97 protein-coding genes (1 of these 97 running past the window's edge) are annotated in these 115,343 nt (G+C 51.6%); 48 read left to right on the top strand and 49 right to left on the bottom strand.

What is annotated here, in order from left to right; genetic code table 11:
• The first annotated feature begins 182 nt into the window (after positions 1-182).
• On the top strand, positions 183-1,124 hold the full coding sequence (locus PsAD26_RS11125) for a glycosyltransferase family A protein (protein ID WP_153041485.1): 942 nt from the start codon (positions 183-185) through the stop codon (positions 1,122-1,124).
• A gap of 34 nt (positions 1,125-1,158) precedes the next feature.
• Here the strand turns inward: PsAD26_RS11125 and PsAD26_RS11130 are convergent, their stop codons facing one another.
• Positions 1,159-2,667: a malonyl-CoA synthase gene (locus tag PsAD26_RS11130; protein ID WP_063310469.1), complete on the bottom strand. Its 1,509-nt coding sequence runs from the start codon at positions 2,665-2,667 to the stop codon at positions 1,159-1,161.
• A gap of 205 nt (positions 2,668-2,872) precedes the next feature.
• Between PsAD26_RS11130 and PsAD26_RS11135 the strand changes: the two genes are divergently transcribed.
• A complete protein-coding gene (locus PsAD26_RS11135) occupies positions 2,873-3,613 on the top strand; it encodes a class I SAM-dependent methyltransferase (protein WP_063310470.1) in 741 nt (246 codons plus the stop codon).
• 2 nt (positions 3,614-3,615) lie between these two features.
• Here PsAD26_RS11135 and PsAD26_RS11140 read toward each other — a convergent pair whose 3' ends face one another.
• From PsAD26_RS11140 to PsAD26_RS11155, 4 genes are all read right to left on the bottom strand, one after another.
• Positions 3,616-4,230 carry a LysE family translocator gene (locus PsAD26_RS11140; RefSeq protein ID WP_063310471.1) on the bottom strand — a complete coding sequence of 205 codons (615 nt, stop codon included), beginning with the start codon at positions 4,228-4,230 and terminating at the stop codon, positions 3,616-3,618.
• Between the two features lie 61 nt (positions 4,231-4,291).
• A complete protein-coding gene (gene sigJ, locus PsAD26_RS11145; RefSeq protein WP_063310472.1) occupies positions 4,292-5,164 on the bottom strand; it encodes an RNA polymerase sigma factor SigJ in 873 nt (290 codons plus the stop codon).
• 2 nt (positions 5,165-5,166) lie between these two features.
• Positions 5,167-5,598, bottom strand: coding sequence for a carboxymuconolactone decarboxylase family protein (locus tag PsAD26_RS11150; RefSeq protein ID WP_063310473.1), 432 nt, complete (start codon positions 5,596-5,598; stop codon positions 5,167-5,169).
• A 105-nt stretch (positions 5,599-5,703) separates the two neighbouring features.
• Positions 5,704-6,207 (bottom strand): GNAT family N-acetyltransferase, encoded by a 504-nt coding sequence (locus PsAD26_RS11155; RefSeq protein WP_084403643.1) that lies wholly within the window; start codon positions 6,205-6,207, stop codon positions 5,704-5,706.
• A 269-nt stretch (positions 6,208-6,476) separates the two neighbouring features.
• Between PsAD26_RS11155 and yghU the strand changes: the two genes are divergently transcribed.
• On the top strand, positions 6,477-7,343 hold the full coding sequence (gene yghU, locus PsAD26_RS11160; protein WP_063310475.1) for a glutathione-dependent disulfide-bond oxidoreductase: 867 nt from the start codon (positions 6,477-6,479) through the stop codon (positions 7,341-7,343).
• Between the two features lie 84 nt (positions 7,344-7,427).
• Here yghU and PsAD26_RS11165 read toward each other — a convergent pair whose 3' ends face one another.
• Complete coding sequence (locus tag PsAD26_RS11165; protein ID WP_153041486.1) at positions 7,428-7,910, bottom strand: hypothetical protein; 483 nt, start codon at positions 7,908-7,910, stop codon at positions 7,428-7,430.
• Between the two features lie 230 nt (positions 7,911-8,140).
• On the opposite strand from PsAD26_RS11165, the gene PsAD26_RS11170 reads away from it, so the two are divergent.
• Positions 8,141-9,676 (top strand): YjjI family glycine radical enzyme, encoded by a 1,536-nt coding sequence (locus PsAD26_RS11170; protein WP_063310477.1) that lies wholly within the window; start codon positions 8,141-8,143, stop codon positions 9,674-9,676.
• Positions 9,648-10,514 carry a YjjW family glycine radical enzyme activase gene (locus tag PsAD26_RS11175; RefSeq protein ID WP_063310478.1) on the top strand — a complete coding sequence of 289 codons (867 nt, stop codon included), beginning with the start codon at positions 9,648-9,650 and terminating at the stop codon, positions 10,512-10,514. Before PsAD26_RS11170 ends, PsAD26_RS11175 begins: the two co-directional genes overlap by 29 nt.
• Here the strand turns inward: PsAD26_RS11175 and PsAD26_RS11180 are convergent.
• Positions 10,511-11,419, bottom strand: coding sequence for an AraC family transcriptional regulator (locus tag PsAD26_RS11180; RefSeq protein ID WP_153041487.1), 909 nt, complete (start codon positions 11,417-11,419; stop codon positions 10,511-10,513). The two genes, PsAD26_RS11175 and PsAD26_RS11180, sit on opposite strands and share 4 nt — an antisense overlap.
• Positions 11,420-11,544: 125 nt before the next feature.
• Here PsAD26_RS11180 and PsAD26_RS11185 point away from each other — a divergent pair, with 125 nt between their 5' ends.
• Positions 11,545-12,372 carry a cysteine hydrolase gene (locus PsAD26_RS11185; protein WP_063310479.1) on the top strand — a complete coding sequence of 276 codons (828 nt, stop codon included), beginning with the start codon at positions 11,545-11,547 and terminating at the stop codon, positions 12,370-12,372.
• A 110-nt stretch (positions 12,373-12,482) separates the two neighbouring features.
• Positions 12,483-12,965 (top strand): hypothetical protein, encoded by a 483-nt coding sequence (locus tag PsAD26_RS11190; protein WP_063310480.1) that lies wholly within the window; start codon positions 12,483-12,485, stop codon positions 12,963-12,965.
• Positions 12,966-13,002: 37 nt separating this feature from the next.
• Here PsAD26_RS11190 and PsAD26_RS11195 read toward each other — a convergent pair whose 3' ends face one another.
• From PsAD26_RS11195 to PsAD26_RS11235, 9 genes are all read right to left on the bottom strand, one after another.
• On the bottom strand, positions 13,003-13,758 hold the full coding sequence (locus PsAD26_RS11195) for an SDR family oxidoreductase (protein ID WP_063310481.1): 756 nt from the start codon (positions 13,756-13,758) through the stop codon (positions 13,003-13,005).
• Between the two features lie 102 nt (positions 13,759-13,860).
• Positions 13,861-14,340, bottom strand: a complete 480-nt coding sequence (locus PsAD26_RS11200) for a type III secretion system chaperone (protein WP_063310482.1) — start codon at positions 14,338-14,340, stop codon at positions 13,861-13,863.
• A gap of 164 nt (positions 14,341-14,504) precedes the next feature.
• Positions 14,505-15,143 carry a hypothetical protein gene (locus PsAD26_RS11205; protein ID WP_063296708.1) on the bottom strand — a complete coding sequence of 213 codons (639 nt, stop codon included), beginning with the start codon at positions 15,141-15,143 and terminating at the stop codon, positions 14,505-14,507.
• A 96-nt stretch (positions 15,144-15,239) separates the two neighbouring features.
• Entirely contained in the window at positions 15,240-16,091 is an 852-nt protein-coding gene (locus tag PsAD26_RS11210; protein WP_208985637.1) for an ABC transporter permease subunit, read from the bottom strand.
• Complete coding sequence (locus PsAD26_RS11215) at positions 16,091-16,993, bottom strand: ABC transporter permease subunit (RefSeq protein ID WP_208985638.1); 903 nt, start codon at positions 16,991-16,993, stop codon at positions 16,091-16,093. Before PsAD26_RS11215 ends, PsAD26_RS11210 begins: the two co-directional genes overlap by 1 nt.
• Positions 16,994-17,064: 71 nt before the next feature.
• Positions 17,065-18,432 carry an ABC transporter substrate-binding protein gene (locus PsAD26_RS11220; RefSeq protein ID WP_063310484.1) on the bottom strand — a complete coding sequence of 456 codons (1,368 nt, stop codon included), beginning with the start codon at positions 18,430-18,432 and terminating at the stop codon, positions 17,065-17,067.
• A gap of 34 nt (positions 18,433-18,466) precedes the next feature.
• Complete coding sequence (locus tag PsAD26_RS11225; RefSeq protein WP_063310485.1) at positions 18,467-19,510, bottom strand: ABC transporter ATP-binding protein; 1,044 nt, start codon at positions 19,508-19,510, stop codon at positions 18,467-18,469.
• A gap of 376 nt (positions 19,511-19,886) precedes the next feature.
• Positions 19,887-20,786: a hypothetical protein gene (locus PsAD26_RS11230; protein WP_063310486.1), complete on the bottom strand. Its 900-nt coding sequence runs from the start codon at positions 20,784-20,786 to the stop codon at positions 19,887-19,889.
• A gap of 179 nt (positions 20,787-20,965) precedes the next feature.
• On the bottom strand, positions 20,966-21,448 hold the full coding sequence (locus tag PsAD26_RS11235) for a lysozyme inhibitor LprI family protein (protein WP_063310487.1): 483 nt from the start codon (positions 21,446-21,448) through the stop codon (positions 20,966-20,968).
• A 742-nt stretch (positions 21,449-22,190) separates the two neighbouring features.
• Here PsAD26_RS11235 and PsAD26_RS11240 point away from each other — a divergent pair.
• The 4 genes from PsAD26_RS11240 (at position 22,191) to PsAD26_RS11255 (ending at position 28,541) form a co-directional block, all read left to right on the top strand.
• Positions 22,191-23,891, top strand: a complete 1,701-nt coding sequence (locus PsAD26_RS11240) for a Na/Pi cotransporter family protein (protein ID WP_063310488.1) — start codon at positions 22,191-22,193, stop codon at positions 23,889-23,891.
• Positions 23,892-23,989: 98 nt separating this feature from the next.
• A complete protein-coding gene (locus PsAD26_RS11245; protein WP_063310489.1) occupies positions 23,990-26,296 on the top strand; it encodes a nitric-oxide reductase large subunit in 2,307 nt (768 codons plus the stop codon).
• Positions 26,297-26,537: 241 nt separating this feature from the next.
• On the top strand, positions 26,538-27,950 hold the full coding sequence (locus PsAD26_RS11250) for an MATE family efflux transporter (RefSeq protein WP_063310490.1): 1,413 nt from the start codon (positions 26,538-26,540) through the stop codon (positions 27,948-27,950).
• 195 nt (positions 27,951-28,145) lie between these two features.
• Positions 28,146-28,541 (top strand): hypothetical protein, encoded by a 396-nt coding sequence (locus tag PsAD26_RS11255; RefSeq protein ID WP_208985639.1) that lies wholly within the window; start codon positions 28,146-28,148, stop codon positions 28,539-28,541.
• Here PsAD26_RS11255 and PsAD26_RS11260 read toward each other — a convergent pair.
• Positions 28,517-29,356 (bottom strand): helix-turn-helix transcriptional regulator, encoded by an 840-nt coding sequence (locus tag PsAD26_RS11260; RefSeq protein ID WP_063310491.1) that lies wholly within the window; start codon positions 29,354-29,356, stop codon positions 28,517-28,519. The genes PsAD26_RS11255 and PsAD26_RS11260 overlap by 25 nt on opposite strands.
• Positions 29,357-29,482: 126 nt before the next feature.
• Between PsAD26_RS11260 and PsAD26_RS11265 the strand changes: the two genes are divergently transcribed.
• Entirely contained in the window at positions 29,483-29,719 is a 237-nt protein-coding gene (locus PsAD26_RS11265) for a DUF2061 domain-containing protein (RefSeq protein WP_063296718.1), read from the top strand.
• A gap of 15 nt (positions 29,720-29,734) precedes the next feature.
• On the opposite strand, the gene PsAD26_RS11270 is transcribed toward PsAD26_RS11265, so the two are convergent.
• From PsAD26_RS11270 to PsAD26_RS11280, 3 genes are all read right to left on the bottom strand, one after another.
• Complete coding sequence (locus tag PsAD26_RS11270) at positions 29,735-30,145, bottom strand: NUDIX domain-containing protein (RefSeq protein ID WP_063310492.1); 411 nt, start codon at positions 30,143-30,145, stop codon at positions 29,735-29,737.
• A gap of 73 nt (positions 30,146-30,218) precedes the next feature.
• Complete coding sequence (prfH, locus tag PsAD26_RS11275) at positions 30,219-30,857, bottom strand: peptide chain release factor H (protein ID WP_063310493.1); 639 nt, start codon at positions 30,855-30,857, stop codon at positions 30,219-30,221.
• The gene (locus PsAD26_RS11280) at positions 30,854-32,011 is read right to left on the bottom strand and encodes an RNA ligase RtcB family protein (protein WP_084403644.1); all 1,158 of its coding nucleotides are present in this window, start codon (positions 32,009-32,011) and stop codon (positions 30,854-30,856) included. Before PsAD26_RS11280 ends, prfH begins: the two co-directional genes overlap by 4 nt.
• Positions 32,012-32,298: 287 nt before the next feature.
• Here PsAD26_RS11280 and PsAD26_RS11285 point away from each other — a divergent pair, with 287 nt between their 5' ends.
• Positions 32,299-33,333 carry an NAD-dependent epimerase/dehydratase family protein gene (locus PsAD26_RS11285; RefSeq protein ID WP_063310494.1) on the top strand — a complete coding sequence of 345 codons (1,035 nt, stop codon included), beginning with the start codon at positions 32,299-32,301 and terminating at the stop codon, positions 33,331-33,333.
• Positions 33,334-33,354: 21 nt separating this feature from the next.
• Here PsAD26_RS11285 and PsAD26_RS11290 read toward each other — a convergent pair whose 3' ends face one another.
• Positions 33,355-33,993, bottom strand: a complete 639-nt coding sequence (locus tag PsAD26_RS11290) for an NAD(P)H-binding protein (protein WP_063310495.1) — start codon at positions 33,991-33,993, stop codon at positions 33,355-33,357.
• A gap of 10 nt (positions 33,994-34,003) precedes the next feature.
• Complete coding sequence (locus PsAD26_RS11295) at positions 34,004-35,119, bottom strand: FAD-dependent oxidoreductase (protein ID WP_063310496.1); 1,116 nt, start codon at positions 35,117-35,119, stop codon at positions 34,004-34,006.
• A gap of 123 nt (positions 35,120-35,242) precedes the next feature.
• Between PsAD26_RS11295 and PsAD26_RS11300 the strand changes: the two genes are divergently transcribed.
• The 9 genes from PsAD26_RS11300 to PsAD26_RS11340 all read left to right on the top strand — a co-directional run bounded on the left by PsAD26_RS11300 (position 35,243) and on the right by PsAD26_RS11340 (position 43,597).
• Positions 35,243-35,686, top strand: coding sequence for a MarR family winged helix-turn-helix transcriptional regulator (locus tag PsAD26_RS11300; protein WP_063310497.1), 444 nt, complete (start codon positions 35,243-35,245; stop codon positions 35,684-35,686).
• 51 nt (positions 35,687-35,737) lie between these two features.
• Complete coding sequence (locus PsAD26_RS11305) at positions 35,738-36,208, top strand: DUF3592 domain-containing protein (RefSeq protein ID WP_208985640.1); 471 nt, start codon at positions 35,738-35,740, stop codon at positions 36,206-36,208.
• Between the two features lie 222 nt (positions 36,209-36,430).
• Positions 36,431-37,069: a VOC family protein gene (locus PsAD26_RS11310; protein ID WP_063310499.1), complete on the top strand. Its 639-nt coding sequence runs from the start codon at positions 36,431-36,433 to the stop codon at positions 37,067-37,069.
• A gap of 363 nt (positions 37,070-37,432) precedes the next feature.
• On the top strand, positions 37,433-38,935 hold the full coding sequence (locus PsAD26_RS11315) for an NCS1 family transporter (protein WP_084403645.1): 1,503 nt from the start codon (positions 37,433-37,435) through the stop codon (positions 38,933-38,935).
• Between the two features lie 112 nt (positions 38,936-39,047).
• Positions 39,048-39,578 (top strand): GNAT family protein, encoded by a 531-nt coding sequence (locus tag PsAD26_RS11320; RefSeq protein WP_063310500.1) that lies wholly within the window; start codon positions 39,048-39,050, stop codon positions 39,576-39,578.
• Between the two features lie 104 nt (positions 39,579-39,682).
• The gene (locus tag PsAD26_RS11325; RefSeq protein WP_063310501.1) at positions 39,683-40,192 is read left to right on the top strand and encodes a YgjV family protein; all 510 of its coding nucleotides are present in this window, start codon (positions 39,683-39,685) and stop codon (positions 40,190-40,192) included.
• A 136-nt stretch (positions 40,193-40,328) separates the two neighbouring features.
• Entirely contained in the window at positions 40,329-41,450 is a 1,122-nt protein-coding gene (locus PsAD26_RS11330) for a type III polyketide synthase (RefSeq protein WP_084403651.1), read from the top strand.
• Entirely contained in the window at positions 41,443-41,943 is a 501-nt protein-coding gene (locus PsAD26_RS11335; RefSeq protein ID WP_063310503.1) for an isoprenylcysteine carboxylmethyltransferase family protein, read from the top strand. The genes PsAD26_RS11330 and PsAD26_RS11335 overlap by 8 nt, the downstream gene beginning before the upstream one ends.
• Before the next feature lie 136 nt (positions 41,944-42,079).
• Positions 42,080-43,597, top strand: coding sequence for an aldehyde dehydrogenase (NADP(+)) (locus tag PsAD26_RS11340; protein WP_063310504.1), 1,518 nt, complete (start codon positions 42,080-42,082; stop codon positions 43,595-43,597).
• Positions 43,598-43,736: 139 nt separating this feature from the next.
• Here PsAD26_RS11340 and ugpC read toward each other — a convergent pair whose 3' ends face one another.
• The 7 genes from ugpC to PsAD26_RS11375 are packed head-to-tail and all read right to left on the bottom strand — an operon-like array spanning position 43,737 to position 51,893.
• Positions 43,737-44,840, bottom strand: coding sequence for a sn-glycerol-3-phosphate ABC transporter ATP-binding protein UgpC (ugpC, locus tag PsAD26_RS11345; RefSeq protein ID WP_063310505.1), 1,104 nt, complete (start codon positions 44,838-44,840; stop codon positions 43,737-43,739).
• 11 nt (positions 44,841-44,851) lie between these two features.
• Entirely contained in the window at positions 44,852-45,721 is an 870-nt protein-coding gene (locus PsAD26_RS11350; protein ID WP_063310506.1) for an endonuclease/exonuclease/phosphatase family protein, read from the bottom strand.
• Positions 45,708-46,742 (bottom strand): LacI family DNA-binding transcriptional regulator, encoded by a 1,035-nt coding sequence (locus PsAD26_RS11355; protein WP_063310507.1) that lies wholly within the window; start codon positions 46,740-46,742, stop codon positions 45,708-45,710. Before PsAD26_RS11355 ends, PsAD26_RS11350 begins: the two co-directional genes overlap by 14 nt.
• Positions 46,743-46,753: 11 nt before the next feature.
• Positions 46,754-48,850, bottom strand: coding sequence for an alpha-amylase family protein (locus PsAD26_RS11360; protein ID WP_063310508.1), 2,097 nt, complete (start codon positions 48,848-48,850; stop codon positions 46,754-46,756).
• Positions 48,851-48,853: 3 nt separating this feature from the next.
• Positions 48,854-49,675: a carbohydrate ABC transporter permease gene (locus PsAD26_RS11365; protein ID WP_063310509.1), complete on the bottom strand. Its 822-nt coding sequence runs from the start codon at positions 49,673-49,675 to the stop codon at positions 48,854-48,856.
• Positions 49,672-50,625, bottom strand: a complete 954-nt coding sequence (locus PsAD26_RS11370; protein WP_063310510.1) for a sugar ABC transporter permease — start codon at positions 50,623-50,625, stop codon at positions 49,672-49,674. The genes PsAD26_RS11365 and PsAD26_RS11370 overlap by 4 nt, the downstream gene beginning before the upstream one ends.
• The gene (locus PsAD26_RS11375; RefSeq protein WP_063310511.1) at positions 50,622-51,893 is read right to left on the bottom strand and encodes an ABC transporter substrate-binding protein; all 1,272 of its coding nucleotides are present in this window, start codon (positions 51,891-51,893) and stop codon (positions 50,622-50,624) included. Before PsAD26_RS11375 ends, PsAD26_RS11370 begins: the two co-directional genes overlap by 4 nt.
• A gap of 404 nt (positions 51,894-52,297) precedes the next feature.
• Between PsAD26_RS11375 and PsAD26_RS29695 the strand changes: the two genes are divergently transcribed.
• From PsAD26_RS29695 to PsAD26_RS11400, 5 genes are all read left to right on the top strand, one after another.
• Positions 52,298-52,546, top strand: coding sequence for a hypothetical protein (locus PsAD26_RS29695; protein WP_063310512.1), 249 nt, complete (start codon positions 52,298-52,300; stop codon positions 52,544-52,546).
• Positions 52,547-52,902: 356 nt separating this feature from the next.
• On the top strand, positions 52,903-54,267 hold the full coding sequence (gene hmgA, locus PsAD26_RS11385) for a homogentisate 1,2-dioxygenase (protein ID WP_063310513.1): 1,365 nt from the start codon (positions 52,903-52,905) through the stop codon (positions 54,265-54,267).
• A gap of 112 nt (positions 54,268-54,379) precedes the next feature.
• Complete coding sequence (locus PsAD26_RS11390) at positions 54,380-55,906, top strand: Fic family protein (protein ID WP_063310514.1); 1,527 nt, start codon at positions 54,380-54,382, stop codon at positions 55,904-55,906.
• Positions 55,907-56,228: 322 nt separating this feature from the next.
• Positions 56,229-63,791, top strand: a complete 7,563-nt coding sequence (locus PsAD26_RS11395; RefSeq protein WP_063310515.1) for a type I polyketide synthase — start codon at positions 56,229-56,231, stop codon at positions 63,789-63,791.
• On the top strand, positions 63,791-65,152 hold the full coding sequence (locus tag PsAD26_RS11400; RefSeq protein WP_063310516.1) for an aminotransferase class I/II-fold pyridoxal phosphate-dependent enzyme: 1,362 nt from the start codon (positions 63,791-63,793) through the stop codon (positions 65,150-65,152). Before PsAD26_RS11395 ends, PsAD26_RS11400 begins: the two co-directional genes overlap by 1 nt.
• 19 nt (positions 65,153-65,171) lie before the next feature.
• On the opposite strand, the gene PsAD26_RS11405 is transcribed toward PsAD26_RS11400, so the two are convergent.
• The gene (locus PsAD26_RS11405) at positions 65,172-65,939 is read right to left on the bottom strand and encodes an SDR family NAD(P)-dependent oxidoreductase (protein WP_063310517.1); all 768 of its coding nucleotides are present in this window, start codon (positions 65,937-65,939) and stop codon (positions 65,172-65,174) included.
• 243 nt (positions 65,940-66,182) lie between these two features.
• Between PsAD26_RS11405 and PsAD26_RS11410 the strand changes: the two genes are divergently transcribed.
• The 7 genes from PsAD26_RS11410 to PsAD26_RS11440 all read left to right on the top strand — a co-directional run bounded on the left by PsAD26_RS11410 (position 66,183) and on the right by PsAD26_RS11440 (position 73,743).
• On the top strand, positions 66,183-67,364 hold the full coding sequence (locus tag PsAD26_RS11410; RefSeq protein ID WP_063310518.1) for a polysaccharide biosynthesis/export family protein: 1,182 nt from the start codon (positions 66,183-66,185) through the stop codon (positions 67,362-67,364).
• Between the two features lie 175 nt (positions 67,365-67,539).
• Complete coding sequence (locus tag PsAD26_RS11415; RefSeq protein WP_063310519.1) at positions 67,540-68,913, top strand: hypothetical protein; 1,374 nt, start codon at positions 67,540-67,542, stop codon at positions 68,911-68,913.
• A 10-nt stretch (positions 68,914-68,923) separates the two neighbouring features.
• Positions 68,924-69,691, top strand: coding sequence for an ABC transporter permease (locus tag PsAD26_RS11420; protein ID WP_063310520.1), 768 nt, complete (start codon positions 68,924-68,926; stop codon positions 69,689-69,691).
• Positions 69,691-70,347, top strand: a complete 657-nt coding sequence (locus PsAD26_RS11425) for an ABC transporter ATP-binding protein (protein WP_063310521.1) — start codon at positions 69,691-69,693, stop codon at positions 70,345-70,347. Before PsAD26_RS11420 ends, PsAD26_RS11425 begins: the two co-directional genes overlap by 1 nt.
• A 16-nt stretch (positions 70,348-70,363) precedes the next feature.
• Positions 70,364-71,668 carry a capsular biosynthesis protein gene (locus PsAD26_RS11430; RefSeq protein WP_063310522.1) on the top strand — a complete coding sequence of 435 codons (1,305 nt, stop codon included), beginning with the start codon at positions 70,364-70,366 and terminating at the stop codon, positions 71,666-71,668.
• A complete protein-coding gene (locus PsAD26_RS11435) occupies positions 71,665-72,963 on the top strand; it encodes a capsular biosynthesis protein (RefSeq protein WP_063310523.1) in 1,299 nt (432 codons plus the stop codon). Before PsAD26_RS11430 ends, PsAD26_RS11435 begins: the two co-directional genes overlap by 4 nt.
• 33 nt (positions 72,964-72,996) lie before the next feature.
• Positions 72,997-73,743 carry a formyltransferase family protein gene (locus tag PsAD26_RS11440; protein ID WP_063310524.1) on the top strand — a complete coding sequence of 249 codons (747 nt, stop codon included), beginning with the start codon at positions 72,997-72,999 and terminating at the stop codon, positions 73,741-73,743.
• 24 nt (positions 73,744-73,767) lie between these two features.
• Here PsAD26_RS11440 and PsAD26_RS11445 read toward each other — a convergent pair whose 3' ends face one another.
• Positions 73,768-74,700 (bottom strand): DMT family transporter, encoded by a 933-nt coding sequence (locus PsAD26_RS11445; protein WP_063310525.1) that lies wholly within the window; start codon positions 74,698-74,700, stop codon positions 73,768-73,770.
• Positions 74,701-74,914: 214 nt separating this feature from the next.
• Positions 74,915-75,184 carry a DUF2798 domain-containing protein gene (locus PsAD26_RS11450; RefSeq protein ID WP_057461061.1) on the bottom strand — a complete coding sequence of 90 codons (270 nt, stop codon included), beginning with the start codon at positions 75,182-75,184 and terminating at the stop codon, positions 74,915-74,917.
• Between the two features lie 181 nt (positions 75,185-75,365).
• On the opposite strand from PsAD26_RS11450, the gene PsAD26_RS11455 reads away from it, so the two are divergent.
• The 5 genes from PsAD26_RS11455 to PsAD26_RS11475 all read left to right on the top strand — a co-directional run bounded on the left by PsAD26_RS11455 (position 75,366) and on the right by PsAD26_RS11475 (position 80,944).
• Positions 75,366-76,814 (top strand): cytochrome P450, encoded by a 1,449-nt coding sequence (locus PsAD26_RS11455; RefSeq protein ID WP_208985641.1) that lies wholly within the window; start codon positions 75,366-75,368, stop codon positions 76,812-76,814.
• A gap of 93 nt (positions 76,815-76,907) precedes the next feature.
• Positions 76,908-77,420, top strand: a complete 513-nt coding sequence (locus PsAD26_RS11460; protein ID WP_063310526.1) for a GNAT family N-acetyltransferase — start codon at positions 76,908-76,910, stop codon at positions 77,418-77,420.
• Positions 77,421-77,486: 66 nt separating this feature from the next.
• The gene (locus PsAD26_RS11465; RefSeq protein WP_063310527.1) at positions 77,487-78,173 is read left to right on the top strand and encodes an MOSC N-terminal beta barrel domain-containing protein; all 687 of its coding nucleotides are present in this window, start codon (positions 77,487-77,489) and stop codon (positions 78,171-78,173) included.
• A 204-nt stretch (positions 78,174-78,377) separates the two neighbouring features.
• Positions 78,378-79,337, top strand: a complete 960-nt coding sequence (locus PsAD26_RS11470; protein ID WP_063310528.1) for an ADP-ribosylglycohydrolase family protein — start codon at positions 78,378-78,380, stop codon at positions 79,335-79,337.
• Positions 79,338-79,561: 224 nt separating this feature from the next.
• Positions 79,562-80,944, top strand: a complete 1,383-nt coding sequence (locus tag PsAD26_RS11475; protein WP_063310692.1) for an FAD-dependent oxidoreductase — start codon at positions 79,562-79,564, stop codon at positions 80,942-80,944.
• Between the two features lie 92 nt (positions 80,945-81,036).
• Here the strand turns inward: PsAD26_RS11475 and PsAD26_RS11480 are convergent, their stop codons facing one another.
• The 6 genes from PsAD26_RS11480 to PsAD26_RS11505 all read right to left on the bottom strand — a co-directional run bounded on the left by PsAD26_RS11480 (position 81,037) and on the right by PsAD26_RS11505 (position 89,647).
• Positions 81,037-82,266, bottom strand: coding sequence for an HAD family hydrolase (locus PsAD26_RS11480; protein WP_063310693.1), 1,230 nt, complete (start codon positions 82,264-82,266; stop codon positions 81,037-81,039).
• 43 nt (positions 82,267-82,309) lie between these two features.
• Complete coding sequence (locus tag PsAD26_RS11485; protein WP_063310529.1) at positions 82,310-83,371, bottom strand: LacI family DNA-binding transcriptional regulator; 1,062 nt, start codon at positions 83,369-83,371, stop codon at positions 82,310-82,312.
• 5 nt (positions 83,372-83,376) lie between these two features.
• Positions 83,377-85,479, bottom strand: a complete 2,103-nt coding sequence (locus tag PsAD26_RS11490; RefSeq protein ID WP_063310530.1) for an ABC transporter ATP-binding protein — start codon at positions 85,477-85,479, stop codon at positions 83,377-83,379.
• 11 nt (positions 85,480-85,490) lie between these two features.
• A complete protein-coding gene (locus PsAD26_RS11495) occupies positions 85,491-86,615 on the bottom strand; it encodes an ABC transporter permease (RefSeq protein ID WP_063310531.1) in 1,125 nt (374 codons plus the stop codon).
• Entirely contained in the window at positions 86,615-87,619 is a 1,005-nt protein-coding gene (locus PsAD26_RS11500) for an ABC transporter permease (protein WP_063310532.1), read from the bottom strand. Before PsAD26_RS11500 ends, PsAD26_RS11495 begins: the two co-directional genes overlap by 1 nt.
• A 72-nt stretch (positions 87,620-87,691) precedes the next feature.
• Entirely contained in the window at positions 87,692-89,647 is a 1,956-nt protein-coding gene (locus PsAD26_RS11505; protein WP_063310533.1) for an ABC transporter substrate-binding protein, read from the bottom strand.
• A gap of 393 nt (positions 89,648-90,040) precedes the next feature.
• Here PsAD26_RS11505 and PsAD26_RS11510 point away from each other — a divergent pair, with 393 nt between their 5' ends.
• The 5 genes from PsAD26_RS11510 (at position 90,041) to PsAD26_RS11530 (ending at position 97,890) form a co-directional block, all read left to right on the top strand.
• Positions 90,041-91,069, top strand: a complete 1,029-nt coding sequence (locus PsAD26_RS11510; protein ID WP_063310534.1) for a LacI family DNA-binding transcriptional regulator — start codon at positions 90,041-90,043, stop codon at positions 91,067-91,069.
• 11 nt (positions 91,070-91,080) lie between these two features.
• Positions 91,081-93,588 (top strand): glycoside hydrolase family 95 protein, encoded by a 2,508-nt coding sequence (locus tag PsAD26_RS11515; RefSeq protein ID WP_063310535.1) that lies wholly within the window; start codon positions 91,081-91,083, stop codon positions 93,586-93,588.
• A gap of 326 nt (positions 93,589-93,914) precedes the next feature.
• The gene (locus PsAD26_RS11520; RefSeq protein WP_063310536.1) at positions 93,915-94,697 is read left to right on the top strand and encodes a ThuA domain-containing protein; all 783 of its coding nucleotides are present in this window, start codon (positions 93,915-93,917) and stop codon (positions 94,695-94,697) included.
• A complete protein-coding gene (locus tag PsAD26_RS11525; protein WP_063310537.1) occupies positions 94,697-95,767 on the top strand; it encodes a Gfo/Idh/MocA family oxidoreductase in 1,071 nt (356 codons plus the stop codon). The genes PsAD26_RS11520 and PsAD26_RS11525 overlap by 1 nt, the downstream gene beginning before the upstream one ends.
• 434 nt (positions 95,768-96,201) lie before the next feature.
• Positions 96,202-97,890 carry an EAL domain-containing protein gene (locus PsAD26_RS11530; RefSeq protein WP_063310538.1) on the top strand — a complete coding sequence of 563 codons (1,689 nt, stop codon included), beginning with the start codon at positions 96,202-96,204 and terminating at the stop codon, positions 97,888-97,890.
• Here PsAD26_RS11530 and PsAD26_RS11535 read toward each other — a convergent pair.
• Entirely contained in the window at positions 97,887-98,621 is a 735-nt protein-coding gene (locus PsAD26_RS11535) for an MBL fold metallo-hydrolase (protein ID WP_063310539.1), read from the bottom strand. The genes PsAD26_RS11530 and PsAD26_RS11535 overlap by 4 nt on opposite strands.
• Before the next feature lie 83 nt (positions 98,622-98,704).
• On the bottom strand, positions 98,705-99,595 hold the full coding sequence (locus PsAD26_RS11540) for a DMT family transporter (RefSeq protein WP_063310540.1): 891 nt from the start codon (positions 99,593-99,595) through the stop codon (positions 98,705-98,707).
• A 416-nt stretch (positions 99,596-100,011) separates the two neighbouring features.
• Here PsAD26_RS11540 and PsAD26_RS11545 point away from each other — a divergent pair, with 416 nt between their 5' ends.
• Positions 100,012-100,362, top strand: a complete 351-nt coding sequence (locus PsAD26_RS11545) for a metalloregulator ArsR/SmtB family transcription factor (RefSeq protein WP_063310541.1) — start codon at positions 100,012-100,014, stop codon at positions 100,360-100,362.
• Positions 100,346-100,807: an SRPBCC domain-containing protein gene (locus tag PsAD26_RS11550; RefSeq protein WP_208985643.1), complete on the top strand. Its 462-nt coding sequence runs from the start codon at positions 100,346-100,348 to the stop codon at positions 100,805-100,807. The genes PsAD26_RS11545 and PsAD26_RS11550 overlap by 17 nt, the downstream gene beginning before the upstream one ends.
• A gap of 159 nt (positions 100,808-100,966) precedes the next feature.
• Here the strand turns inward: PsAD26_RS11550 and PsAD26_RS11555 are convergent, their stop codons facing one another.
• Positions 100,967-101,866 (bottom strand): alpha/beta fold hydrolase, encoded by a 900-nt coding sequence (locus tag PsAD26_RS11555; RefSeq protein WP_063310543.1) that lies wholly within the window; start codon positions 101,864-101,866, stop codon positions 100,967-100,969.
• A gap of 181 nt (positions 101,867-102,047) precedes the next feature.
• Here PsAD26_RS11555 and PsAD26_RS11560 point away from each other — a divergent pair, with 181 nt between their 5' ends.
• Complete coding sequence (locus tag PsAD26_RS11560; RefSeq protein WP_063310544.1) at positions 102,048-103,667, top strand: alkaline phosphatase family protein; 1,620 nt, start codon at positions 102,048-102,050, stop codon at positions 103,665-103,667.
• 34 nt (positions 103,668-103,701) lie between these two features.
• Here the strand turns inward: PsAD26_RS11560 and PsAD26_RS11565 are convergent, their stop codons facing one another.
• The 8 genes from PsAD26_RS11565 to PsAD26_RS11600 all read right to left on the bottom strand — a co-directional run bounded on the left by PsAD26_RS11565 (position 103,702) and on the right by PsAD26_RS11600 (position 113,599).
• The gene (locus PsAD26_RS11565; RefSeq protein ID WP_063310545.1) at positions 103,702-104,721 is read right to left on the bottom strand and encodes an alpha/beta fold hydrolase; all 1,020 of its coding nucleotides are present in this window, start codon (positions 104,719-104,721) and stop codon (positions 103,702-103,704) included.
• A gap of 108 nt (positions 104,722-104,829) precedes the next feature.
• Positions 104,830-106,158 (bottom strand): methyl-accepting chemotaxis protein, encoded by a 1,329-nt coding sequence (locus tag PsAD26_RS11570; protein WP_208985644.1) that lies wholly within the window; start codon positions 106,156-106,158, stop codon positions 104,830-104,832.
• A complete protein-coding gene (locus tag PsAD26_RS11575) occupies positions 106,133-106,657 on the bottom strand; it encodes a PAS domain-containing protein (protein ID WP_063310546.1) in 525 nt (174 codons plus the stop codon). Before PsAD26_RS11575 ends, PsAD26_RS11570 begins: the two co-directional genes overlap by 26 nt.
• Before the next feature lie 366 nt (positions 106,658-107,023).
• Positions 107,024-109,420, bottom strand: a complete 2,397-nt coding sequence (locus PsAD26_RS11580) for a HAMP domain-containing methyl-accepting chemotaxis protein (protein ID WP_208985645.1) — start codon at positions 109,418-109,420, stop codon at positions 107,024-107,026.
• A gap of 228 nt (positions 109,421-109,648) precedes the next feature.
• Positions 109,649-110,107 carry a thioesterase family protein gene (locus PsAD26_RS11585; RefSeq protein ID WP_063310547.1) on the bottom strand — a complete coding sequence of 153 codons (459 nt, stop codon included), beginning with the start codon at positions 110,105-110,107 and terminating at the stop codon, positions 109,649-109,651.
• Positions 110,108-110,135: 28 nt separating this feature from the next.
• Complete coding sequence (locus PsAD26_RS11590; RefSeq protein ID WP_063299845.1) at positions 110,136-111,293, bottom strand: iron-containing alcohol dehydrogenase; 1,158 nt, start codon at positions 111,291-111,293, stop codon at positions 110,136-110,138.
• A 116-nt stretch (positions 111,294-111,409) separates the two neighbouring features.
• The gene (locus tag PsAD26_RS11595; protein ID WP_063299844.1) at positions 111,410-112,699 is read right to left on the bottom strand and encodes an MFS transporter; all 1,290 of its coding nucleotides are present in this window, start codon (positions 112,697-112,699) and stop codon (positions 111,410-111,412) included.
• 237 nt (positions 112,700-112,936) lie between these two features.
• Positions 112,937-113,599, bottom strand: coding sequence for a YrbL family protein (locus PsAD26_RS11600; RefSeq protein ID WP_208985646.1), 663 nt, complete (start codon positions 113,597-113,599; stop codon positions 112,937-112,939).
• A gap of 228 nt (positions 113,600-113,827) precedes the next feature.
• Between PsAD26_RS11600 and PsAD26_RS11605 the strand changes: the two genes are divergently transcribed.
• On the top strand, positions 113,828-115,343 hold the 5' portion of the coding sequence (locus tag PsAD26_RS11605) for a CoA-transferase (protein WP_063299842.1). The gene runs 8 nt beyond the window's last position; the window shows 1,516 of its 1,524 coding nt (coding positions 1-1,516); its start codon is at positions 113,828-113,830; the stop codon falls past the right edge of the window.

A 115,343-nucleotide genomic window follows, 5' to 3' on the forward strand; every position in this document is an offset into this window, starting at 1 on the left:
CTGTTGAAATGTTCAAGTACTTGCTCGTGCGTCGTTTTATTTTCGCTGGCTGGAAGGGCTTTGCCTTTGCGGCAACCCAGTCTTTTTCTCGCTTCTCCCGTATCCTCAAAATGCTCGAAAAAAGACAGAATGCGTAAATTCTCCTCTAACGCTTCATAATTGTAGCAAACTGGATAAATTACTTGCTTAAGCCTCAAAAATTAGCCATCGCAGTTTGCACTAGATCCCGAGAAAATATGCTTCTGCGATGTGTGGAGTCGCTCGGCCAGCTGATACCACACCAGTATTTCGAAATAACAATCGTTGTATGTGACAATAACAATCAACCGATGGCTGCGGAGTTGCTTACGAGCGTCCAAGCTGCGGCCCAACATCCAGTTGAATACGTCCACGAAGCAAAAGCTGGGATACCTTTTGCTCGAAATGCGGCATTGCAGACAGCACGTTCACTTACGCCCAATTGGATTGCATTCGTCGATGATGATGAAGTTCTAGACCCAAACTGGCTTGTTGAGATGGCAGAGGCAATACAAAATTGGCCTGCTGAGATCTATCACGGTTGGACACAATCAACTCCAGAAGACCTTGACGCACCTTGGGCATTTCATCGCCCTAAAAATAAGCGAGCATCTGGTGCTGTCATGGCAACAGCAGGTACCGATAACGTTCTTTTCTCAACTAAAGCAGTTGATGGCTTAATGTTTGACGAAGCCTTACGCTTTAGCGGCGGAGAGGACCTAGATTTCTTCTATCGTGCCACTGACCGTGGTGCAAAGATCGTTTGGGTGCCGACTGCAATCGCTCGTGAAAGCACGCCTCTTTCTCGACTCTCTTTCCAATACCAGGTGCGTAGAGCATATTCTGTTGCTAATGTGCAGGCCTACATATCTCGCAAACGGTTGGGCGCACGTAGAGCAATTACCAAAACTACACCAAAAGCATTCGGGCGACTTTTGGGTGGCATTGCAGGCACACTTGGATCTAGTTTCATGTTGCTAGTCAACCAGCATCGAGGTCGCCAGATGCTACTTTCATCAGCAAAGAAAGTGGCATCTTCTATCGGGCTTTTACGGGGTGTAAACATGAAATTAGGCAACATTTACCAAAAAATCGACGGTTCTTAATCTCGATTGAGCTACAGACTTGAAACAGCTCTACCTACACAGCTTCACCATACTCATCACGCAGGATGTTTTTCTGGACTTTGCCCATGGTGTTGCGGGGGAGTTCGTTGATGATTAGGAGTTTTTGGGGGTGTTTGAAGCGGGCGAGGCGTTTTTTGACGGTGGTCATAATCTGCTCGAGGTCAGGGGTCTCACCCTTTTCAGCAACAATTAATCCAAGCGGAGCTTCACCGAAGTCAGCATGGGGTATACCGATCACAGCACTTTCATGAACACCTGGTTGCTCATCCAACAGGAGTTCAATCTCTTTTGGGTAGATATTGAAGCCGCCTGAAATGATGAGGTCCTTGTTGCGTCCAACAATGTGAACGTAACCATCCGCATCCACCTTACCCATATCACCAGTGATAAAGAAGCCGTCTTCTCTCAGTTCTGCAGCTGTCTTCTCCGGCATCTGCCAATAGCCCTTGAATACGTTGCGGCCACGAACTTCAATAACGCCGATACTGTCTTGAGGCAGTTCCACCCGCGTCTCAGGATTGGTGATCTTGAGCTCAACACCTGTAAGAGGAAAGCCAACTGTGCCTGCACGCCGTTCACCATCGTAAGGGTTCGACGTGCTCATGTTGGTTTCTGTCATGCCATAGCGTTCTAAAATGCGATGTCCTGTACGCTCTTCAAACTGGCGATGTGTTTCTGCCAGCAACGGCGCACTACCAGAGGTGAACAGACGCATATGAGCTGTCAGCTCATTCGTGAAACGCTCATCCCCCAATAACCGGGTATAAAATGTCGGCACACCCATCATGGAAGTCGCCTTAGGCAGAAACTGCAGTATGGCATCCTGATTGAACTTCGGCAGGAAGATCATGGCCCCGCCAACTGCAAGGATCACATTGGTTGCCACAAACAAGCCATGCGTATGGAAAATCGGCAAAGCATGCAGCAGTACGTCGTCTTTAGAGAACCGCCAGTAGTCAACCAGAACATCCGCATTGGACAGCAAGTTGTCTTGCGTCAACATCGCCCCTTTGGAGCGGCCCGTTGTGCCTGACGTGTAAAGGAACGCTGCGAGATCCTGCAGATCTCGCTCTACAGTCTCAAATGTAGTTGGGTGGCCTTTGGCTTCCTGCATGAATGATCCAGAACCGTCTCCATTCATGGTTTTAAGGAGAACACCTAGCTGGTCAGCCAATGGCTGCAAAGTCTCTGCATTCGCTCCATCGCAGACGAGAAGAGATGCTCCGCTGTTGTCAAGAAAGTAAGAGAGTTCATCACTGGTGTAGGCCGTATTCAAAGGCAGGAAGATGAAGCCTGCCTGCACACAAGCGGCATAAAGCGCCAAAGCCTCCGGTGATTTTTTAACCTGTGCAGCAACACGATCGCCCGGCTTCAGGCCATTTGCGACCAGTGTGTGCGCCAACTGTGCGGTTGTTGCCAAGAACTGGGCATAAGTAAGAGTAGTGCCATCTTGAAGGAACAGGAACGGCTCTGTTTTGGACGCGTGGATCCCAAACAAACGATCATAAAGTGGGTTTGCCATGCGACTGCCTTTCACTATTACAACAGACCTTCACCAGCCTCTTCATATGAGACACTGGTATTGATTCATTGAGATAAGACTAGTGCGAACCTATGGCCCTGAACAGGGATACTTCTCCCCGAACTCTCGTAGTAACGGCAACGAATTGTCCAACAGGCATTCTCGCTCTATGCTGCCTGAATTGACTTAGGAAGCAATTTTCAAAATGACCCATCGCACAATTTTTACCGATCCGGATCTGGCACAATTTTATGAACTGGCACCGCGTGACCGCGCAGATCACACTTTTTGTAAGGTGCTTGCCAACGGGGCACACTCTGTTCTCGACTTAGGGTGCGGCACTGGAGAACTCACCGTTCAGCTCGCTGAAGATCGCCATGTCGTTGGTCTGGACCCGGCTGCAGCAATGCTGGAACTTGCAGGCAAGCGCCACAATGGGGAGCAAGTTCAATGGATACAAGCGGACGCCCGTTCATTTGATCTGGGAGAAACGTTTGACCTGATCTGCCTGACAGGACATTCCTTTCAATTTTTCCTGACTGAAGAGGACCAGCTTGCGGCGCTTAAGATGATTGCAAAGCATCTGAGCCCGGAAGGCCAGTTTGTCTTTGATACACGCAACCCAAACTTTCCGGGTAGGAAGACGCGTTGTAAGGAAGAAACTCTGAGCCAGACGCAACACCCGGATCTCGGTGCAATTGAGAGTTGGAACCTCTCAGAATATGACGAGGTCACTCAGACACTAAGTTTCACTAATGCTTACAAGCGGCTTGAGACTGGCGAGATTTTCAGTGCGCCCTCTCAAATCAAGTACACGACACAAGACAAGGTAGACCAGCTCCTTGAAGAAGCCGGCTTATGTGTTGAAACTTGGCTGGGTGAATGGACAGGCGAACCTTACCACTCTGTCTCACGCGAAATCATACCCATAGGCAGAAGAGCCTGAAGTTATCGCTCAATACGCGCCAAAGCGAGCCCAATGCCGGAACCGATAAAGAGCATGCCAGTGAGTTTATTTCGCAAATGACCGATGCTCTTGAAGAATGGTGTTGCAGAACGAGCCAGAGCTGCCCAACACAGATCGCCACCGAGAATAACGAGAAGGTAGATCAGCGCAGGCTGCGCAAGCGCATAACTCGAGCTCTGCTCACCAACAAACTGAGGCAGGAAGGCCGCGCTGAACACGAGCGTTTTCGGGTTGATCATAGCGAGCAGCATGCCCTGCCAGAACAGCTTGCGCAAAGGTGTGGTGCTGGCTTCAGCGTTTTCCAACATATCCGCCCGTTCGCGCCATGATTTAATGCCGAGATAGATCAGATAAGCTACACCGGCCCATTTCACCCATAGAAAAGCATCAGCAACAAGTGCCAGTAAGGCAGAAAACCCAAGCACCACTATGCTGAGCTGGATAGCAACGCCAAGCGTTGTTCCCAGCACTGTAGCAGCGCCAAAGCGGAAGCCATGGCTGATGGTATTGGCTGCGATGAGCGCAACATTAGGGCCCGGAATGGCCACCAGAGCTGCAGTCGCAATCACAAGCGCAAATATCATCTCAATAGACATGAGTTCCCCTCCCAAACATCAACTGGCAGTTTGGGAGGTCCTCAGATGGATTGCAAGCTCCCTATTGGAAAGCAGCAAGCTTGTCTGGGTTTCGTTGCGCGTAAATGGCGTTGACTTTCATCTCGTCATCGTAGCCAAACGTGAATGTGGTCGTGATACCACTTCCATCGATGGTGATCAGAGACAGGCAGGAGTTGAGCTCTTCAACCCAAGCTTTGCCACTGCGCGCTGCTGGGGAGATCGCCTTATCGATAAAGCCCATGACCTGCTCTATGCCGACAAGCGGGACTGGGACAGCGTTGACCTTGCCACCGCCATCGGAAATAAGCGCAACATCAGCGGCTAGAAGCCTGGAAAGCTCTGCAGTTTCGCCCGTTTCCAATGCACTTTGGAAGACACTCACCATCGCTCGCTGCTTTTCTGCTGGCGCCACAAAGCGCTGAGATTTCTGCTGAACATTGGCCTTTGCCCTTGAGACCAGCTTGCGGCAGCTGGCGGGTGTAACTTCCAGAATGTCTGCAACTTCCTCATAGCTGGAGGAAAACACCTCGCGCAGCAGGAAAGCAGCCCGCTCTTTTGGCGCAAGACGTTCCATCACCAGCAGGAACGCCATGGTGAGGCTTTCGGAAAGCTCTACTCTGTCTTCCGGCGTGTCCTGCGTTGTGGTGTGTAGAGGCTCGGGCAGCCACATACCAACGTAATTTTCGCGTTTTTTACGGGCAGATTTGAGTTGATCGAGTGCTTTGCGGGTGCAAACCGTTGTTAGCCATGCATCCGGGTTGGCGATGTCGTCTTGCACCGCAGCCGACCAACTGAGGTAGGTTTCCTGCACCACATCTTCAGCTTCCGCAGTTGTGCCCAACAAACGATAAGCCAGCCCCATCAACATGGGTCTGGCCTGTTCAAATACACAAAGTGATTTGTCTGATTTCATGATCAATGGTTCGATATCGCAATCCGGTTCCAAAGGTTGATCATACCAACCATTGCCGTCAGGGTGGAAATTTCCTGATCGCTGTAATGCTTTTTCAACTCCTGACGCAAACGAGACAGCTGATCTTCCTTATTGAGTTCAGTCAGTGCCTCGGTCCATTCAAAGGCCAGTTTTTCTTTTTCCGAGAAGTCATCGCAATGACGCCAGATGATCAGGTGATCCAGACGTTCGTTGGTCTCACCAGCTTTGCGGGCATCGCGGGTGTGCATCTTTACACAAAACCCGCAACCGTTGATCTGGGAAGCCCGCAGCAGAATGAGGTGATGCAGTTTTTCGTCAAACCCAGTCGCAGCAATAGTTGCTTCCACGCCCTGCAGGGCTGTCATGATCTGCGCACCGCTCTCGTAGTGATTGATGGTGGTGTGAACGTTCATCGTCATCTCCAGTGATTGTTTTGTTGCGTTCACTGGGTCGACGATACGGCTCCTTCAGATGTGACGTGGTGATGAGAAAAAAACAAACTATGCATCTAAAAAAGCTCAGGAGGACGGATGACGGTAGACAAGATCGACCGGATCGTGACGTTGTGCATCAGGATCAATCACAGCTCCCATCCGTTCAGCCAACTTCCGGGAGCGATCATTTTTAGGGTCGATGTAGCTGACGAGCGTTTTTAAACCCAACCTATCAAAGGCCCATTTACGCATGGTTTGAGCCGCTTCCAGTGCATATCCGTGTCCTTCAAAGCCCTCATAGAGGAACCAGCCTAACTCGTGCTCTGGAAAAAGCGGCCCGTGATTAAGGCCCACCTGACCAACGGTTTTGCCCGTGGTCTTATCGTTAATCATCAAAGCACCGTGACCAAACAAGACCCAATGCGCGATATCATGACTAAAGATGCCCCAGGTCACATGCTTGGGTGTTGGGCCGCCCATAAACTGCGAACGCTCGGATTGCATCAACTGCTCATAGGCAGGCCAGTCTTCAATTGTCATCGGCCTTAAGCGCAATCTTTCTGTTTCGAGTGTCGGTATCACAGTCATTTGATCAGTCCAGCAATGAAAAAAGGAATCTCTGAGCGTAGTGTCATTGACGAACAATATTCCGGGAGCTGCTTTGTAAAAAGCAAATTTTAATCTGGCACACAGGGAACTTTCGAGGTGGACTAAGCGCTCAGGAGTGATGTCCAAGATCTTGTTTTTGATTGCACACTTGATTTCACTAAGGATTCACCCATCTGTTGAGATGAAAAAGGCAGCCCGAAAAACTGCTCGTTCCCATTTGCACATATTCAATACGGAGCCACAATTTCATGAGTGATAATAAAGAATATACCCCACCAAAGGTTTGGGTGTGGGAACAGAAAAACGGCGGCCAGTTCGCAAACATCAACCGCCCTATCGCTGGTCCAACCCATGACAAAGATCTGCAGGTTGGCAAACACCCGCTGCAGCTTTACTCGCTGGCAACGCCAAATGGTGTGAAAGTCACCATTATGCTGGAAGAGCTTTTGGCAGCAGGCTTCAGCGAAGCAGACTATGACGCATGGCTGATCAAGATTGGTGACGGCGACCAGTTCTCCAGCGGTTTTGTTGGCGCAAACCCGAACTCCAAAATCCCGGCACTGGTTGATCACAGCACCGAAACACCAACCCGTGTATTCGAATCTGGTTCTATCCTGCTGTATCTGGCAGAAAAGTTCGGCGCCTTCCTTCCGAAAGATCCGGCAGCACGCACAGAAGCCATGAACTGGCTGTTCTGGCAAATGGGGTCTGCTCCATATCTGGGCGGTGGTTTCGGTCACTTCTACGCTTATGCGCCAGAGAAGTTTGAATACCCGATCAATCGTTTTGCCATGGAAGCAAAACGCCAGCTCGACGTTCTGGACCGCAATCTGGCCGAGCGCCGCTTTATGGCTGGTGATGAGTACTCCATCGCAGACATCGCGATCTTCCCATGGTACGGCGCGCTGGTGCTTGGTTCGCTCTACAGCGCAGCCGAGTTCCTCTCCGTTGATGATTACAAAAACGTCAAGCGTTGGGCAGAAGAAATAGCAGAGCGCCCTGCCGTGAAACGCGGTAAACGCGTGAACCGCACATGGGGTGATGAGGACCAGCAAGTCCCAGAACGCCATGACGCAAGCGACCTGGACCCAAAACCAGCCTCTGAAAACGCATAGTACGCGCGATCAGAACGCAAGAATACAAAACCCGGCTTCGATGAGGCCGGGTTTTGTGTCATTAAACCAACTGCATTGGTTAATCTAAGCAACGGAAATCACTTCCAATCTAGACAAAGGTAAGTGCTGAAGATGTTCGGCGACATTATCAATGAGTGAAGTACTCGAGTCTATGGTCAGTAGTATTTCGTCATGGGCAAACACAGTTCGATAAGAGGCATTTGCAGCTGAAAAGCCAATGCCTACCAGTTCTCCCCCATCAGTTTCAAAACAGACTTCGAAATCACTTATGTTTTCGCCTCTGAGAACAATCTTATCGAGAATTGCAAGGTCATCATAGAGAGAGAACAAGTTGAAGTGATCATACTTCAAATAATCTTCGTCGTTATTAGTTATTGGGTTGGTACCAAGAACATAAAAATTGATCACTCCCTTGTTGGTTTCAATCCTTAAAAAGTTATCGATCTCATCTTGGTTTGCGGTATCTCTCAAACACCCAATGCTGCAGAGTTGGGCTCCCGCCAAATACTCCTTAAACAACGCAATTTTGCAGCTCTTAAAAGTCACGAACTAATATCCATTGACATATTACCCCAGCCTTACTTTCCAATAAATTCAATCACTTTGCCCCTCTAAAGCAAAGTAGACATTCAAACTATACTTCTTCAAGGTGCGTTTCTCAGAAACAATTACCCTGTGCACCAAATCTTATTTCCAATCGGAAATTGCGGTAGTTCAATTCCTCGCCTGTCTCCCGGGTTTAAGATTTGTTCCAAAGAGCAAAAAGGAACGAACCCATGTCGGAGCTTCTCAAACGGTTTAAGGGCATTACGGAAGACCCTGGCCTCTCCTTTACGCAAAAGGCGCGTTATCTCTCACTCGAGGCGGAGAACTCTCTGCCCTACCCTGAGCTTGATGAGGAAACCGCCAGGGCGCTGGAAGAGCGGGTCATCTGCGACATGTATGAGGGGCATGCACCCTTCAAACCACGCTATGTGATGCCTGACTACTCCGTTGTGCTTGAAAAGGGCAGCACGTTTCTTGAGCTGGAACCGGCGACAACTCTGGATGAGGCCATCAACTCCTTGATGATTGCCTATCATCACGTGCCGTCTGTCACCAACATGCCGGTCTTCATTGGCCGTCTCGACAACCTGTTGCTGCGCTATTGTGACGATGTCAGTGACGAAGACCTTAACAAAAAGCTGAAGCTGTTCTGGCGCTATCTGGACCGTGTGCTGCCGGATGCATTCATGCATGCCAATGTGGGCCCAACCGACAACCGCGTTGCCCGCACCATCATGCGTATTGATGCAGAGCTGAAGCAAATCGCACCGAACCTGACCTTCATTTGGGATCCAGAAGTCAGCTCAGACGAAATCTTCTCTCAGGCTTGCGAAAGCATCATTGAATGCTCCAAACCGCACATCGCCAACAACCCGCTGCATCAGCCGTTGTTTGATGAGTACGGCTATGGTGTCGCTAGTTGCTACAATGTGTTGCCACTATGCGGTGGCGCGTCCACACTCACCCGCATCAACCTGCGAGAAGTAGCACGTCGCTCCAAAGACACGGCGGACTTCTTCGAGAATGTTCTTCCAAAATACATTGACCTCAACTTCCGCCTGACCGAAGCGCGGATTGATCACCTCTTCAACAAATCTGATTTCTTCGAAAGTTTCCTTGTGAAAGAAGGCTGGATCAGCCGAGATCGCTTCACCGCCATGTACGGCATCTTTGCAATGGCGCAGTGCGTTGACGAGTTGCAGGCCAAGGAAGGTCGCTCCGGCAAATATGGGCATGATGAGACTGCTAACCAGCTTGGCCATCGCATCTCCAAAGTGCTGTTCGAGGCTGTTGAAGCCCGCCCAATGGAAAACTGCTGGCGCGGCAAGGCTATGCTTCACTCTCAGGCAGGACTGAGCGATGATGACGGCTGCACACCGGGTGTTCGTATCCCTTATGGCAGCGAGCCAGATCCGGTCACACATGTGCAGGCACTGGCAGAACACCATGCGTTCTATCCATCCGGCGTCTCTGAAATCCTGACACTGGATGAGACCATCGAGAACAATCCGGCTGCACTGGAGCAACTGGTGAAAGGTGCATTCTCACTGGGCTTCCGCGAGTTCTCCGCCAACGTCTCCAACAATGATCTGGTGCGCATCACCGGGTATATGGTGCGCTTGTCAGATATTGAGAAATTCAAGGAATGTGGCGGATCTCGCATAAACACAACCGTGCTAGGTGCAGAAGCGGCTGATAAAGGTAAAATACTGGAGCGTGCACCACGGGTGATGAGCCATGAACTTGCCCCTCGCTACAGTCAGTAAGGTTCTGAAGTTCTCTTGCGTGGACGGGCCGGGCAACCGACTTGTCCTGTTTCTGCAAGGCTGCAACTTCGCCTGCCCAACCTGCCACAACCCGCATACTATGAAGCTGTGCAATGATTGCGGTGACTGCGTGCCAGAGTGCCCAACCGGCGCTCTGACCATGGTGCAGGGCAAAGTGGTGCACGATCCGAGCATCTGCGACCAATGCGATAGGTGTCTGGACGTCTGCCCCATCAACGCCAACCCCAAGGTCACGCAATACAGCGTTGATGATGTTCTGGCACTTCTATACCGGAACAAACCCTTCCTGAATGGCATCACAATATCCGGCGGGGAAGCAACCACACAGCTGAAGTTCATCATCGCTTTGTTTACGGCGATCAAGTCCGATAAGAAGCTAAAGGACCTCACCTGCTTCATCGACAGCAACGGCTATCTGCCTGAAGCTGCATGGAAGACAGTTCTGCCCGTTACCGATGGCGTGATGCTGGACATCAAAGCCTTCGACAACACCCTGCACAGCCTACTCACCACCCGCAGCAACGAACGCGTTCTGGCCTCCGCCAAACAGCTCTTTGCAGCAGGTAAACTGCACGAACTACGTTACCTCCTCATCCCGGGCCGTACGGACAGCTCTCAGGAAATGAAGGAACTTGCTGACTTCGTTCGTGCGCTGGACTCTGGGACCCCCTTACGCCTCAACGCCTTCCAACACCACGGTGTCAAAGGCGAAGCCCTCACCTGGCCCACCATGAAAGAGCCAGATACTGAGCGAGTTGCAGCAGAGTTGAGGTCCGCAGGACTGACAAATGTGGTGGTGCCGGCGGTGTATATCTAAGCCTTCCGCTGCATACGGAACTTCTGTGGTGAGACACCAATTGCGGCTTCGAAGGCGCGGGAAAAGGCGCTTCGGCTGCGGAAGCCGATGAGGTGAGAAACGCGTTCAATTGGGTGGTCTGTTTCCAGCAACATGGTGGCTGCACGGCGCATGCGCACATCTCGTAAAAGTTCCATTGGGCCACTCCCGTATGCTTCCTGAAAACGTTTGGCGAAGCCGCTGCGGCTCATGCCAGCGAGGGAGGCGAGGCTCTCGACAGAGTGCGGTTCGCCCGGAGTGTCAAGGATATGCCGAAGCACCGGCCACATGCGTGGATCGCGCAGCGCGGCCATCCATTCCAACCCACCGCGCTGATCGTTGAAGCGGCGGCGCATCAGTTCGATCATGCATTGCATCAGGAGTGCACGCACCATGGCGAGGCTTCCGGGCGCAGGATTGGCAAGCTCCAACAGCAAACGCCGGATTGGCGCTTCACAGGCATCTTCACCAGCCTGGTTTTCGACAATCGGTTCCTGCACCAGATCAATCAGATTCTCCATCTGCCGCAAGCTGAGCGAGATACGGGAGCAGATCGCGATGAGCTGGCCTTTGTCCTGTGTGTCACTGATATGGATCAAGTGTGCCATTTTCAGCTTATCTGGATTGCAGCTGGGGATTGGATCATGAACCTGCCCGAAGCTGCGCAGAACGTGCTTTTTGAGCGCAGGCACAAGGATCAAAGACCCTTTGCTAACCGGAATGGCAGGGCGTCCCGGCAGCACAAGCTCGCCTTCTCCGGCAAGTACATAGTGAAGTGTTGCCAAAGGGTCTTTGTCCAGGTCAAGATCGCAAGCGCCATTAAGTTCGCACAGCGCAAACGGGTGCGCCTGTATCTCCATTTCATCGAGAATAAAATGAATATCCATACCTGTACCTATACGGCACCAATCGATGAAATGATACATATCAGGACGAAAAGGTACCAATTTTAGACCATAAGGCACATAGCTTGATCCATCTTCTCATCACCAAACAAGAGAAGGAACAGACGATGTGTAATGATCATGATCACAAGAAACCACTCAGCCGCCGCGATGCTCTGCGCGGCGGTCTGACCGCTGCAGCAGCTGTTGGCGGCGCAGCAGTTGCGGGTACAGCACATGCCAAGGCGCAGGATAAAGTGAAGGATCCATATGCTCCACCAGCAAAGTCCGTTCTGCCTCCAAGCAATATGAAGCTGGATCTGAGCCGTGCCGCTCTTGTGGTAACAGATCCGCAGAATGACTTCCTGTCTCCTGATGGTGTAACCTGGGGCGTGGTAGGCGAAAGCGTGACCCGCAACAACACTGTCAGCAACATTGAGCGTCTGTTCAAAGCCGCGAAAGCAGCGGACATCACCGTGGCTGTTTCTCCTCACTACTACTATCCAACCGATCACGGTTGGAAATTTGAGGGCGCACTGGAAAAGCTGATGCACAACATCGGCATGTTCGACCGCAAAGGTGCGCTCAATGTTGACGGTTTTGAAGGCTCCGGCGCAGACTGGCTGGACGTTTATAAGCCGTACATCAACGACGGCAAAACCATCGTCACATCTCCGCACAAGGTCTACGGCAACGACACCAACGATTTGTCCCTTCAGCTGCGCAAGCAGGGTGTTGATCAGGTTATTCTGGCGGGTATGTCTGCCAACCTGTGTACTGAGAGCCATATGCGCGAGCTGATCGAGCAGGGCTTTGAGGTAGCTGTGGTAAGCGATGGCACAGCCGCTGCAATTATTCCAGATGGTGACGGCTATCTGGCGGCGCTGACCAACTTCCGCTTCATCGCAAACGCGGTCTGGACAACAGACGAAGCTGTTAAGCTGCTTCAGGCTTAACCACCTAACGCACCGCCTTACTCCTTAAGGTGGTGCGTTTTTTATCTCTCCGTTTCGCTAACACCTCAATTTGAACTGCATGTGCAACCAGTTTCGGTTAGAGAAGAGCTATGGCTCAAAAGACGAAAATTGGCCGCCGTGTTGGTGGTTGGCTCTATCTGCATCGCTCTGGCGTAGAATTACTCCCAGCGGAGGATGCTGAACGGCTGGCTCAGGTCGTTTCACAGCATTCGGACACCGCTTGGAACCTCTGCAAGATCAGCAAGGACAAGGTCTCGCTGCTGCATTACGAGGACTTTGAGGCCTCCGGCTTTCCCGCCTTGCTCCATTCCATCACGTTTGACCTTGCAACTCAGACAAGCAAGGCCATCGACTATTCCAAGCGCGAGAACCCGCCAATCCTGCATCGCAAAGAGTTGCTGTTGCCAGAAGACGATCCCAACATCCTTCAGTATGCCGCTTTAACGAAAGCTGCAGAAGATGCCGGTCTGTTCGAAATGCCCGCAGGCATTGGAACGCGCAAGGCATGGGCAAAACGCATTGCTGATGCTGGGTTAAGGTTGGAAGGTCACCATTTACTGGTAAGCAAGTAAAAGGGAGGTTGTGCCTCCCTCTTGAGTTCGCATAACTTTAAATCAGCCGGATTGAGACACCGCCATCAGCGGTCATCGCACTTCCCGTCACGAAACTAGACCGATCCGAGAGCAGAAACAGTGCGGCTTGGGCGATCTCTTTCGGGCTTGCCATGCGCTTGAGTGGATGCAAGCCAGAGATGAAGGCATGCCCTTCTGGATCATCACCCGCCATTGCTGTTTTGGTTCCACCGGGGAGCAGCGCGTTGACCCGGATGCCATCTGGTCCATGGTCTGCAGCCAGCGATTTCACCAACCCAACCAGCCCAGCCTTGCTGGCAGCGTAAGCCCCCATGCCCGGCATGCCGCTGTTGCAGTGCCCTACAAAGGAGGATGTGAACACAATCGCTCCCTTTGTGCGTTTCTTCAAAGCCGGAATCTGTGTTTTGGCCGCGTAAAATGCGCTGGTGAGATTGGTATGCAGCACATTTTCCCAGTTGGTACTGTCCATCTCTGGGATTGGCTCCATATTCCCCACAGTGCCGGCGTTGTTGAAGGCCCCATGCAGCACGCCGTAGGTGTTGAGCGCATGCTCCACCAGTGCGGAGGCATAGGCCTCTTCAGTCACATCCCCTGCAAGATAAGTCGCCGAACTTCCTTGTTTCGTGATTTTGTCTGCAAGTGTTGCCAGCTCGGCTTCGCGTCTGGCCCCAAGCACCACATTTGCGCCTTCAGCAGCAAACAGCTCTGCTGCTGCCGCGCCAATTCCGCTGCTCGCACCCGTGATGATAATCGTTTGTCCGTGTAGTTCCATGTTTTCCTCCATCGGTTGACTGGAGGCACTATTGGCGGCAATGCGGACAAAACCCACCCGATTTGCGAGGTCCCAGATTTATCAGAAGCTCGCAGTGATCACTTAAGGCATCAGATACTGCATTTGAGAGTTCAGGCTATCAACTGGCATGTTCTGCGCAGGAACAGGCTCATCAGAAGGGAACTTTGCCAATTCCACCAGCTCATGTACCCAGAAACTGGTGTACTTCACGAACAGTTTGACGGCTTCTGCAAACTCTTCAGCTGAAAGTTTGTCGACCTGAATAGCTTGGGTCAAAAGCACTTCGGAGCTGCGCTGGTTGATTGATAGCGCTGCGTGCCCCGTTCCCATGCCGTTGTAGTTGGCTTCCAGAAGATGCAGGTAAAGCGACTTCGGGACGTTGTTCAAACTTGCCAAACGGCTGTTGAGCCGAACCACGTTTGCTTTGAAGTCCAGAACCTGAAAAAACACCTCAATCTCACCATCAACAGTCAAAGAGCACATATTCTCTGCGTCTAGTTTCAGGTCCGGCAATCCTATCGTCTCACCAAACTGCCTGAGTGTGTTTTCTACCATTTCCATTTGACGCCCCTTGATGTGTAAGTGGTCTGCTGGCCCTACCCGCAGACTGCGCAAAACCCGGCACTTCCAAAGCCTTTACGAAAAGGCTGCCAAATACCATGCCTGCAAAATGTGAGAGGGTGCCCCAGCAATCTGCGTTGCCTTTCCTCTCACGTATGATCAGATTACAGAGTGAGTTCTGTCTTAACGCCCCTCAGCGCAGATGGAATTTCACTCATAATGTCATCGATAAAGTGGATTTCTGAACTCAGGTCCCCGACGGACATGAGGCCGCCTTTCACAAGCCCTTCAAAGACATGAAGAGCGCGCTCTGCATGGGCAGAATGACCGCGTACCAGCCGATCACCATCACCTTTGAAATCATGCAGGCGAATTGCATCGCGCTCTTGTGTCGAAAATTGAGAGGCCGCATTTTGCAGTTGTTTTGAAACAAACCCACGTGGGTTGTTGGGTTCCAATTTTTCTGCGGCATGGTGCAACTTCGTAAAGCTTTGATAAGCCTCAGCTAGTCTGCCATCTTTCAAATTGGAGAAAACGGCGGAAACAGCCGAACTTGCAGCTTCTTGGCGGCGGTCTACCGCTGCATCTGCATCGGTTTGGCTCCACACAATCTGCTTGGTTGCCATGCCCTCAAAAAATTCTGAAATCTTGCTCGTGGTGCTGTTCGAGCCTTCGCTAATATGCGTTTCGTTGGATTTAGAAACAGTGTGACCACCCAGCTCTGCCGCCTGTAGAGCTGCCGGTGCATTCACTTCCAGCGGGGCATGGTACGAGGACGCTCCGCCAACTGAAATACCCGTCATAATCTAATGCCTAAAATTCTTCCCATGGCTTCAACCTAACCAACAGCCCTCACTTCAGGTGTGTTGAACGAGACAGTTCTCCAATTATTTAAGGGATTACTCAGCTAGCGGATAACTGCGAATAAAGCGGTCTGTGAAGATCAGCAGGATGATACCCGGAACCGAAGCGATGAGAGCAATGCCAGCTCCTGTTGCATCCAGTGCACCGCCGGATATTTTTGCGAACAGCAGCGTCGGCAGAGTGATGATTTGCCCCTGCCCAATGAAAAACGTGAGCAGAAACAAGTTGGTTGAGACCAAGAAGGTGAACAAACAGCCTGCAATCACGCCTGGAAGGATCATCGGCAAGGTCACGCGGAAGAAAATCTGTCGTCGATTGGCGCCAAGAACACGTGCGTGGTCTTCTGCTTCTGTTCCATGCCCCTGATAAACCGCTGTCAGCATGCGCACCATGTAGGGAATGGTGGGGATCAGATGCACCACAATAACCCCTGCATAGGTGCCGGAAAGTCCGAGCGCGATAAAGATCATCAGCAGAGCAATACCAATCGCGGCTTCGGGGATCAGAAGCGGCAAAGCGATTAGAAACTCCAGTTGGTTTTTGCCACGGAAGTTGCGCTGTGCCAGCACGCGCGCCGCAGGTAAGCAAATGAGCAGGCATAACAGCGTCACAGCAATGCCGATGCCAAGCGTGTTGATCGTGGCTTCTGCTACGCGAGAACTTGGCGAGAACACATAGTCCCATGCCAATGGAAACGGAGATCTCTCCCGTTGCTCATGCCACCAGACGGTTGGTAGAATGTTCGGCCATGCCCAACGGAAGGCCAGAGATTGGATAATCAGTGGCGCAAACGGTGCAATGGTGAAAGTCGCCATGGCCAACACGAGCAGACGCTGCCAGGGGTTGATGGACTTGATGTCCCGGAGGTTGGAGCTCGAACCGATCATCAGACGCGCCCCCTTGCCCGCTCATATCTGCGGTAACCCAACAGGTAAACTGCGAGGAAGATGCCGGAAACCAATGCCAGTGAAACGACCACGGCCATGCCCTGCAACTGGAACGCATAGTTGGCATCCTGAAAATACCGCCAAGCCAACACAGGCAGGGTATCCGGATAACCACCACCCAGAATAAGCGGTGCTTCAAATGCACCGATGTTGAACGCAAAGCAAATCAGAGAAGCAGAGACAATGCCTGGCATGATTTGTGGCAGCGTGACACGCCAGAAAATCTGTCTGGAATTGGCACCCAGCACCATAGCAGCTTCCACCGTATCTTCACCTTTTCGAGCCAGAACGGCGGAAAGGGTGAGTGTCATAAACGGCACCTGCTTCCAAACATAAACAGCGATAATCCCGCAGCCTCCATGGGTTTTGAGGATCTGTACAAACTGAGCCGGATCATCAATTAGCCCAAGACCTGCAGAGATGCGCGAGAGCAACCCGCCATTGCCCAGCATCACCAGCGCCAGTGCAATGCCAACGGTGTACGGCACCATCAGCGGCAAGCGGATGAGTGCCGCAAAAGTGCGGGAGGCTCTGAACTTCTTGGACAGAGCAATGCTGAGCGGAATTGAAATGACAAGGCCAATCAGCGTTGCAGCGAACCCGTAATAGAGCGTCAAACCCAGTGAAACCCAAAAATCCGAGGAGAACCAGAGGCGTTCAAAATACCGGGTTGTCGGAAACTCATTGATACCAAACCACGGCGCATAGCCGAAGCTTTGCAGGATGCCCAGCACAACAGCTCCGCCAAAAAGCCCCAGCAAAACCACAAGCAAAGGCATCACCTCCGCAACATCACGCAGGCTCTGCATGAGCGCGGGAGATGCGGTCCTGTTGGTTTTCACGGGAAGTGCCTTTGGCATCAGTTTTCGTTTCATAAAAGGCGGATGGCAGAAAGCCGCCATCCGCAAAAGTGTTAGTTGTTCAGTTCACCAGAGACTTGCGCAACGATGTCTGCCAGAGGCTTGTCTTCCTTGCGTTCAATGACAGCCAGCCAGGTCGCTTCGATCACATCAACAAGGCTTGCGTTGGTGTCTGGTGCGATGTTGTCATCCAGCTGCTGCTGGGTCACGCCGTAATGTGGAGGTGCCGAAGCTGCAACTTCTGCCGTTTCTTCCTCACTCAGGCGCCACAGATCCAGACCAACAGGCATGCCTGCGGTTTTCAGTTTGGAGGCCTGCGCTTCTGCCGAGGAGAAGTAGTTGATTGCAACAAGAGCAGCTGCCGGGTGCGGACTGTTCAGCGGCAGAGCAAGGTAGTTCTTGTTCTTGATCATGTTCCCAGCCGGGAAGATCATTTCCTCCGCCTGTTCTGGGTACGCGCCGGTGATCAGGCCGTTATGATTGCCAAACGCACCAAATTTACAATTGAAGTGCACTTCGGAGTTGAGGAAGAGATTGTCCAACTCTCCAGAATTTTCAGCATAACGTGGTTTGCCGGAAGCACCGCCTAAAAGCAGTGGTTCAATGCTCTTCAGGTACTCAATACCCGGCTCCATCAGGCGTGCCAGCTCTTCTCCGCCCAGCTCATCAAAGCTCTGCTGGTATGGAGCTGCACCAGTCCCATCCGGGTTGTGCGCATAAAGGACCGATTGAACGAAGGTGTTGCCCAGATAATGCGGAGGTTTCACGTAAGTGAACTTGCCCGGATTGGCTTCCAAGTAGGTCTTCAACTGCGCAAAGGTGGCTGGTGTATTTTCTGTAGAAACATGAGCGCGGTTGACGGAGCATACATACTGCTCACCAGACCACGGCATCTCCTGAAACCCAGTTTCAACGCCAAAATCACGCAGGTTGAGAAGTGAACGCGGATCGCTTTCATCCCACTCAAAGTTCACGGAGTTCGGCAGGCGGTTGGCAAAAGCCCCCCACAGCGCATTCTGCTGCTTGAGAGAGTAGAAGTTTTCGCCATTGACCCAGACCAGATCCACACTGCCCTGTTCTTCGCCGCGGCCTGCAGCCAGCTCAGCAATCACCACATCAACCGTGTCTTTGGTTGCCGTGATCCGCACAGGGTTCAGCTTCACTCCTTCTGCGGCCAGTGCTGGTGTTGCCACTTGGTCAACCCAAAGGTTGATGATGTCCGACCCGCCCCAGTAATAGAAGTTGACGGAGCCTTCATCGCGCGCTTTAGCGGTAACATCTTCCCACCCCAGATTGCCCTTCAAAAACTCGCTGCGGAACATGCCCGGCGTGTTTTCTGCCTGCACAGCGCTGCTCCAGCTGACAACAGCGAGCGTGCTTGCAAGTAGCATCTGTTTGCTGCGTGATTTTGTGTTCTTCATAAATTGCCCCCAAGCGGTTCTTCAGCCGTTTGTACTACAGCAGCCAAATTTGTTCTGGCGGTAAGGTCACGGTGACCGCATCGCCTGTTTTTCTTTTGATTGTAGATGCTTCTTCAACGGTCAGAGATCCCTCTCCCACCTGAAGCGTGTAGCGCATCATCGCGCCAAGAAATTCTGCTCGTGTGATTGTGCCGGAAAACGCATTTTTCTGCGGTGCTTCGCGGCACTCCTCAATCTGAATGCTTTCAAACCGCAGCATGGCCTTTGACGGCTGTTTTGCTCCCAGGCTCGAACCTGCTCCCAGCATGAGCTGACCGTAAGGGCTCTCGATATGCCCTTCAGAGATCGGTTTGCATTCAAAAATGTTGGAATGCCCCATAAAGCGGGCGGTCTGTTCATTGGCTGGTCGCTGGTAGATCTCATCTGGTGCTGCAAGGTGCGCGATTTTGCCGTCAAACATCACCGCAATCCGGTCCGCCAGATCCATCGCCTCGATCTGATCATGGGTCACCAACAGTGTTGTCATACCATACTCATCATGCAGATCACGGATGAACTGGCGCATCTCTGTACGCAGCAGCGTATCAAGGCTCGCCATTGGCTCATCCAGCAACAGCACTTCAGGCTTAGTCACCAGCGTACGTGCGATTGCAACACGTTGCATCTGCCCGCCGGACAGCTGTGCAGGAAAGCGCTTGGCAAACGCCGAGAGGCGGACAATCTCCAGCATCTCACCCACCTGCCGCATCTGCTCATCCGCAGAAAGGCCGCGCACAGACAGACCAAAGGCTACGTTCTGCTCAACTGTCATATGTGGGAACAGGCCGAAGCGCTGAGAAACAAGGCCGACTTTTCGCTTCTGGACAGGCAGAGTGGTCACATCACGCCCATTGAACCAGATGGAACCGGAGGTCGGTTGCTCCAGTCCGCAGACCATACGCAAGCTCGTGGTTTTGCCGCAGCCAGACGGGCCTAACAGCACCAGAAACTCGCCGCAGGCCACATCAAGATCGATGGCATCAACCGCTGGTGCTCCTGAGAACACTTTTGAGAGGTTTTTCAGCTGAACCTGCGTCACACGGCGCCTCTTCACTCATCTTGATCAGGACGTTTGCGTCCAACTGTTATTATTGTTGCTTTCAAGCTGCAGCGAAACCTGCGCAATGGCACAAGCCTACCCCATTTATCGGAGTAGGTCAGGTTTCTCCTGTCAGTTGAGTGATTTGCACACTATGCCAGTGCGTTACTGGCGGTACAGTAAAACCAGCGTGAGTTTAACGTTATGAGGGCAACCATACAGGATATCAGCGCCTTGCCGTCATCCAAAGCTGCTCCTCTCACTCGGAATTGCAGTCAGCAAGCACGCTGACCACCGCAGCTGATCCTACTCAACTCTTTGTACGGACACTGGAATTTACAAGATTGACAGTTTGAAGGCTGCACTAAGATTCTACTCAGGCATCAGCCTTTGCGAAGGCAAACCAGAACTGTTCTGCCACCGGTTTCGTCTGTGAATAAATTTTTCGGAAAGGCGCAGGAAAGTTTGCTTTAGCAAAAGCAATGTCTCCTTCCAGAAAATGCTTGCGATAAATCCCCTCAACATCTTTGGAAAGCACCGCTGCTCGTTTGCCCTGCTTGCAATAATCAAGCGCACTTTTGAGCAACACCCCCCGAAGCCCTGCATCCTCAATCGTAGAAAGTTGCGGAATGATTGATAGTCCAAGTTCATTCAGACCCGAGTTGGCCCGGTGGCTGAGATCATCCGGTTCCAGCAGCTTTTTCTCGTAAAACTTATTTATCAAATCAACATACTCGACCGGATGCTTCTCCATTGCCTCCTGAGGCAGGTACGTGACAGAAATCCGATCTAGTTGCTGTGCAACACTTTGCCATGCAAACGAGGGAGTGACTGCCTTATTTGCAAATTCATGAAAGGTTTTGGGAGTGCCCTGCCACGACAGGCAATGGAGAAAGAACGAGACCATGAAATCGGTACGGTTTCGCACGGTGACCAGCGTTTTAACTTGCACACCTCGTCGCTGCAGTTCTTTCACGAGCTGAGAGTAACGTTTGACGTTAGGATAGAACTGTTTATGAACGAACGCCTTCCCCATGAGTCTTTCGTGAGAAATTCTATAGGTGTCTGTCTCTGGCTTAGTAATTGCCTCCTGAAAAAGGTCCGCCAGTTCCTCTGCCTTGGGCTTGATCATACGGTTCTCATAGAGCCGCATAAATGAGCTTGCTTTGAAGCTCGTGCGATCATCAAACAAATCAGGGTGTTTGGAGTAGAGCTGCTTTTGCAGGGCAGTTGTACCGGTTTTATGCGCACCGATATGGATCAGAACCTTCTTCATCAGCACAGACCTTAAGGCGTATCCCTGAAACGCGGGGTCGGATTTCAAAATGGATTACGCGACAGATTTTGAAACGAGCATCCGTTCAGCCTAACCACATTGGCCTTTACTGCTATTCCCGAATATTGGCCCCTTTAAAGGGAGAGGCCATGTTCATCAGTGAGCGCTCTCAATCCTGATTAGTGCGGGCCAGCTTCAACAAGAAACTGCTGGAGCTGTAGGCTGCGCACCGCAGTCTGGTCTCCCATGCAAACAGACATGGCGAGCGGCGCGTTGCTGCCTCCCTCATAAATCAGCGCATTCGCGGAGCACGTATCATCACGAAACTTGATCCAGTTGCGTTGCGCATTCTTCAGGCTGGCTTTCACATTGGTGCTGGCATGCTTCATGATCTCAGCATACGCAGTGTTGAGGCGCTGGTCCCAGACCATATATTCCTGCACTGCGCAGAAAATCATGTGGCTGTTTTGATAGTGGCTGCCGATACACTGTTCCATCGCCTCCCCAAAACAAGCCATAGCTGGATAGCCACCGCCCTTCTCATCTACGCATTTGGCGATGATGACAACCTGCTCCTCAGTTGGCTCTTCAGCCGCTTGAGAAGGAGAGTTGAGTACGAAAGCCAACGAAAGCGAGAGCAGAGACGTGCGCATAAAACTCATAGAAACCTCAAAGTAGTTTTCTCTATAAAATGTGATAGTTGATCCGCTATGAGAAATTGCTAACCCGAACCACTGAGAAAAACCTAGTCATTCTCTACAGAGCCTTACAGATTTCCTGTTTCTTTTACATGACAAACTGGTTTGGTTTGAAACACGACACAAGAGAGCAGCAGGTCATTCAACTTGATGTGCCTTTGCATCAGTTAGTCAAACCTAGGCGAAACCGAGTCATATACGGGAAATACGGAGCAAAAGACGCCATATTACGATTTTGTGACGGGCTGGGGAAAACGCACGCTGTGCGCATTTTACCTGTTATACTTCCCACTGGTTTGCCAACTAATAATTATTCATATATTTCAAAAGCTTGCGTGATTTCATACACTTCAACTTGATTGGTCTGCTTTCATCACGCGACGCCACGAAAAACGCAATAATTGCGCAAAATTCTCGCCATAATTGAGCTAAGTATATTGAGTTATTGGCATAAGTGTCTTACGTTATTTATTAAATCATTGAGGTGGCTAATTTGGTTGCCGGATCAATTTCAAGAATCCGCTAAAGCTCCCAAGGCACGCGAGCGATCCCTTGCTTCCCTTCTCGTCCAAACGGGGAAGCGAGAGATCTCGCATATTCTGATAGTCCGACAACTCCTGCTTAAAGACCTTTGCCGTGCATCACGACAACTGCGTTTAAGTGAGCCTCCTATTAATAACCGCGAGAGCTGAATCCGGAGGCTGTGATGGGCAGTTTTGAAATACTTCTACACCTTGCTGCCGGCATTTCCCTATTATTTTGGGCAACCAGAATGATCCGGACAGGCGTTGAGCGAGCAGTTGGTCAAAAATTCCAAGGTTGGATGCAGCAGGCTTCCCAAAACCGCTACACCAGCTTCACAACCGGCTTTTTAGTCTCCATCATCTTGCAGAGTGCAACAGCCACAGCCATTCTTGCGCGCGGGTTTATCAGCAAAGGCTCTATTACGCTGGCAGCTGGTCTTGCCATCATGCTTGGCGCAGACCTTGGCTCCACCATGGTCGTTCAGGTGCTCTCATTGGACCTCAGCTGGTTGCTCCCGGTTTGTCTTGTTGTTGGTGGCGCCTTGTTCTCCCGCGGTAGCACACGCACCATGCGCCAGTCTGGCCGCATCATCATTGGCGTGGGCCAGATGCTGATCGCACTGTCTTTCATCGGCATGGCCTCCGAGCCTCTGCGTGAAAGTGGAGCTCTGCCTGTCATCCTGAACCTGCTGATTGGTGATCCGTTTGTTGCGATCATCACAGCAGCGGCTCTGACCTGGCTACTGCATTCATCCGTTGCAGTGGTTCTTATGATCATGACATTGGCAAGCACTGGCGTACTGCCAATGGAAGGTGCTCTGCTCTTCATTTTAGGTGCAAACATTGGCTCCAGCATTATCCCACTGGTCCTTACCATGAGCGATAGTGCAGATGTACGCCGTGTACCGCTTGGCAATATGATCTTCCGCGTGGCCGGTGTGTTGATCACATTGCTGCTGATGCGCTTTGATGTGTTCACCATCGACATGCTGGGCGATGATCCGGCACGCGCGATTGCAAACTTCCACAGTGGGTTCAACCTTGCTGTTGTTCTGCTGGGCATTCCAACCATTGGCCTTGTCGCTCGCCTGACCAAACTCATCATCTCTGATAGCGCAGGCCAGTCTGAGGAAGATGATGTCATGGAGCGCCTCAGCCTGCTTGACCGCAAGCTGCTGGAGACCCCCGACCTCGCCTTTAACGCTGCTACCCGTGAAATGCTGCATATGAGCGAAAAGGTGGAAGCCATGCTGCGCGGTGTGATGGTGGTGTTTCGCGGTGATGATGCAAACACAGCCAGACGGTTGATGAAGATGGATGACGAGATCGACGATCTGCATCGCTCCATCAAAGAGTATCTGACGGATGTGACCACTAAGTCCATGAGCGACGAGGATTACCAGAAGTATACGGAACTGATGAACTACTGCGTCTGTCTGGAGCAGATGGGCGATGTTGTTCAGCGCAACCTGCTGGTACTGGCGGAGAAAAAATCCGGCCTCAACAAGGAGTTCTCGCAGGAAGGTTGGAAGGAGATCAAAGACCTCCACGCCGCTGTGTTGCAAAACCTGCAACTCTCTCTACGAGTGCTCATCACTCGCGATGTTGAACTTGCACGGGATCTGGTTGCTCGCAAGGTTCTTGTGCGTGAACTGGAGTACAAGAGCCGCGATGCACACCTGCGCCGCCTGAGCCAGAACCGTCAATCCAGCCGGACAACAAGCTCCATTCATCTGGAAACCATCAGCGATCTGAAGTACCTGAACGCACTTTTGACCACTGTTGCCTACCCGATTGTTGAAGGGGAAGGCGAACTACTACGCAGCAGGCTCACCAATGAGCCACAGAAAAACCCGGTTAGCGCCGTACCAGTGGGCACATAAGCGCCTCTCCTAACTTTGAGGGAGGCACGGCCGAAATCAGATTGATACTCTGACTTGAAACGCAAGCCAGTGTTTCCCCGAGGTCAGGAGCTACAAGCATGTTTGACAAGGACTATGATGTAACCTTTTCACTCAAACGGCTTTGGATACTCCTCGGCGTTGGCATGGTCCTCGCCTTTGGCGTTTTGCTCTTCTTCGGCGCTGAAATTTATCGCTTGAAACCACCGATCCCGGAGATGGTGGTCTCAGATAATGGCGATATCATCTACACGAAAGATGATATCGAAGAAGGGCAGAATGTCTGGCAGTCTCTGGGGGGCATGCAGCAAGGCAGCGTTTGGGGGCATGGCAGTTATGTCGCGCCAGACTGGTCCACCGATTGGCTGCACCGCGAAGCACTGGCACTGCTCGATGTTTATCACCGCGCCCGGGTTGGTTCCGGCTACACACCACCAAGTGATGAGCAGCGCGCCTTCCTTCAAGTGCTTATTGAAGACGAAATGCGGCGCAACCGCTACAATCCAGCCAATGAGACCATCACAATTTCAGATGATCGGGCAATTGCTGTCAGGAGGGTGGAGGACCACTTCACCAGATTATTCGCGTCCTATGACAACATAGACGGACAAAATCTACGCGACGATTACGCTTTCCCCCCCAACATCCTGATCACTCCCGAACAAGCCCAAAAACTCTCCGCTTTCTTCTTCTGGACCTCCTGGAGTTCCGTCACCAACCGGCCAGAGGATACAATCTCCTACACCAGCAACTGGCCGCATGAACCATTGGTCGGCAATCAGCCAAGCGGAGCAGCCTTCATCTGGACCATTGTCAGCATCCTGCTGTTGCTCGGCTGTGCAGGCGCTCTGTGTTTTTACTACGTGCGCCAATATGATTTATGGCGCGAGCGCATTGTGCCGGAAGGCGGTGCCGCATCAAAAAATCCGCTGGCGAATGTAAAACTAACCTCATCCATGCGGGCAACAGCCAAATACTTCTGGGTGGTTGTGGGTCTGATGGTTGCGCAGGTGGCACTGGGGATTCTCACCGCTCACTACGCTGTTGAAGGTCAGGATCTTTACGGCATCCCGCTGGCAGAATTCATCCCTTACTCCATTTCTCGCACTTGGCATACTCAACTCGCAGTCTTCTGGATCGCAACTGCATGGCTGGGCACCGGCCTGTTCATGGCGCCACTGCTTTCTGGCAAGGATCCAGCCTATCAAACCCTAGGTGTTAACTTCCTCTGGATCTGCCTCATCATTATCGTGGTGGGCTCCTTTGCCGGTGAATGGCTCGGGGTCAATCAGTTCTTCTCCCGCACCATGAACTTCTGGTTCGGCCATCAGGGCTATGAGTATGTTGATCTGGGCCGTTTCTGGCAGATCTTCCTCTTCATCGGCCTTCTGCTCTGGTTGGTGCTCGTCCTGCGCGCGCTTTACCCAGCCCTCAAGGGTGGACATAACCGGAGCCTCATCGCCTTGACGCTGTTGTCAGCCACAGCCATCGGCTTGCTCTATGGCGCAGGTCTGTTCTGGGGGCAAAACACGCATATCAGCGTCATGGAATACTGGCGCTGGTGGGTTGTGCATTTGTGGGTTGAGGGTGTCTTCGAGGTGTTCGCGACAGCCATCATTGCGCTCATATTCGTGAACCTCAAGCTGTTGCGCAGCTCAACAGCGGCTGTTGCCGTCATCTTTGCCACCATCATCTTCATGTCTGGGGGGGTGCTTGGCACGTTCCACCACCTGTATTGGAGCGGTACACCTATTGGCGTGTTGGCGCTTGGGGCAGTGTTCTCAGCGCTGGAGGTCGTTCCTCTGCTGGTCATCGGCTTTGAGGCCTATCAGACACACAAGCTGGAACAGAACACTCAATGGATCAACCATTATAAGTGGCCGCTCAACTTCTTCGCCTCGGTTCTGTTCTGGAATCTGGTTGGTGCGGGTCTGCTCGGCTTCTTCATCAACCCGCCGCTGGCGCTCTATTATATGCAAGGGCTCAACTCTACACCGGCCCACGGCCACGCCGCCATGTTTGGTGTGTACGGGCTGCTTGGAATCGGCCTCATGTTGTTCTGCCTGCGCTCGCTCATTCCCAACAATCGTTGGAGTGACAAGTGGCTGCAACAAGCATTCTGGGGGCTCAATATCGGCCTTGCCATGATGCTCGGACTCTCGCTGATTCCGCAGGGAATCTATCAAGCTTACATCAGCTTTACTGAGAGTTATTGGCTTGCCCGTGCACCAGAAACGATCCACGGACCGGTTATGACTGCATTGGTCTGGGCACGTGTGCCTGGAGATATTGTTTTTAGCTGGGGTATCTTTTCCATCGTCATGTTCATGTATCGCGCTTACTTCGGCCAGCCAGTAAACGAAAAAGAACAGGCGGCAGAGGCTTAAGGTGTGAAGTGCACTTCCACACTGAGCAAGTGCTTACAAAACCGTCAAGAACAGGCCTCGCTTCATTAGCCAGCGAGGCCTGAAAACGTAGCGGCCAATGCCGTTTGTGGCGGACCGGCAACACATACTTTCATTCATGTGTATAGCCATGTGCATTGCGTAAAAGTGTATCTACAACTAGAAAGAGCTATATATACTGGCTACGATTTTTAGTTTTATTTCCGTAAGGTACATTTCTTAGTTGCTTAGATTTCCGCTGTTCCATCATGAACTGACGCGGGTTCTGCGCATTTCAGGTCCTTTGATGCTGGCCATGTCCGGCAGAACTCTGATGATGATCGTAGACCGACTGTGTCTCGCCGCCTATTCCGAACAGACCCTCACGGCCTCTGGCCCGGCGGTCTTCATGGGCATGTCTGCAATCTCCTTCTTCTCCGGTGTTACCCAGATTGGCCGATCGGTCATCGCTGAAGCTTATGCCCGCAGCGGCATAAAAGAGGCACACAAAATGGGTGGCAGGCTGTTCGCCGTCGCAATCCTGTGTGTGCTAGGTCTCAACCTCACTCTGCCTTTGCTCATGAACCTGTCGCAATTCAGTGGTCGCTCAGGCGAAATCATTGCACTGGAAAATATCTATCTCAGCTGGGCTATGCTGTTTGGGTCCATCATGATCCTTGACGGAGCAGCGAGTTGCTATTTCGGTGCTATCGGCAACACACGGCTCATCTTCAAAGCCAGTATTGCAGGTCAACTGGTGTCCTTGCCCATGACCTATGTGTTGGTGTTCGGGCTCTATGGATTCCCTGAGCTTGGTATGGCGGGTTCGGCTATCGGCACAGTGCTCGGCTCCCTTGCTGTATTGGTCGTTTACCTCACCCAGACACCACAAGCCCTACGCGATGCTGCTTTGAATGAGGCGAAGGTGTTGATCACCAAGTCACGCCGTGCTTTTGAGGTTCTCGCGCTTTTCAAACGCGGCGTTCCTTTGGGCGCTCATGACAGCACGGATGAAATTGGCAACACTGCCATCATCTGGGCCGTTTCCATGGTGGGAGCCACCGCACTGGCGGCCAACAACTTCAACGTCATTCTCAACTACGTCGGCATCATTCCTGTGATCGGTATTGCCAATGGTGCAACAATCCTTTCCTCACAAGCCATTGGCCGCAATCAGTTTGAGCGCATCCCAAAGATAGCGAGCGCTTCCCTGTTCGTAGCGTTTTCCTACGTGGCAGTCGTGACAGTGCTGTTGCAAAGTTTTGACCGAGAGATCACCTCTCTGTTTTCACTTGGCAACTACGGGCAGGATATCTTCGAGCTGTCGATCTCCGTCACCTCGCACATTTGGTATTATGCGGTGGCTTTCGCTGTTTCCTTCATCGCCAGCGGCATACTGCAAAGCTTTCACCAAAACACATTTGTCTTCAAAACCCGCATTCTCACCATGTGGTTTGGCAGCGTCCCGGCTTCCTATCTGATTGCTTACAACTGGAGCATTGAGGAAGGCGCGCTTCAACTCATCTGGATCTCACTCAGCACATTCGAATTGGGTCTCGGCCTGCTGTTCACAGCCAAGATCTTTTCCTGTCTGAAAGAGCACAATCTGCCGGAGCCAGTGTGGGAAAATGATATTAAGAGAACAGAGGTCACTTAATCTACAATTAATATTAGATTTTTCTAATTTATATTTCTCCAGCACTGGAAGAATGGGCGCAGTTCGTTTTAGGCTGCTTTCAACGCACTGTAATGCGCGTTCTATTCTCTTCAAATCCACAGAGTGCAGGCGGAGTTCACTATGTTATCACACACCAATTATCGGCGTATTTTCAAGCTCTTTTGCATTTATGATATGTTGGCATTGACTCCCTTTGCAATTCCATTCCTCAATAACGCTCACCTTGAAACCTTAAGCTATTTCAATGTGGTGCTCGGCGGGCAAGCCTGGCCCACCTTCTTGCCAATTCACTTGCTATTTGGGCAAATGCTGGGCGTTCTGGGTGCAGGTTGGGCCGTCTGGCGATGGCGCAACATGTCGTTTTCCATCGGCAGATATGAGGGCTTTCTAAGGTTCTTCTTCGCCGCTTCCTTGGTCTCGGCATTTGCTCTGACGCATCATCCCATCCTGCTGATGTTCGCTGCGATTGATCTCGTTGGCGGAGCCCTGCACATAGTTCGTCCTGTCGCAGCAGATCAGATCGGCAACCAACCGCCAGCAAAATCCTATCGCAGAAGTGTCTCCACATAATCTGCCACATCTCTGGCATCCACGGAGGCCTCGCGGACCAGCCAATCGAAATGGTCGGTAAGCGAACTGACCCTTTCTGCTTCACGGAATGCCAAATAGCATTGCCCGACATACACCACCGCCAGATTAGGGCCGAAGATGGTAATCGGTGCACTGAAGACCTTGTGCGCATCGAACAGGAACAGGCGTAGTCGTGGGAACATCTGACGGCAGGTGTCTGCCACGAATTTCAACTGCTCAACCCGCGTTTCCTTATCCAGGTGAGCGTAATAACCAATGCCCTGCGCACAGGCTTGTATCTCATGAAGCGGGATGGCGATTTCATAGTCAGACTGACGAGAACGCAACCAATCCAGTTGTCCGCTAATTGACCCTACCACCTCTTCAGGATCCAACCCGCGAAACGAGGCATACTCCCACGCCAACATACGATCTGTTTTTAAAATGTCGGGCAGAGTGGCAGGTACGTGGCGTACTTTCAGCCCAGTCGCTTCTTTGTGCCAATTGAGGATCTGCTCATCAACGGAGGATCGCTCTGCCGGGCTCAAAGCCATCGCAGCGGCAATGATATCTCCCGGGCGCTCCGGCCTGTTGGTGAGCCCCAACAGCCAATCCGCACTCACCCCGAGCGATGCTGCCAGATCAGCCAGCAGCTGGCCGTTGGGCAACCGCGGATTTTCGTTGTTCAGCAATTGGCCAACGGTAGAGCGATCAACACCGGCATTGCGAGCCAGCTGGCTGCGCGTCACATCTGCCTCTGCCATCGCTTCGAATAACCGGTTTCGAAACAAAGTAGCTCTGTCGCGCTTGTCCATCAAATTCACCATTGCAGATTATAATCAACAAAATGAATTTATTGCAGCTAATATACCAAATGTCCAATCCGCATTTTTTCCGGTAGCAACGAGAGGAGGAATTACATTCTTACCTGGACATCTTATATGGACTCTGCATCACGCATTTTTACAAAATCAGTTACCTGGCAAGTCATGGGACTTTTCACTATGACGTTGATCGGATTTATTTTTACGGGCTCCGTCACGCTCGGTGGCGGCATTGCCATCGTCAGCTCAACCCTTGGCTTCATCTTCTACTTTTTGCATGAAATGGTTTGGTCCAACATCAAGTGGGGCCGCAAAATTGCCGGTGCAGACACACAGCAGAAAACGCAGAGTTAATCTATTGGAGCTGTCTCACAACTCCCCTCGTCCTCTTAGCACGCCAAAGACCTCTCCATACTCAGGAAACGCAAGGTCGGGCAGGCCGACAGCCTCCTGAAAATCCACCCATCGCAGTTCAGTATGCTCATCGCCAAGGTTCTTTGTGTCACCTTGCCACTGGGTCACAGTGAACAGATGAAAGACAGTTGTATCATGCTGATCGTTAACTTGAGTTCTGAACTCAGTGAACTTGGCAAAGGCTTCTGCTTTAATGTCCACTTCCTCTTTCAGTTCCCGCAAAAGGGCCGCTTCCAGCTCCTCCCCGGCTTCAACATGACCACCGGGGAAACTCCAAACGCCCGGGAAATTCCGCCGGGCCGGGGACCGAAGCCCCATAAGGACATGGTTGTTTCGCAGCAGCAGCCCATTCACAATATCAGTCATCCAAGAGCCTCCCTTAAACCCGAATCTGAACCACGAAGTGCTATCTTAAAGAGGCACTTCGTGGCTGTTCACATCAAATCTCCTTAAATCGTGCACCTTTAAAGCAGCGCACAGGATTTCCACGTTCTAGTTCATGATGAAGCTGTCGCTGTGTTTTCCGCAGGTGGTCCTTTTCTGTCACAGAAAGACCTGCAATTTTCTCCTGCAAGCGCTGAACAGCGAGTTGCTTGTTGCGATGTTGCGAGCGCTCATCTCTTGCCACCACAGCGAGACCTGTCGGCACGTGGGTCACACGCACCGCGCTTTCAGTCTTGTTCTGGTGTTGGCCGCCCGGGCCACCAACGCGCAAAGTCTCAAACTGAAGTTCTTCCTGTTTCAGTTCTCCGCGGTCCTCCGTCAGGGATGGCAACTCAAACACGCCAATGAACCAGTTCTGCCGTTTGTGGATGGGGCGAAACGGACTCTGGCATGTCCACTTGATAGTGCCATACCATGATCTGGCAAAAGCCTCCTTGCCGCTGCCTGAGAGTGTGACCTCAACAGACGCCACATCAACAGACGGCCCGTACTGTTCAGGATCACACACGATTGAGAGTCCGAGCTTTTGGGCTGCTTTTTCCATGGTGCTGAGGGTATGGCGAAGTGCGAGCCTGCATTCCGCAGGCCCGTCTCCAGATGTCACCAGCAAGCGCAAAGATGCGTTCTGTGTCATCGTTTGCCCCTCCGCTCATCCGCGCCACGCGCTGTCTTGAACGTAACAACAGGCGTCATCACCCCAACGCACGTGGCAAGCTCTGCCTCAACCAGTTGGCTTAAGACATCCTCTGAGTTTTTGTAGGCCTGCGGAGCTTCTTCCACCAGGAGCTGTTTATCCTCGCACACAACGCGCCCGCCGTAAGACGTACGCGCCAAAGCATTGCGAACGGACTTCTGTTTCGCGATACGCCCATGCATGGACGCGCGGTCGTATTTGCGCCCTGCTCCATGCGCCAATGAGGACAGCGCCTCCGGTTTGTTGCCGGTTGGTTTCAGCAAAAAGCTCTTTGCATCTCTGGAGCCTGCTAGCGGCACCAGATCTACATCCGCTTTGGCTGCGCCTTTGCGGTGAAGGAACGCATCGCCATAGCGCTCAATGAGGTTGTGGCTGCTGTCCACCACCAGCTCCACATCACAGCGCAGCGACGCAGCTGCTCGCTCTGCAATCACTTTGCGGTTTAAGCTGGCCCATCGCACAGCAAGGTCGTGCATTTTGAGGTAGTCGTGAGCGCGCTCATCCTGAGCTGCCATCCCTTCCGGACCAAGCGCCGCATAATCATCAAAGATGCCAGCTCCGAAGGAACGAGAACCGGAATGCACGAAGAGCAGTACGTCGCCTTTCGCAATACCGGCTTTAGCGGCAAGGTCCGGATCTGGCGTTTCTGCCAGAACCTGCACCTCGCAGAAGTGATTGCCACCGCTAATCGTACCGATGGCATGGGGAGCCAGATCCTCTGGCAAACCGGCAGCCCGCAGATGCGCCTGCCCTTCTTCCAGATCAGAATGATCCTGAAGCGCACGCAGGCGATCCGCCAGTTTCTGCGGCTTTAGTTTGTGAGCACTGAGCGAGGTGCGGAACACGGTCATGCCGCAGCCAATATCATTGCCGATCATGTGCGGATGCACACGGTCAGACAGAATTGCGACACCGACCGGGCCGGGATGCAAATCAGGAAATGCCGCGATCTGTTTAACCGCTTCAAGCTCAGCAAGTTTGTTAAGTTGAACCTCTGCATCCCCTAGGATCCAGGCAGAAGTCCCATAGAATTTATGGATTGGCGCAGGCGCACTGGCAGCGCGGGTCGCGCAATCCAAGCGTAAATTGCCCATGAAAATGGCCTATAGTTCTTGAAAGTATCTTCGAGCGTTGCTCGAAAGAAGATCCTAAAGGCCGCTAGCGCTGGCTCTGAGAAGGATCAGTGCCCTTTGAAGGGCGAAACGCGGAAAGACATGGTTCGCTCCAAACTGTGCTGCGCACCAATTGCTGCAGCTGAGGGCTGGGGAGATAACAGACAGACGCTGCAACGTCAATGTGACTATCCCAATCACACCAGTCACCGTGGCTGGACAACAACACCAAGATGTCTAGGGTACTGTGCAAGCAAGGGGAGACAGTCATGCGGGTTTTGGTCGTTGGTGGAACTGGGTTTCTGGGTGGAGCCATAACGGATGCACTCGTCGGTGCAGGGCATCAGGTTGCTGTGCTGGTGCGTGGAACGACCAAACGATCTTTACCAGATGGCGTAGAGGCCATTGCAGCAGACCGATATGGTGATTTGAGTGTTTTGAAGCAGCACAAGTTTGATTGGGTCTTTGACACATGCGCCTTTTCACCGGACGCAGTGCGCAGCCTGCTGGAACCACTGGGAGACCAATTGCAGCGCTATGTGTTCATCTCCTCAATTTCAGCCTATGGCACATTTGCGAAATCGCGCCTGAATGAACAAGACCCGGTCCCGAATGCCACCGAAGATGATCTGGCAATCTCTCGAAGTCTCTCCCCCGCAGAACGCAGTTCAGCAACCTCCTATGGTGCTTCGTATGGTGTGCTCAAACGGGCATGTGAGCTTGCTGCGGAAGAGGTTCTTGGCGAGCGGGCCACGTCCTTGCGGGTGGGCCTGCTGGTTGGTGCTGGCGACTACACGGACCGGCTGACCTGGTGGATCCGCCGCATCGACCAAGGCACATCGCAAAACCCAGCTGTCCCAGCTCCTGCTCCATCATCAAGGCAGGTGCAGATGATTGACGTCCGGGATGTGGCTGATTTCGCGCTGGCCTGTGCTGAGACCAAACGCGGAGGCATCTGGAATGTCACCAGCTCTCCGTTTCAACTAGGTGATCTGCTGAAGGACATCATTTCAGAAGCTGGCTCCCCTGCCCGACTGCACTGGGTGGAAGAAGAGCACATCATTGACGCAGGTATTCAGCCGTGGACCGATCTGCCCGTCATGATGCCGTCCCTTCCAGACTACGCACACTTCATGAACGTGGACACCTCCCAAGCAGAGGCAGCCGGTTTAACCTGCCGCCCGCTCAGCGAAACACTTGGCCCACTGCTGGCATGGGATCGTACCCGGCGTGATACAGCTCTGAAGTGCGGTTTGACAGAAGAGCAAGAAGCCGCACTGCTTCAACAACACGTGGTGAGCTGAACATTCATCTGGCTGCACCGTTTATCGGGTTCCCACAAACGGTGCGGTCTTGAACCAGCGTTCCTCTTGCAGGGTCTGCAACATGAATACACTGAGCTGGTTTACATCCACGCGAAAGCCCTGGGCCACGGTTTCATTCGTGTGCAATTGGCCCTTCACGCCTGAAGCGATGAGCGGCGGGCGGATGGATGTCCAGTTGAGACCGGATCCCGCCAGCACTCGCAACTCGGTCTCTTTTGCCGGAATGACCACCGGTGCAACAACGCTCAGGATCGTACGCATCAATTTGCGGCTGAAAGTCAGTGGTTCATTTCTATATCGTGTGCCTGTGCTTGCCAGATGAACCACTCGTTCAACACCGGCATCTTGCATTGCATCAACGAGCTGGAGCATCGCTCTTTCAAAATCAGCAGGTCTCAGAGGTGAGCGCCGTGTTTCTGGTGGGCCTATGGTGGTGAGCACGGCATCCACATCATCAACCAGCTCTCGCACGCTGGCCGCGCTGAAGTAATCACCAAAGATCACATCAACGCCTTCGGGCACCTGCTCTGCTGAGCGAGCGCTGCGCACCAGCGCTCTCACCTCGTACCCTTGCACCAACGCAGCCTTACACAGCTCCCGGCCTACAAAACCGGAAGCGCCCAGTATTCCCAGTTTCATGGTAATGCCTTCACACCTTGGCAGAAGCGCCAAGCGCCTTGCGGTACATGGGCACCAGCATGGTCTTTGCTTTTGCCATGCGTGTAAACCAGCTGGCTTTCACAGTGCCGATTGGCGGCACATCAGAGACACCTGTCTGGCTGCCAAGGGTCACGACCATCATATTATCGTTGGTTTTCGGTTTATAGCTCTTCAGCTTGGCCTGCGGGTTCTTCAGAAGTTGCAGGACGTTGTGAGCAACAGTCTTAACGTGACCGCGCACATACAGGGCCTTCTTCACCTCATTGATCCCGGCAATATCGCCCAAGACAAACACATTGCTCTGGCCCTTCATCCGGAATGTTTCATCAACAGCAATGTAGCCCCGCGCGTCGAGCAGATGAGACAGGTCCTGTTGCATATAGTCCGTGTTGGGTTTGCCGCCCACGCACCAGATGATCAGGTCGTACTCAACCACAGCACCGCTGGAGAGTTTGGCCTGCCCGGCCTCTGCATTCTGTGAGGCAGAAGGTGCTGGTGAGAGAACGCGCTCGCCCAGCATGAACGTTACCCCTCGCTGCTGCAGCACCTTGATCGCATGTTTTGCTGTCTTACGAGAGGTGCCTTTGAGAACTTCACCGCTGGATTCGACCAGAACAACAGATTTTTGCGGGAAACGTTCGGTGATCTCGCCCGCCATCTCAATGCCAACAGGGCCACCGCCCACGAGCAAAATTTTCTGTGCAGATTCAATCGCACCATGGGTCGATTTGAACGCAGCGTGCCGCTCACTCGTAGAGCCGGAGGTCGGGCGGATCAGCTCTGAGGGATACCGACTACCTGTTGCCAGAATGGAGATATCAGCCTCCAACGTATGTTCAGCGCCATCGACACCAACGACGTGCCCTGTCTCTCCGGTAAACCGCTCCAGCTTGCCGTGAATGAAATCCACGCCCTTCAAAAAAGACTGAAATGGCATGACTGCCTGATGAGCGTAATCTGGTTGAACGGCAACGCGCGGCATAGCCATGGGCACTTCGAAATAATCAAGCGAGCTAACAAGCTTCACATTAGCGTGCTTTGCAAGCTGGGTTGCAAGAGCCGCCCCTGCAATTCCACCGCCATAAATTACAACTGACTTGGACATGTCTTTACTCCATTCTGTTGCGCCTTATATACTACAATGATTAAATAGTTCAATATTATAAATATTACTTTTTTAAAGCAAACCTGATATGACGCCACCTGCAGACTTGAGGACGTGAATGAAATGAAAGACTTACCGGCAAGCATGCTTGTGCTTTTCCAGTTTCAGGAAATTTTGGGACGTATCCATAAATCCTACTCGGAATATGCTGATAAGCTCACCCCTACAGAAACCAATATGCTGCTGCATCTGGGCGAACCGGTGCGCATGGGCAAACTCGCGGACCTGCTGTTCTGCCTGCCCTCCAACGTGACTGTGCTGGTTGATAAGTTCGAGAAACTGAGCCTGCTCCAACGCCAACGCTCAGCAGAAGACCGCCGTGCGATCGAGGTCGCTCTCACAGACAAGGGGCAAGCGCTGCGCACTCAGACCATCAAACACATTTCAAAAGTCATTGAAGAGCAATCCGGTCTTGAGCAGGAAGATTTTGAGAAGATTCTGGACGTGCTAAAGCAAAAGTCGATTATTGCCGGCTCCTGCGGGGCTTGCCCATCTGCTGAGGGTTAAGAGTTTCCCTGCCATCTTGGCAACAAACAGTTTTCAACTTAACCTATGCATATGACTGAGTATTTTGAACTTCTTGCTGCAGGCGACCGTGATACGATTTTACTGACAGCCGCCGGATACTTCGCACTAATGGGCGTGTACTCGTTGATATACATGTACCGGATAAGCAAATGGCCAAGTGTCATCGGTAAACTGCATGAAGAATCTGTCCATGGCTGGGGTGGTGGTTCAGATGATGGAACCAATTACAGAGCGAAGGTGCTTTACAGCTACTCCGTTAATGGTGTGCCCTATGAAAACAATAGGATTAACGTCTGGCACGTCCAAGTATCCTATAATCTGCGGGCATTGTTGAAATGGCAGCTCCGCTACATAGATCACCACGACAACTCAGAGGTAACAGTGTTCTACCATCCCGGTAAGCCGCAAAAGGCCTACCTGGTTGCTCCCGGATGGAAGCAAATGGCCTTGGTTTTCATGATGAGTTTTGGACCCGTAGCGCTTATCCTCTCGGCGCTGTAGATCATCTGCCAGTTTGTCTCGTATCCAGTTTAGGTCTCTCAAGTCCAACAGCGACAGAACCTCTAAACATATGTATCTACCGCTAGCACTGGACACATCCGCCAAGGTGTTCCAAACTGTTACACATCCCCAAGCCACACTTTCCCCCGTGGCAACGGCACCCCATCCGCGGTGTGCGATGATAATCCTAAGACCTACCGTAACTTTTCAGAGCCTCGAAGCATGTTAAAATTTGACCACATCACGGTGATTGCGCCGACCTTAAGTGATGGCGTAAAGCACGTTGAAGACTGCCTTGGTCTTCAGGTTCCTTTTGGCGTTTGTCATGATTACATGGGAACACACAATCATCGCCTCCAGCTCGGTGGAGCGATCTATCTTGAAATCGTTGCACTTGATCCAGCCTGCCCTGCTCCCAATCGTGCACGGTGGTTTGGTCTGGATAGTCAGGAGACCGTCAAAGCCGATTGGAACACCGGACAGCGTTTGAGGGGCTGGGTTGCTGGCGTGGAATCAATTGACTCCGTCATCACCAAACACCCCAACATCTTTGGAGAGCATGTTCCTCTACCTCAAGACGGTCCTGAGTTTGCCTTTTCGATTGCCAAAGATGGAAGCCTCCCGCTGGAGGGCGCTGCACCTTCCCTGATTGACCGCTACGGCGTGTCTGAGTCCTCCTCAGACATTCCGGACCTGGGCGCAAGACTTGAGGCGTTTACGCTAGTGCATCCTGAACCAGAAGCCATAAGAACGCTTTATCGCGACCTCGCAATCAACTTTCCAATTGAAGTTATTTATGGCCCTACTATCAGATACTCGGCCAAGATCTGCATATTAGAAGAGTTGAGGGAGTTAACGTGAGCAGAACTCCCCCAGCTTCCATTAATAATTACACCAATTAATACTTTTACCAATTGATCAAAAAACTTCGTTTTGAAGTTTTATTCGTGACTGATAAATATTTTCACTCTAATACTTTTGCGAAAATCTAGTAAAATTTGCTCTGACCTACTTGCGCAATACATATTTTCAGGTTAGTTAGCCGACTTTAGCAGAACAATCTCATCAGGCTGTATTCAGCCTCGCAGTGCATGTAGTGCAACTACCGGCAAACGGTAATGTTATTTCTACTTCTTGCTGTGAGCGCTGTTTTTGCACGCGCCTACTTGCGCCCTGCTAAGATTTACTGTCTCAAAAAAGTTAATATGCATCAGGATCTAGAACATGGCACAAACCCAAGTTATGGATGAGACTTCACGCGGCCAATCCCGCCTCATGGAGCCAGCCATCCTTCCCGTCTGGCTTAATCAACGTGCCATCTCCAACCGTGGTTACATTGGGCTTTGGATCTCGATGGCGGTGATCATCGCAACCTTCCAGCTGGGTGCTGGCGGTGTGGCGGGTCTCCCTCTCCCAATCGTTATTGCAACAATCTTCTTCGCCAACCTGCTGCTTGGCATCGTCATGGCGATGACCGCTGACATCGGCACTGAGCATGGCATCTCCTTTGCCGTCTATCTCCGCGCACCGTTTGGCACCGTGGGCACGCACATTCCCTCTATCACCCGTGGTGTTGTGGCAGCCATCTGGTTTGGCATTCAGACTTACCTTGGCGCTCTGGCACTCAACGGCATTTTCTCCTACCTCACAGGCTTCGATAACTGGGTGGTCTGGTACATCGGCTTTGCCGTGCTGCAGGTGGTCAACACGGCCATGGGCATTCGCGCTGTTGAGCGTCTTGCGAAAATTGCCGCTCCAGCCATCATGGCAATCTCTGTGTGGATGTACTTCACGCTCGATAATCTTGCCACTGCAAGCGGAAAAGACATCTGGTCCTTTGCAGGCGATGCGGAAATCTCCATCGTGGCTTTGTTCGTAGCCAACATGGCTTTCTGGTCCTCGCTGGCGGTGGACATTCCAAACATCACGCGCTTCCTGCATGTTGAAGCGGGCACCAAAAGCTTTTTCAAACGCAACAAGAATGTGTTTCTGGCGCAGTTCATCGCCCTGCCGGTGGTGCAGAGCTGGATCGCGCTGATCGGCGCTGTCTCCTTCATCGCAGCTGGTGACTGGAACCCGATCACCGTTATTCAGGGCCAGGGCACCGGCATCACGCTGGTTGTTCTGCTGGTTATGGTGGTGCTGGCGCAGTGGTCCACCAACACAAGTGCAAACCTGATCCCGGCAGCCCTCACCTTTGTGAATGCAGGCGCTCCATGGATCACCTATGCCATGGGTCTGGTTCTGGCCGCGATTGTCGGTACGCTGGCAATGCCTTGGCTGATCCTCGATCACCTCTTCACATATCTGGGCCTTTACGGTGCCATGCTGGCAGCATTGGGTGGCATCATGATCTGCGATTACTTCGTGATCCGCAAACGCCGCCTCAATGTGCCAGAGCTTTATCAGGAAGATGGCCAGTTCAAGTACATCGCAGGCTGCAACCCTGCAGGCCTGATTGCATGGGCTGTGGGCGGCGCACTGGCGATCTACATGATCGACCTGTCCTACTTCGTCGGTTTCTTCTCCGCCTTTGCACTCTACTGGGTGCTGATGAAAGCGTGGATCCTGCCGAAGTTCAAACAGGATGAACTGGTGCATTCTGATGACGAGAAGTATCTGGCAACCAGTGTCAAGCGCAACTGGGTGTATCTGGATGGTCAGGGCATGGTGAAAATGGATTGCGCCAGCATTCCCACCCACGCTCTCTCCCGCGAAGATCTCTAGGTCTTGCTGACGCGTTAGAAATGAGAGCCCCTTGCGCCTGCCCGCGTGAGGGGTTTTCTCTTTTGGGATTACCCGTTAATGTTCAGGGGTCATTTTCAAAAGTGCATGTTTTATGAATACGCCCACACAACTTGCCATACCGCCCGTTTCCCTTCACGAAATCTGCGAGGCTGACGCGCTCGAAGTCCTTGAGTTTGAGAGCAGCAACAGCACTTTCTTTGAAAAGTGGGTGCCCGCCCGCGGGCCTGAGCATTTTGAGGAAATGTCACTGCGACAAGTCATTAAAGGCCTGATGGCTGATCCTGACCGGTTTTATCTGGTCCGCTCTGGTACAGGCGAGCTGGTGGGCCGCATCAACCTGCGTAAGTTGGACAAAGAGCCTCTGGACACTGTTGAGCTGGGCTACAGAGTTGGCGAAAATCATCTGGGCAAAGGCTACGCCAAAGCAGCCGTTCTTGCCGTTGCAGAGCAAATGCGGGCTGATGGCGCAATGAAGCATCTGGAGGCCTTCGCAGCAGACAACAACCCTGCCTCATCCAACGTGCTATTGGCCTGTGGCTTCCGTTGGGATAAAACAGGCACGAAGACCGTGCAACTTAACGACAACCCATTGACGTTGCACCGCTTTGCTCTGACGCTCTGAGACTGGACTTATCCAGCCCGTAGTATCTCTGACCCGCGCAATTACAGACGATTTAAGCGTCAATCACGCTTACACTCCTCTTCCAATAAGAAAGAAAATGGAAGATGGATCCACTCGTCATACAGGGTTTTGGGCTGGCGGCCTATGCCGTCAACATGGTTGGCTTTTCCACCAAACGTGATCAGCTGTTTCGCAGCTTGCTTTTTGTCAGCTGCTCCCTGTTTTGCATCCATTATGTGCTCATGGGCGCGTATGTGGCGGGCACCAACCTTGGCATCAACGGAGTGCGGTCTTTCGTATCCCTGCGCTTTAAGGGCTATACATGGTTCGCCCTCTTTGCCGTCATCCAAACCGGTATGAGTGTGATGGTGTATGAAGGGCTCATCGACCTCCTGCCATGGTCTGCCTCGCTCATGAGCGGCTTTGCACTGTTTTGCCTGAGTGGCATCCAGATGCGCATCGCCATGCTTGCCTGTGCTCTCACGTGGATGGTCAACGCCCTCATTGTCGGATCCTGGGGTGGATCGCTGAACGATATCACCAACGCCGCTCTGCTTGTTTTCACCATCTACCGCATGAAAACCGCAAATGAACGGGAGGCCCAGCCCGTCTAGCCTTGACTTTCCGTAGCACTCAATCTCACCCCACCAAAACAACCCCAAAAAACGCCGGATTTTCAGCGGCTTGGTCAAGGCCTATAAAGTTGATGATGCATTATCTGGCAACAAAGAAAGCAGGGTTGGAGAGCCGATGCCCGTTTACCTGACCGGCCTTGCGACAGCGGTGCCGCCCTACGAATTACCCCAAACACTGGTACTGGATTACGCCCGGCGGATTCTTGGACCAAAGTTCGCGCAGTTTGAGCGCATGGCTGGCACTTTCCTGTCCGCTGGCGTGAAGAGACGTTACTCTTTCGCCCCGTTGGAGTGGTTTTTGGAACCACAAGATTGGAAAACCCGAAATGAGACCTATCTGCGCGGCGCAACGGATCTGTTTGTTACCGCCGCTCGCAAAGCACTGATTAAAGCAGTATTGCGCGCAGATGAGATCGACTGTGTGGTAACGGTATCCTCCACCGGCATTGCGACACCAACGCTGGAAGCCCAAGCCTGGAAGCAGATGGGCTTTCGCACAGACATTCTGCGCGTACCGGTGTTCGGCCTTGGGTGCGCAGGTGGTGTCTCTGGTCTTTCCATCGCGCAACAACTGGCGCAGGCCAAACCGGGCAGCAACGTGCTAGTGGTCGCGCTGGAAGGCTGCACCCTTTCCTTTCGCAGTGACCGGCTCACCAAAGCCGATATCATCGCCACCGTTCTGTTTGGCGACGGCGCAGCAGCAGCTTGTCTTTCCACCAGCAGGCCTGAGGGATCAAAGCCCCTGTTCGAGCTGGGTACGGGCCATCAGGAGATGTGGCCGGACACACTCAACATCATGGGCTGGAACGTTGAAGAGCATGGCCTGGGCGTGGTGTTTGACCGTTCGATTCCAGATTTCGCAACCGAGCATTTCCGTGATGTCACCGAGCGGAGTTTGACTGCACTCACCATGGACATGGATTGCGTTGATCGTTTTGTCTGCCATCCGGGCGGCGCGAAAGTGGTTCAGGCGCTGGAGGGCGCGTTGGACCTGCCAGCCAATACGCTGGATGTGGAGCGCGAAATTCTGCAGGAGTACGGTAACATGTCCGCCCCAACCGCCTTGTTTGTGCTGGAGCAGGTTCTCGAGCGCTCCCCGCAAGGCAACATGGTCCTGTGCGCACTTGGTCCCGGTTTCACAGCCTCCTTTTTGCCTGTGACCACTGTTGCCAATGAGGCAAGCGGGCGCTGGGATACCACCCGTTTCCAGAGACCAGAGGGGGTGATCAATGCCTGATGCTTCCCTTCCTGCCGTACTCTTTCTGGCGTTCATCGTTATTCAGCGTCTGTCCGAGCTTGTCATTGCCCGCAGCAACACAAAGCGTTTGCTGGCTGATGGGGCCTATGAGGTTGGCGCCTCACATTATCCACTGATCGTCAGCGTGCATGTGGCGTGGATCATCGCACTCGTTGTACTGGGCTACGACAAACCGGTCTCCATGCCGTGGTTGCTGGTCTTTGCGGTCCTGCAGGTGTTCCGCCTCTGGATCCTGCTGAGCATGGGCCGCCGCTGGACCACCCGCATTATTGTGGCCAAAACCCCATTGGTGACCAAGGGACCGTTTGCGTTTGTTCGCCATCCCAACTACTTGCTGGTGGCACTGGAGATCTTCACCGCCCCTATGGTGCTTGGCCTGTTCCCGATCGCCTTTCTGTTCTCCGGCTTTAACGGTGCACTCCTTGCCCTGCGAATTCGCGTGGAAGATGAGGCCCTTACGGAGTTGCGGTAGAAAAGACCTTTGCACAATATGAAGTTATCGGCTTGAACCTGATAGAAGATATTGATATATCACTGTCAAATTTAAGCTGAGGGCTGCACAACATGACTGCAGCGCCTGCCAGATAACTTCATGTGCCGAGGAAACGATGCTAACAGGTTGCCATCTCATCGCCGGAGAATGGGTCGATAACGCCCAAAAATTCGAGTCATCCCCGTTCTCAGGCCCTGCCAAGAGCTATTCATGCGGAACTTCTGATCTGATCGACCGCGCTGTTCAGGCTGCTGAAGACGCCTTCATGACCTTCGGCTGGACCACCCGCGCAGAACGCGCCAGGTTCCTGCGCACGATCGCGGACGAGATTGACGCGCGCGGCGCAGAAATTACCGAAGTCGGCTGCGCAGAAACCGGACTGCCGGAAATGCGCCTCAACGGCGAACGTGGCCGCACCGTTGGCCAATTGCGTCTGTTTGCCGACCATATTGAGAAAGGTGAGTATCTGGACCTCACCCACGACGAGGCTCTGCCAGACCGTGCTCCTCTGCCGCGCTCTGACCTGCGTTTGAGCCAGCGTCCGGTTGGTCCAATTGCCGTATTCGGCGCTTCCAACTTCCCGCTCGCCTTCTCCACCGCTGGCGGCGACACTGCCTCTGCGCTGGCAGTTGGTTGTCCGGTGGTTGTGAAAGGCCATGAAGCTCATCCAGGCACCGCTGAAATCGTGGCACAAGCCATTGATGCGGCGATCCAGTCTTGCGGCATGCATCCGGGCGTGTTCTCACTGGTACAAGGCGGCAGTCGTGAGGTTGGCACCGCGCTGGTTCAGCATCCGCTGATCAAAGCCGTTGGCTTCACCGGTTCCCTTGGTGGTGGCCGTGTACTGTTTGATCTGTGCGCCTCCCGCCCTGAGCCGATCCCGTTCTTCGGCGAGCTGGGCTCCATCAATCCAAACTTCATCTTCCCGAACGCACTCACCAATCGTGGTGACGCGATTGCGGCAGGTTGGGCAGGTTCCCTGTGCATGGGTGCAGGCCAGTTCTGCACTAATCCGGGCGTGGTTCTGCTGGTGGAAGGCGCTGAGGCGGATGCCTTTATCGCCAAGGCTCAAGAAGCACTGGGCGCTGCTGGTGAGCAGCCAATGCTGACAGATGGCATTGCAGCGGCTTACCGCTCTGGCGCTGAGAAAATCGCTGGTGAAGCAGGCGTTGAAGAGCTGGTGGGCACGGCCTGCGCAACCCGTGGTGCCAAGCCATATATGTTTGTGACGGACGCCGAAAACTGGCTTGCGAACAAAGAGCTGCAGGAAGAGGTGTTCGGCCCACTTGGCATCATCGTCAAGCTGAAGAACATCGAGCAGATGCAGGATGTGGCGCGCACCATTGAAGGCCAGCTGACCTGCACCATCCACATTGATGCCGCAGACCATACAGAGGCCCGTAAGCTGATGCCATTGCTGGAGCGCAAGGCAGGCCGTGTGCTGGCAAACGGCTTCCCGACTGGCGTGGAAGTGTGTGATGCCATGGTTCACGGTGGTCCTTACCCGGCCTCCACGAACTTCGGTGCAACCTCAGTTGGCACCATGGCAATCCGCCGCTTCCTGCGTCCGGTTTGTTATCAGGATATGCCACTGGAGCTGGTTCCCGGTTTTGAAATGGAAGAAATGGCGTAAGCCAGCCTCCCACAGGCTAAAGAAGCAAAAGCCCTGAGCACATCCGCTCAGGGCTTTTCTTTGTTTACGTCAATCTAACCGCTTAAATTGCGTTCTGCCAAAGAGGTATCAGGTCTTCGGCAAAACACCCCAAAAGTGCTTAAGCTGCCAGATTGCGCAAGCTTTCGCCGTCAAACACATGGCATTTATCAAGCGCCATGTTGAAGCTCAGCGTTTCCCCAGCATGCACTGTGCGCGGATTATACATGATGGACTGAACCGGAGAGCCTGCCAGCTCCGTAAACAAAGTTGCCTCTGAACCCAGATCTTCAGAGAGCAATACAGGCAGCTGCAATTGCGCGATTTCGCCCGCTGTTGGCAACGCATTGCCTTCTGGCGAAATATCCTCTGGCCGCACACCCAGCTTTACCGCCTTACCTGCTTCGAGAGTATTGCGCAGACGCGCTGGAGCGCTCAGCTCGCTGCCATCGCCTAATTTCAGCACAGGGTCGCCATTGCTGCTGGCCACATGGGCATCAATCAGGTTCATGGGCGGAGACCCGATGAAGGTTGCCACGAACGTGTTGTTGGGCTTTTCAAAAACCTCGCGCGGACTGCCCACCTGTTCGATGATGCCATCACGCATGATCACGATCCGGTCTGCCAAGGTCATGGCTTCCACCTGATCATGGGTCACATAAATGATGGTGTTCCCCACGCGTTGGTGCAGTTTTTTGATCTCAATGCGCATCTGGGTACGCAGCTTGGCATCCAGATTGGAGAGCGGCTCATCAAACAGGTACACATCCGGGTGACGCACGATAGCACGGCCCATGGCAACACGCTGGCGCTGACCGCCGGAAAGCTGCCCCGGCTTGCGCTTCAGGTAGGGCTCCAACCCCAGAATAGCCGCGGCATCCGCCACACGCGTCTCAATCTCACTTTGAGAAACACCTGCAATTTTGAGCGAGAACCCGAGGTTCTTCGCCACTGTCATATGCGGGTAGAGCGCGTAGTCCTGAAACACCATAGAGATGTTGCGCTGGCGTGGCGGCATATCATTGACCACACGATCACCAATGAGTAGCTCCCCGCCAGAAATCGTTTCAAGGCCAGCAATCATACGCAATGTAGTGGATTTTCCGCAGCCGGATGGGCCAACGAAAACAACGAATTCCTTGTCTTTGATCTCCAGGTCAATGCCATGAATGACCTTGGTTGGACCATAAGACTTTTCAAGATTTTTCAGAGTAACTTGTGCCATGCTTTCCCCCCTCAGGCGTCCTTCAGTTCCAGCCAGACCGGCAAATGGTCAGAGCCCTTCGCGTCTTCATCAACCCGCATGCCTGCAATGCGGTGCCGCAGTGAGGCGCTCACAAACAGGTGGTCAATGCGGCGGGTATCAAAGTGAGCGGTCTTCCCGCTTGTCTCCTCATTGCCCAGCCACACCCACGGATCCACAAAGCCATCCAGCGTCTGCACGCGGCCACCTTCTTCTGATGGCGGGCCAGTAAACACCTCATAGACAGGCGTGCCCGGTCCATTGTTCATGTCCCCCAACAAAATGCAGTCTGTTGGCATGGTTGGCTGCGGTTCGTCATTCAGCCAGTGGGCATCAATACCCGGCCCTCCGCACCATGCCCCGCCCTCGGATGGGGCTGTCTTGATGCGATCTCTCACAAACCGTGCCTGCACCAGCGCAAAATCTGGCGACCAGTAAAACAGGTGTGTGTTGTAGACACGAAGCGGGCCTCCCGGCGCGTCAATAACAGCTTCCAGCAAAGCAGCCTGAATGGCATGGCGGGTGATGGAACCCATCTTGGGCAACGGATAAGTGCGGGTGGAAATGATCGGGTATTTGGAAAGGATCATTTCCCCGTGCTGACGGCGGCGGTTGACCAGCTTGCCGTTTTCATCGTGAAACGAGGCGTCCATATCAAGACCCGGGCCATAGACCCAGCGATATCCACCAAGCAGATCGGCCAGTTCCGCGGCTTGATCCACATTGCCGTTACGTTTCCAGAAGCGGTCAACTTCCTGCAGGCCGATGATGTCGGCCCCTTCAAGTTCTCCTGCAATTCTTGCCAGATCGACTTTGCCGTCGATGCCGGTTCCGTATTGAATGTTGTAGCTAACTATCTTCATGGGTTTTTCCGGAGGCTTTCCGAGCAACTCCTAAGGAGCCGCGCAGCTTGAGCGCACAATTGACGCGAATATTGCGAGGGTGGTCAGGCGCCGTTCCATCCAGCCGGCTCAGCACGATCTCCGTCAGATGACGGGCAATCTGCTCAATCGGCTGCTCAATGGCGGTGATGCCCGGTGGGATCAGACGAAACATGTCCGGGTCATCAAAGGTGACAAGATCAATGTCTTTGCCAACTTGTTTGCCGTTGCTGGACAAACAGTCCAGACCACCAATGGTCATCAGGTAATTGGAGAAGAACACAGCGCTTGGCGGACTTTCCATGCCAAGGAACCTGTCCATGGCGGTGTATCCATCCAGCTGGCCCCAATTGCCAACGTAAACCAACTCCTCATCAACACTCAGGCCAGCTTGCTCATGGGCTTTTCTGTAGCCCTGCAACCGGTTTTGCCCTGTGCTTCCATTCAGGTCCCCTGTCACCACACCAATGCGGGTGTGGCCAAAGTCAATCATGCGGCTCACAGCGTCTTGCGCAGCTGCCTCATCATTCACCAGCACCTTATCCGTTTCCACGCCCGGCACATCGTTGTTGAAGATGATGACCGGTTGTTCTCCGCTCAACAGCTCCTGCACCTTCTCCGTCACTTCGTGAGTGCCAGACAAGATGATGGCATCGATGCGCCGCGAGGAGGCTGATTCCAGCGCCTCGTTGATGGCATCCGCTTCATCGGAATGGTGAAAGGTTACAATGGAATACCCACGGGCACGCAGAGAACGCACCAGCTGGGTCAAAATCCCCGAGTTGAACTCGTCAAACTTGGGAACCAGATACCCAACTGTGTTCGTGCGCTCCGTTTTCATGGCGCGGGCAAGTATATTGGCCCGGTATCCCAGATCGGCAATCGCTTGTTCGATCCGGGTCCGGTTGTCCTTCCTGATGCGTTGATCGTTCAGATAACGCGAGACTGTGCCGACAGCGACGCCTGCGGAATCTGCTACATCGAGGATGGTTGGTTTTTTCACTGCACTGCCCTTTATTCCGCAGCCACTGCGTCATCTGCCTGTGAGATAACGGCGGCCCCATGGATATGGAGGCTAGGAAAGACGATGTGCAGCTTTTTGTCGAGACTGTCATACTGCCATGGCAGTGTTTTACCCGAATAAGCGCAGGTCACGTTGGTAGGCTCTTCGTCCATTCGCACCCACGCCTTGGCCTCTTTCAACTCCGGCGCATCCTCGATGATCTCAACCGCGCGGGTCTGACCATCATTATACGGCACACCACTGCCACGCAGTTGGGTTGGAGCATAAAGCACGTGCAGCACCTGTCGTTGCTCATCTGCCTGCTTCATCAAAGACATGCGGGTCGCTGATGGCAACTCGGTGCCAATCAGCTGGTTTGGCATAAGGCGGTTGATGAGCCCGCGCACCAGATATTTGTAAAGCGTCTGGCCCGTTGCGCCATAAAGGCGGAACAGCGGATAGGCCACATATGCCACATTGCCTTTTTGCATGATCGCCGGACCGATTGGCTCTGCGTCCGGATCTTCCGGCGTGTGAAGGTGTGAGCAGAACTTGTCCCATGTGCGGTTGAAATAGGATGGACGAACATCAGCCAGCACATCACCATCTGTTGCGCGTAAGAGTGCCCCCTTCTCGTACATAACAACAGAAGCATCGACCAGATCCTCGTCCAGCTTTCCCCGACAGGACAGATAGCTCGGGTCGTACTCCATTGGTGTGTCAGACAGTTCTGCTCCGATGTCGAGGAGGTATCGCTTGCCCTCAACATCAAGGCCGGACTCGCCAGTCGCCAGAATGGCACCGCCCGCGTCCGCAAACGCTTTCAGGCGAGCCGCAAGATCATCACTCAGGCGAATGCTGTCCGGCAAAATAATCAGTTTGTAGTCATCAAAGCTGCTGGATGAGGAGATGAGATCAAACGGGATCTGCATTTCCAGCAACATACGGGCAGAGGCGGAATCGCTCGGCTCGCTGCGGTGCCCAAGATGGCTGCCGAGCTGGGAAACCTGCGCCACGACAGTAAGGATCGCCACTTCGCGCTGATAGGTCGCGTTGCTGGCATATGGTTCCAGTGCTTTGACGCGGGAATAAGCCGGTCGGATCAGATCGTAGGTGGCAAAGTCCATATGCCCGTTCGGGTGCAACTGGTCGCCGATAGAACAGCGCGCCCCCAGAGACACCATCAGACAGCACTCATAGGACAATGCATCAGCGCGCTTGAAGCCACCGAACTCACCCCAGTGCGTATGAAACCGTCCCGTCATACCAAGGAACGGCAGGTTCAATGTATCAGCGTACCGTGCTGAGACGGGAAAATGGTCATAGCCCCAGCCACCGGTCGGCAGGCTCTCCAGCTCCAGATGACCGTAATATTGGTAGCGCTCATCCTGTCCTTTGTAGATGTGGCCAGAGTTGAAGAAAATTCGTGTATCCGGGAACTCGCCGTTGACGGCTTGCGAAAACCTTTCAAAAAAACGCAAAAGAACGCGTTTATCGTTGCTCTTACGATCCTCCGCCTTCAGCGGGTCCAAACCCTCTGATTTCATTGAGGAAAGGCAGGCGTTGCAGGTGCATTCCCAGGAAGCAAGGATGTCCATAAACAACGCAGGCGGATTATAACGAGCGCAAACTTCCAGAGCGATGTCGATCTGTCGCTGGATTGCGCCTTCATGGTTCAGACAGATGGTGTGCCAGGTGGGCGTAAGTTGGTTCATCGCGGACGGCTCTGTGCCCGGATAATTGGCAGCTGTGTTTTGCGACTGCATCACACGCCATTCCGGGTGTTCACGCGCTGTCAGCTCATCCCATTGAACTGTCAGGTAAATCGGGGTCGCAATGTCGGCCTCATGACAGGCTGTGATCATATCCCCCAACAGGTCCGGGTTTTGCAGTTCCGGATGCGGCTTGCCCACATTGGTGGGGTAATAACTCCAGCCGTGATGACAACGGGCGAACAGCGTGACGGAGTCCACCTCGCCATGCTTCAGTGTTTCAACAAACTGCGCCGGATCAAACTTGGACCCAATCCCCGGAATGTGTTCGGAACTATGAAAATCCAGATGAATCTGGCGGTATCGGAAGTCTTTTACTTCTTTTTTATGGCACATGATTTAGCCCTTGGAACCGCTGTTATTTTTGCCGTCAGCGGAGAAATACTTCTGGAAGAACAAGAAGATAACGAGTGGAAGGATGGAGGTGATGATGGTCGCAACAGCACGCTGATCCCAGTTGGGTTCATAGGCGCCGGAGATCGTAGAGAGCATTACCGGAAGCGTCGCATTTTCCCGCAGGAACAACATTGGCAGCAGAAGGGAATTCCACGTCCACATAAACTGCAGGATGCCAACTGCCGCCATCGCCGTAATCGTATTTGGTAGCACGATAAAAAAGTAGGTCCGTAAGTGCCCGCATCCATCCACCTGCGCCGCATCAATCAGCGACCGCGGGAAGTTGGAGAGGAAGTTTTTGACCAGCAAAACAGCCCAGGCAAACGACAGTCCAACAAACGGAATGACCACAGACCAGTAGGTATCAATGAGCCCAGTCTCTCGCCATAGCTTGAAAAGCGGGATGATAACCACCTGATTTGGAACAACAAATGCATTCACAAGAATGAGCAGCAAGATCCGGCGAAACGGAAACTTGAGGTAGTGAAACGCATAGGCTGCTGCTGGCGCAAACAGGACTGGAAGGACAGTTGCAAAGCTGGCAACAGCCAGCGAATTGAGAAACGCCCGGCCAATCGGATAGTTGACCCAAACCTCACGCCAAGCATCCAGCGTGAACGTAAACGGCTCGATCGTCCACCACCCGCTGGTGATTTCCCCTTCCGGGCGAATGGACATGGCAATGATGCCAACCAGCGGAATGATCCAGACAAGAGCCACGGCCCCCAACACATACACAGGCCATTTGGGAGTTTGATTGATCATTTGCTCTCCGATGCCTTGTCTAAAATGAGTGGGATGGAACAGACGATAACCGCGAGCAGAAGCACCACCGTACTTGCAGCGCCGTAGCCCTGCTTGAAGTAGATGACAGACTCCTGATACATAAAGTAACCTACTGTTTCCGTTGCTCTAATTGGGCCACCAGCTGTCAAAATGTGGATCATGTCAAACGCTTTGAGGCTGTTCAGCAGGTTGATGAAGATCGCAATGCGCACACCGGGAAGACTGAGAGGTGCCATGATGTAACGCAGGATCTGGAAGTGAGAGGCACCATCCATATGTGCTGCTTCCAGCTGGCTTTTCGGGATTGCCTGAATAGCCGCGTAGCAGGTGAGCAGAGGCAGACCAGCTTGCGTCCACACATAGGCAGCAACAACGCCCCAGATTGCGGTGGACGGTTCCCCCAACCACGGCGAGGCCCAGCCTTCCAGCCCGACAAGACGTAGAATGCCGTTGAGGAGGCCAAAGTCCGGCTGCAAAATACCCAACCACATCAAGCCACTAGCGGTCTCTGAAATGCCATAGGCTGCAAAGATTGCCACACGGAACGGCGCAGTCTGCTTGGGAGCCAGGCCGGAAATCAACGCAACACTCCAGCCGATAGCAACGGAGATGCCTGTGCACGCCAGCGTCCAGGTGAGCGTCACCCGCAAGGCATTCCAAAAGTTCGCATCACTGAACAGCTTGGTATAGTTAGAAAAACCCGCAGGTTTCGGCTGGCTCAATCCGGTCCAGTCAAGAAAACTCACACGGATCGTCTCGAAAAGCGGATAGAGCACGCCGATGCTGAAGAAGATCAATGTTGGCGCCAACAGGGCAAATGCAATCCAGTCAGCGCGGCGCAGGTTACCTCCGAAGAGCCGGTTGGCGAGGCCCGCAAAGGGCCCCGCCTGGGTCTGGGAGGTTAGAATAGACCCATGTTGTACACTCATTGATAAAGCTCACTCGCTTTTGCATCGAGTGCTGCTGTGACACTGTCAATGCTCGCATCGCTTGGGTCGCGAAGGAACTTTTGCAAGCCAATACGGAATTCACCGCTCAACTCAGCTGGCAAAAGGTCATCAAGAACAAAGAAAACATCGACGAGCGGCAAAATCTGAGCGTATTTGCGCACAATCGGATCATAGGACGAGGGATCCACATTTGCGCTCGGGGTTGCAAGGTTCTGCGCCGCGATAATTGCAGAGCCTTCCTTGCTCAGAACGAAGTCGATAAACAGTTCTGCCCCGTCCGGGTTCTTCGCTTGCTTCATCACAAGGAAGTTCTTGCCATCGACACTCATCGCATTGCCGTATTCCGGCTTGATCACCGGGAACTGCATGTATGAGTAGTCTTTGATCGGCGTCAGCCCATACTCATTCTTGGCGCGCTGGTTTGCCCAGGAGCCAATCAGCATGAAGCCTGCCTTTTTGTTTTTCAGCACGGCGTCCGCAGCATCTGTCCAGTGAGAGCTGAGCATCGCACCCGGTTCTGCACAGCAGTCCGCTTCCAGCATGTCACGAAGATTGCGGAAGGTTTCTTTCACCCGGTCATCGGTCCAAGGCACCTTGTGCTCAGACAGCTCTTTCGCAAATGCAGGGCCAGCCGTGCGCAAAAGCGCGTTTTCAAACCATTCCGTTTGCGCCCAACTTCTCGCTCCGATAGAAACAGGCAGCATGCCGATTTCTTTCAGGGCACTGAAGGAACTGAGGAAGTCTTTCCACTGAGTAGGCTCACCCGCGATACCAGCTTTTGCCAGCGTATCTGGACGGTACCAAACACCAGAGCGATTACCCGCGATGAAGTAGGCGCCATAGGTTTTGCCATCATGCTTCGCCAGATTGCGCCAACTGTCATTCAACGCAGATGACCAGCCGTACTGCTCCCATGCAGCATCAATTGGGCTGATCAGGTCTGCTGCAACCAGTTCCTTCTCAAAGGAAGGCCATGTGTTGAGCAACAGATCAAACTCTTCACCAGACAACATCGCTGAACGTATGCCGGACCGCGGATCATCCCCACCCGCAGCCGGGTTGATGTCTTTGATCTCATAGTCTGGATATTTGGCTGTGAAACCCTCTTCCAGTGCGATGATCAGATCACGCTCCGAACCACCCAACCAGTTGAAGATCACCAGCTCTTTTTCAGCTGCAAATGCGGTCCCCCCCGCAAATGTCATAGCGGCAATCGCTAGAGCGGATGCTGAATTCAATATTTTCATAACAAGCTCCCAAATATGAAACGTTGTCAACTTAGGTAGATTTCATGAGAGATGTCTAGAAAAATTTACGTATTTTTGATGAGGCGCCAACGTCTGCTACGTCGAATTAGCATGTTTTATAAGGCATTATAGCTGTTTTCAGCAATCCAAATTTCTCATGCATAAAATTTGGATAAATGTACGTTCCGGCTAATTGGCAACAGAATCTGACTCGTATTTTTGATAATATTAGCTACTCAACTTAGTCTTAATTAGAAAGGTTTCAACTTTTCATTTTGCCGAGCAAACACCATCCGCACCTAAAACAGGCTGCCCCAGTTGCCAGTCTTTTGGACCGAGGGTCAGCTCAGAAATGATGAAAAGAAGATTGAATATAGACAGACCTGAAGCAGCGTCATTTTCACATGAGCCGCTGCAATTCACTTTGGCAAGAAGTACCGCCACTGCCTGAAAGCTATGAGGGGTGGAAGGTCCGCTTTCAGGCTGACAACCGCGATGACAAGCCCCCACTCACCATCGCTTTTACGCGCCCAACTCAACCTGAAAACGGACCTAAACGGAAGCATGGCCTCCTTTATCTGAAACAACCGGGAAACCCTGATCTCCAAAAAGCCGAAGCCAATCCAGCGGCAAGAGACACACGCTCCGCATAGAAGCAGACGATAAAAGGCGCACCTGCTCCTTACGCGGTAAATGACATCTTGCGGTCAACTCCATCAGACAAGCCGCCCGGTTGCTGGCTATGACCCTACTGCCGCTGAAGAATTAGCCAATCCACGGATCATGGGTGCCGCAGTTTGAAGGGTCAGGATTGTTAGCAGGTAAATCAGTAAAGGCTCATAGCCCTGCCATTATCGTCACGTATTTTTCAGGAGATGAATTACCTCCCTCAGATCGCGTTGATTGCGCTCATCCGGTTCTATGGTCTGATGCCTTCACCCAACTGGGTCTGGAGATATAGCGGCATCAGCCTTCGTTAAAACTCGCTGGTGATGTCTTGGAGTGAAACATGGAAAATCCGACGGATCAAAACCCGGCGAACACCCACGACAGTCGCTATGGAACTCTGCCGGGATATATGGCTGGGTTCGGAAATGATTTTGAAACCGAGGCCCTAAAAGGCGCGCTACCTCAAGGGCGCAACTCCCCCCAGCGCGTTGAATACGGATTGTATGCTGAACAGCTGTCTGGCTCCCCCTTCACAGCTCCTCACACAACGCTCGAACGATCCTGGCTCTACCGCATTCGCCCATCAGTTAAGCATCTGGGGCGCTTGCAAAAAATCAACCATCCCTATTGGAAAACCGCACCCATCAAGATCCCGGATATCGTTTCACTCGGCCAGTACCGGTGGGATCCAACACCCTTCCCTAAGGATCAAAACCTCACCTTCATTGACGGCATTCGCACCATGACAACAGCCGGAGATGTAGGCCTGCAAATGGGCATGGCCGCGCATGTGTATTTGGCCAATACAGATATGGAGGACGAGTACTTCTACAGCGCTGATGGAGAGTTGTTAGTTGTGCCTCAAGTGGGGCGATTAAAGATCGCAACCGAGTTTGGTGTGATTGATCTTGAACCTCTGGAAATCTGTATTTTGCCACGTGGCATGGTGTTTAAGGTGAGCTTGCCTGATGGCAAAGCGAGAGGCTTCATTTGCGAAAATTATGGCGCCAAGTTCACCCTGCCCAACCGTGGACCAATCGGCGCTAACTGCCTTGCAAATCCAAGAGATTTCAAGACACCTATTGCACAGTTTGAAGACATTGAACGCCCATGTCATGTAACAATAAAGTGGTGCGGTGAGTTCCACCGAACGACCATTGATCATTCACCGCTAGACGTGGTCGCATGGCACGGTAACTACGCCCCTTATAAATATAACTTGCGCCACTTCGCTCCCGTAGGCGCCATCAGTTTCGACCACCCGGATCCATCAATCTTCACCGTCCTCACAGCCCCCACAGCGGAGGAAGGGACGGCCAACATCGACTTTGTGATTTTCCCACCTCGCTGGCTGCCACAGGAAGATACCTTCCGTCCGCCCTGGTACCATAAAAACATCATGTCAGAATTGATGGGCAATATTTACGGTCAGTACGATGCTAAACCACATGGCTTTGTTCCCGGCGGCATCAGCCTCCACAACTGCATGTTGCCCCATGGTCCTGATCAGGAAGCTTTTGAGAAAGCCTCCCACAACAGCTGGGACCCAGTAAAACTGCAAGACACCATGAGCTTTATGTTCGAAACCCGTTTTCCGCAGCAACTCACAGAATTTGCGGGCAAAGAGGCTCCACTACAAGACGATTATGTGGATTGCTGGTCAGGTTTAGAGCGTAAGTTTGATGGCACAGCTGGCCTGAAATAACGCTTTTTCAGGAAACCTGTCAGCTTTTCAGGATTCACGCTGAAAATGACAGGTATTCACAGAACGGGCTTACTGCGCTATATTTCGTGACAGCTTTTCACGGAGATGGCGCATGAATAAGCCTTTTTCACAGGCTGTAACAGTTTTTCACGAACGCTGGCTTCCTGTACCCGCAACTCCAGCAGGCTATTCAGCGCTTATTGATGCATATGACCTGAGAGTGCCGATCCCGCATATTCTATGTGCCATTGGAGATCGCCACAAGATCATAGAGCAAGACGGCTGGCGGATCTTCACACCTCGTCATGCACCAGAACCAAATTTACTAGGTCACCTCACCTTTGCCCTGAAAAACGAAGGGTTGGACCTTGCGGCATTGAAACGCCTGTTTCTTGCGTGTGGGCCAGAGCCTATCGAAGAGTTGGTAAAGTTACGCCCAACCGGTCGCTATACAAGACGCATCTGGTTTCTCTACGAATGGCTTTTGGGTGAGCAACTGAATTTACCAGATGTTGAAACTGGTGCGTATGTGGATGCGCTTGATACAACAAAGCAATTTGGCGGCAGTTCAACACCTTCACCGCGCCACCGCGTGCGCAACAACTTGCCGGGCACACCTCAATTCTGCCCTCTCATCTTTCGCAATAAAGACCTGGAGGCTTTTCAGCAGGCCAAACTGCAGGAAAAAGCGATGGATGCTGCGGCATCGGTCCCCAAAGACCTGCTCGCCCGCACAGCAGCCTTCCTGCTTCTCAAGGACAGCAAATCCAGCTTTGCCATTGAAGGCGAGCGCCCGGCCCATGACCGCATCCAACGTTGGGGCCGCGCCATTGCTGACGCCGGGAAAACACCACTGAGTATTGAGGAGTTTCTCCGCCTGCAGCGGGTTGTGATCGGCGATGACCGTTTCGTACATATGGGTTTACGAGAGGAGGGTGGCTTTGTCGGCATGCATGATCGCGAGACCCGCATGCCAGTACCGGACCATATCAGCGCTAAACCGGAGGACCTGAGAAGCTTGATGAAAGGTATGATCGACTTTGCGCAAGACTACGCCAAGCATCTGGATCCAGTTCTGGCCGCTGCTGTTCTCGCCTTCGGTTTTGTTTATGTGCACCCATTCGAAGATGGCAACGGAAGATTGCATCGCTACCTCATCCACCACGCACTGGCACAACGCGGCTTTAACCCACCCGGCGTCGTCTTCCCGGTTTCCTCCGTCATTCTGGAGCGAATCGATACGTACCGACAAGTGCTGGAAGACTACTCCTCCCGCCTTCTTGGCAAGATTGACTGGCAACCCACTGCTCATGGCAACTTGGCTGTTACCAACGAGACAGCAGATTTTTACCGATTCTTTGACGCCACCGCCCACGCAGAATTCCTCTACGCCTGTGTAAAACGTACGGTTGAACACGACTTGCCGGAAGAAGCCCGCTTCTTACAAAACCATGACCGCTTTCAGCAAGAGCTAAACCAAGTCATAGACATGCCCGCACGCCTTGCTGACCTACTCTTCCGATTCCTGAATCAAAATAACGGAAAACTCTCACATCGAGCCAAAGCAAAAGAATTCGCAGCGCTTACAGATGAAGAAACTAAGAGGATTGAGGAGATTTACAAACTTTCTTTTGAATAAAAACTCAAGAAAACTTTCCTTCGGTTAAACGATGAAAATAAAATTCTCATCGAGCATAGAAAAGCTAAATTAAATTCACCTGTAAAAAGAGCAACACAGAAGAATCTGACAATTCATTTTTTCATAAAATTCAACATAATCAAACTGACCACTTATTTAGAAGAAACGAAATCTCCTACCCAATATTGAATGATATCAAAATATCTGTTGATGCGTTCTTTTTTGAAAGTACATTCGCGTCTAGGTTATATATGGAACTTTAAGTTTAAATACAGGCATCACAATTCTAGATGCTAACCCCTGTTTAAGTGAGTTTTGCTGCGTGTTGGAAATTGTAGGTCTATCAGTTCGTGTACCCGGAGCTTCCAACAAAGAAGCACTATGGCATCTGCTGAAATCAGGACAGAACAGTATTTCCGAAATTCCCACTGATCGTTGGTCGCATTTCAGATATCTGCATCCACGTACTTCAGAGGCAGGCAAGGCATATACTTTTAAAGCAGGTGTTCTCGACAATTTATGGGACTTTGATCCCACCGCTTTTGGCATTTCTCCCCGAGAAGCGGAGCAAATGGACCCTCAGCAGCGCATTTTGCTGCAGCTCACCTGGGAAGCGATTGAGGACGCAGGCATCTCCCCAGACGAGATAGCTGGTGATCATGTAGGCGTCTATGTTGGGGCATCTGCGCTCGATTATGCCAACGAAAGCCTGTTCGATCCTAATGTAGCGACCGGTCACTTTATGACTGGCAATACACTTTCTATTATCTCAAATCGTCTCTCATATATTTTTGACCTTAAAGGCCCGAGTTTTACTGTCGATACAGCTTGTTCGTCTTCTCTGGTTGCCCTTCACGAAGCCTACCGTGCGTTAAACTCCGGCAGAATTGACTGTGCCATCGTCGCAGGTGTCAACGTACTTGCCAGCCCCTTTCCCTTCGTAGGCTTCGCGCAGGCAACTATGCTGTCTCCAGATGGACAGTGCAAAGCCTTTGATGCGAATGGAAATGGTTATGTTCGCTCTGAAGGCGGCGTTGCACTTCTCATAAAAAGGAAAGATGCTCCACGCTGGAAAGGTCAGCGGTCTCACGCTGATATAGTTGCTGTCGATGTAAATTCGGATGGTCGTACCGTAGGCATGTCGCTTCCTTCAGACGTAGAGCAGGCGAACCTTCTCGATCGTGTCTATAAAGCACATGGAATTGACCCTAATCGGCTTGCATTTGTCGAAGCGCATGGCACCGGAACCCGTGTCGGCGATCCAGCAGAAGCCGGGTCAATCGGTCGTACTATTGCGCAAAAACGACGCACACCACTCCCAATCGGCTCAGTCAAAACCAATGTAGGCCATCTGGAACCAGCTTCAGGACTTGTCGGTCTGGCGAAGTCAGTACTAGCACTTCAGAATGACCATTTCCCGGCGAGCCTCCACTTTAACGAACCGAATCCAGATATCGACTTCGACGCGCTCAATATTCAAGTCGCAAGCGAAGGCGTAGAACTGCCTCGCGGTGAAAACCCGAGATATGCCGGAGTGAACTCGTTTGGTTTTGGCGGAACGAACGCCCACGTCATTCTCCGCGACCCAGAGACCATGGCAGAGAATGTCGAGCAACTCACTCAGCCGAAGGTCGCAAGCTCATTGTTCTTATCAGCGCCAACAAAGGAAGCGCTGGTTGAGCTTGCAAGCGGTTATGCGCGTGATGGGGTTCTGACAGAGCAAAGCAAACTGAAGATTTGTGCAGCAACTTTTCATCGCAAACGAATTTTTCCGGAAAAAGCAGTGTTTTCTGGCACTGATGTTGAAGCTCTTAAAACGACCTTGTCTGACTTTGCATCTGGTCAGAAAAATGCAAACGTTATTTACTCTAATAAAACAACAAGTCTGGGCAAGTGCGCCTTCGCGTTTTCTGGTAACGGGGCACAATGGGCTGGAATGGGCCGCGACGCCTATGCTGCGAACCAAACCTTCAAGGTTGCTTTTGAGAAGGTTGATGAGCTCTTCACAAACCTTTCTGGTTGGTCCCTAAAAACCGAACTGTTCAGTGAGACTCTTGACGATGCGCTGAAAAAAACAAGCATTGCGCAGCCATTGTTGTTTGCAGTACAGGTTGCTCTTTGTCAGGCCCTTGAAGATTACGCATTAAAACCAGACATGGTTCTGGGTCACAGTATCGGCGAAGTTGCAGCAGCACATGTCGCGGGTGCTCTCACGTTGGACGCTGCTGTAGCGCTGGTCTATCACCGGTCAGCAGAACAGGAAGTCGTTGCAGGCCACGGGACCATGGCAGCGCTCGTCCTCCCCGCTGATGAAGCCCGACAGCTTATCTCAAAAAGTGGATTTGACTCCCTTGAAGTCGCAGCCGAGAACAGTCCGAAATCTGTTAGCTTGTCTGGTACAAAAGAAGACATTGACGGGTTTGCAAAGTTTGCACGGGCCAATCATGTCGCCTTCAGAAAAGTTGCGCTGAATTACCCATTCCACAGCCAGCTTATTGACCCCGTTGAGCATCCATTCCGTAACGCTGTCGGGACTGTAACCGCGACATCTGCGCAGGTTCCATTTATTTCTACGGTTTCCGGCGCAATCTCAGATGGCAAGGATCTCAATGCGGACTATTGGTGGCGGAATCTTCGCAAGCCAGTATTGTTCTCCAAGGCCGTTGCGACAGCCCTTGATCTTGGTGCTGATACGATTATTGAGATTGGTCCAAAGCCAATTCTGCAGAGCTACTTACGCCAGGTTGCTGCCGAAAAAGGCGGGAAAGGATCTGTTCTTTCCAGCCTTTCGAACGAACAACTTGGTGGAACGGATCCTATTATCAATCTCGTCGCCCGCGCTTTTGTTGCAGGCATCAATGTTGATACGGATAAACTCTTCGGCAAGAATCCGGATGAGCCGGTTAATCTGCTACCACTCCCTTGGCAGAATAAAAGCTTCCGCTTTGAGAATAGCGGCGAAGCCAATATGGGCATTTTTAGGGGTGGAGACCATCCACTTTTGGGTTGGCGTCCAAATGCTAATTATAACGTCTGGACCACACATCTGGACCGCTTTACAGTTCCATTCTTGGAAGATCATGTCATCAACGGACAAATGATTTTCCCCGGCGCAGGCTATGTTGAAATGGCTCTTGCTGCCGGTTCCGCTCTTTATGGAAGTGACGCGGTAGAGCTGCGGTCTATGGATATTTTGCAGGCACTCGTATTAAGCGACGAATATCTGACCGAAGTTCAAACCGAAATCTCTGAGGAAACAGGGACTGTTAAAATTTCCAGCCGTATGCGGCTGAGTGGGGATGATTGGACGCTGCATGCCGTAGGCAGAGTTGCAAAACTGGAAACTCCTGCACCAAACATTCAACTCAACTTTGAAGCAGCGCAACTCATCAACACAGGTGAGGAGATTTACACGGCGGCGCTCACATACGGACTTGAATTTGGGCCACGTTTCCAACGTACTCAAAACGTCTCTCAGGTAGATGCGGGTACATTTATCGTCCACCTGTCTGCACTTGAAGATGACGAGCAGGTTTCATCCTTCGGCATTCATCCAGCTGAACTTGATGGATGTTTCCACGGCCTGCTCTCCCTATTCAGAGAGATAACATCCCAAAAAAGTCGCCCAAAAGCCTATGTCCCAATTTTCTTTGATAAGGTTCGCCAATATCAAACAGGCGCGTCCCCAGCCTATGTTAGGATTCAGGTAAAGCGTGCCTCTGAACTCTCTATTTTGGCAGACTTCCAGATTTTCGATGAAGATGACAACGTCATTATTGCAATTTCCGGAGGCCGCTTCCGTGCAACCGAACTGGGTCGTAAAGATAACCCGTCTGACCTGATCTATCGCGTCGAAGCAGAACTGCAGCGGAACCCTGCAACCACAGTTGCTAAACTCAACCATAGCTTCCCGGCAATTGAAGACTACGTTGCTGAAAAGTTCCGTACTGTTGAAGATGAAGCTGAGCGTGAAGCGTATTTGCTACTCAATGCGGCAGCTCAACGAACAGCATTTGATATTATCTCAAAGTTTGCGGATGGCGAACAGACTGTTTCTGTTGAGGACTTACCAAATAATCATCGTCGGTATTTCGTCACTCTTTTGACGATCCTTCAGGAAGCCGGGGCCGCGACAGAATGTGGGATAAACCGCTTTGAATTGAACAGCGATTTTGAGCTTCCTGATTTCGATCTGCTGGTTGAGAGTGTACTGGAAGAAAGCCCGCAAGATATCGCTGCTGCAACCATTCTTGCAACCACACGCAAATTCGTTCTCGATAGCCTTGACCTTGATAGTTTTGAGGACAACGGTTTCGAACATTCCAGTGCGATGCTCGAGCAATACTGGTACTCCTCTCCGGAAGCACAAATACGCAGCCAAAGCATCTCTGAATGGCTCAGAACCGCGCTTGGAACCTGGGACACAGACACACCGCTTCATGTTCTGGATCTAAGCGGTTCAGGGCTGAATCTGGCAAAAGATATTCAGCAGATACTCCCTAGCCAAGTAACAAAGGTTTCGATCGCTGACAGCAATCACAAAAGCGCCGCGCGTTTGTCTGCCAGTGTTCTGGATGAGCCAAACATCGCTGTATTTGATACGAGCAATCTGGACAGTAACCACACTTGGGATGCCGCGTTAGAACAGGGACCATTCGATATAATTGTATCATCCGGTCTTCTTCACGAAGCATGTCAGAGCGAGGCAAACCTTTTCGAAAAGCTCGGACAATCACTGACAGAAGGCGGTCAGTTCCTTGCGATGGAGCCACTTTCAGATGTTTTCCATGATGTTGCTTTTGGTTTGTCTGAAGACTGGTTTGCCGGCTCAATTTCCGACGAGTATCCGGTCGGTCCGCTGAAAACAAGCAATGACTGGCTGGATCAGTTTACCTCAACATCATTTAATGCTCCAATCGCAATTGAGGCACTCAAAGAAGGTGCATCAATTGTTTTGCTGAATGCGACTGCAAAACCTGTAGACGTAAGTCAGCAGCTTGATCCAACGGCCGATTTGCCTGAGAGCAAGGCTATGGTCATTCTGGCGGGTAATTCTAAGCTGGAACAGGAAATTGCGCAGGCCATTCAGAATGATGAACGCTTGTCCTCCTGCAACATCAAGGTTCTGGATGCGGATAGTGACCAGTTCGACCTCAATGAAGCGAATGGCTGGAAGTCCGCTCTTGCAGGTTCTGCCTTCCTTGATGCTGAGCTGAAGACCATCATTCACTTGTATGGTCTGGCCGAGGCAGGTGACGCACCTGTCGACCAGGTCATGAAGCGCTGTGCAACTTGTGTTGGCCTCGTAAAGGCTTATCCGGGCTTAGCTGGTCAACTCGCACTTGTTGCTCCAGGCGGCAGCGGTCATAACGCTGAGCAAGAAGCACCAGCCCAGAGTGCCGCATGGACTTTTGCACGTGTTCTTGGCAATGAAGCTCCTGAACTGACACCACTTGCCCTTGATGTTTGCATCGACAAAGGCGCCCAAGGCGTTGCCTCTGACATTTTGGAGGCTGTTTTCTACCAGAACATGGAGAATGAACTCCATCAGCCGCAAAAGAGCCGAGTGGTTTCGCGTGTTAAATCCGGGTTTGGCCAATCCACCTGGAAACCTGCAGAGAATGTTGAGCTGAACTTCTCAGAGGCAGGTTCCCTCAACCATTTAAACTGGCGTGGGCAGCAACGTATTGAGCCATCTGAGGACCATGTTGAGATTAAAGTCGCCGCGACTGGTTTGAACTTCCGTGATGTTATGTGGACTTTGGGCATGCTTCCAGAAGAAGCGCTTGAAGATGGCTATGGTGGACCAAATCTCGGCTTGGAAATTTCAGGTACTGTTACACGTGTTGGCAAGAATGCCAGTGATCTGGCAGTTGGTGACAAAGTGGTTGCGTTTACGTCTGGTGGATACTCTTCCTATGTAACCTGTCCAAAATTTGCAGTAGCAAAACTTGACCAAAGTCAGGATCTTGTCTCTGCTGCGACTTACCCAGTTGCATTCCTGACCGCTTATTACTCGCTCATCCATCTTGGTGAACTCAAAGAAGATCAGTGGGTCCTTATCCACGGGGGCGCAGGTGGCGTTGGCCTTGCTGCACTGCAAATTGCAAAGCATATCGGCGCAAAAGTCATTGCAACCGCCGGGTCTGAAGAAAAACGAGAGATCCTCCGCCTGCTCGGCGCTGATCACATTCTTGATTCCCGCAGTTTGCAGTTCCCAGACAAAGTCATGGAACTCACCGATGGGAAAGGCGTACATTCAGTCTTGAACTCCCTTGCTGGCGAAGCGATGGAAGCAAGCATCAACATTGTACGCCCGTTTGGCCGCTTCCTTGAGCTTGGCAAACGAGACTATTATGCAAACACCAAGATCGGTTTGCGTCCGTTCCGTCGCAATGTTTCTTACTTCGGTATCGATCTGGATCAGATCCTGCTGCATGATAGTGATCTGGCACGCAAACTCATTGAAGATGTCTTTGAGCTGATCAAGGACGGAACTTTCACACCATTGCCTCACCGCGTGTTTGAAGGGCGTAATGTGCAGGATGCCTTCCGGCTCATGCAACGGTCCGGACACATCGGCAAGATCCTGATTACCCCGCCAAAGCCTGAGGAAGTCAAGGTTCCGCAGGAACGCACCTCTCTCAAGTTCGCTCAGGATGGTCATCATGTGGTGATCGGCGGTCTTGGTGGCTTTGGCTTGGAAATCTGCCGCTGGTTGGCTGACAATGGTGCACGGCGCATTACACTGACAAGCCGGTCTGCAAAGGTGAGCGAGCAACACGAAAAGCTTTTTGAAGCTCTGGCAGAAAAAGGCGTGACAGTCTCTGCGGTCAGTTGCGATGTCACAGATAGAACAGCCGTTCACGGCTTGCTCAGCGAACTACGCCAATCCGCGCCCCTCAAGAGCATCATCCATGCGGCTATGGTGTTGGATGATGGCATTATCCAACAGCTGGATGAAAAACGGTTCCGTAAAGTTCTGGAACCAAAAATTCAGGGCGCTAGCTTGCTGGATGAGTTAACCCGCCAGGACAAGCTGGACCAGTTTATCCTGTTTTCCTCAGCAACTACTCTGATCGGGAACCCAGGCCAATCTCATTACGTGGCCGCCAACGGATATCTTGAAGGACTTGCAAGAGCCCGACGGAAAGCTGGCAAGCCAGCAATTGCTGTCGGCTGGGGTGCAATCGGCGATGTGGGTTTCCTTGCCAGAAATGCTGAGGTCTCCGATAAACTGTCCAGGCATCTGGGCGAGGCAACCATTAAAGCTCGTGAAGGTCTGGATATCCTCAAGCTTGCCATGGAGCAGGATGATGGGTCTGCGCCAGGCGCTGTGGTTCATATTGGCCGTTTTGCATGGGCGGCAGCTCACCAGTCTCTATCATTGCTGAGCAAGCCTCTCTTCCGCGAGATCGTAGGCCGAAGTGATACGGATGGAGACAGCGACGGTTCTACCGATATTCTGTCTCTCATTGAGGGCAAGTCGGATACAGAGGCCAAAGAGATTGTCGCTCATATCCTTGCCGGTGAAATTGGACGCATCCTGCGCCTTCCGGCAGAAGACATCTCTCATCAACGCCCACTTGCGGAGTTTGGAATGGATTCCTTGATGGGTCTGGAACTCAGAATGGGGATTCAGAAACGCTTCAATCTGGAGATTCCGCTGGTATCTATCTCAGGCGGAACGTGTTTGGATGACTTTGCTGCACAGATCCTACAAAAACTTCGCAAACGCGAGGGTGGAGAGGCTTCTGTTGAGGAGGGATCCCACAGCGTTCTTGCCAGCCAACACCTTTCCGATGATCTGGATGACGCTCAAAAATCAACTGTTCGCGAAATCCTCGATACTCATCAGGACAAAACTGCAAGACTTTTGAATTAATGGCCAAATCAGACAAGAAAAAACTTAGCAAAGATGACCGGTTGAATGCTTTGAGCGCTGTCAGGCGCTCGAAGTCTGCGCTTCCAAAGCAAAAGGCTAAAAAACCTCAAGCTGCTGAAGCAATCGCACCAAAGTTTGCGGACCTTCCGGGGTTTAAGGAAATTCGCCTTCAGAAAGCAGCGGCTGATCTGTTGCAGATCAACAATCCTTTTTTCCGTGCGCATGACGCGCGCGCCGGGGCAACGACGCTGATTGACGGAGAAACTTACCTTAATTTCTCCTCCTACGATTATCTGGGTCTGAATGGGCACGAGAAGGTTCAGGAAGCTGCCAAAACAGCTGTCGACCACTATGGCATTTCAGCCAGTGCCAGCCGGGTTGTTGCTGGCGAGCGCGTGATTCATACTGAGCTTGAAGAGCTCATTGCACGGATGCACGGCGTAGAAAGTTCTGTTGCTTTTGTCAGTGGCCATGCAACCAACGTCACCAGCATCGGCCAGTTGATGCAGCCGGATGATCTGATCATTCATGATAGCTACATTCACAACAGCATCGTCACAGGTGCAAAGCTTTCTGGTGCCGTTCGGCAATCCTTCCCTCATAACAACTTTGAGGCTCTGGAAAACATTCTGGAGCTCCGCACCCATAAACATCCACGTACACTGATCGTGGTTGAAGGCGTTTACTCGATGGACGGAGACTATCCGGATCTTCCACGTCTGATTGAGATTAAAAAGAAATACGGTGCCTGGCTCATGGTCGATGAGGCGCACTCTATCGGCATTCTCGGAGAGACAGGCCGCGGCCTCGCCGAGCATTTTCAGGTTGACCCAAGAGATGTCGATATCTGGATGGGAACGTTTTCCAAAACATTGGCAGGGTGCGGCGGTTACATCGCAGGCTGTAATGATTTGGTTGACTACCTCAAACTCACAGCTTCTGGCTTCGTGTTCAGTGTTGGTATTGCGCCCCCAATCGCAGCTGCGGTTTGTGAGGCCATCCGTCTGATGGAAGCAGAGCCTCACCGGGTACAGGCAGCACAGTCAAACGGGCAATATTTCCTTGAAAAGGCTCAGACCGCAGGTCTTGATACTGGTGTCAGTCAAGGCTGCGCGGTTGTCCCGATCATGATGGGCGACTCTTTGAAGGCGACTGTTTTGGCAGCGCGTCTGCTCGATCGAGGGCTCAATGTATTGCCAATTATCTATCCGGCGGTTCCAGAAAAATCAGCTCGTCTGCGCTTCTTCATCACCTCAGAACATACAGAAGAGCAATTGGATCAGGCGATCGAGCTGGTAAATGATGAGATAGCGAATTACGATAGTAATCCTATTTCAATTCAACAGGTTATGTCAGCCTAGTTAACGAAGAACGATTAAATCAGCGCTGATAATTGAAGCGCTGATTTGCCAACCGACGAAGTTTCCACGGCAGCAGTTTTCCAATACGAATACTCAGAGCCAGCTGCCATGGGAACGCATGAAATGCCTTTTTCCGCGCAATCGCTTTTTTTATTGAAGAAGCAGCTTGCTCCGCTGTGTATTCATAAGGGCGCCAGCTTTTGAACTGATCGGCCATCGGCGTCAGAATATATCCCGGACAGATCACTGATACTGACACCCCCCACTTATAAAGGTGGTCCCGCATCGCTTCACCATAAGCGATCACCCCAGCTTTTGATGCCCCGTAGGCAGGCCCATCAGATATCGGCTGCAGTCCTGCCAAGGAGCTGATCAATGCAATTCGACCGCTTTTACGCTGCTGCATATATGGTGCGACCGCTGTCAAAACATTGACAGCCCCCCCGAGGTTAGTCGCAATCTGAGCATGTGCTGTTTGAGCTGTTTCTACAGTCCCATCAATCTCATGCGACCCCGTGATACCTGCATTAGAGATCACCAAATCTAGTGGGGTCTGTTGCTCCAACTCCTCAACCCAACTTTGAAGAGCTATCGTATCGCAAACATCAAGCGCTTTCCAGAACACCTGGCTCCCGCCCCGCTCAACCTCACGCACAATCTCAAGCAACCGCTCCTCATTTCTCCCTGTAAGACAGAGAGTTACACCTTTACCCGCATAGGAAACAGCCAAAGCTCTTCCAAGACCGGAGCTTGCACCAGTGATGAGAATCGATCTCGGAGAAAACATAAAATTGAGCTCCAAACAGTGCGCATTTCATTTGTTTTGGCAAACAGATAGTTAACGCGCAACTCAGAATCTCCAAATTTTACTGGAGCCACAACTTTCTCCAAAGAAAACAACAGGAAGTTGGTCTTGGTTTCATTACCAAATTTGAATTCTATCGCAGATTGGGGTACTAATTCCTCCATTCAAGCTGGATAGTTTTGACATGCGTATTTTTGATCTGGCGGCAAAGTGGATACAAGTTTTATGAATTTATTTTCCAATTCGACTGATGTGCAGTCAGCTCAAGTAGCTTCAAGTTTTGTGAAATCCATTGCCATCATTGTTCCTGTCTTAAGTGTTTTGTCCGGCTGCGCTGCACTACCTTCAGCTGGGCCAGTGTCTTCAGAGATTCAAGCTGCCTCTTCAGATCGACGCACGGAACCCTTTGATTATCATCTCATTGATCTTGATGATTCGGTCGTATCAGTGCTTTCAGCTTATCAACCGAATGGACTATCAAAAGTCTTCACAGGCGGGAAATGGGCACCAAAGCACATTGTTGGCGTTGGGGATACAGTTTCAGTTGTTGTCTGGGAACAGGGCAATGATCGATTGTTTACGCCGAATGGACAAGCTGGGGGTGTCGAACTAGGCCCATTTATGGTGAACCAAAGTGGTGCAATTACAATACCATATGTAGGTAAGGTAAATGCACGCGGAAAATCTGTCGAGCGGCTTCAAGAAGCGCTCCAGGTTGCTCTTGACCGCAAAGCAACCAATCCTCAAGTCATTGTTACACTGAAGCAAAATGCTAGCAGCTTGGTCACAGTGAATGGTGCGGTAAAGAAACCTGGCCAATATCCTCTGGATTTAAGTGGCAAGCGGTTGCTTGACGTCGTCGCAAACGCAGGCGGAAACGCATCACCAGCGACTGAGAGCTACGTTTCTATTTCACGCAACGGACGCCAAGCAAAGCAATTGCTCAGCACGGTCTTCCAGAGCAACGACGAAAATGTTTATGTCCGTCCGGGAGATAGAATTTTCGTAACGCACGACCCTCAAACCTTCACAGCATTTGGTGCAGTCCCGAAAGTAGGAGAATATCCTATCCAGGCGTCGAATGTTTCACTCGTTGAAGCATTGGGTCGTATCGGCGGACTAGATCAGAACGCAGCAAATTCTCAGGGCCTCTTTGTCTTCCGTTATGAAGATCCTCAAGTGATCTCTCAACTCAAGTCTGAGTATGCTGGAGCAAGTTCAGGCAAGGTTCCTGTGATTTACCGCTTGAATATGAGAGATGCACGTTCCTACTTCAAAGGCCAACTTTTCTCTCTCCGTGATAAGGACGTAGTCTATGTTTCTAGCGCTTACGGCGCCGAGCTTAACAAGTTCATCAGAATCTTAAGCGGTACGCTAGCCATCGGTAAAACAGCAAGCACCTTCTAAATTTGAGGTTATCTGAACACATAAACGATCGAGCTATTGTTGTGGAGCCAAAATGCACTTCTCAATTCGGCTAGCCGTGATATGATTCGATCAAACTTTGCTGTTTTCATTTTAAAAAGTTTGGCGCACGCTTCACGCGACGATTAGTTAACGATTAAAAAGGTGATGAACCGGCATGGAAAAAGGGACAACGGCAAAAGTTGCAGAAATCCGCCCTGCACCGCCGAAGGCTTCCAGCAACAAGTTACCTTCACAAGATTTAAATGCTACAAAAGCAGCAGTGCCTGCACCAAAGCCGAAATCTCCTCTCAAAAAAGTCGCATCAGTTGTTGCGCTTCCAATTGAGAAGAAATGGCAGGAAGCAGACACAAGTGCAAAAAACTTTTTCAACTTGCGTGGTTTAAGACCTCAGCAGTTAAGACGAAAAATTCTGGCTCTTTCATTCGCACTTATGGTTCTTCTTCCGAGCCTTCTTGGAGCGACATATTTCCTATTGATTGCATCGGATCGTTATTCGTCGACAATTGGCTTCTCAGTGCGCGGAATGGACGGCTCATCGGCTGGGGGAGACTTCTTAGGAGCTTTAACTGGTTTAGCCAGCGTGGGTACCACAACCACTGATTCCTTTATCCTGATGGATTATCTGGAAGGTCGAGAAGTCGTTGAGCGTCTGTCCAAAGACGAAGGTATATTGAGTCATCTCAGCGAGGATAGTGTCGATTTCATCTATCGCCTTGATCAAAGTATGCCAATTGAAGAACTCGTCGAATATTGGCAGTCAATGATTACCACGAGCTTCGACAATACATCGAGTATCATTGAAGTAGAGGTCCAAGCATTCTCGCCAGAAATGACTGAACGTATTGCATCGCGTGTTCTCTCATACGGCTCTGAGCTTGTGAATACTCTCTCTCAAAACGCGCGTCGTGACGCCGTAAAATTTGCAGAAGAAGAAGTCCGTCGTGCGGAGTTGAGATTGAAAATGATACGTATGCGCATGAAGGATTTTCGTAGCGCAGAAAGTTCCATTGATCCGACCAAAAACGCTGAAGTACAAATTGAACTCATAGCAGGTCTCGAAAAGCAACTTCTGGACACAAGGTCACGTTTAGCCACACTTGTTGGGACAATCGACGAAAGCTCGCCAACAATCCGGCAGTTACGGAAGCAAGAAGAAGTTTTAATCAAGCAAATTTTGAACAAACGCGACGAAATCAGCGGAAGAAACCCAACGCCACTGCAGCAAGCAACTGAAGGGGCGGATCGCCTGTCTTCATTGTCTGCATTGTTAGCGAATTACGAAGAGTTAGTTGTAGAGCAGGAGTTTGCCCAACAGGCGTATACTGCTGCGCTTGCTGGCTTAGAGCGTTCTCGAGCTGAAGCAGATCGCCAACAAAGATATCTCGCTGTTTTCAAACCGCCTTCAAAGCCACAAGAAGCAATTTATCCAAGACGCTTGATCAATTCACTCATTCTATTTCTTGGGTTACTCGCCATCTGGGCACTTGTTACTGTTATAGCTTACTCAATCCGCGACCACTTGAAATAGTTTAGAGAGCATGGACGGCGTTATCACTACACAAGCACGGGTTATCGCTGCGTTAGTCCTTCGTGAAACAAGAACAGCGTTCGGCGATACCCAATTGGGGTATCTTTGGGCGATTGTTAATCCAGCTCTCAGCACGCTAGTTCTGGTGCTTATATTTTCAAGTATCGGAAAATCTCCAGCTTTTGGAACCAGCTTCGCGCTCTTCTTCGCGACAGGCATTTTGCCATTTCAAACATACTCAAAGCTCTCAAGCTCTCTCATGACAGCGATAAACGCAAGCCGTGGCCTGCTGAGCTATCCACTTGTGAACGAAACTGATATTCTTATCTCTAAATACATCTTAATTGTGCTGACGTATCTCATGATTATTATTGTGTTTTTCACGATGATAATTTGGGGTGATGATGCGTCAACGCCGGTGCGGATTGAGCAGTGTGCGACGGCATTTTTGGTACTTAGCTTCCTTGGGCTGGGAGCAGGGACAACGAATGCTGTATTATTCAGACTTTGGCCGACCTGGAAGCAGTTAGAATCTATAATAAGTAAGCCACTTTTCTTTCTCTCTGGCATTTTTTATGTACCAAGTGACTTTCCAACCCATGTCGTTAAGTTGCTCGCGTGGAACCCTATTCTTCACGGAATAGAGTGGTTTCGAGAAGGCTACTATGGAAACTACGACAGTGTTGTTTTGAGTAAATCCTATCTTCTCACTTGCACTATAGTTCTTCTTTTATTTGGCTTGTTCGGAGAACGATTATATCGAAAGAAGTCAATCTAATGATAGAATTTCTAGATGTGCGGAAAACATACCGTCTTAAAGGTGTGACCAAGACCATATTAAGAGGCATCACCACACGTTTTCCTAGTGGGAGAAATGTTGGTATCCTTGGACATAATGGAGCTGGTAAGTCTACATTCATGCGCCTGATTGCGGGAGCGGAATTGCCTGATAGTGGTCGAATAAAACGCAATGTTAAAGTGTCCTGGCCACTTGGTTTCGGCGGCGGGTTTTCCGGGAATATGACTGGTATTGAAAACGTCCGTTTCGTTGCACGTATGTATGGTGAAGATACCGAACGGATGGTCGACTTCGTGGAAGAGTTTTCCGAGCTTGGACCGTCTATGACACTTCCGATACGGACATACTCAAGCGGAATGAAGGCACGTTTGGCGTTTGGTGTCAGCATGGCAGTGAATTTTGAATGTTATTTAATTGATGAAATTACGGCCGTTGGAGATGCACGATTTAAGCGTAAGTGTGATGAGGTCTTTGAGACCAAACTTAAGCACGCGAACATCATTATGATCTCGCACTCCGAAGCCACGATCAAGAAACTTTGCGACTCAGCATGCCTGCTGCATGAAGGTGAGTTGACGATGTATGATTCTGTCGATGAAGCGCTTGCTCAGCATCGAGAAAATCAGCTTAAGTAGCTGAGTGATAGGCGTTATGACAGTTCGATCAGTTCTTATTTTACAGTCACATCCTTCTGCCTTTTGTCGGGCGCTTGTTGAAGAGTTTGAAGCCCATAACGTCAAGTATACCATTGTTAATTTTTCGCTCAGTGATTGGTATTTTCGCGTTGGGTTGGGTGCGCAAGCTTATTGGGGGCGGTTGAATAACTGGCAAAGTAGGCTGGAGCGGTTGATTGATGAGAATGGCATCACAGACATTCTGTATTATGCAGATCGACGGCCGTACCACCGGATTGCGCATGATGTGGCGATGCAGCGGGGCATAAACACGTTTGCCTATGAGTTTGGCTATATGCGTCCGGATTGGATCACCCTGGAGCGCGGTGGCATGGGGGTGTATTCGCACTTCCCGAATGACCCGGCAAAGATAAAACAAAGCGCTGCTAACTTACCGGAACTGGAACCAACCAGCCGTTTTCCGCATGCGTTTTTGCAGGAAGCGACCAATGAAGTCATCTGCAACCTGATTCCAATCTTCTTCCCGTACCTGTTCCCGTTTTATCAGCGGGATCGCTACTATCATCCGTTTCGGGATTATTTCAGCTACATTCCGCGTCTGATGCGCCAGAAACGGCTTGGACAGGAAGCGGACGAGGCGGTCAACACGCTAATCCAGGAGCAGGCCGAGTATTTTGTCGTCCCCATGCAGATGCAGGGCGATTATCAAATCAGGCACCACTCGCACTACAAGCACCTGTCGGGCTTCATTCGCGAGCTTTACAGCACGTTTTCCCAAAGTGCCTCAGCTGAGAGCAAGTTGGTGTTCAAACTGCATCCGTTTGACAACAACGTTGAGAACTGGCCGAAGGTTATTCGCGAAATTGCAGCAGAGTTCGGTTGCTTGGAGCGCACAATCATTATTGATGGTGGCAATCTAAATCAGTTGCTCAGGCACTCGCGCGGGTGCGTGCTGGTGAACAGCACGGTCGGCATGGAAGCGTTGAAAAGCGGTGTACCGGTGAAAGCCATGGGTATTGCTGTCTATGATATTGCCGGATTGACGGACCGGCGTTCTCTGGACGACTTTTGGAGGGAACCAGCTCTACCCGATGCTGACCTTTATCACGATCTGGAAAAGCTTATGGGGCATACCATTCAAGTGCATGGAAGCTTTTTCAATTCCGAAGGTCGGAAGATTGCGGCGCAAGAGTTTGTAAAGCGCATTCTGGAGGATGGCGTCAACGGACATGGTGCGTTTGTTGAAACGCCGCCGCGTCTGGAACAAGCGAAGGCTGCCGGCGTTCCTATCCCGGCAAATTGTTACTGGAGTGACAAATGACTTCAGAAAACAAGCGCTGCATTTTGCTACTGCAAGGTCCACTTTCCAAATACTATGCCCGTACCGCACACCACTTGGAAGAGCTGGGCGCAAAGACGCTTAAGGTTCATTTTTGTGGCAGCGATGTTCATGACTGGGAGCAAACCGACGCCATTCATTTTTCCGAACCCGCTGAGAATTGGGCGCTTTTTCTGGAAGCCCTGATTGTTGCGCATGGGGTCACTGATATCCTGCTTCATGGAGATCGGCGCTACTATCACAAAGTCGCCATTGGCGTTGCAAAACGGTTGGACGTCACCATCATTGCGACCGAGCTTGGCTATTTGCGTCCGGATTGGATGACAGTCGAGTATGGCGGCTGTTCTGCGCTTTCGCATTTCCCGCAGAACAAGCAGGAATTGATGGAGTTGGATACACAACAGGCGGAAGATACTTCCTCTGTGCTTTATCCTGGCAGCTATAAGCAGATTGTGCTGCAAGAGCTCGGTTTCACGCTTTATAACGCAGTTCATGCCCGTAAGTTTCCTCATTACCACAACCATCGCACAGAATCTCGTGTGCAGGTTTATGGCGGCTGGCTTAAAGCACGCCTACAGGCCAAACGCCGAAAGCAGGAAGCGGATGTTATCTGGAGCCAGTTGAAACAATGCGGCACACCTTATTATCTCTTTGCCTTGCAGCTGAATGGGGATTTTCAGATCCGGGATCATTCTCCCTTTGCCAGTATTTATGAGGCAATTGAGAAGGTCATCGCGTCCTTTGCTAAGAATGCGCCTGAAAAGACACTGCTGCTGTTCAAGAGCCATCCACTGGAATATCGCTTCAAGGAATTGTCGCGAGCGATTGTTGAGGCCAGCCGTAAGCATGGTGTTGAGGTACGCACGCAGCTTATTCACGGGCAGACGATCAAAACGCTTGCTGAACCATCCCTCGGGATGCTGACCATCAACAGTTCAGCAGGCATCGAGGCTCTTGAATATGGTGTGCCAACCTGCTGCATTTTGCCAACGATTTACGACATGGATGGTCTGACGCATCAGGGCGACTGGGAGACATTTTGGCACTCAGCAACACCACCGGAGCCAGATGTGTACCGTAAGTTTATTGATGCGCTAAAAACCACCATTCAGGTACGCGGATCGCTATACAATGCAGCTGGTCTGGAAGCTGCAGCAAAGGGGACAGCAGAAAAGATCCTCTCCACCTCCTACGCAGAGCAACGCCTGAAACGGGTTGAACCGCCAAGGATGGAAAAAGCACGGAAAATGGGCGTTACCTACGAGTACTTTATGTAGTTGACGACCACTTTATGCAATTGGGGAGTATGCATGCAGATCTGTCTTGTTTCCAACGCCAGCGTTTACACTGACGCTGCTTTACATTCATTGCTGGCGTATCCAGACATCCAGATCTGTGGTCTTGTGAAATGCACGGCGGTGGCGGGCAAGCGCAACGACTGGCATGCTTATAAGGACCTTTTTCTCCGCTCCGGTCCGCTCTATGCGGGGTATCTGGGCGCTGTGACAAAGCCAGCCTACCGGATGCCGCATGTTCCCAAATGGAAGAGCATGCGGACCTGGGCTCACAGCCTGAAATGTCCTGTTCTACCGACAAATGACGCCAGCGCGCCTCAAACCCTCGACTTTATCGAGCGTTGCAAGCCGGATTTGATTCTGACGGTTCATCTGGGGCAGATTTTGAACGCGGCATTTTACGAGCGGTTTTCCGGCAAGACCTACAACATCCATCCCGGTAAACTGCCGATCTACAAAGGACCGGATCCGGTCTTTCATGCAATTTTGGAGAATGAGCAGGCTTTCACCCTCAGCCTGCATGAGAGCATTCAAAGGATTGATGCGGGTAAAGTGCTGGCGGAAACGACTGTGGTGCCGGAAAAGAGAACGCTTTTCCGCACCAACCTTGACCTGTTCCGCAAGACGGGGAAGCTCGTCGCCTCCCATTTTCTCGGCAAGAACGACTGCCCACCAGCGCCGGATGACCGGGCGCCGCGGTATCGCAGCTGGCCCACCAATGGCGATGTCCTGAAGTTTCTGGCCCGCGGCAACCGGCTTTAAACCGCAAGGTGGGCACGTGACACGTTAGTCGGCGCGCGCAGCCACTTCCTCTGAGGTCTCAGGTTCAACTCCCGTTTCCTTCTCAGCCGCACGGATACGCTGGCGAGAAAGGGAGAACAGGCCTGCGCCCACCACGATAATCGCACCGAGAATGGTGCTCCAGATTGGCAGGTCGGAGAACACAAGGAACCCGATCGGGATCGACCAGACCAGCTGAAGATAGTTGAACGGCTGAATGTCACTCGCCTGTGCCAGCGAAAGTGCCTTCATCAGCAGGAAGTGTGCGGAGGTCCCCGTGGCGCAAATGCCGAGCAGCAGCGCCCATTCCACCTCATCAAACGCCATCATGTGTTGAGAACCGATGATGGTGGAGAGAACTGTGCCCACGATGCCAACATAGAGAAATGACGTGAGCGCGCTGTCATCCTGGCTCGCAACACGGGTAAACAACTGGTAGAGCGCAAAGCTGACTGAGGCCGCCAGCGCCACCACAGCGCCCCAACCGCCTATATTACCGTCCGGCTGCAGCATCACCAGCAAGCCTGCCATGCCGCAGAACATTGCCAGAATACGACGCCAGCCAACCGTTTCGCCAAGGAAGAGAGCCGCAAGTCCTGTCACGATCAAGGGATGGGCCTGAAAAATTGCCGTTACATCGGCCAGTCCCAGCATGCTGAAGGCGAAGGTGATCAGGCAGATTTCTGCAAACAGCAGAAGGCCACGAATAATCTGAAGCATCGGACGCTTGGTGCGCACCACATTATAAAGCCCTTGCTCACTGATCATGGCCCAGCCAACCGCAATCACCAGCAAAACCCAAAAGCGCACCATCATGATGAACCAGACCGGATGGTCTGATACGAGCTGCTTGGTGATCGCATCCTGCATCGCGAAGATCAGCGTAGACAGGATTGTAAGCGCGATACCCATGTTTCGCTTGCCGAGGAGCTGAGCCATTTTGTGTCCTTGTTAGCAGCACAAATCCGCTTACTGAGGCGAACCAGAAAGCGAATACAGTGGGAGGAAATGTGCTGAAAAGAATTCTTGGATGCCAATCGACATCAATACTGCACGTATACTGTGATGCATCACAAAGCAAATGCAAAAAGCAAGGGACACTCCTTTTTGCATCACAGTTAGGTCAGGTGCTTTGTTTTTTGAAAAACAGAGCTTAGCAGCCTTCTGTCACTTCCTGCAGGTCGGCAGGCTCGTCACATACTTTCACAAGCTTCGACAGCAGGGCGATCACCAGGGGAAAGACCAGCGAACTGATAACAACAGCAAGCGCGAAGGCGACAGAAAACGACTTGAACCACAGCGCCATAAAGTTTTCGACAAACCCGAGGTTCAGCACCAGCATGGCAAATGACATCATAATGCTCATGAAGAATGAAATGCTGATACGCAGCAGGTAGCCATAGGTCCGTGGGGAAACATTCATGCACTTATCTCTATTTTTTGTTTGAGGTCAAACTATATGAAATCAAGTCAAACTGTCAAGATACCGTAGTGCATGGCAGTTATGCAGAGCCGTGGTTTCATCATCTCACCAAAACCACCAGTAATTGCATTGTATTTTTAGTATGATCCGACATTAAATTCAGCGAATTATTAAAGCGGCAATGCCTACACTCGCAGATCGGGTCATTTCCCGCGAGGACCCTCGATGTGACCATCATGATGCAATCGAGTCAGGCTCTATGGATACAAACAACAGCTTATATCGCCCTCCGGCACCTCACCCATACACTGAAGGCACGGGGGACTTTGATGGCGTTGAGACAAACCTCCTGAGGCACCTCCCGGAAGAACTTTACAAAGCAGATATCGTTGACATTTCCACGGCAGAGCAACCCAATTACCTGATCAACGACCCGGACCTCATCTCCGTTATTTTTGAAGAGAAACCCGAGATCTTCGTCAAAGCCGAGGGGATGATTGAGTTGCTGCGCCCGTTGCTGGGCGATCATCCGATTGTGACGAGCAACAACCGGTGTGTAGACCAGCGCGATATGATCCGGCCCATCGGCACCATGCGCACCCAGCAGGTGAATTTTGAGCACATCCAGAACTCAATCAACCGGTTTGAGGATTATTGCGAAGAAATTCAAAATGAAAACCGGGTGATTGACCTGTCTTTGCTGCTCAGACGCCTGAATGCAGACATCGCTTACAGAATGCTGTTTTCCAACGAGCTGCCAACAGATGTGTTCAACGAGATCAACTCCCATGCCCGTGACTTTGAAAAGCGCATCTCGCAGGTGATCCGAGAGACGGCAGAACAAGGTGTTGCCTGGCAGCTGCCCAAGCTACCGCAAACAGCCATGTATGCGGCCCAGCAACTACGATATCTGGTCAGTATGCTCATTGATGGCAATATCCAGCACAACAGCTTTTCCCATCACAGCTTCTTACATAAGTTTCTCATTGCCCGCTCTCCAGAAACCAATATCCCCTTCACTCGCAAGCAAATTGTGGACCACGTCACCACAATCCTGAACAGTCAGGAGCTGGCAGCCGCAGCTTTGATGTGGGCGTTCTTTGTTCTCTCCCAATGCCCTGAGGCCAAGCAAAAGATCCGCGAAGAGGTCAGCAAAGTGGGTGGGCAGGACGATATTCAGTTCGAGCAGCTTTCACGCCTCAGATACACCCGCAATGTCTTCCGCGAGATCCTGCGGCTCTACCCGCCTATTCCGCACCTGACCCGTCGCGCCAGCAGACCAATCAAACTGGGTAAACTGGACTTGCAGGAAGGTGCGCAGATTACAGTGTCCCCATGGATTGTGCATCGACATCAGCAGTACTGGTTCAATCCGGATCGTTTTGATCCTGAACGCTATATGCGCAAAGACCAGCACATCATCATGAAGAGCTTCCTGCCCTTTGGACGCGGCCTGCGCATGTGCACCGGCGCAAGCTCCGCCATTCTTCAAGGCACGCTCATTCTGGCAAACCTCGTTACCCGGTTCGACATAGACATCCTCAACGCCGACAAAGTAGAGCCGGAAGGTGTCCTCTTCCTCGAACCCACCCGCCCCATCGTCTGCAAAGTCACACCACTCCGCAGTTAGGCGGGCATTCCAACATCACAACCGCTCGACGCCAGTCCTCATTCAGTGCTAATGCATTGCTCTGCTGAGTAGCTCCGACATGTGAGGGTGGTTATGTCTGTTAAGTTGAAGCCGATGGTCTTGGCGGATGTGCCTGTGCTGAAAAATATGTTTCAGCTCTACCTCTATGACATGTCCAAATACATGCACTGGCCGGTTTCTGCATCGGGTGGGTTTGAGTTTGATGAGAACATCGTGCTCGCTTACTTCCGCGAGGCTGACCACCATCCCTATTACATAATGCAGGCTGGTGAGATCGCAGGTTTTGCGCTGGTGCGGCAGTATCCTTATGACACAGCGCTGATCGACATGGGCCAGTTCTTCGTGCTTGGAAAGTTCACACGGCAAGGCTTGGGACAAGCGGCCCTGAAAGCCTGCCTGAAGCTGCATCCGGGAGACTGGCAAGTGCGCGTGCTGCCCAAAAATACTGGAGCACTGGCATTCTGGACAAAGACAATCTCTGATCTGACCAACGCCGCCTATGAGACTCGTTCCGGTGACTATCAAGGAACAGAGATGACCTTCCTCCACTTCTCCAGCCAAAGCGCACTGGCCTCCACCACCTAGCCAACAGCTGGTGCCTCTGCCCACCTCGTTATACTAGCCACGAAACACCCGAACAAAGGACCAGATTTGAAAATTCAGTCGCTATGGCACTACCCAATCAAATCTCTGCTTGGAGAAACGCTTAGTAAACTCGACCTTGATGAAAGAGGTGTGGTTGGCGATAGGCAATTCGCTATTTCTGATGACCAAGGAAAATTCGGTAGTGGCAAGAACACGCGGCGGTTCAGACGTATTGATAATCTGTTGTCATTACGTGCTGTGTCGAAGGAGGGCGTTGTGTCAATTGGTTTTCCGGATGGGTGTGCCATTGATATTAGCTCAGAAAAAATCAATCACAGACTCACTGAGTTTCTTGGACAGCCAGTGACAGTCGTTCCAGAGAGAAACATCCCACATTTTGACGATGGTTCGGTGCATCTGTTGCTTTCATCAGAAGTGGCAAAATTGCAAAGCCTTGTTCCAGGGACACAAATTGATGAACGCCGTTTTCGACCGAACATCACCTTGGATGTACCGCAGGATGTAACCGATGACGATTTAATTGGCAGGATACTGACAATAGATGGTGTGCAGCTGGAAGTGACACATAAAACAGAACGTTGCAGAATGGTAACCATCGCACAAGATGACCTCGAGTTCGAGCCAGACATCTTGCGACCAATTGCACGCGATTTCGACGTTAAGTTTGGCGTTTATGCCAAAGTTGTCCAATCTGGTTCAATTGCTATCGGACAAAAAGTGAGTGTCTCGTAAGGCTGCATAGCACATACCTCTGAAGGGCCCAGAGCAGGATTTGCGGTTTTTTTGTTAGACGGGAAAGTTCCAGTACGTGTGCATCGCAAACCACATAGGTTCACTAAAAGATGACTCCAGAAAGACATCTTTGGGATGACATTCGGAGAGGCTTCGCTTTAGATAAGACCAACAGCAAGTATTCGATTATGAATGGAGAATTGTATGAGTCAGCAAGCGTTTAAGGCCCATAGCCTTCTTGGTGCATTTGTTGCGGACGCCGCCTCGCTGGGGCTGCACTGGCTCTATGATGTTGACCGCATCCATCATGTCACGCAGGAACATGATGACTCTGCTGCTTTTGTACCGCTGACCCCATCTTACTTTGAGGGCGTGCCAGCTTACTTCGCTCATGCCAATCGGCAGGACGGCCAGTTCACCCAATACGGTGAAAACCTTCATCTGGCATTGAAGCACTTGCTGGCTCACGACAAACACCTGAAGATGGAAGAGTTTCAGCAGGCTTTTACGGCTCATTTCGGCGCTGGTGGCACCTATAACGGGTATATTGACCGCCCAACACGGGGCACGTTGGAAAACATTGCTAATGAGAAGCTCACCCCTTCTGGCGTAGATGATGATCAGCTCCCTGCGCTCTCCAAAATTCCGGCCGTGCTGTTCGCCTATGATCAGAGCGAGCAGATGCAGGATCAGGTGGAAGCGATTATTCGCTCCACAAATGACAATGAAGAATCCGTCGCTTACGGTTTTATGTTTGCCGATCTTCTGGACCGTGTTGTGAACGGTGAAGACTTGCAAAGCGCCTTGTCTGCTGCAACTGATGCTGCCCATCCTGATATTCAGGAGAAGCTTTTGGCTGCTCTTTCCGCATCAGAAACGAAACCCGTGGCATACGGTGAGAGCACGGGCCGTGCTTGTCACCTTGGCATGGGTGTTCCGCTGAGCTTCCACATTCTCAAGAACACAGGTTCTTATCGCGAAGCGATTGAAGTCAACATTCTGGCAGGTGGAGACAGCGCTGGCCGTTCCATTCTGATCGGTGCAGTTCTTGGCGCAGTGCATGGCCTGGATACCGACAAAGGCATCCCGCTTTCATGGATTTTGAAGGTCCAAAACAATGCAGAACTCTGGCAGGAATGCTGCGGCTTAACCGGGCATAACTAGGGACAAAATCCGAAGATCGGCTCCGGTCTTCGGACGGTAGTAAGAGCAGCATCGAATAATTATGCATGCTGCGCATATTCGTATGAACGCAGTGTGTTTTTAGCTGCTTGAATATCCCAAAACGCTTTCTCGGTTTGTTAGGGCTGTCCCTGAGTTTCCCTTGTGGGTTGCGATAAAACACCTCAAGGTTGCAGGCGCACCTCTTTCAAACCAAAGTGTTTCCAATGGTCTTTCGCCCCCGCAATAGCAGCCTAAACCGCAGGAATTTCCTTAAAACTTCAGCCTCTTCCGTCGTCTTTGCCGGTCTGTTTGATCTGAACCAGACCCGGCCCAATGTGTCGGCCAGAGGCAAACGTGTGATCATTATCGGAGCTGGTATTGCAGGCCTCGCCGCCGCCCGCGATTTGATGGACACGGGCTATAGTGTGCTGGTGCTAGAGGCAAGCAACAAGATTGGCGGGCGCATTCGCACCAACCGCGCACTGGGTGTCCCAATTGAAGAAGGTGCGGGCTGGATACATGGCCCCAAAAACAACCCCATCATGAAACTGGCTGAACAGTCTGGCCAAAAAACCTTCGTCACGAAAGACTCCAATTTCACCGTTTACAACCATATGGGCAAACAAGTTTCCAATCAGAAAATCTCTAAAATGGGTCAAGAACATGAACAGATGCTGGGCCTGATCGGCTCTGGCATGAACAAAGATATGGCTCTTTCGCAGGTTCTGGAGCATATGGCGCCCAGAATGACTCGAAACCCAATATTCAGGTGGATGACATCCGCTTATACTGAATTTGATACAGGCAGCCCGGTGAGCGAACTTTCCGCCATGTATTTCAGCCAAAATGACATGTTCGAAGGTGAAGATGTGGTTTTGGTAGACGGGTACGATCGGCTTCTGGAACCTCTCACCCACGGTATCCCAATCCTCAACCGCAAACCGGTCCAACGCATCGCTTATCATGACCGAGTTGGCGTGTTCGTACAGACCGACAAAGAGATCTTTGAAAGTGATTTTGTGATTGTCACAGTACCACTCGGCGTGCTCAAGGCAAAGGACATCGAGTTCATCCCCCCCTTGCCCAAAATACATAGGAACGCAATTGAACGCGTTGGTATGGGCGACGTCACAAAAATAGCGATGAAGTTCGATGAACTCCACTGGCCTGAAAAAACACAGTATTTTGGCTTAATGACGCAAACTCAGGGCCGCTGGAATTATTTCCTCAATCATAAGCCCTTTATCAACGCAAACGTACTCACCGCGCTGAGCTTCGGCAATTACTCCCGTATGATCGAGACCATGGATCACGACTATATGCTTGAAGATGCAATGAAAGCCGTGCGCACAATGTTTGGCTCGGATACACCTGATCCCCGTCACTACATTGCAACCCGATGGTCGCAAGACCCTTACACGAAGGGCTCTTTTTCTTACGCAAAAGTTGGTAGTGATCCGTATGATTTCGATATTTTATCCGAACCTATCGGTCACTGCCTGACATTTGCCGGAGAACATACTGATTTTAAGTACCATGGTACCGTTCACGGTGCATATCTGAGTGGCAAAAAAGCTGCAAAAGTTGCAGTGGAAACAATGCTTTAGCTTTTTTTTCCCTCAACCGTTATGAAAAAAGCCGCAGGAGACCAATCCCACGGCTTCATCGTTTTCACAATTTCTTATTCTACTACAGCAGCTTACGCCTTAGCATCGATCTCTTCAAGCACATCCAGAAGCTGGTGCGGAAGGCCAATTGTGTAATCCGGTTCTTCATCCGCATTCGCTGGCTCTGTCGGATAACGCGGTGTCCAGTTGATCCAGACAGATGTCATCCCTAAACGGTTGGCGCCTGCCACATCGCGCTCAAGGTTATTCCCCACCATGACACAGCCTGCATGGTCCGCTTCTTCCAGTCCCAGCAGCTTAACCGCCTCAAGAAACATACGCGGATCAGGCTTGTGGCAACCAACGGCTTCAGAGATCGACCGTGCATCGAATTTATGCCAGAAATCCATAGCCTTATGGACGTTCTCGAAGCTCTCCACCAGACCATCTGCAACCAGTGCAACCATGTAGCCGCGCTCCTTGAGCCAGTCCACCAGCTTGTCCCCGCCCGGGATCGGCTCTGCGGAGAGCACTAATTCCCCCTCAACAAAAATCTGAGAGCCTTCGTCGATCAAAGTATCCCCGCTGTCGAGGAACACAGCCTTCACGCCTTTCGCCTCTTTTCGCAGCTGCGCCAAAACAGAGCGAACCCGAGACGGAACTGAAGCCTTCAGCTCTTCCCAAGGCATCATTTCAACTGAGCGCAGATCGAAGGTTTGATCGAAGTAGAACGATGGCTTGAATGCTTTTGTTTCCATATACTTACGCGCCACATGGTGGTCATAAGGCTTCAGGTCGGCAAGTTCATTGGCAAACATATCTGGTACCAAAATAGTGCCAGAGCCCGCTCGATCACCACAGCAAATGCAAGTCACCGCAAAGTTCGCCCGCAACGCTTCAGAACTCGCTGCAAAAGCGTGTTTTCCCGGTTCAGAACAAAGGGTTACCCGCCCTTCTTCCAGCGGCACCTGATGATCCCACGTGCTCAATTCCCCAGCACAGCCATGGGCACTGCCTTCAACACGCACCGCTTCACCAGCTTCGCTGAGATACACCCAGATGTGCTCCAGCTCATACAGGTGTTGGATATCCCAGTCCCACCAGATAGCATATTCGATTGCAAGTGCAGCGCCGTTTAGCTTTATTTTATGGGCACTTGAGACGGATATAGCGTCCTGATCATAGAGCGTATATCCCAGTGCCGAAGGGAGGAAAGGTTCTTTGTCATCAAACCGGATAACAGGCGCATGCTGCTTCACCAGCTCTGCAATATCTGCCGATGTTGCCTCAGAAAAAGACAGAGGGGCTGCGGAAATGTTCAATTGAAACTCCTTGTTCTTCTTGTCCTGCAAGAAAGTTGGCGCCTTACGCAGCACCTGTAGAAAGAGGAAGAGCCCCCTTGCGGGGATGGGAAACGGAACGCCGCTGTTTCAGCTCAACCGGCTTGATTTCATGCAGACGCTTACTGGAAGGATTGCGTATCTTTTCAATGATATAGCGTGCTGCAGACGCTCCCATCTCGGCAATCGGCTGCTGGATGGTAGAGAGTTGCGGCGAGGTGATGCTGCTGATCGGGATACCATCGTACCCGAGGATGGAGATGTCCTCCGGCACGCGCATGCCACGATCAAAACATGCATGCATCGCACCAATGGCCGCGGTATCCGTAATGGCGAAAAGAGCGGTTATTTCAGGATGTTGGTCCAGCATCTCATTGGCTGTAGCATACCCCAAGTCATACCGCTTTCGCTCATTGGGCTCAGGCAGGTAGACTGATTTTTCAATCTGATACTCGCGGGCAACTTCCAGTATGCCGCGCATACGCAAGTTGCCAACACTCTCGCGGCGGGGATCATGGTCGGCTTTGGTCGCAAGCACACCAATATGTTTATGCCCGAGTGCAACGAGGTACCGCATACCAATCCGGCCCCCCTCAGTATTATCGCAAACCACAAAGGACTCTGAGCGGCGGCCAGGTAAAATATCTACGTAGACCGTTGGAATATCGTTAGCTTGCAAACGTTTAACGTTCTTCAGCGTCTCTGCTGCGGAATTTGACGGACGAACGATTGCACCTGCCACCTGCATCTCGATCATGGTCTGAGTGTACTTGCGCTCCCGCTCGGCTTCTCCCCGTGTGCAACAGGAAAGAACCTTGAAGCCTTCGTCATGCAGCGTCTTCTCAATGGAGGCATAAAGCATGGTCGCGAACGGGGATTTCTGGTTCTCCAAGAACAACGCGACCAAATTGGAATCCTGCCGGCGCAAAGCGGTTGCCAATCGGTTGGGGCGATACCCCAACTCATCAATGACAGCCTGAATCTTTGCGCGGGTTTCATCCTTCACCCGCTCATCCTTGTTCAACACACGAGAGACGGTTGCCGTTGAAACCCCAGCCTTTTCTGCAACATCCCGAATACTTGCCATCAGTGCTACCCCGCCATCGCTTCGAGCTGGTTCACTGGCGTATTTTGCACCACATCAGGATGATGGCAAGCAAGCATATGGTCTGCGCTGATCTCACCGAGCGCTGGATCAGAACTCTCACAAATACCTGAAGAATAACGACATCTAGGCGCGAACGGGCATCCCTTCGGCAAGTTGGTTGGGTCCGGCACATTGCCCTCCAGCCGGATGCGGGTATCATCCCCGTGGGCATTGGGTACTGGCTCCAGAATCGCACTCATCAACGCTTCTGTATAAGGATGCCTTGGCGTGTTGAAGATCGTCTCCGTATCTGCCAGTTCCACAATCCGGCCCGCATACATCACAGCAACGCGATCGCTGATATGCGCCACAACACTCAAGTCATGACTGATGAATAGGTAAGTGAGATTCAGCTCAACCTGCAGATCTTTCAGCAGGTTGAGGATCTGCGCCTGCACAGAGACATCCAGCGCAGAAACCGCTTCATCAGCAATAATCACCTTCGGATACGGCGCCAAAGCACGTGCAATACCAATACGTTGGCGTTGTCCGCCGCTGAAGGCATGCGGGTAACGTTTGAGGAACTCTTTTGAGAAGCCAATTTTATCGAGCACCTCAAGAACACGATGCTCAATGTCCTTTGAGCTCTTCAGTTCCTGTCCAACTCGCAGCACTTCAGCGATGATATCATAAACCGCCATGCGAGGGTTGAGTGAGGAGTTCGGGTCCTGAAACACCATCCGAATATCCGCCCAGTATGGACGCAACTGACTGTCCGTTTTGCCAGTCAGCTCAACGTCTTCCTCGTTTGGACGGAACACCACCTTGCCCGTGGTTGCCTTGTGCAGGCCGATAATTGTCTGGCCCAGTGTGGACTTGCCGCAGCCAGATTCTCCAACAAGACCAAGGGTTTCGCCGCGCCAGATGTTGAGTGAAACATCATTCAGCGAGCGCACTGTTCCCGTTTGACGGTTGAAGAAGCCTGAGCGGATCGGGAAGTGTTTGCTCACGTTCTGTAGCTCAAGGATTGGTGCAGCTGTGCGGTCTACCGGGTTTGGGACATGCAGGCAGTCATCAACTTGGGAGGTCGACGCATGTAGTGGGACAAGATCTGCCTGTGCCCCAAACCCGTGACAGCGGACGCTTTGCACCTCACTGATCGCGGTAAGCTCTGGTAGTTTTTCGTTACAAAGACCGGTGACAAAGTGGTCACAACGCTCCTGAAATGGACAGCCCTTGGGCCGGTTCTGAAGGCTTGGTACGACGCCCGGAATGGCATCGAGGCGCGCACGACGCTTGCCATCAGTGTGAGGCAGGGAGGCCAAAAGCCCTTTGGTATAAGGGTGTTGCGGGTTGGTGAGAATCTGCTCAACAGGTCCCTGCTCCACCACATTGCCCAGATACATGATGACCACTTCATCAGCGATATCTGCCACCACACCCAGGTCATGAGTGATGAACAGCATGGACATGTTGCGGGTCTTTTGTAGATCACGCATCAGGTCCAGAATGATTGCCTGCGTGGTTACATCCAGCGCGGTGGTTGGCTCGTCTGCAATGAGAAGGCGCGGGTTACAAATTAGCGCCATAGCAATCATGGCACGCTGACGCATACCGCCGGACAGTTCAAAGGTGTAGCTGTCAAACCGATCTGCAGCAGAAGGAATGCCCACGAGCCGCAGCATCTCAATTGCCTGAAATTTGGGTTCATCGTTGCTCAGGTTCGTATGCCAGCGCAGCACTTCCACAATCTGGTTGCCAATGGTGTAGAGCGGAGACAGCGAGGTCATCGGCTCCTGATAGATCATTGAGATCTCATTGCCCTGAATGGCGCGAATGTGTTTGGCTTTAGCTGGTCCCTCCGCTAGATTTAACGGCTCACCAGACATCTGTGTGTAGTCGATCCTGCCACTTTCAATGGCTGCGTGATTGTCCAGAATACGCAGTAAGGCCTTTGCGGTGACGGACTTGCCGCAGCCGGATTCCCCCACCAGACACACCGTTTTTCCTTCGGGAATGGAAAAACTGATGTTGTCCAGTGCGGTTACCTTCCCATCATCTCCTGAGAAGGAAACGCTGAGATCCGTGACGTTAATCATGGGTTTCATGGTTTCGATCCTCACTTGGAATAAGGGTCGGCAGCATCACGCAAGCCGTCACCAAAGAAGTTGAGTGCAAGCACTGCAATCACGACCATCACACCCGGCCAAAACAGCCATGGGGCATTGGCAATGGAATGGATGTTTTGTGCTTCCTGTAGAAGAACACCCCAGCTGACTACGGGTTGGCGCAAGCCAATACCCAAGAAGGACAGAGAGGTTTCAGCAACAATCATGCCTGGAATGGCAAGTGTCACCACCGCAATGATATGGCTGATGAAACTTGGCACCATATGGCCTACCAGAACGCGCGGAACAGAACATCCGTCCAAACGAGCGGCTTTTACAAAGTCCTCTGATTTGAGGGAGATAAACTTACCTCGCACCACGCGGGCCAGCCCTGTCCAACCAATGATCGACAAAATGACCGTGATCAGCAGATAAGTCTGCAAAGGCGGCGTATCTGGCGGAATAGCGGCAGCCAGACCAATCCAGAGCGGAATACTTGGCAAAGATTGGAGGAACTCAACAACACGCTGCGTGACTGTATCCACCCAACCACCAAAGTAACCGGAAAGCCCGCCGATGAGCACCCCCAGTACGAGGCTGAGGGCAACGCCAACCAGACCAATGGTCATTGAAACACGGGTCCCATGGATGGTGCGGCTCAGCACATCGCGGCCAAGACGGTCTGCTCCCAGCAAGAACATGCGATCACGTTTCTTGACCGGACCAAACAGGCGACGCTCAGCGGGAATAAAGCCAAACAGCTTGTAAGGTTTGCCTTTGACGAAAAAGCCCAGTTTCACCACACGGCGCGGGTCCTCAACAAATGTGCGGCGACCTGAGTTGTAATCAATTTTGGAGCGGTACCCCAGCACATGAGGTTGGAAGACTGTGCCTTCTTTTGTCTCCAGCAACCAGTGAATACTCTGCGGCGGTGCGTAGGTGTTGCGCACGCTAAAGTCATTTGGATCATGAGGTGCAAGGAACTCCACGAACACAGCGATCAGATAGATCAGCAGCGTGATAATACCACCCAGCATGCCGAGTTTATGTTTGCGGAACCGGCGCCACATCAGGCGCCACTGGCCCTCATACGCGCGCGAACTTGTTGGTGCTCCAGCGAAATCAGTAGCGCTCATCATAGCCCCCCATTGTTGAACTGACGGCGGATACGCGGATCAAGCCAGGCGAGTAGAATGTCAGAAAACAACGTTCCAATCACAGTCAGGAAACTGAGGAACATGATTAGGGCAGCTGCCAGATACATATCTTCCTGACGCAAAGCATCAAACAGCAGCGGACCCGTGGTTTGCAAACCAAGCACGATGGAAACAATGGTGGAGCCAGACACGATCTGCACAAACAGCTCGTTGAGGCTGGAAACGAATGGGTTCAACGCATGACGAACCGGATACTTGGTGAGCACCCAATGTTCCGGCATGCCTTTGGCGCGGGCGGTGACCACATAAGGACGGTGTAACTCATCCAAAAGGTTCGCGCGGATCGTACGGATCACGCTTGCAGTGCCTGCAGTCCCTAAAACGATCATAGGAATCCAGATATGAGCCATTAGGTCACCGACACGGGCTAAGGACCACGGTGCGTTGACGTAATCCGGAGAGAACAGCCCGCCGACATTTTGGCCAAAATAGCGGAAAGACACATACATCAGCACCAGCGCCAGCAGAAAGTTTGGTACAGCAAGGCCGATAAAACCGAGGAAGGTGGCGACATAATCGCCAAGGGAATATTTGCGAACAGCGGAGAAAATACCAACGGGAATGGCAACAGTCCAAATGAAGACCATAGAGCACAGCGAGAGTAGAGTCGTCATACCCAAACGGTCCCAGATTAACTCTTCAACTGGCAGCTCATAGCTAAAAGAGCGTCCAAGATCTCCATGGACAACCATTTTCCAGATCCAATCGAAGTATTGGGCCAGAACAGATTTATCCAATCCATATATTTTCCGCAGACCTTCGGCTTCAGCAGCGGTGATGTAATCTCCATCCAGCGATGCTTCCAAAACCAATCGGTCAATATAGTCTCCGGGTGGCAGCGTGATCACCAAAAACGCGACGAGCGAAATCGCGAGCAAGGTTGGGATCATCAACAGGACCCGTTTGACAACAAACATTCCCATTTAAAGCAGTTATCCTAGTTGCAAGGCTCTGCCCCTCCACGCGAGGAGGGGCAGTTTGGTTCAGGCGATCGATTACTTCTTGGAAGGATTGATGTAGAAGCTGGAGAAGTTCACAGGTGCAGGCCCCGGATACAGCCAGCCTTCCAACAGCGTGTCAGGCACATTACGCAGCTTGTTGCTGATGGAGCGGAAGCCACCGCCCGGCAACGCAATGCCCATGGACAGGAAGTTGTCTGCAGAAAGCTGCATGAACTCTTCCATCAGCGCCGTTTGCTCATCACCCACCTTGGTTGGCACCAGATCAGTAATTTCGTACATGCGCTTCACGCCTGCTGGCGGCTCGGTTGGTACAACGCCCTCACGAACGGTTGCGTTGGCATCCTTTTTCAGGTCATGCCATGCATCCCAGCCTTCCCAGTTGCCATGCTCTTTGAAGTTGGTCAGGCGCTCAAGGTTCACCAGTGGGAACTGGCCGCAGCCATTTTCACCCACCCAAATGGTGATCTCTTTGTCAGCACGACCCAGTGTTGCCATGTGGATCTCATCACTGGCCACGCTCACCACAACCTCAAGACCCTGCTCCTGCCAGTCTTTCGCGATGATCTGCATCATATCCACCCAGTCCGGGCGGAAGCCTTCGTTCACATGAACAATGAACTTGAATGGCTTGCCATCAGGACCGACACGCTTGCCATCTGGCCCCATCGGTAGGATTTTATCGAGATGTTCTGCGGCCAGATCAGGATCGAACTCAGTATACTGGCGCGCCAACTGATCATTGTAATACGGCGATTCAGGACGCGGGCTGACCTGATATGGCTCCCCCTGCCCGAGATACACTGCATCAATGATCAGGTCGCGGTCCATGGCAAGTGACAGACCAATACGGAAGTCTTTGCTCTGGAACACCTGCGCCTTGACCGGGTCAGGGTGGTTCATGGCAAACATGAACTGCGCATTGTTGTAGTTACAGCTGTTTGCTGTCACGAGGCGGTAGCCTCCGCGCTCTTTATTATCGAAGAAAACAGAGCGGTTTGGCGGCGTTGAAATGTTGCGCGGAGAGATGTCGATCTCGCCCTGTACGGTTTTCAGCAGCGCAACTTCCGGATCTTTCGCCAGAACCCATGTGCGTTTATCGATGTAAGGCAGCTGGTTACAGGAGCTGTCGACTTTCCAGTAATACGGGTTTCGCTCAAAGGTGAACCGCTCTTTGCCAAGAACCGCTTCCATCGGACGCCATGCGAGCATGGTTGGGCGATTTGGATCATTGTGCTCGGCGTTTTTGCCGTAAGTGCCGATACGGCCCAACCACCATTTACCAAAGTCAGCCTCACCCGCATCTGCCATCATCTTGGCAACGCCGTCGGGATTCAGGTCTTTCATGAAGTCTTTAACGTAGTGCTCAGCAAACTGAACTACGCGCTGGCCATACGGGGATGCCATATCCAGCATGAAGACACCGTTTGGCTGGCTCCAGGAGAACCGCACTGTTGTGTCGTCCAGCGCTTCAACCTTCGCTTCTTCGCCATTGACGATGAACATCTTGCGAGGCCCCTTCGGGTTGATCTCGCGGTTGGTTTCAATGTGGTCCCACCAGAACTGAATGTCCTTGGCAGAAAACGGCTTGCCGTCAGACCATTTCAGGCCTTCGCGCAATTTGAAGGTGTAGGTGGTCGCATCCGCAGAGATGTCCCAGCTCTCAGCGATGTTGGGCAGGACCTCAGAGCCATCCGGGCTCCAGCGTACAAGTGGGTCGTATCCGTAACGACGGTAATCACCGATACGCGAACCGGCATAAACGTCGGTCATCTCACCGCCATAGGTGCCAATGCCCTCAATCCCGTCAACAACGAGTGGATTAACCGGCAAGCGCTCGGCAACAGTTGGCAGACCCGACATCTGGTCCAGAAGTGGGGCCTGATTATATGCTGAACATTGATTGGCAGAAGCTGCTGCTGTGGCTGCCACAAGGGCCAGCGCGCTCACTGCTCCGCCGAAAACCATTTGCCGACTACGTTTCAAACTCATTGCAAAATTCCTCCGCAAGCTTTGTGTAAAGACTACCAGCAATTGGAATCACTGTAATCCTTTTCACTTTTTTGCTTCCACACATGACACTCATATGACGAATCGGCGTCTTATATTGAAGCTTGCCAGCAGGTCTCCTCCCATACCGACACCCCTAGGTGATCTATATTATTCGCAGAATTGCAACAGTTGTGAGTTTCAATTTCACTTGTTACGCCCCGAAAATTAGTATAAACCCATAAATCACAGCCATGAAACATCAAAGTGTAACGTTTACATGTTTTTGGTCGTATTTTTACATGACTGTTTTATGAAACTCTGATTCATAGAGACCCGCTCCCACGCTCTTATGAGTGTTACATAATAATATATTTTCGCGAGGACTTTTTTGGCATGACAGATATTCGTCGTGTAGCTGAGGTAGCAGGCGTATCCACGGCCACGGTGTCGCGGGTCGTCAACAACACCGGCCCAGTGAATGCCAAAACCCGAGAAAAAGTTCAGCAAGCCATCCTTGAGTTGGATTATCGGCCCAACAAGCTGGCCAGCAGTTTGCGGCAAAAAGAAACCCGCATCGTCGGCATTCTTCAGACTGATCACAGCACACACTTCAGTTCAATTTTCGCAGATGCTGCCGAAGACACGCTCTTCAATCATGGCTTCACCACGATCATGAGCAACACCTACGGTGAGCGGGCAATGGAAAAGGAGCAGATTGAGTTTCTGCTTGACATGCGCGTTGGCGGTATTCTGCTGCGACCATTTAAGGATACCTCGCACATCCCTTCTCTTATCCATCGTCTTGAAAAAGCGAATGTGGCCTGCGTTCTGGTGGAAAGTTATCCCGTCGATCCGTTGCAGTTTCACGCCAACCTCAACAATGTGCAGGGTGGGCACATCGCCATTCAGCATCTGCTTGAGTTGGGTCACCGCTCCATCGGCATGTTGTTGCCGTTTGAACCGTGGCATACGGAAGGCCCGCATGACTTGCGCCTGGCAGCCGTTCAGCGCGCAGTTGCAAAGTTTCCAGAGCCCGTTGAGCTTCACATCAGACGGGACAATGCGAAAGATCAGGTCGCCTTTGGATTTGAAGCCACGCGTTCTCTGCTAAAGACTTCACCCGGCATCACGGCCATCTTCGGGACAACAGACCTGCTCGCTGCCGGGGCTCTTCATGCAGCGCAGGAGATGAACCTCTCCGTCCCCTCAGACCTTTCGATTATTGGATATGACGACAGCTATGTCGCTTCCTCCATGCATCCCCGTCTGACTACGGTTTCCCAACACATTGATGCCCTCGGCGAAGCGACAGGAAAACTGCTGCTTTCCGCCATTGAAGACCCCACAACCCCACCTCGCTCCATTTCCATTTCCAACATTTTGAAGGTTCGAGACAGCTCCGGACCCGCCCGTACTTCCTAGGACATTTCATAATGATTACAGATTTCTTTCCAAATGCCGATCCCGCTCATACGCTCTGGTACGATACATCCGCCGCTCACTGGAACGAGGCCTTGCCACTCGGAAATGGTCACCTCGGCGCAATGGTCTATGGCAACCCGTTAAACGCCCGCATTCACCTCAACGAAGATACGCTTTATTCGGGTGAACCAACGCGTATTTACCCCGTTCCAGAAATTGCGGATCAAATTGACCATGCTGAAAAGCTTTTGAGAGACGGAAAACTCTTTGAGGCGCAAGAGTTCGTGCGCAAGAATTGGACAGGGCGACAAGGTCAAGCTTACCAACCGGTCGGCAATGTGTTCATCACGATGGCAGACCAAGGCGAAGTATCCAACTATCACCGGGCACTGGATATCCGTCACTCATTACATCATGAGAGTTATGAGCAAGCCGGTGTGAAGTACGAGCGCACCAGCTTTGCCAGCTATCCGGATAATGTCATTGTCGTTCGCCTGATAACCGACAAGCCGGGCACACTCTCCTTCACTCTGCGTTACGACAGCCCGCACCCAACATGCCGCGCAACGCTTGAAGCTGAAAACACCCGTCTGCACCTTCGCGGACAAGCACCAGCCTTTACCAGCAGCCGTGTGATTGAGCGCATCGAGCATGATCAAGAGCAGTACCGAAACCCTGAGATCTTTGGCACCGATGGCAAACTTAGACCCTTTGCCGAGAATGAGCAGGACCGACATCGCGGCGGTATCGTTTATAGCGAAGATGGCTTGGGAGAAGGCACGTACTTTGAAGCAGGCCTTGCTGTTGAGTTAGAGGGCGGGAATATTCGCCCGGAACGCGGTGAACTGAATGTTGAAGGCGCGACAGCTGTTACCCTTCGCATTGCCATGGCAACAAGCTTCAACGGGCCAGACAAAAGTCCAAGCCGCGAAGGAAAAAATCCTGCACCGGTCGTCAGAGTTACCTTGGAAGCAGCTGGTTTTGTTACTTATGAGAATATGCTGAAAAAGCACACAGATGATGTGTTGAAGCTGTTTGATCGCGTATCGCTGAAACTAGGCAATGGCAACGTTCCGAACTTGCCGGCCAGCACGCGGTTGGAGCAATTTCAGGACAAAGGCGATCCAGCGCTCGCCGCGTTGCAGTTCCAGTATGGCCGCTATTTGTTGATCGCATCATCTCGCGCTGGCAGTCAGCCACCGAACCTGCAAGGCGTCTGGAACAACCTGCGCCGCCCTCAGTGGTCCTCCAATTACACGATGAACATCAATCTGGAGATGAACTACTGGCCAGCTGAAATCACAGGACTTTCCGAACTACACGAACCGCTCTTCATGCTTATTGAGGAACTGGCAGTCTCAGGAGCTCGTACTGCCAAAACAATGTTTAATGCTCCCGGATGGTGCGCGTTCCACAACACCACCATCTGGCGTGATAGTGTGCCCTCCCCTTGTGACCCAGCCTCCGCGTTCTGGCCCATGGCAGCGGGATGGTTGCTCTCTCATATGTGGGAGCACTTTCTTTACACTGGCGACACAGAGTTCCTTAAGAACCGCGCTTATCCGCTGATGAAATCGGCCGCTGCGTTTTACGAGTGGTGGCTCTGCGAGAACAAGGATGGCTACCTGGTACCCAAAGTCAGCACCAGTCCGGAGAACCGATATCTCGACGAAGATGGCCATGTCATCACAGTCGATCAGGGTAGTACCATGGACTGCGCGATCATCCGCGAGACCTTCAGCAATACCGCTGCAGCGGCCCGACTTCTGGGACTAGATGAAGTTCTTGCAGAAACTCTGGAGACGAAGGCTGCCCGGTTGCTACCTTACCAGATAGGTGCTCAAGGTCAGGTGCAGGAATGGTCTCAGGATTTCAAAGAATTCCTACCAACACACCGCCACTTGTCTCACCTCTATGGCTTGTTCCCTTGTGACCAGATCGGTAAAGACACACCAGAGTTGCTGAGAGCTTCCGTCCGCTCCCTTGAGATCCGCGGAGATCTGGCAACCGGCTGGAGTATGGGCTGGAAGATCTGCCTCTGGGCCCGTGTTGGTGATGGAGATCATGCCTACAAGATCATCCATAACATGTTCAACCGCGTGGAGAATGAAGCACCGAAGAGTGAAGATGGCGGCCTTTATGGCAACCTCATGATCGCTCATCCGCCATTTCAGATCGACGGCAACTTTGGTTACACGCGTGGTGTTGCCGAAATGCTGATGAACACGACCCACAACGGCATTGAACTCTTGCCTGCTTTGCCAAGCGTGTGGCCGAAAGGGGAAGTTCGCGGTCTGCGTGGCCGTGGCGGTTTCGAGGTCGATCTTATCTGGGAAGATAACAAACCAACTCTGGCCCAAATCACCAGCCATCGTGGGGGTGATCTGACTGTGCTTTGTAAGGCCTCTTTTAAGGGGTCAACCTTTGATCAGACCCTACAACTTTATGTGGCGACACAAAAAACTATCGCGGGAGAAACGTTGGCACTGGCCTTTGACGAGGCCTTACTGGCCTCCTAGTCCGTAAAATCTGCTAGAAAATGAGATAACTAATTGTAGAATTCGAGTGAGAACTTTGCGTTACTTAGACGGATTCTACAGTTCGCAGTAAATCGGTTGCACTGCAACAAATGTTTCGGTGAATTTCTTGATATTTCATTGGCATTTCATACCAAGGTTGAAGCAGAGTTGAAGTCAACCGCGTTCTGCGGTCCCAAGACGCGATAGCATCGCACCTAAAAAAATGAACAAGTCCGCAGTCTTTCTCGCAATGGGGAAGGCCCTTTCCATATCTCCGTTTTGTCTGGTCCTCAGGCAAGACACTCCACATCTATCGGAATACGCCAATGATTAAGACCATTGTCTGGGGCGAAAACGTCCATGAGCAAAAGAACAAAGTTGTTGCCGACATCTATCCTGATGGGATGCACAATCACATTGCTGCTGCTTTGAACAATGATCCAGAAATTTCTGCAACCTCTGCAACTTTGCAAGAACCAGAGCACGGCCTAACCGAAGAACGTCTTGCAGACACAGATGTTCTGATCTGGTGGGGCCACGCAGCGCACGGAGACGTTTCCGACGAAATCGTTGAACGTGTATGTGAACGTGTCTGGTCTGGCATGGGCATGATCTTCCTACACTCTGCGCACTTTGCAAAACCGTTCAAGCGCCTGATGGGTGCACCTTGTAACCTGACATGGCGCGAAGCTGGCGAGCGTGAGCGTCTTTGGGTTACATCCCGCAACCACCCAATCACTGCTGGCATTCCAGACAGCTTTGAGCTTGAAAACGAAGAAATGTATGGCGAGCCATTTGGTGTGCCGGAGCCTCTTGAAACTGTCTTCATCAGCTGGTTCCAGGGCGGGGAAGTCTTCCGTTCCGGTCTGACTTACAAGCGCGGCGCGGGCAACATCTTCTATTTCCGCCCAGGACATGAGACATACCCGACATACCACAATGAAACCGTACAGCGCGTTATCGCCAACGGCGTAAGGTGGGCCTACAATCCGCAACCACGTGTGGCAGACCCGAACGCGGCACCGAATGTGCCAGTAGATGAAGCACCAGAGAAAATTGAAGAACGCGGGCCACGCCTTCATGAAGCAGGTGAGGAAGGGTTTCGTTGATGCGTCTCGTTATTGTAGGAACCGGAGGCATGGCAAATAGCCATGCCAACAAGTTTGGTGAAATTGACGGTGTTGAGATCGTTGGCGGCGTTGATCGCAATGAAGAACGCCTGACTGCCTTCTGCGATGAACATAACATCGCTAAACGCTTCACCTCACTGGAAGACGCTCTTGCGTGGGGCGAGTTTGATGCCGTGGCAAACGTCACGCCAGATGCTGTCCACCACCCAACCACAATGCCACTACTGGCAGGTGGCAAGCACGTCTTCTGCGAAAAGCCATTGGCAAGCAATTTTGCCGATGCTGACGAAATGGCGACAGCAGCCGAAACCGCCGGCCTGATCAACATGGTCAACCTGTCTTATCGCGACGTGTCCGCGTTGCAAAAAGCTCATGAACTGATTGCAGCCGGTGAAATTGGGGAAATCCGCCATTTCGAAGCCTCTTACCTGCAAAGTTGGCTGACACAGCCTGCATGGGGGCATTGGGACAAGGAAGAAAAATGGCTTTGGCGCCTATCTGAAGCGCACGGGTCATTGGGTGTTTTGGGAGACGTTGGCATTCACATTCTCGACTTTGCCGGGTTTGCGATTGGCGCGCCGTACCAGTCTATCTCTTGTCACCTGAAGACCTTTGATAAAGCACCGGGCAATCAGATTGGAGAGTACAAGCTGGATGCCAATGACAGCTTCACCATGATGGCCGAAACCACATCAGGCGCAGTGGGTGTTGTTCATGCCAGCCGTTTTGCCTCTGGCCATATGAACGACCTGCATCTTCAGGTTCACGGCACAAAAGGCGGCATCAAGGTCACCAACACAGGTGGTCTGGGTGAACTGTTCGTTTGTTCCGGTCCAAACCTTGAGAGAGCAAAATGGGAGCAGATTGAGCTCACACCAACGCCAAACAACTACCGCAAGTTTGCAGAGGCCGTGCAATCTGGTGTGAATGGCCACCCAACCTTTCGCCATGCAGCGAATCTTCAGCAAGTGCTTGACCTCGCCGTTGAAAGCAGCACGGCTGGTGGGCGTCGGGATATCCCGATAACCGCACAGCTGCAGGACGCATAATCAACAAAAGGAGAGCAAATGCTCTCCTTTTTTGATCTACAATCTACCCTTGTATACTCTGTGAAACATATGGATAATAATTAGAACTAAAGCTCTATTTATAAATGTAGTGGTAAATATTCTTTTCCAAATTCTCAAAGAGGCATCGACACGATGTTGAATGCAAATTCTATTTCAATCCAAGTGCTCTATAAGACTTGATGTTGCGCAAAAGTGCGGTAAGCAGTACTGACACATAAATAAAATTTATAATATAAATACACACCAATACTTACATATACTTCTGCGTTTAGATTTCATTATTCCTAAACGAAACATTAAAGACAATTATAACTAAATCTTTCCCTTAATTATCTGCAGTGAAGCATTGCGATTATCTTTGAGTTTAATTATTCAGTGCATGCAATTTTATTTCGAGTCTAGCCGAGGATCTTGTGTCTGTACCTCCTGAGCTTCTGTCAGTTGCAGTAGAGCAATGTTCTGAAACCATCATGGTTGCAGATCATGAAGGTACAATTGTTTATGTGAACTCTCAGTTTGAAAAAGCAACCGGATACTCAGCAGAATACGCTGTTGGCCGTAACCTGGACTTTCTGCGCTCCGGCAAGACACCTCCAGAAACCTTTGATCATCTCTGGACCACTTTGGGTGATGGCAAGCCGTGGGAAGGTGAGTTCATAAACCGTCGCAAGGATGGCTCCGAATACGTTGAGCATTCCAAGATCTCTCCGGTTGAGTGGCAAGGCGGCAACGCGAACAAGAAGTACTATCTGGCGATCAAAAAAGACATCACGGCCAAAAAGGAAAGCGAAGAGGAACTTTCCAAGCTCGCTTACACGGATGCTTTGACTGGACTGCCAAACCGCGCGCATTTTCTGCAAGAATTGGAAAGAGCTGTCGCGACAACCAAAGATGGTTCAAATCAATGCGCTGTCATTTATATGGATCTGGATCGCTTTAAAGAGATCAATGATACACTGGGGCATGACGCCGGCGATCAGTTTCTTGTGCAAGCTGCAAAGCGCTTTGAGAGCGTATTGCCCGAGAATGCCCTGCTCTCCCGTCTTGGCGGCGACGAGTTTGTTATTCTGCTGCGAGATACGTCCAACGCAGAAGCGGAAATGACTGTTCATCGTCTGGAAACAGCAATGGTCGCCCCAATTGATCTGGGCGAGCAATCTCCAATTTTATCTGCAAGTATCGGCGTGGCTGTAAGCCAGCTGGCAGGTGCCTCCAGCGGCACCATGCTCAAGCAAGCCGACATTGCCATGTACCATTCCAAATACAACAATCTCGGCTTCAGCTTCTACACCTGCCAGATGGAAGAGGCCGTCGTACGCAAGGTACTAATTTCCGAAAAGCTCACAACTGCGATTGAGGAAGGCAACCTGCGCCTCAAATACCAGCCAATTGTAGAGTTGAAAAACGACAAGCTTTACGGCGTTGAAGCTTTGATGCGTTGGGAAGACCCAGACCTTGGTCCGATCTCGCCTTCTGAGTTCATTCCAATTGCCGAATGTCAGAACATGATCGACGATATCTCAGACTGGCTCTTCCGCGAGACAGCCTGCCAATACCGTCGGTGGGTTGCTGAAGGGTTTGAGTTTTCTGGCCGCATCGCGATCAACCTTTCAGAGCGAGAGCTGGCAAAGCCAAATCGCGTGGTCGAAATCCTCGCCCTATTGCAGAGCCTTGAAGTCCCACCAGAAATCTACGAGATCGAGCTGAGTGAATCCGCATTCATCAATGAAGCAGGCCATACTCAAGCCAACCTGGATGCGCTTGCCAATGCAGGCATGATCATTGCCATTGATGACTTTGGCACCGGCCACTCTGCGCTTTGGCAACTGCGCACGCAAAAGCTGGACAAGCTCAAGATTGACCATAGTTTTGTGCAGAAAATGGAAGCAGATCAGGCCACACGAGATATTGTTGAAGCGATCACCGCAATGGCCAGCCTGCTCGACCTGAAGGTTATTGCAGAAGGCGTAGAGAACCTGACGCAAGTTGATCTGCTCAAAGATATCAAATGCTGCTATGCACAAGGCTATCATTTCGCCAAGCCACTGACGGCAAAAATCTTTGCAGCTGACTGGCTTGGAAAGGCTCAGGCCGTCGCCTAAGCCTTCAGCTTCGAGAGCTCAAACTCACGACCATCTTCACCCAGAGAAAACTCCGAGTAATCCTTGATGGCTTCAGCTACAGCAGGCCTGGACGCATCATCAATGTGGTACAGCACCCAGCGACTGCCTGCTTTTCGCGGCAAGTCTTTTACATCTGCCCAAGACCCATGCCCGTTTGCTGCAGTCATGTACTCGCACTCGATAAAGGCGAGATCTGCCTGCGCAGCTAGTTGCTGTCCTTCTGGAGACAACAGGCCATCGCCTGAGTAAAACAGCGTTACAGCTTCCCCCTTCAGCTGCAAGCTGCGGTTTGGCACTGAGTGATTGCTTGCGGTGGTATTTGCATTCCATGGGCCAACCACTGCCAAATCCTCAGAATCTTGCCAGTGAAGGTCAAAGCCAAGGTCTTTTTCCGGCCAGTACGCAAACTCCATGAGGCGATACAAAGCCTGATGCTGAGAGGCCTGACGAAAGATGGTCAACGGCTTCGAACGCTTGAACGACTTCATGTAATTGAGCAGCGTTGTTAAACCAAGGCAATGGTCAGGATGGCAATGCGAGATGTAAATGCAGCTGATGTCTTCAGCCGTCATACCATTTGCAAACAATGCCTGTGGCACGGTTGGACCGCAATCGATGAGCAGCTTGAACTCACCTTCTGAGATCAGCAAAGATGAGTTCGTTTTTTGCGGATCGTACGCATCGCCACAACCAAGCATTTTCACATGCATAATGTTCCCCCTCGCAGTGATCCCCCAGTTTTAAAGCAGAGAGTTTTAACAATCAAAGCATTATGCAGAAGCTGATGGTTGATCTATGCAGCTCGTCCCAAGACTTTTTCCCGGTGCCACATATAAATGGCCGATCCAAAGATGACGGCGGCACCAACAAGTGTCAGCCCATCAGGAAACTCGCCAAAGAACATCAAGCCAATCAGCATCGCCCAAATAAGGCTGCTGTAACTGAAGGGTGCGATAGTTGAAGCCTCCCCAAAGGAAAACGCTTTCACAATGGCGTAATGCCCAAAACCAGAAACCGCCCCAATCAATGCCAGCAGAGCCCAGCCTTCCAAATCAGGCGCCTGCCAGAAAAATGGCGTGAAGAGAGAGGTGACCACAGCACCCAGCAGAGCAGTATGAAACAGCACAGTGGACGGATTATCAAACTTGCTCGCGTACCGCGCCACGATATGACCTGCGGAATAAACCACAATTGTTGCCACAGCGATCAGCGCACCAAGATCAAGAACACCAGCACCCGGCTTCACAATCAACAGCGCTCCAATGAACGCCACGAGAATGGAAGCCCAACGCCGCATTCCAACCTGCTCGCCCAGAATTGGAACAGACATGGCCGTCACCATCATAGGAGAGAGCAGCGCAATAGCGTGGAGTGTTGCAACGGGGATCAGTTGAGCAGCTGCAACCGAGCCGATTGTCATAACCAAAACAAGAATTGCACGCAGATAAACCACTGACCCGTTGTTGGGGGCGATCATTGTTTTTACGCGAGGCGCCAAGAAGACCAGCATGAACAGCAGATGGAAAAACATCCGCCCCCAGACCACCTGCAGCACTGGATATGACAGAGACAAATACTTGCCTACACTGTCAACAATCACGAACATAAACATGGCTGCTACCATCCAGAGGATGCCAAATTTAACGTTCCCCTGAGCTGGGGCTTGCGAAACCATCTCACTCATAACTGGCCTGCGTATTCCGGAAGTGTGCCGTAGTGCCCGCGGAAATTGGCCAGCGGGCGACACATCATTTGATTTTGAGGGAAGGTGCTGAAACTCATGCCCAAACACCAAGGAATAGATTGCCACCTATCGCAGTTCTTCATGGTTTTCTATGAGTTTCTGCTTCTGAATGTTGAAGAAATTACAGCGTTTGGCAGATCTATTTTTTGCGCATTAATTGTTACTATTTATTGCCAAAATGACGCGTAGATATATTTGTAAATTACTCAGCCTGTGAGCAACTTTCTTCGCTAAGAGCTCCCGTAGACCCCTTTCCCTCTCTACCACGCGCAAATCCGCGAAAAATGAATCAAGAACAAAGGTTGACGCACTCCATCTCTTCATTTAACAATTATCTTAATTAAAGAGATGGTGAAATGAATACACAAACCAACTTTCCGGAAGTTTTTGGAGCTTTAGCCGACCCGACGAGGTTTGCCATTGTTGAGCGACTTCTCAATGAAGGAGACTTGCCAGTCGGACAACTGGCTGAACCCTTCAAGATGTCTGCTCCGGCCATATCCCGGCATCTTAAGCTGCTCGAAAGCGCTGGCCTCATCGAACGACGCGTCGAAAAGCAATGGAGGGTGTGTGCATTGAAGAAAGAACGTTTTGCAGACCTGCATCAATGGATAGAGCGTTACCGAGCCTTCTGGAACACCAGTTTCGACCGATTGGAAACGTTACTCGACAATCAGCAAGGGGACGACAATGACGGTAGCCGATAGCATGACACAGGAAGAAACCACACTGCGCATCACACGGGACTTCAAAGCTTCTCCCGAAAAAGTCTTTGATGCCTGGACGAATCCAGAGATGCTCGTGCAGTGGTGGGGCCCTGAAGGCATGACCACCCCGGAATGCGAAATGGATGTGCGCACCGGTGGCAAATGGAAAACCACCATGACGTCCTCCAAGGAAGGCGGAGCTTATACGGTTTCGGGCATCTACAAGGTTCTGGACCGTCCCAGTCGGCTCTGCTTCACATGGGGCTGGACCAATGACGGCGTCCGCGGGCACGAGACTGACGTTGAGGTGACCTTCGAAGCTATCGAGAATGGCACGCGGATGACCATGGTACAAAGAGTATTCGCCGACCCCGAGCAGACTAAAAACCACGACCAGGGCTGGAGCAGTAGCTTCAACGACCTGCAACGTTTCGTCGAAGCTTAAGAAACCGTCCCAGGCCACGTCTGCTGTCATCTGGCTCACGAAAATCAATGCGTAAGGAAGCATTACAGCGCAAAACTTAGTGGAACACCGGCAAAATTATACTGAAAGTTCTTCAGTGGCGGTCAGCTGCCTATTGTAAGCGGCTGACCGAGTTCTGCTTTAAAGCTGCACGTCAAACCATTCTAAGATAGCCGGAACGACGTGTTCATCAATCATCTGCGGACCTTCAAACGCACTCCAAACATGATCAGTATCGAGCACGACGAGTTTTTCTTCACCATCATGATAAGCCACCCACGCCTCACCAATTGCTGGCTGTGGTGTGATCAGGGCATCCTTAAGACCCATCATCACAAGTAATGGCCCGTCGTAGTGCGCCACTGCTGCCAATGGACTGGTGAAAGGCATCTCTTGATAGAACTTAGCTTTCAGTGTGGTCTCGACACCCCATGGCAAGCGTCCAGTGATCGGCGTCTCGGGATCAGCAGCCATGGCTTTGTTCACCAATTCCATCCCGAAGAGACCAGTAAAAGTTACCAACGGATTGGTCGCTGGCGCCATCAATACAACGGTGTCGACATCTGGTCGTGCAGCAGCCGCATGGCTGGCAACAAGTCCACCCTGGCTCCATCCAATCAACGCAATCTTAGTGCCTTTGAATTGCTCTTGGGCACGTACCCAGTCAATGGTTGTGACGGCATCCTTAATCTGCCCGGAGAATGTTGTATCCTCCCACTCTCCATCATTTTCGCCTGAGCCTCGAAAATCAATACGCAGCGATGAAACACCGCTTCCGGCCAGCAAGCGTGCCATGCGAGAGAAGACACCTTCTTCTGTTTCCTTCACCGGCAGCTCGTCACGCGTTCCGGTAAAACCATGCAGCAAAATTGCGAGTGGTGCGGTTTCTTGTGCTGCAGTCTCCAAGGTACCGACCACACTCTGGTTATCGACAGGAATGGAAACAACACGTTCTTCAGCACCTGCGGTTTGCATCATAGACAAGTTGATTAAGCCAAGTATCCCGACACTTGATGCAATAAATTTCTTCGCCAAATACATTTCAACAATCTCCCCCAAAATCATTAAATCAAAAAACACGCAATAGTATAACCAGCAAAATTTACTCAGCAATGATTGAAAATCTCAAGGCCATTTAGGTCAGGTAAAACACCGAGTTCCTCTTGCTAATCCCGCGACAAATAAGGGAGTATGACCACAGCAAACGGGGGAGGTGTTTGAAATGTCTAACGGGCGCAATGTGCTCTGGATCATGTGTGATCAATTACGGTTTGATTATCTGAGCTGTTACGGTCACCCGCACCTGCACACTCCACATATCGACAAGCTTGCGGAACGGGGCGTTCGGTTTAACCGCGCTTATGTTCAATCTCCTATTTGTGGCCCGTCTCGCATGAGTTTCTATACAGGGCGTTATGTGCGGTCCCATGGAAGCACATGGAATGGCATTCCGCTTCGTGTCGGAGAGCCGATACTCGGGGATCATTTGCAAGACATCGGCGTTCGCAACGTGTTGGTCGGTAAGACCCATATGCGTGCTGATTCTGACGGCATGGCTCGCCTCGGCATCCCTCCGGAAAGCTTCATAGGCGCCCGCGTTGCGGAATGCGGGTTTGAAGTGTTTGAGCGAGATGACGGTCTTCACCCCGACGGGTCCTACTCTCCAAATCCGCAATACGACAGTTACCTCCAGGCCAAAGGATACCAGGGCCCTAACCAATGGGAGCAATGGGCAAACTCCGCTGAGGGCGAAGACGGTGAAATTCTCTCCGGCTGGTTGCTTGGTCACGCTGACAAACCGGCCCGGGTTCAGGCTGAACATGCCGAAACACCTTACATGATCCAGCGGTTCAAAGACTTTGTTGCAGTTGCCGGTGATGAGCCATGGTGTGTGCATCTTTCACTCATCAAGCCACACTGGCCCTATATCGTCCCTGCCCCCTACCATGACATGTATGGAGCAGATGATGTTCTGCCTGTCGTTCGCTCAGATGACGAGAAGCAAAATCCTCATCCTGTGTTTGAAGCCTTTATGGGTGAGCGCGTTTCCAAGGCGTTCTCCAATGATGAAACGCGAGCCAAAGTCATTCCTGCTTACATGGGCCTGATCAAACAGATCGACGATGAAATCGGTAAGCTCATGGCGTTTCTCGACGAAAAGGGCCTGACAGACACCACCATGATAGTGTTCACCTCCGACCATGGGGATTACTTGGGGGATCATTGGATGGGCGAGAAGGAGCTCTTCCACGAACCATCCGTCAAAATTCCGCTGATCGTTGTTGATCCAAGAGCAGAGGCTGATACCACTCGAGGTACTGTCAGCGATGAGCTGGTCGAAGCAATCGATCTGGCGCCAACATTTGTTGAGTTCTGTGGTGGCACTCCAAAACCGAACGTGTTGGAAGGCCGCTCACTCCTACCTTTGCTAGAAACTATCGAACCTATTCAGTGGCGTGAGTTTGCGATCAGTGAATACGACTATTCCATGCGCAATGCGCGGATGGACCTTGGGCTGCCGGTCGCAGATTGCCGCCTTGCGATGATCATGGACAAACGCTGGAAGTTCATCCATGCAGAAGGTTTCCGCCCCATGCTCTTTGATCTTGAAGAAGACCCACAAGAGTTGAATGACCTTGGCGCTGATCCCTCATTCGCTGCAGAACGGGAGCGTATGAGCGAGGCGTTGTTTGCCTGGTATCGGAAGCACCACACCCGCATTACGATGACAGACGAGCAAATCATGGCGAACGCAAGCAAGGAGCTTCAGGCGGGTATTCTCATCGGCTATACTGATGAGGAGGAACTGGAAGAGGCCAGGCGCGAGCAAGGCCTCCTCTGATCGCATAGAGAGGGAGCTTCACAGCTCTCTCCGTTTACAGCTTCAAAAAGCGTGCGATCTCTTCGAGAATATCGTCGTGGATCTGTGCCCGATTGGTTCCTTCAGGATCATCACATACCGGATCATCTTTTTCCGCTGCGAGCACCGCAGCTCCTTCCGGCTTACACTCCGCCAGAAATGTGAAGTGGTGTCCGGGTTTGACGACAGCGTGTGAGGCGTTTTCCAACTTCCCCACCAAGTTACTTCCCTCTTCTCCGACATCAGCAGCTTTCCAGAGGTTCTCTTCACAAATGTTCAACAACAGAACGGGCTGTGAAACGTCCGCGAGGCTCTGCTCAGCAATGCCATATGTGAAGCCGGGGTCGACAGCGATAACTGCTGAGACACGATTGTCGCGGGCACCTTTTGAAAAGCCAGAGGGCATCCTGGCGAAATCAACGCCACCTTTGGAGAGAAAGACGCAGTCCGCTTGTCCCTTGCCAAGGCCTTTGCAGTATTCATTATATTGGTCGCCATCAAACCGTAGGCCGGCCAGATTCAGTGCGGTCGCTCCTCCTAAGGAGAACCCCAGAGAAGTGATACGGTCTTCATCAATATAGTCCGCAAAAGCCGGATCATTCAGAAGCTCATCCAGTGCGGCTGTCAAATCCTGCGCCCGCTCGTTCAAACGCATGGACCGACGGGGAGAGGAATCGCCAGAGGTGCTGCCCGGATGATTGACTGCGAGAACCATTGCACCTTTCAGTGCCAATCCTGATGACAGCCATGAAAGCCCATCCATGTTACCACCAGAGCCATGCGAGAGCAGAATAAGCGGATGCTTGCCGTCTTTGATCGCCGCACCGATATAGGCGGAGGTTCCCTTAAAGACCGCATTGTCACCAATCACATTACGGTAGGTTGGTGTTTCGATTGGATACCAGACAGATGCCGCAACAGCAGAGCTGCGATGAGAAGCCGGTACGGTGAGGCGGTCATATCCCGCAATCTGCTGCTCTGCCAAAGCAGCCGTGCAGGTCATTGCCAAGAGAGTTCCAAGAACCAGAGTTTTCATGTCGCTATCCTTAAAGTTGAGATAGCCACTTGGTATGAAGCTCAGCCATTGAGAGCGTCCTGAAACACGAATTAGGTCTCTCATATCGTGTTTCAGGACAAAGGGGTATCAGGTGCGCATCTCACTGTTGCTCAGCGGGCCCTCGCGCAGCTCGGTGATGTACTCGGTCACAGCGGAAGACAGCGACGCAATCTGCTGGTTCATCTCAACTGCAGATCCGATCACATGCTCGGCAGCATTTTCCGTTTCATTCGCATAGGTCGAAACATCTGCCACATTGCTGGCCACAAGCCGGGTACCAGAATAAGCCTCGGCAATGTTCTGGGCAATCTCAGTGGTCGCTTCGGCTTGCTGTCTTGCGGAGAGCGAAATTGAATCTGTGACGCTCTCAATCTTGGAAATGGATTCTGCAACCTGCTTAAACGAGACAACTGTTTCCGCAGTGGCTGACTGGATGGCCTCAATCTGGCCGGAGATTTGACCGATCGCATCAGAGGTCTGGCCTGCCAGATCCTTTACCTCACCTGCCACGACAGCAAAGCCTTTGCCGGTTTCCCCTGCCCGCGCAGCCTCAATCGTCGCATTGAGTGCCAGCAAGTGAGTCTGTTCTGCAATGGAGCTGATGAGTTCTACAACATCGCCGATGGTCTCGGCGGCGGCGCTCAAGCTGCTGATCTTGGTTTCGCCAGCTTCCACTTCCTGAACTGCAGTTCTGGTAACATCAGCGGTAAACTTCACCTGGTTACCGATCTCGGCGGCGGAGGCAGAAAGCTCCTCGACAGCAGCGGATACTGTTTGCACGTTTGCGGATGTTTCCTCAGAGGCCACGGTCACTGCAGATGCGCGCTGAAGGGTCAGGTCTGCCGACTGCTCCATCTGCTGCGCGTTGTCGCTCATATTCTGGCCAGAACTGGAAAGCAGGTCTGTTGCATTTCGGGTCAGCTGTTCAAAGGCATCGGTTTGACCAGAAAAATCGCAGATCCGGTTTTGTACCTTTGCGATCGCCTCGTTCACCTGAGTTGCATAAACCAGAAACGAACCTTGCAGCCCGCGCGTGACGACGCGGCGGTAATACTTGTTGGCAGACAAAGCGTGGGTGGACGCCACCATTTCGCGAATAAAGGAATCCGTCTTGTCGGTGGAGTAGTTCACACTCGCAAGAAGGTCCTTCAACTCTCCATGATCCATTCCTACAAGAGTGCGAGCCTCCAAACCACCGCATGCTTGAGAGGTTGCGACCTCAGTCACGTGTTTCAGCACACGCCGTACTTTGAGCATGTAAAACAGAGAGAGCACCGCCGCGATGCCTGCCAGACCAGAGAGGATTGAAAGCAGACTGCTCTCCCCTCCCATACCCAGAAGCGCAATAGCAATGCAGGTTGCAGCCGTCAGGCAACTTAGGAAGACACTCTTAGAGAGTGAGGATAAATTCATCATAGGTCACCCGATTATCGGAGAGGTAGTTCGCCAAAAATTCAGAGCTGTTGTGTTGCCCGTCTTTCCGGCTCTTCGGAGCCTGCTCCATCTCAATGAGCTGCTGGTAGAACGGGATGATCACGTCATTGAGGATCTTTCGTTCTGGCACTCTGCGTGTTGAATGATATCCGATGATCTTTCCTGCATTGTCGAAGGTGGGAGTGACATGGGCGAACACCCAATAGAACTCACCGCCCCGGCAAAGGTTCTTTACATACGCAAAGACCTCATGTCCGTCCGCAATCCGCTTCCAAAGAAGTTCAAAGACGCACCGAGGCATGTCTGGATGACGAATAATGCTGTGTGGCTGACCTATTAGCTCTTTATAGGAGTATCCGGCAATCTCGCAAAAGATCTCATTACAGTACGTAATGCGGCCCTTTAAGTCAGTCTTGCTAACAATGATGTCTGCCTCACTGAATGTTTTTTCAGTATCGGACAGATGTGCACCCGGCGACATAGCTGCCTCTATGTTTTTCTATTTCGTTACTTAAGTGAATAAAATTCAAGCAGATAGAATATGTATTTCATAAATTGACGAGCAGTTAATATAAAAAACAATTATTATTAATTCACCAAGTCATTCTCTAGTATATTCAGCATGCATATATTATTCTATACATATATATCAGAGTTTTGTATTTATCTTTGCGGCACAACAAAGACAAAATACTTACTTGTAATTCTATAAATTCGAATTATTACAACTCTAAAATACTATTTCTCCTAGAAATATTTAACTGAAATCATCTTGCTTAATCAGGACAAAATAAAAGGCAGCTTAGAATATCTAAGCTGCCTCTCAATTTTCAAAATTTTGAGTGTGTTAGCCGACTTTCGCGACCGCGGTCAGGAAGTCATCGACTTCTCTGCCAAGCGCGCGCGTACTTTCAGTCACCTCTGTAGAGGCTGTCAGCACACGTGAGGACGCAGTGTTGGTTTCGCTCACTGCATCAGAGACCAGCGTCATATTCTCGTTTACGCTGGATGTTCCAACAGCAGCTTCCTGCACGTTGCGGCTAATCTCAGTTGTCGCAGCCCCCTGCTGCTCAACAGCCGTCGCAATTGCAGAGGTAAATGCGGTAACCTCATCCATTGTATGCGAGATGCCCTCAATGGAGGATACAGCATCTGTTGTAGAGTTCTGAATCGCAGAAATCTGGGAGCTGATTTCCTCTGTAGCTTTGGACGTCTGGTTGGCAAGTTCCTTCACCTCAGCCGCAACGACTGCGAATCCCTTACCAGCTTCCCCAGCACGCGCTGCTTCGATCGTCGCATTCAGAGCCAGCAAGTTGGTCTGCTCGGCAATCGCCTGGATCAGCCCGACAACTTCACCAATCTTGACTGTGGCATCGGCCAGCTCATTGATGCGATCATTGGAAACATGCGCACTCTCAGTTGCTTTGGCAACAACGGAGGTTGTTGCACTCACCTGACGTGCAATTTCCTCAATGGAGCTGCTCAGCTCTTCAGCTGCGGCAGAAACCATCTGCACGTTGTTTGCAGCATCAGTTGAAGAGGCCGCTGCCCGCTCTGTCTGATCAGAGGTACCGCGAGCAAGGTCAGCCATTACACTGGCTGTCTCACCCATCTCACCCATGCTGTCATTCACGGAGGTCAGCAGGTTGGCAGCTGTGTTTCGGAAGTCAGTGATCAGCTGCTCAACTTCGCGCTGCTTCTCCGCATCCTTTTCAGCAACATGCGCCTGCTCTTCGCGCAAACGCGCACGTTCAAGAGCATTGTCGCGGAAGACCTGAACCGTGCGGCTCATATCACCAATTTCGTCTTTACGCTTTGCACCGGCGATCTCGACATCGGTATCGCCATTTGCCAGACGCTCCATGATGCCGGTCAGACGTTTGGTCGGACGAGTGATGGCAAGTGACAGACCCAGCGCAATCAACGCACCAAGTACGAGGCCAACAGCAACGGTTGTCGCAATCAGATTGGTCGCAAGATCACCAGCCGCACTCGCATTTTCAGCTTCGGATGCTGCAATGTCGATGATCTGGCCCTGAACCGTTTCAGATTGCTCAGTGAGCTTCGTGACCAAGCTGGCAAGTTCTTTCTTACCGTTTGCCATTGAGCCGAAACCGGAACGGATCGCAGCGATTTCTTTGATGGCATCTTTAGAGGCTTTCACGCCGCCTTCGATGTCTTTCACACCCGTTTTAAACTCGCGGCCTGCTGCACCAAGCTGATCAATCTCCTTGGAGACTTCCTCAGACTTCACACCAGAACCTGCGCGCAGGAAGGAAAGAGAAGACGAGCTCACAGCCAGTGTCTGGCGTGTGATGTTGGAAACTGAGGCCAGTGCTGCATCAACCTGCTGCTTACGATCGACCGCTTCAGCCTGCTTCCTGTTTGCATCATCAATAGAGCGATAGGTAAAGCCGATGACCAGCTGAGCCGTTTCGCCGAGCACGTCAATGCTTGCAGTGATGTCCTGGCGCAGCGAATACATCTCGGAGAAATCCGTAGAGTCGCGCAGGGCTTTCAGCTTATCAACCAGCGTATCGGAGACACCAGCCAGACTTTGAAGAACCTTTGCATCCAGATGTGACAGCTGGATTTTCTGCAGTTTCTTGATCTCACGGCGCGCTTTCGCAGCGCTGAGCAGCGTTTTGCGCAGAGCACCTTCTTCAGAGCTTGTTGTCGCCTTCACGAAGAAGTAGCGCATATTCAGGGCCTGACTCTGAATAGTCGCAACAAGACGGCCCGCTTTGTCAGCTTCTTTCAACTGCTCTTTGGCCAGCTTGTCCTGCTCAGTCGCCGAGGCCGCAATCTTTGAGATGTCAGCCTGAACTTTTTTGCCAATCATCTGAAGATTGGCAACAGCAGACATCATCTTGGCAACTTGTGATTCCTGAATATCGGTCGACATGCGAACGCGGCTGAACAGGCCTTTCAGAGCCCGCACATTTTCGTGGGTCTCTTCAAAGGCAGTGCCATCTTTGCCATCTGCAACAACCTGCTCATGAAGAGCTTCCAAATCTGCACCCAGCAGGTTCAGCTCATCAGCCGCAGCGGTTGCATCATACTTGCTCAAGCTGCGCAGATAAGTTTCGCGCGCTGATGTCGTATCATGCAGGCCCTGCATTAAACGCATGGTTGCATTTGTCATCTCTGTTTGCTTGGTGAGCTGAGAGATAGAAAAGATTCCGATCCCACCAGCTGCAGCGGAAAGCAAGAGTACAATAATGAAGCCACCACCGATTTTCATCGACAGCTGCAAATTCGTAAATAGCTGGAGGACCCGCCTCATGACCCGATTTCTCCCGAATAGAAGTCATTGCCCATGACTTGGCGGCATCCTAAGCTTGTAAATCTCAACCAGTGGTTAACCCGTGGGTAATTAAGGCATTAATTGAGTAATTTCTGAAAGTTTTATCGTTTTATGCGCTCATCATCTATTTATTATAAGTGCAATTAATCATTACATTTTTAACAATTAAGAATCAGCAACCTGTAGTAGAAGTGCTTCAAGTGCAGTACGCAGATTGCCGGAGAGCGCTTGCGGCCTGCGTGTCGCACGATCTACGTACACATGCGTAAAAAAACCTTGTGCGGCGGCTCTCTCAGCATCTTGCGCAAACAAGGCCAGTTCGTATCGCACAGAGCTGTTGCCCAGGTGCCCGACGCGCAAACCAATATCGATCTTTTCCGGGTAGGCGATCTCAGAGAAGTACTGGCAACCAGATTCCACAACCAACCCGATCTCATCCCCCTCATGAATGTTGAGGGCATCGTTTTCGATGAGGTAGGCGTTCACAGCACTATCGAAATAACTGTAGTAGACCGCATTATTAATGTGCCCATATACATCGTTGTCTTCCCAACGGGTCTGAACATCACTGAAGAACGCGTAATGTGCACGAGTATGCGCAGCCGGCTTTTTGGGTTTGCTCATAGTCTATGGTCTCCGCTTCAATCCGTTCTCAAAGAGCCTGCTGGTAGATCTTCAAGGCGCTATCCTCGTCAACCTCACGTGGATTATTCACCAGCAACCGCGTTTGCTTCATCGCTTCACTGGCCAGCTTCACAACGTCCTGCTCATTAATGCCCACTTCACGAAGCGTTGTTTCAACACCCAGAACTTTGGAAAGCTCCGCCAACCGGTCTGCAAACACGCTGCCTCGATTATCCGCCGGAATCTCTGAGAGCTCCGGGAACACCAACGGAGCTAACTCAGCATAAGCCTGCGCACAGGTTGGCAAGTTGAACCGCATCACATGCGGCAGAACCAGCGCATTGGAAACTCCGTGAGGCACATGGAAGATGCCGCCAATCGGATAAGCCAGCGCATGCACAGCCGCCACCGGAGAGTTGGCAAACGCCTGCCCCGCCAACATGGAGCCCAGCAACATATTGGAACGTGCCTCTTTATCCTGCGGTGTATTCACGGCTTTTTCGATGTTCGCACCCAGCAAACGCAAGGCTTCCTGCGCCAACACTTTAGACACCGGATTGTTGTTTGCAGATGTCGACGTGTAGGCCTCAATTGCATGCACCATCGCATCAATGCCAGTTGCAGCTGTGACATGTGGTGGCAGGCCAACCGTGAGATCCGCATCCAGTATTGCCACGTCAGGCAATAGGGACGGAGACACAACGCCCTTTTTCTCAGCCTCACCCGTCGTGATGATGGAGATTGGCGTCACTTCAGACCCTGTGCCAGCGGTTGTCGGGATAAGGATCAGCGGCAACCTTTTCCCCTTCGCCATTCCAACACCGTAGATGTCAGTAAGCTGCTCGCCTCCCCCAACAAGCAACGCAACAAGCTTGGCAACATCCTGCGAGGAGCCACCACCCAGGCCGATGACACCATCCACACCAGCCGATGTAGCTAAATCTGCAGCTTGCAAGACGATGGCTTCTGGCGGGTCGGCAACAACATCATCAAACAGGGTAACGTCTATTCCAGCAGCTTCCAGCTGAGCGATCACAGGCTCAACAAGACCTGCTTTCATCAGTCCTTTATCACTCACCAGAAAAACGCGTTTACCAATGGTCTTCAGTGTAAGCTCATCCAGCTTTTGAACCGCACCGGGTTCACATACAACGCTGGCTGCCGTGTTAAATACAAAGCCTGTCATTTCATTCCCCCCCTCATTGCTCAGCGTAGGTGGCAAATTTGAGCAATGCAGCGAGAATGCCTCAGCCAACAAGCAAGGTCGAGCGCAATTAAAGTCGTAACTGCTTGATGGAACGCTTAGACAACTTCCTCTGAAATCACCGGTTCCGCATCAGGCACTTTGCCAAGGTTCAGCACGGCAAATAGTCCAATCACCGCTCCACCACACATAATAGCACCGCCTGCGAAGAAGGGCATGGAGACAAACCATTGCTCGGCCAGAAAGGCCCCAATCGGGATGGCAATCAGCATGAGACTCGATTGCAGCATCTCCCCAACCGAAGTGATACGCCCCAACAAATACTCAGGCGTTTGCTTAACAACGATTGCCCCAAACGGAACTGTGATAAAGCTGGTGAAGGCACCGGCAACGAACCAGAGCGCCATCTGTTCCTGCATCCCAAAAGGCACTGAACTAAACGGAACCCAGCCCACGACTATGGTGAGGGCACCCCCGAAGAAAGAGCCAATCACCATAAGCAGGTGCAAGTTGATACGGTCGCCAATCTTGGCCGTCAGATAAGTTCCAACAAGTCCGCCAACGCCAATAGACCCCAGAATTGGCCCCGCGGCGGCTTCTGGTTGTCCGGTTTCTTTAATGAGCAACAGCAGCACCGCCTCGTAAAGAAACACGCTGAATATAAAGAGGCAAATGAGCGCCATGCCTAAGAGGAGACGCGGTGTTCTCCAAAGATAAGCCAGTCCGACCTTGGCATCATTCACCACACTGCTTTTCTCAGTGCCTTCCTCAGAAGCATCTTTAGCGTCTTTTTTCAGCACTCCTAACAAGCTCAGGCAAATCAGAGAGGCTACGGCAAAGCTGGCGCCACCAAGTAGAAAGACAATATGTGGGCTCCACACGGCAAGCAAAGCGCCCCCCAAAACCGGTGCAAAAATCTTGGTCGATTGAATGACGAAATGATCCACGCTGACCGCCTGTGTCAGCATGTTTGACGGCACGATCTTCTTCAACGCCAGTTGCTGTGCAGGCATAAACGCAGCTGACACTGTGGCTTTCAAAAACACAAAAGCAATAAGAAGCGAAAGGCTGGTGGCAAAAAAGAACATGCCAACCATCAACCCCGCTCGGATGATCAAACCGGCTATCAGCACAGGCCCAGCCCCAATCCGGTCAACCAGAACACCGGCTGGCAGGCCGAAGATCACACGGGGCAAGGTCGCGGCCATAATGACACTGGCAACCTCAGTCGCTCCCATGTCCCAACTGTAGCTCACAAGCACCATGATCGCGATAAAGTCGATCCAGTCTGCAAATGCTGCCGGAACAAGAACACCAAAAAATCGACGAAACGCGCTCAGCTTAAACAATGCCAACACGGAAGTATTTACTGCCTCACTCTGCGCCACGAAGTCCGCCCCAATTTCAATTGATTGATAACACCAGAATAATCAGCGCACAAAATATCGCGCTCACCAAATTTGCAATCTTGTCAGCTTAACCGAAGCCAACCCAGATACAAGGCGCGTATAGGTGAAGAAAATTGGCCAAAATGCAGAAAGCAAACGAACCGTAGGTGAGAAATGAGGCGGGCTTTTCTCAATCAGAGGCCAGTTTAGCAAAACAAGCCACTTCGCTTGGCCAGATCAAATCTTGTGGCCGTCGCCAGAGCTCTCGCCACTTAATATATCGAGGTGACGATCTAGCCGCCGCCTGATCCGCTTTTTGTTAAGATAATCAACCTTATGAAGAGGCAGCAATTGATGGTTCAGATATGTTTTTACGTCAAAGCTCTTGATGTACTTATTGCCTGCAGCATCGAGAACTATGCCCATGTTTTCCGGTCTGTCGGCGAAACAGGAAACGTGGTTCTGACGTAAGATTTTAAAGTAATCAATCAAAGCGCGAATAAGTTCTTTGTCCTCAACGCGACCATGGCGACTGATGTAATCCCGGATACTGCGAATTTCCGGGTGCCAAAAGTTGTCGATCTTCTCGGTTAGCAAAGCAGGTCCGCGATCAGTCTCCACGATCCCGTAGACTTTCGCGAAAGACTGGTGTTCATCCAAACCAACGTCTTGAATGTGCTGCCACCCCAGCAACTCATCCTGATTGCCGCTTAAACGTTGCTTCTTGTAACCTAGTTTCGCACGAACCGACCGAAACAGGTCTTTCAAAAATCCGCGGCTTTTGACTTTGCGCTCACCAGCCTCGTACCGGTCAAACTTCAGGAGCTTCGTTGGATCAGACGCACATTCATAGGTGTCGCGGAATCCGCCCCCACGAATGAATTCTCCCACCTGAAACACTTGATCTTCCTGAAACACAGTCAACTTTAAGCCAGTCTTTTTTGTAAATTTGAGCCACTTACATAACAAATTATAATGGTTTGAGAAGCATCTTTCTTGCCACACATACTTAAAGCATTGCTTCCAAAGATCTTTATTTCATCTGCATGCGCCTTAACCGGACTTTTCAGGGTTTGAGGGATAATTGGCTCAAAGACAAAACGGACACAAACTCCGGGAACCAGCAGGATGCAGATCTGCAGTGCGCGTGAAATTGCGGCTTTTGTGGAAGATGGCGACACCATTGTCATTGGCGGCTGTGGGCGGGGCCTTGCAACGCCGGAAGCTTTGCTGGAGGCCATTGAGCAGCGGTTTCTTTCGACAGGGCAACCCAAAAACCTATTCATCATCAACTCGCTCTCCATCGGAGATGGTGACAAACGGGGGCTGAACCGGTTTGCTCATAAGGGAATGCTGCGCGGCATTATCACCTCTCACTTCGTTCTCACTCCTTCCCTCCAAAAACTGATCTCTCAAGACAAGCTGGAAGCTTATTGCCTTCCGGCTGGGGTTATTCAGCAGTTGATCCGCGAAATTGGTGCGGGTCGTCCCGGTCTCTTCACCCGCACCGGACTGGGGACGTTTGTTGATCCCAGACATGGCGGCGGTAAATGCAGCAAGTCTTCCAAGCATGAGCTTGTGGAACTGCTTCACCTGCATGGTCAGGAATACCTCCGGTACCGCCCGTTCAAGATCGACCTTGCTCTGATTTGTGGGTCTACGGCAGATACGAAAGGCAATCTCAGCCTTGATGAGGAAGCTGTCACACTTGATTGTCTCAGTTTAGCGACGGCTGCGCATAACAGTGGCGGCCATTGTTTCGCGCAGGTTAGAAACGTGGTGCAGACCGGAAGTCTGCCAGCTCGTTCTGTTACCGTTCCCGGTGTTTTTCTGGATGCAATTGTCGAAGCTCCGGGCCAGACCATTGCCTATGACACGCCGTACAGCCCTGCTCTCAGCGGGGATATCAAACCCTCTCATGCCAGAGTTCAAAACGAACCCAGCGAGATTGCCCGCAAGGTGATTGCACGCCGGGCTGCAGAGGAGTTGATTGAAAACGCAGCCGTGAATATCGGCTTTGGCGTTCCTGCTGGCATTCGCTTTGCTGAACAGCGCAAGCAGTTGGCAGAAAGGATCTGGCTTTCTTGCGAACACGGGCATCACAACGGCCAGTTCCTGGGAGATTCTCTTTATGGCGCAGCTCTGGGATCCGAAGCGCTGCTTTCTTCACTGGATCAGTTTGACTTTTATAGCGGCGGCGGGCTGGATATTGCCTTTCTGGGCATGAGCGAAGTGGACCGGCATGGGAATGTGAACCTGTCCAAAGTGAACGGTAAAATCGTTGGACCGGGCAGCTTCATAGACATCTCACAAAACGCCAGAAAGCTCGTGTTTTGCGGTTTACTGACGGGCGTGGACTCACAGGTTGAGTACCGCAAAGACAAACTCAAAGTGACGCGCAATGGAACCCACACAAAGTTTGTGGAGCAAACAGACCACATCACCTTCAACGCCTTAAATGCCAAAACCAATGGGCAGGAAGTGCTTTATGTGACCGAGCGAGCCGTCTTCCAACTGGGGCCTAACGGGCTGGTGCTGACTGAAGTTGCCCCTGGCATAAAGCCCAAACGGGATGTGCTGGCGCATATGGGGTTTGCCTGCAAAGTGGATGTGCAACGCAAGATGCCGGAGCACATATTCAACG

Origin of the sequence: Pseudovibrio sp. Ad26, from assembly GCF_001623285.1 — a bacterium.
Classification (GTDB): domain Bacteria; phylum Pseudomonadota; class Alphaproteobacteria; order Rhizobiales; family Stappiaceae; genus Pseudovibrio; species Pseudovibrio ascidiaceicola.

What these genes read in the sequence shown, in the direction of transcription:
- PsAD26_RS11130 (WP_063310469.1), bottom strand. Translation starts at nt 2,667, where the DNA reads ATGGCAAACCCACTTTATGATCGTTTGTTTGGGATCCACGCGTCCAAA.
- PsAD26_RS11135 (WP_063310470.1), top strand. Translation starts at nt 2,873, where the DNA reads ATGACCCATCGCACAATTTTTACCGATCCGGATCTGGCACAATTTTAT.
- PsAD26_RS11140 (WP_063310471.1), bottom strand. Translation starts at nt 4,230, where the DNA reads ATGTCTATTGAGATGATATTTGCGCTTGTGATTGCGACTGCAGCTCTG.
- sigJ (WP_063310472.1), bottom strand. Translation starts at nt 5,164, where the DNA reads ATGAAATCAGACAAATCACTTTGTGTATTTGAACAGGCCAGACCCATG.
- PsAD26_RS11150 (WP_063310473.1), bottom strand. Translation starts at nt 5,598, where the DNA reads ATGAACGTTCACACCACCATCAATCACTACGAGAGCGGTGCGCAGATC.
- PsAD26_RS11155 (WP_084403643.1), bottom strand. Translation starts at nt 6,207, where the DNA reads ATGACTGTGATACCGACACTCGAAACAGAAAGATTGCGCTTAAGGCCG.
- yghU (WP_063310475.1), top strand. Translation starts at nt 6,477, where the DNA reads ATGAGTGATAATAAAGAATATACCCCACCAAAGGTTTGGGTGTGGGAA.
- PsAD26_RS11170 (WP_063310477.1), top strand. Translation starts at nt 8,141, where the DNA reads ATGTCGGAGCTTCTCAAACGGTTTAAGGGCATTACGGAAGACCCTGGC.
- PsAD26_RS11175 (WP_063310478.1), top strand. Translation starts at nt 9,648, where the DNA reads ATGAACTTGCCCCTCGCTACAGTCAGTAAGGTTCTGAAGTTCTCTTGC.
- PsAD26_RS11180 (WP_153041487.1), bottom strand. Translation starts at nt 11,419, where the DNA reads ATGGATATTCATTTTATTCTCGATGAAATGGAGATACAGGCGCACCCG.
- PsAD26_RS11185 (WP_063310479.1), top strand. Translation starts at nt 11,545, where the DNA reads ATGTGTAATGATCATGATCACAAGAAACCACTCAGCCGCCGCGATGCT.
- PsAD26_RS11190 (WP_063310480.1), top strand. Translation starts at nt 12,483, where the DNA reads ATGGCTCAAAAGACGAAAATTGGCCGCCGTGTTGGTGGTTGGCTCTAT.
- PsAD26_RS11195 (WP_063310481.1), bottom strand. Translation starts at nt 13,758, where the DNA reads ATGGAACTACACGGACAAACGATTATCATCACGGGTGCGAGCAGCGGA.
- PsAD26_RS11200 (WP_063310482.1), bottom strand. Translation starts at nt 14,340, where the DNA reads ATGGAAATGGTAGAAAACACACTCAGGCAGTTTGGTGAGACGATAGGA.
- PsAD26_RS11205 (WP_063296708.1), bottom strand. Translation starts at nt 15,143, where the DNA reads ATGACGGGTATTTCAGTTGGCGGAGCGTCCTCGTACCATGCCCCGCTG.
- PsAD26_RS11210 (WP_208985637.1), bottom strand. Translation starts at nt 16,091, where the DNA reads ATGATCGGTTCGAGCTCCAACCTCCGGGACATCAAGTCCATCAACCCC.
- PsAD26_RS11220 (WP_063310484.1), bottom strand. Translation starts at nt 18,432, where the DNA reads ATGAAGAACACAAAATCACGCAGCAAACAGATGCTACTTGCAAGCACG.
- PsAD26_RS11230 (WP_063310486.1), bottom strand. Translation starts at nt 20,786, where the DNA reads ATGAAGAAGGTTCTGATCCATATCGGTGCGCATAAAACCGGTACAACT.
- PsAD26_RS11235 (WP_063310487.1), bottom strand. Translation starts at nt 21,448, where the DNA reads ATGAGTTTTATGCGCACGTCTCTGCTCTCGCTTTCGTTGGCTTTCGTA.
- PsAD26_RS11240 (WP_063310488.1), top strand. Translation starts at nt 22,191, where the DNA reads ATGGGCAGTTTTGAAATACTTCTACACCTTGCTGCCGGCATTTCCCTA.
- PsAD26_RS11245 (WP_063310489.1), top strand. Translation starts at nt 23,990, where the DNA reads ATGTTTGACAAGGACTATGATGTAACCTTTTCACTCAAACGGCTTTGG.
- PsAD26_RS11255 (WP_208985639.1), top strand. Translation starts at nt 28,146, where the DNA reads ATGTTGGCATTGACTCCCTTTGCAATTCCATTCCTCAATAACGCTCAC.
- PsAD26_RS11260 (WP_063310491.1), bottom strand. Translation starts at nt 29,356, where the DNA reads ATGGACAAGCGCGACAGAGCTACTTTGTTTCGAAACCGGTTATTCGAA.
- PsAD26_RS11265 (WP_063296718.1), top strand. Translation starts at nt 29,483, where the DNA reads ATGGACTCTGCATCACGCATTTTTACAAAATCAGTTACCTGGCAAGTC.
- PsAD26_RS11270 (WP_063310492.1), bottom strand. Translation starts at nt 30,145, where the DNA reads ATGACTGATATTGTGAATGGGCTGCTGCTGCGAAACAACCATGTCCTT.
- prfH (WP_063310493.1), bottom strand. Translation starts at nt 30,857, where the DNA reads ATGACACAGAACGCATCTTTGCGCTTGCTGGTGACATCTGGAGACGGG.
- PsAD26_RS11280 (WP_084403644.1), bottom strand. Translation starts at nt 32,011, where the DNA reads ATGGGCAATTTACGCTTGGATTGCGCGACCCGCGCTGCCAGTGCGCCT.
- PsAD26_RS11285 (WP_063310494.1), top strand. Translation starts at nt 32,299, where the DNA reads ATGCGGGTTTTGGTCGTTGGTGGAACTGGGTTTCTGGGTGGAGCCATA.
- PsAD26_RS11290 (WP_063310495.1), bottom strand. Translation starts at nt 33,993, where the DNA reads ATGAAACTGGGAATACTGGGCGCTTCCGGTTTTGTAGGCCGGGAGCTG.
- PsAD26_RS11295 (WP_063310496.1), bottom strand. Translation starts at nt 35,119, where the DNA reads ATGTCCAAGTCAGTTGTAATTTATGGCGGTGGAATTGCAGGGGCGGCT.
- PsAD26_RS11300 (WP_063310497.1), top strand. Translation starts at nt 35,243, where the DNA reads ATGAAAGACTTACCGGCAAGCATGCTTGTGCTTTTCCAGTTTCAGGAA.
- PsAD26_RS11305 (WP_208985640.1), top strand. Translation starts at nt 35,738, where the DNA reads ATGACTGAGTATTTTGAACTTCTTGCTGCAGGCGACCGTGATACGATT.
- PsAD26_RS11310 (WP_063310499.1), top strand. Translation starts at nt 36,431, where the DNA reads ATGTTAAAATTTGACCACATCACGGTGATTGCGCCGACCTTAAGTGAT.
- PsAD26_RS11315 (WP_084403645.1), top strand. Translation starts at nt 37,433, where the DNA reads ATGGCACAAACCCAAGTTATGGATGAGACTTCACGCGGCCAATCCCGC.
- PsAD26_RS11320 (WP_063310500.1), top strand. Translation starts at nt 39,048, where the DNA reads ATGAATACGCCCACACAACTTGCCATACCGCCCGTTTCCCTTCACGAA.
- PsAD26_RS11325 (WP_063310501.1), top strand. Translation starts at nt 39,683, where the DNA reads ATGGATCCACTCGTCATACAGGGTTTTGGGCTGGCGGCCTATGCCGTC.
- PsAD26_RS11330 (WP_084403651.1), top strand. Translation starts at nt 40,329, where the DNA reads ATGCCCGTTTACCTGACCGGCCTTGCGACAGCGGTGCCGCCCTACGAA.
- PsAD26_RS11335 (WP_063310503.1), top strand. Translation starts at nt 41,443, where the DNA reads ATGCCTGATGCTTCCCTTCCTGCCGTACTCTTTCTGGCGTTCATCGTT.
- PsAD26_RS11340 (WP_063310504.1), top strand. Translation starts at nt 42,080, where the DNA reads ATGCTAACAGGTTGCCATCTCATCGCCGGAGAATGGGTCGATAACGCC.
- ugpC (WP_063310505.1), bottom strand. Translation starts at nt 44,840, where the DNA reads ATGGCACAAGTTACTCTGAAAAATCTTGAAAAGTCTTATGGTCCAACC.
- PsAD26_RS11350 (WP_063310506.1), bottom strand. Translation starts at nt 45,721, where the DNA reads ATGAAGATAGTTAGCTACAACATTCAATACGGAACCGGCATCGACGGC.
- PsAD26_RS11360 (WP_063310508.1), bottom strand. Translation starts at nt 48,850, where the DNA reads ATGTGCCATAAAAAAGAAGTAAAAGACTTCCGATACCGCCAGATTCAT.
- PsAD26_RS11365 (WP_063310509.1), bottom strand. Translation starts at nt 49,675, where the DNA reads ATGATCAATCAAACTCCCAAATGGCCTGTGTATGTGTTGGGGGCCGTG.
- PsAD26_RS11370 (WP_063310510.1), bottom strand. Translation starts at nt 50,625, where the DNA reads ATGAGTGTACAACATGGGTCTATTCTAACCTCCCAGACCCAGGCGGGG.
- PsAD26_RS11375 (WP_063310511.1), bottom strand. Translation starts at nt 51,893, where the DNA reads ATGAAAATATTGAATTCAGCATCCGCTCTAGCGATTGCCGCTATGACA.
- PsAD26_RS29695 (WP_063310512.1), top strand. Translation starts at nt 52,298, where the DNA reads ATGAGCCGCTGCAATTCACTTTGGCAAGAAGTACCGCCACTGCCTGAA.
- hmgA (WP_063310513.1), top strand. Translation starts at nt 52,903, where the DNA reads ATGGAAAATCCGACGGATCAAAACCCGGCGAACACCCACGACAGTCGC.
- PsAD26_RS11390 (WP_063310514.1), top strand. Translation starts at nt 54,380, where the DNA reads ATGAATAAGCCTTTTTCACAGGCTGTAACAGTTTTTCACGAACGCTGG.
- PsAD26_RS11400 (WP_063310516.1), top strand. Translation starts at nt 63,791, where the DNA reads ATGGCCAAATCAGACAAGAAAAAACTTAGCAAAGATGACCGGTTGAAT.
- PsAD26_RS11405 (WP_063310517.1), bottom strand. Translation starts at nt 65,939, where the DNA reads ATGTTTTCTCCGAGATCGATTCTCATCACTGGTGCAAGCTCCGGTCTT.
- PsAD26_RS11410 (WP_063310518.1), top strand. Translation starts at nt 66,183, where the DNA reads ATGAATTTATTTTCCAATTCGACTGATGTGCAGTCAGCTCAAGTAGCT.
- PsAD26_RS11415 (WP_063310519.1), top strand. Translation starts at nt 67,540, where the DNA reads ATGGAAAAAGGGACAACGGCAAAAGTTGCAGAAATCCGCCCTGCACCG.
- PsAD26_RS11420 (WP_063310520.1), top strand. Translation starts at nt 68,924, where the DNA reads ATGGACGGCGTTATCACTACACAAGCACGGGTTATCGCTGCGTTAGTC.
- PsAD26_RS11425 (WP_063310521.1), top strand. Translation starts at nt 69,691, where the DNA reads ATGATAGAATTTCTAGATGTGCGGAAAACATACCGTCTTAAAGGTGTG.
- PsAD26_RS11430 (WP_063310522.1), top strand. Translation starts at nt 70,364, where the DNA reads ATGACAGTTCGATCAGTTCTTATTTTACAGTCACATCCTTCTGCCTTT.
- PsAD26_RS11435 (WP_063310523.1), top strand. Translation starts at nt 71,665, where the DNA reads ATGACTTCAGAAAACAAGCGCTGCATTTTGCTACTGCAAGGTCCACTT.
- PsAD26_RS11440 (WP_063310524.1), top strand. Translation starts at nt 72,997, where the DNA reads ATGCAGATCTGTCTTGTTTCCAACGCCAGCGTTTACACTGACGCTGCT.
- PsAD26_RS11445 (WP_063310525.1), bottom strand. Translation starts at nt 74,700, where the DNA reads ATGGCTCAGCTCCTCGGCAAGCGAAACATGGGTATCGCGCTTACAATC.
- PsAD26_RS11450 (WP_057461061.1), bottom strand. Translation starts at nt 75,184, where the DNA reads ATGAATGTTTCCCCACGGACCTATGGCTACCTGCTGCGTATCAGCATT.
- PsAD26_RS11455 (WP_208985641.1), top strand. Translation starts at nt 75,366, where the DNA reads ATGCCTACACTCGCAGATCGGGTCATTTCCCGCGAGGACCCTCGATGT.
- PsAD26_RS11460 (WP_063310526.1), top strand. Translation starts at nt 76,908, where the DNA reads ATGTCTGTTAAGTTGAAGCCGATGGTCTTGGCGGATGTGCCTGTGCTG.
- PsAD26_RS11470 (WP_063310528.1), top strand. Translation starts at nt 78,378, where the DNA reads ATGAGTCAGCAAGCGTTTAAGGCCCATAGCCTTCTTGGTGCATTTGTT.
- PsAD26_RS11475 (WP_063310692.1), top strand. Translation starts at nt 79,562, where the DNA reads ATGGTCTTTCGCCCCCGCAATAGCAGCCTAAACCGCAGGAATTTCCTT.
- PsAD26_RS11485 (WP_063310529.1), bottom strand. Translation starts at nt 83,371, where the DNA reads ATGGCAAGTATTCGGGATGTTGCAGAAAAGGCTGGGGTTTCAACGGCA.
- PsAD26_RS11490 (WP_063310530.1), bottom strand. Translation starts at nt 85,479, where the DNA reads ATGAAACCCATGATTAACGTCACGGATCTCAGCGTTTCCTTCTCAGGA.
- PsAD26_RS11495 (WP_063310531.1), bottom strand. Translation starts at nt 86,615, where the DNA reads ATGAGCGCTACTGATTTCGCTGGAGCACCAACAAGTTCGCGCGCGTAT.
- PsAD26_RS11500 (WP_063310532.1), bottom strand. Translation starts at nt 87,619, where the DNA reads ATGGGAATGTTTGTTGTCAAACGGGTCCTGTTGATGATCCCAACCTTG.
- PsAD26_RS11505 (WP_063310533.1), bottom strand. Translation starts at nt 89,647, where the DNA reads ATGAGTTTGAAACGTAGTCGGCAAATGGTTTTCGGCGGAGCAGTGAGC.
- PsAD26_RS11510 (WP_063310534.1), top strand. Translation starts at nt 90,041, where the DNA reads ATGACAGATATTCGTCGTGTAGCTGAGGTAGCAGGCGTATCCACGGCC.
- PsAD26_RS11515 (WP_063310535.1), top strand. Translation starts at nt 91,081, where the DNA reads ATGATTACAGATTTCTTTCCAAATGCCGATCCCGCTCATACGCTCTGG.
- PsAD26_RS11520 (WP_063310536.1), top strand. Translation starts at nt 93,915, where the DNA reads ATGATTAAGACCATTGTCTGGGGCGAAAACGTCCATGAGCAAAAGAAC.
- PsAD26_RS11525 (WP_063310537.1), top strand. Translation starts at nt 94,697, where the DNA reads ATGCGTCTCGTTATTGTAGGAACCGGAGGCATGGCAAATAGCCATGCC.
- PsAD26_RS11535 (WP_063310539.1), bottom strand. Translation starts at nt 98,621, where the DNA reads ATGCATGTGAAAATGCTTGGTTGTGGCGATGCGTACGATCCGCAAAAA.
- PsAD26_RS11540 (WP_063310540.1), bottom strand. Translation starts at nt 99,595, where the DNA reads ATGAGTGAGATGGTTTCGCAAGCCCCAGCTCAGGGGAACGTTAAATTT.
- PsAD26_RS11545 (WP_063310541.1), top strand. Translation starts at nt 100,012, where the DNA reads ATGAATACACAAACCAACTTTCCGGAAGTTTTTGGAGCTTTAGCCGAC.
- PsAD26_RS11550 (WP_208985643.1), top strand. Translation starts at nt 100,346, where the DNA reads ATGACGGTAGCCGATAGCATGACACAGGAAGAAACCACACTGCGCATC.
- PsAD26_RS11555 (WP_063310543.1), bottom strand. Translation starts at nt 101,866, where the DNA reads ATGTATTTGGCGAAGAAATTTATTGCATCAAGTGTCGGGATACTTGGC.
- PsAD26_RS11560 (WP_063310544.1), top strand. Translation starts at nt 102,048, where the DNA reads ATGTCTAACGGGCGCAATGTGCTCTGGATCATGTGTGATCAATTACGG.
- PsAD26_RS11565 (WP_063310545.1), bottom strand. Translation starts at nt 104,721, where the DNA reads ATGAAAACTCTGGTTCTTGGAACTCTCTTGGCAATGACCTGCACGGCT.
- PsAD26_RS11570 (WP_208985644.1), bottom strand. Translation starts at nt 106,158, where the DNA reads ATGATGAATTTATCCTCACTCTCTAAGAGTGTCTTCCTAAGTTGCCTG.
- PsAD26_RS11575 (WP_063310546.1), bottom strand. Translation starts at nt 106,657, where the DNA reads ATGTCGCCGGGTGCACATCTGTCCGATACTGAAAAAACATTCAGTGAG.
- PsAD26_RS11580 (WP_208985645.1), bottom strand. Translation starts at nt 109,420, where the DNA reads ATGAAAATCGGTGGTGGCTTCATTATTGTACTCTTGCTTTCCGCTGCA.
- PsAD26_RS11585 (WP_063310547.1), bottom strand. Translation starts at nt 110,107, where the DNA reads ATGAGCAAACCCAAAAAGCCGGCTGCGCATACTCGTGCACATTACGCG.
- PsAD26_RS11590 (WP_063299845.1), bottom strand. Translation starts at nt 111,293, where the DNA reads ATGACAGGCTTTGTATTTAACACGGCAGCCAGCGTTGTATGTGAACCC.